Here is a 113,837-nt window from a genome sequence, read left to right as displayed (position 1 = left end):
TGGCCGGTCCGCTGGGCCTGACCGACACCACCAGCACCGTGGCGATCATGCTGGGTCTGGCCGTCGGCATCGACTACGCCCTGTTCATCGTCTCCCGCTACCGCGAGGAGCGCGCCAAGGGGCGGACTCCCCAGGAGGCCGTCGCCCTCGCCACCGGCACCGCGGGCTCCGCCGTGGTCTTCGCCGGGCTCACCGTCGTCATCGCGCTCGCCGGTCTCTCCGTCGTCGGCATCCCGATGCTGACCGAGATGGGCCTGGGCGCGGCGGGCGCGGTCGCCGTCGGCGTCCTCATCGCGCTGACCCTGGTCCCGGCCTTCCTCGGCTTCTGGCCCAACGCCATACTGACCCGCAAGGCCCGCCGAGCGGGCGGTACGCCGCGGGAGACGCGCAAGGTCAACGGCGGCACCCGCTGGGCGAGCTTCGTGCTGCGCCGCCCGCTGCCCGTGCTGCTCGCCGCCGTCGCGGGCCTCGGCGCCCTGGCGCTGCCGATGACCGACCTCCAGCTCGGCATGCCCGGCGACGAGGCCAAGTCCACGGAGACCACCCAGCGACGGGCCTACGACGCGCTCGCCGAAGGCTTCGGGCCCGGCTTCAACGGACCGCTGACCGTGGTCGTGGACGCCAAGGACGCCGACGACCCGAAGGCCGCGGCCGAGACCGTCTCCGAGTGGATCGGCGGCACCGAGGGCGTGGTGTCGGTGTCCCCGGCCCAGTTCAACGAATCCGGCGACACGGCCGTCTTCTCCGTCGTCCCCACCACCGCGCCGACCGACCAGGAGACCAAGGACCTGGTCAACACCATCCGCGGCGACCGACCCGGCATCGAGTCCGAGGCCGGGGCGACCTTCGAGGTCACCGGCACCACCGCGATGAACATCGACATCTCCGAGAAGGTGCAGTCCGCGCTGGTGCCGTACCTGCTCGTGGTGGTCGGGCTCGCCGTGATCCTGCTGCTGGTGGTCTTCCGCTCGATCCTGGTCCCGCTGAAGGCGGCCGCCGGCTTCCTGCTCTCGGTGCTCGCCTCGCTCGGCGCGGTGGTCGTGGTCTTCCAGCAGGGCCACGGCGCCGACCTGCTGGGCGTGGAGACCACCGGCCCCATCATGAGCCTGATGCCGATCTTCCTGATGGGCATCGTCTTCGGCCTCGCCATGGACTACGAGGTCTTCCTGGTCTCGCGGATGCGCGAGGCGTACGTCCACGGCGAGCGGCCCGCCCAGGCCGTGACCTCCGGGTTCCAGCACAGCGCCCGGGTCGTCGTGGCCGCCGCGCTGATCATGATCGCGGTGTTCTCCGGGTTCATCGGGGACAGCGACGCCATGATCAAGATGATCGGCTTCGGCCTCGCCTCAGCCGTCCTGCTCGACGCCTTCGTGGTCCGGATGGCGATCGTCCCGGCCGTCCTCGCCCTGCTCGGCGAGCGGGCCTGGTGGCTGCCGAAGTGGCTGGACCGGATCCTGCCCCGGGTCGACGTGGAGGGCGAGGCCCTGACCCGACCGACCGAGCCCGAGGCGAAACCGGCCGAGAAGGACCTCGCCCGCACCTGACCGGGTGCGCGGGAGCCGCCCGGGGTCGTCCCAGCGACCCGGGCGGCTTCGCGTCGTCCACCATGGATGCCAGCCCCCTCACCGAGAGAGCCGACCATGAGCAGCAGCCTGGAGCGCTACACCGAGCGCGTGGAGCAGTACGCGTCGCGCTTCCCGCGCCTCCCCCACTTCCTGGACGTGATGATGGTGCTGGCCCTCATCGGCTGCGCCTTCTTCGGCACCCAGCTCAGCCTCCCCGGCGTCAACCGCCCGGACACGGGGAAGTTGCTGGAGGTCATGCTCGGCCTGTCCTGCTTCGTCCTGCTGAAGTACCGCACCCACACCCGCACGGTGGTGGTCGTGGTCGCCGGGGTCACCATCGCCGCGATCGTGCGCGGTTACCTGCTCACCCCGATGCTGCTGGCCCCGCTGCTCGCCGCGATGTACTGGCTGGCCGTCCTGTGCGACCGCCGGACCCTCCGCCTGTACGCGTTCGTCGTCACGGTGGCCCTGCTGACCGTGAACCTGTTCTCCGACGGCATGCGCAACCTCTCCCCGGTCCTGACCGTGATCGGCCCGGTGTTCTGGATGGCCCTGCCGCTCGTCGGCGGCAGCCTGGCCCGGCTGCGCGGCGACTACCTGGAAGCGGTCAAGGCCCGCGCCGAGCACGCCGAACGCACCCGGGAGGAGGAGGCCCGGCTGCGGGTCACCGAGGAACGCATGCGCATCGCCCGCGAGCTGCACGACGTCGTAGCCCACCACCTGGCCCTCGCCAACGCCCAGGCCGGCACCGCCGCCCACCTCTCGCACAGCAACCCCGAGCAGAGCCGGAAGCTCCTCGACGACCTCACCGGCACCACCTCCGCGGCGCTGCGCGAACTCAAGGCCACTCTGGGCCTGCTGCGCCAGGACGACCGGCCCGAGGGCGAGGGCCTGGAACCGGCGCCGGGGCTCGCCCGCCTGCCCGAGCTGATCGACTCCTACCGCTCGGCGGGCCTGGAAGTCGTCGTCCACCAAGAGGGCGTGCGCCGCCCGCTGACGCCGGGCGTGGACCTGACCGCGTACCGGATCGTGCAGGAAGCCCTCACCAACGTCGCCAAGCACGCCCCCGAACGCGCAGCCCACGTCGGCTTCACCTACGCCGACTCCCGGCTGCTCATCACCGTCAGCAACGACGGCCCGGCCACCGCCGCCGTGGGCAACGGGACGTCCGGCGGCTTCGGGCTGCGGGGCATGCGGGAGCGCGCCCAGTCCATCGGCGGCGACCTGTGCGCGGGCCCCCGCCCCGAGGGCGGCTTCGAGGTCACCACCGCGCTGCCGCTGCAGCCGTCCGCCGCCATAGAAGGAGAGTCTCCATGACCGTGAAAGTGCTGCTCGCGGACGACCAGGCCCTGCTGCGGGCCACGTTCCGCATCCTGATCGGCTCCTGCCCGGACATGGAAGTCGTCGGGGAGGCGTCCGACGGTGCGGAGGCACTGGAGCTGGCCCGCACCCACCGCCCGGACGTGGTGCTCATGGACATCCGTATGCCCGGGACGGACGGCCTGTCCGGCACCGCGGCGATCTGCGCCGATCCGGAGCTGGCGACCACCCGGGTGCTGATCCTGACCACCTTCGAGACCGAGGACTACGTCGCCCAGGCGCTGCGGGCCGGGGCCAGCGGCTTCCTCGGCAAGGACGTCACCGCGGACGCCCTGCTGGCCGGCATCCGCACGGTGGCCTCCGGGGAGGCGCTGCTTTCCCCCGGCGCCACCCGCACCCTGATCACCCGCTTCCTCACCTCCCCGGCCCCCGGCACCCACCTGGTGCCCCAGGAACGGCTCGCCGACCTCACCGGACGCGAACGGGAAGTGATGGCGCTGGCGGCCGAGGGCAAGTCCAACGCGGAGATCGCCGAGCTGCTGGTGGTCAGCCCGCTGACGGTACGGACGCACGTCCACCGCGCGATGACGAAGCTCAACGCCCGCGACCGGGCACAGCTCGTCGTCATCGCGTACCAGACGGGCCTGGTGCAGGCGGGAGGGGCGAACGGGGTCCCCGCCTAGGCGTGGGAGTTCCAATACACCTGATGGGATTCCTGGCTGACGGCTCGTCGGCGGCCGGACCTGTCCGAAGTCTTCCCGCAGACAACGCCCTGTCATCTGTGGGACAGCCGATCGCGCGGACGACGCGATCGGCGGCGCCCTCGAAGAGCTGCGGGGCGAGGCGGCGGTCAACACCTTGAACGCACGCCGGGCGCCGGGGAAGGCCGAGGGCGCCCGGCCGCGCACCCGGCGCCGCGGTGCGGTGCGCGAGCCAGGCCCTGTCTCTTTGGAGCTCTGACGCCTTGGAAGAGGGCTGATCACTCTGTCGTGATGGCGAAGAGGATCGAGTCGGAACTGGTGGTTGACCTGCGGGGTAGGCCGATCGAGACGCTCGATGATTTCCGGGACGCCGTGGCTGGGCCTTGCGGACTGCCGGAGTGGTTCGGCCGGAACACGGAAGCCTGGCGGGACACCATCCAGACGCGGGGCATCTCCGAGGTCATCGACAGCTACGACGCCCTGGTCGTGCACGTGGACACAGGATCCGTGCCCAGGTGCCGTCGACGGCCCGCCTGATGGGGCGTTTGTGGGCTGTCCGGAAGGAGCCGAGCTCCTCCGGCAGGTCCCGCCAGGGCAACAGGTGCGGTACTTCCACGCAATGGCCTCAAGGGTGCGGCGGTGGTCGGCCCACCGCCGACCGCGGACTGACCAAACACATAGGGGCACCCCCTCGGCCGGGCCACCGACCACCGCGACGGTCTGCACGCGGTCGCGGTCGGCATCGCCGCCGACCGGTCCCTCGCCACCGGTCTGCCGATGACCGTCGACGAACTGGGCCTCGAACAGCTCGGGTGAGGCCTTCCGGGAAGAAGACGTCCCCAATCGACGAGCCCTCCCCCACCAGGTCGAGCGACGTCACCGGACCGTACGGCTAGGGCAGGTCACCGATCCTGGTGAGTTCCAGGCCGTTGAGGTGGGCCGTCTGGCCGGAGACCACGATGCCGAGCCGCCCGTCGTTCACCACGACGTCGGCGAAGGTGTGCTCGACCACGGAACGGCTGCCGGCCAGTCCGCCGCGGTCCTGGCCCTCGATGGACAGGTTCGTCCGCGCCGATCCGAGCAGGTCGCCGACATGAGCGGTGACCGCGTACACGCCGTCGGGAACGTCCGCGGAGAACTCGTACTGCCCGCCGAACAGTGCCACGAAGTCCCGTTGCAGGGCGTCCATGGTGCCGCCGCGGTCGCGGCTGATCATGCCGGTGGTGTCGGTGAAGCCGTAGCCGCGTTCGGCGGTGTGGAGCGTCTGCGGGGTGACCTCGGTGAACCCCTCGTACACCGGGCTGCCGGCCGGGCCGAAGTCGTATCGCTGGTCGGGCACCCGGGTGGTGATCCGCAGCTTGCGCGAGGGTGCCGACTCGCCCGCGCCGTTGACGGCGGTCACCCGCAGCTCGTACGTGGTTCCCTCCTTCAGACCGGATATGTCGGCCAGGGGGACGGTGGAGGTCGTCGCCAGGGTGAACTCGGCGCCCTCGACGTCCTTCTCCCTCTTGTGGATCCGGTAGATGTCGGCATCCCGGACCGCCTTCCAGGTCAGCCGTGCTCCCTCGTTGGTCACGGTCCGCGCCGCCAGGGCGGTCGGTCTCCTCGGGGCCCTTGTGGGCGGCGCGGTGTCGACGACGTGCCGCGCCAGTGGCGTGTCCAGCCCGGAGACGTCCTGGGCGACCAGCCGGGCCGTCTGGATCGCGCCGTACTCCTGGAAGTGGGTGTCGTCCGCCGTGCCGTTGGGGCGGTTCGGGTAGACACCGGCCGGGACGTGCAGAAAGACGGACTTCGCCTCCTCCGGGCCGATCGTGTCGAGGTAGGAGCGGCTGGAGGCCGAGAGGTCGACCAGCGGTACGTTCTCCTCGGCGGCTACCTCCGTCGCCGCCTCGACGTACTCGGGGAAGGAGATGTCGAACCGGCCCGTCGTGCTGTTGTAGGAGCGTCGCGAGACGGGTGTGACGACGACCGGGACGGCGCCTCGTTCCCGCGCGCCGGCGATGTAGTCGGTGCGGAGGAACTCCTTGTAGTCCTCGGGCGAGGTGTAGCGCTCGGGGATGTTGACGGAGGCGTCGTTGTGACCGAACTGGACGAAGAGGTAGTCGCCCGGCTCGATCTTGTCCAGGATCGCGTCGAGCCGCCCCTGCTCGACGAAGGTGCGTGAGCTGCGTCCGCCGATGGCGTGGTTCTCCACCGTCACGTCGTCGGACAGGTAGCGGTCGATCATCTGGCCCCAGCCCGCCTGGGGAACCCAATAGGGGTCGTAGCTCTGCACCGTGGAGTCACCGGCGAGGTAGACCGTGATCCCGTCGTCCGCCATGGCCGAGGCGGGTGGCGCCAGAAGCCCGGCCGCCGCACATGCCGCGGCGGTCAGCGCGGCGAGTGGCACCCTGCGTCGGAGCCGTCCGCGTGAGCCGGCCGGCGCGTGCATTGTCCGCTTCATCAGTGACTCCTTCGTGCTGACGATGGGGTGTGCCCGAAGTGGCTTCCGGCCGGCGTGGAGGCGCCGCCTTCCTCGCCCGTCCGGCGGCCGGGAGTCCGGCCGCCGGACAGCCGCTCAGCCGTGTGTCATGACACGTGACGCACGCTGGTCAGCGGGTGTAGCGGATGGCCGGCCGGGCCGGCCGCTTCATGTCCTGTCCGATGAAGTAGCCGGTCCACGGCGGCTGGTTGTAGGCCACGTTCTGCCAGGCCACCCCGAGGCGGTACTGCGGATCGTGCATCAGGGTGCGCAGCCGCAGGTCCGTCTCGGCGGTCGTGGTGTAGAGCCGGAGTGCCGACTCGTCCTGGGCGCGGTAGATCACCTCTTCGCGCCAGTCGCCGTAGAGGTCGGCCTGGAGCACGGGGTTGCCCTTGGTCCAGTTGTCCGTGTACACGCCCTCGGGCTGGAAGACGGTGTTCTGGGTGCCGGTCTCCGCGTCCCACTTGGCGACGTACGGCCGGCCCGCCGGGTCGGTCGACTCGTTGAAGTCGTGGTCGAGGATCTCCCGCAAAGGGTCGCCGTCCCACCAGATCATGTGGTTGGCCGACGGGATGGACGTGCCGAGCAGCGTGCCGTCGGCCGCCCTCAGTTCACCCTCGCGCGAGTTCCAGGCGCCGGTCGCGGTGACCGCCCAGGCCTCCGCGCCCGGGTGTGCGGGGTCGATGTCGCCGGCCGCCGCGCGTCCGATGTCCCTGGTCGCGGGCATGTCGTAGAGGATCTCGCCGGTGGCCGCGTCCCGGAACGTCGCTCCGCGGTTGCCGGAGGCCGACATCGACTCGTGGGCGGCGAAGACCTCCTGGCCGGGTCGGCTCGGGTCGAAGTCGGAGACGTGCAGGGAGTCGCCGTGGCCCAGTTCGGTGTTGTACAGCGGCGATCCGTCGTCGTCCACGGTGAGCGATCCGTAGACGATCTCGTCCTTCGCGTCGCCGTCCACGTCCGCTACCGCCAGGTTGTGGTTGCCCTGGCCCTTGTATTCGGCGCCCAGGTCGTCGGAGTCGAACGCCCAGCGCTGCTCGAGCTTCTCGCCGTCGAAGTCGAAGGCGGTCAGGGTGGAGCGGGTGTAGTAGCCGCGGGCGAAGACGACCGAGGGGCGCTCGCCGTCCAGGTAGGCGACACCGGCCAGGAAGCGGTCGGCGCGGTTGCCGTAGCAGTCGCCCCAGGCGCAGGTGTCGCCCCGCCCCGGGACGTAGTCCACGGTGTCGACCGCCGCGCCGGTCCTGCCGTCGAAGACCGTCAGGTACTCCGGTCCGGTCAGCACGTAGCCGCTGCTGTTGCGGTGGTCGGCCGCCGGGTCGCCGATCACGGTGCCGGTGCCGTCCACCGTGCCGTCGGCCGTCTTCACGGTGACCTCGGACCGGCCGTCACCGTCGAGGTCGTAGACCATCAGCTGGGTGTAGTGCGCCCCTGCGCGGATGTTGCGGCCGAGGTCGATGCGCCACAGCTGCTCGCCGTCCAGGGTGTAGGCGTCGAGGTAGACGTTGCCGGTGTAGCCGCTGCGGGAGTTGTCCTTGGAATTGCTCGGGTCCCACTTCTGGACGATCTCGTACCGGCCGTCACCGTCGAGGTCGCCGACGCTCGCGTCGTTGAGGTGGTAGGTGTACGACTCCCCGGCCGGTGTGACACCGCCGGCAGGCCGGTTGACCGGGATCTCCCGGTACTGCTGGGACCAGACGCCGAACCTGTCGGTGCGCTCGGTGACCCGCTTGCCGCGCAGGACCTCGACCCGGTAGACCGAGTCGGCGGTGCCGCGCGGGTCGGTGAGGCTGGTCGCGCCGCGGACCGGAGTGCGGGTGATGCGACGGCCGTCCCGGTAGACGTGGAAGGCGACGCCCTCCGGGTCCAGGCCGAGCATCCGCCAGCCGACGAAGACACCGTCCTCGGTCCGCACGGCGACCGGCGCCCGGTCGAGGTTCTCCATCTGGCGCACCGGACGGTCGGGCTGGTGATCGCCGGAGGCGGAGGCGGGAGCGGTGAACGCGGTGGCGGCCAGGGACAGGACGGCGACGCAGACGGCGATCAGCCGGAAGCGGGACCGGCCGGTCGCGGTGACCGCGGCGCGTCTGGTGTGTCGAGTGCCGGGAACGGTGGATTCCCTGCCCATACGGGTGCTCCTTTGCTCGCAGGACGAGAGACCCTGCAAGGTTGAATCGATTCATCAATCGGCCGTCCGAGTCTGGCAACGGCTGATCGGCAGGGTCAACACTCGGACGGGGAGCGGTAGTTGCGAAACATTGCGCAGGAGTCTTTCGCTTGGATCATGGATTGCTGCCGCGTGGGCGGCTACGGATCCTGAATGGTCAGCCGTCGCTGTCCGGGGTGGAGGAACTCGTGGAGATGTGGATGCTCATCGGTGAGCTGATGCGCGCCAGGACGCGCGAGTACCTCGCCTCCTCGCCCTTGAGCCGGGACGAAATGCCCGGGCTCAGGTCCCTGGCGGCCTCCGCACGGGTCAGGGAAACGGCCCTCTTCCTTGACGCGACGGACCAGGGCGACAGCGGCCATGATCTGGCCGGGCTGGCAGTAGCCGCACTGGGCCACGTCCCGGTCGATCCACGCCTCCTGCCTGGGGTACAGGTCCGCTCCCACCGTGGCGGGCAGCCCTTCGACGGTGGTGACCTCGTCGGAGGGCCGCAGGTCTTTCACGGGGATGGAACAGGGGCTGGCCGCCCTGCCGTTGAGGTGGCTCGTACAGGCTTTGCAGACGTTGATGCCACAGCCGTACTTCGGTCCGGTCACTCCGAGGATGTCCCGGAGGACCTGAACGACCCACTGGAACAGCTCGACGCGCAGGTGATGCGGCCGGTCCGGGCCGCCATCGGGCTCGACGAGTGCGTCAGGGCCTTCAGCGGCGCGGCGCCGGCCCCGACCGCGGTGCTGGAGTTCCTGGCGAGTGTGGGCCTGCCGGTGCACGAGGTGCGGGGTCTGAGCGAGACCACCGGGGCGGGGACCGTCAGCACCCCCTGGCCGGCCACGCCGTCCCCGTCGGGGACCGTCGGCGCTACGTCACCGCGTTGCTGGTACTGGACGACGAGACGGCCCCGCTGTGGGCGCGGGCCAACGGCGTCACCGACGCGTCCGACCTCGACGCGCCGGCCCGCCATCCGGTGGTTCTCGAAGCTCTCGACCGGGCCGTCGCCGAGGCGAACGGGGTGCTCTCGCGCGCGGAGCAGGTGAAGAGGCACCGTGTCCTGGCGGGCCCCTGGACCGCGGGGACCGGCGAGCTGACGCCGAAGCTGAGCCTGCGCCGTCGCGCCATCGACGAACTGCACGCCGCCACGATCGAGTCGACGTACACATAGGTCGTACCGCGACCACGAAGGGACACCAGCACATGGGCGTTCAGCGCCAGGCCCCGCGCCGCAGGATGGAGCCGGACGCCCGGCGGGCCTAGATCCTCGGTGTCGCACGCAGGCTGTTCGGGGCGAAGAGCTACGGCACGGTGTCGATCGCGGACATCGCGGCCGAGGCCGGTGTGGCCCGTGCCCTGGTCAGTCACCACTTCGGCGGAAAGCGGCAGCTCTACCTGGAAGTGGTCCGGCAGATGATGGTCGTCCCGGCGTCCGTCTCCCAGCGGCTTCCCCCCCACCACCGCCGAGGAGCGTGTGTCGACCTGTGTCGACCGCTGGCTCGAAGTCGTGGAACGCAACCGGGAGATGTGGCTCTCCGCGATCGGCCTGGAGGCCCTGGGAAACGACCCGGAGATCGACCGGATCATGCTGGAGGCCGACGAGATCGCGACCGACCGCGTCCCCGAGGCCGCCATGATGGCCGACGTGAGCGAGGGCCGGGAGAAGCTCCGGGCCATGATCCGCGCGCACAGCAGCATGCTGAAGGCCGCCTCCCGCGAGTGGTTGGTGCGCGGCACCCTCAGCCGCAGCGACCTGCACGTGATGCTCACCCGCACCGTACTGCACCTGGTCGACACGGTCTTCCCCGCGCTGCGGGACGAGTGACAGCACCGATCGGCCCACGTCAAGGAGAGCTCCACGCCCCGAGTCCTGTCCGACGAACACCGCTGCCCGGTCAAGGCGGTGGCCGACTCCTGCCGCCGTGAGTGCGGCACGGGGGAACGGCGCGACAAGCTCACCGCCGACGGTCAGGAACAGCACGACCGAACGCTCCACGAGAGGACGACGGCACCGGGCCGGCCCCCGCTCTTCCCGCCCCGTCCGAGTCACCGCCTCGACACCCTGTCGAACCACCGGATGCACGAAGGGAGACGACCGGGCGGCGTGCCCGGTAAGGAAGTTGACAGCTGGAATGCAGCACGTCAAAGTCCCGGCGTGAGCGAGACCAACGATCTGACGCCGGCCGAGATGCGTGTATGGCGCGCCTTTCCACGAGGCGAGTCCGTGGACTTCCGCGGCGCCGAGAACGAGGACCCGGCCCTCGGCAGCGCCTGGGGCACCGAGCGGACCGTACGGGCGAGTGTGCTTCGGACGCTGCTGCTCAAGGTTCCGCAGGAGGAAGGGGAGATCGCCGCTCTCAGGATCACGGGGGCGCGGATCACCGGCGTACTGGACCTGAAGTACGCCACGATCGACGCCGCCGTCCGGTTGAGCCACTGCCACTTCGACGGCGTTCCCGAGCTGTACGGCGCCCGGCTGCGCCAGCTCAATCTGAGCAAGTCCGTTCTGCCGGGCCTGACCTCGGCGGCCTTGCGGGTCGAGGGGGTACTGCATCTGACGGACTGCCACATTTCGGGGCCGACGCGGCTCGGCGGAGCGCAGATCTCCGGACCACTGTTCATGGAACGGGCGCGGTTCACGGCACCGGACGACTCCGAGCCGGTGCTGCAGCTCAACCAGGCCGTGATCGGAGGTGACTTGTGGGCGCCGGAGATGCGCGCGCACGGACAGGTACGGCTCACGGGCGCCTCCGTCGCCGGACGGATCAACGTTCAGGACGCCGAGTTCGACAAGCCCGGCGGCACCGCGCTGGACGCGCAGAACCTCAACGTGGGAGCCCATGTACGGGCGAGGTGCGTACGCGCGCGGGGCCGGATCGAGCTCCGGGGCTCGCGTATACCGGGCCGTCTCGACCTGCTCCACGCCCGCCTGTCGCACCCGGGAGACACCGCCCTGCGGGCGAGCAGTTGTGTCATCGGTGAGCTCTGGCTGCGCGGTGGTGATCGCATCGAGGGAGCCCTGAATCTGCGGCGCTCTCAAATAGAGATCCTGACCCTTGAACCGGAGATGCTGCCGGACCAGGTGCATCTCAGCAACCTCACGTACACCGTGCTCGCCCCGCACGAGTCCGCCGAGCGCCGCCTTCCGATGCTGGAGCGGGACGACGACCGGTATGAGCCGTACGGCTACGAGCAGTTGACGGCGGCCTACCGCCACGTCGGTGACGACGACGCGGCCAGGCTCGTCCAACTCGCCAAGCAACGCCGCCGACGCACCACGCTCACCTGGTACGGACGGCTGTGGGGGTACGTCCAGGACGTCACCGTCGGCTACGGCTTCCGCCCGTTGCGCGCGGCCGTCTGGCTGCTGTCCCTCATGACCATCGGATCGATCGCGTACGGCCTGGACCACCCGCGCCCCGTCAAGACGGACGAGGCTCCTGACTTCAACCCTGTCTTCTACACCCTCGACCTGCTCCTGCCGGTCATCAACTTCGGCCAGGAGCCGGCGTTCGCCCCTGAAGGCTGGTATCAGTGGCTGTCGTACACCCTGATCATCACCGGCTGGATCCTGGCGACGACGATCGTCGCGGGCGTGTCCCGTACGGTCAGCCGCCAATGACCCTCGACAGCCACAGAACAAGTGCTCCGCACCGGAGGGCTTGCCCCGGGGAGCGTGTGCCGGCGGACGCCGGGGCATGATCAAGAGAATCGAGTCCTCCGTTGCCGTGTGACGGCGAGCCGTACCCGGACCTGGAACAGGACGGTTCCGGAAGAAGCACGCCAGGCCAGTGCCGTCACGCGTCCAAGGCCGCTGCGACGAACGCGACACCGGTGTGGACACCGGTCCTGCGTGTCCGTCCAGCGGCGTGGACGGACACCGCCCGGCGGTCCGGGAAGCCGGGTTCAGCCGCCGCGCCGTACCCGGGCCGCCTTGCGGGCCTCCGCGAGCTTGCGGGCCTCGCTGCTCTTGCGGGACGCCCTGCCACCGGAGCCGCTCTTCGCGTCCTTGGCGCTGCCCAGGCCACGGAACGGGACGTTGTGGTTCTTGGGGCGCGCTGCGGCCGCCCCGCCGTCGAGGGACTCTCCGGAGGGGGCCCTGGCGCCGGTGATCCGGCTCAGCTCCGCCTCGCCGGACCGCACTTTGGTGACCTTGGGAGCGACGCCGGCGTCCGCCATGACCTGGCTCGTCTCACGGCGCTGTCCCGACAGGACGAGCGTCACGACGGTGCCGGAGCGGCCGGCCCGCGCCGTGCGGCCCGCGCGGTGCAGATAGTCCTTCGGGTCGGTGGCCGGGTCGACGTTGACCACGAGGTCGAGGTCGTCGACGTGCAGGCCCCGTGCGGCGACGTTCGTCGCCACCAGCGAGGTGACCTGCCCGTTTTTGAACCGGTCCAGGGTCCGGGTGCGCTGCGGCTGGGACTTCCCGCTGTGCAGGGCGGCGGCGGCCACGCCGCTGGCCCGCAGATGCCGCGTGAGCTGGTCGACGCCGTGCTTGGTGTCCAGGAACAGCAGGACGCGTCCGTCCCGGGCGGCGATCTCCGTGGTCACGGCGTACCGGTCCGGGCCGTGCACGACGAGGACGTGGTGTTCGATCGCGGAGACCGCGCCGGACGAGGGGTCCACGGAGTGGACGGCGGGGTCGCGCAGATAGCGCCGCACCAGCTGGTCGACGTCACGGTCGAGGGTGGCGGAGAACAGCATCCGCTGCCCGTCGGAACGCACCTGGTCCAGGATCTCGGTGACCTGCGGCAGGAACCCCATGTCACACATCTGGTCGGCCTCGTCCAGGACCACGATGCGCACACGCCCCAGCCGGCAGCCCCCGCGCTCGACGAGGTCGTGCAGCCGGCCGGGCGTGGCGACGACGATCTCGGCGCCGTCCCTCAGCGCGGCGGTCTGCCGTCCGACGGACACCCCGCCCACCACGGTCGCGAGCCTCAGTCGCAGCGCCTCGGCGTACGGAGTGAGCGCCTCACCGACCTGCTGCGCCAGCTCCCTGGTGGGCACCAGAACGAGCGCCAGCGGCTCTTTCGGCCGCGCGCGCCGCCCGGCCGTCCGGGCGAGCATCCCCAGGCCGAAGGCGAGCGTCTTGCCGGATCCCGTACGGCCCCGGCCCAGGACGTCCCGTCCCGCGAGCGCGTTCGGCAGCGCGGCGGCCTGGATGGGAAAGGGCACGGTCACACCGTGCTCGTCGAGCACCCGCAGCACCTCGGCCGGCAGCCCAAGCCGCGCGAAGGACGTCACCGTGGGCGGTGTCGAAGTGGCACCTGCCGCCTCGGACACACAGTCCTGCCGCCGGGCATCGGTACGTGCTGATTCGCTCACAGAAAGCCTTCCTCCGAGGGACCGTACCGAGGAAGGCCCGGCAGGGACGCGGTCACCGGCCAGGGACACCGACACAGCGACACCGCAAACAGCCAACGCTAGCACGGAGCACTCCGCGGGCCTCCCGTGGCAGCGCCGCTCAGCCGAGGAACAGCGATCGGACCCGTCTGCGCGGATCGTCCCGGCGCGGCCCCGCCCGCCAAGATCCGGACCTGTCGTGCTCGCCGAAGAAACCGGGCTTCTTCGGGACGCGTGAAATAAGGTGCCTGACCTGGGCTTTCGCCTGTCGGGCGCCTTTCGCCCAGCCTGCTCCCGAAGGCCGTCGAGGAGCTCGGCGTAGTGGCGGAAGAGAACCTCGATGCTCCGGCCGGCGCGGCAGTGGACGTCGAGCGGGCTCGGCCCGGCCGCGGCTGACAGGCGCTTCGTCAGCGCCGGCGGTCGGCCGCCGATGTGACCAGTTCGGCGAGCTGGGTGGAGTTCGGCAGGTCGGTGAGTTCGGCGCGTGCCTGTTCGGCGTGGGAGGACGCCATCCGGGCCGCCTCGGTGAGTGCGCCGGTGCGTGTCAGCACGGCGAGGATGTCCCGGTGTGCGGTGACGGGGTCGGTGCCGCCGCGGAACACGGTGGCCAGGCGGTCGCGGTCGGCCTCGTCGGCGGCTTCGCAGGCCAGCAGGACGGGCAGGGTGGGTTGGAGGTTGGCGACGTCGCTGGTGGCCGTCTTGCCGGTGACCTGGTCCTCGGCGGTGTAGGGGAGCAGGTCGTCACGGATCTGGAAGGCCATGCCGAGCTGTTCTCCGTACCGGCGCAGGGCCTGGTGCCGCCGCGGGGCCGCCCCGGCCAGGATCGCCCCGGCCTGGCAGGCGGCGCCGGTCAGCGCGGCGGTCTTGGCCCGCATGACGTCCAGGACGGTCGGCACTCCGCAGGTCAGGTCGCCGCGGATCTCGGTCTCGCGCATGATGCCCTGGCACATGTGTCGCAGGGCCTCGACGACGACCCGTGCCGCATGCAGCACACGCTCGGCGGGGCCACCGCTGAGCAGGGCCGCGATGCCGGCCATCGACAGTCCGTCGCCCGCGGCCAGGGCTTCGGCGAGGCCGTACTGTTCGGCGGTGGAGGCCCGCCCGCGGCGTACCGGGTCCTGGTCGATGATGTCGTCGTGGACGAGGCTGGCGACGTGCAGGCACTCGATGCCGGCCGCGAAAGCCAGCACCTGGTCGGCGGTGCCGCCGACGGCCTTGGCCGACTCCATGCACAGCACGGGGCGCAGGAGCTTGCCCGGAGGGAACAACGCGTCCAGGCAGGCCAGCTCCAACAGGCTGTCACCGCTGCCCACCCAGCGAAGCAGCTCGGCCTCCAGGAGCGGGACGTACGTGTCGCCGGCGGGAGTCACAGCAAGAGACATGTCCCGTTTCCTTTCACAGGTCAGCAGGGGATCACGGCCCGCATGAGGGGCCGCCACACGTTGAGCAGCGTGCCCAGGGGCGGCTGTGCCGGTCGGTGGAGGACGTCCTGGCCCGCTGCCAGCACCGCGGCGACGATCAGGGTCATGTGCTCACGGTGGGCGTGCCAGAGGGCGCTCGCGGGGCCGTGGTCCTCTTCCCCTGCCTCGCGCAGTCGCCCGGTGATCCGCTCGGCCTCGAACGCGATGAGGTCGGCCATGGCCGGTGTCCAACGTTTCGCCTTGATGTCCTCGGCGCGCACCTGAAACCGGTCGAGATCCTCCAACGGCAGGTAGAGACGCCCGTCGTCGAGGTCTTCCGACAGGTCGCGCAGCACATCCGTCAGCTGTGCGGACACGGAGAACTCGCGTACCAGCAGCTCATCCGCGGGTTCGGCCGCGGCGCCCATCACCCGGTAGACCATGGCCATCGAGCCACCGGTCATCTGCGCGCACCACCGGTGCAGTTCGCCGAAGGTGGCGAAGTCACGGAAGTCGAGGTCCCTCCGCATCGCGCTGAACATGTCCTCGACCACCGACAGCGGCATGCCGAAGGTCCGGTAGGTGTGGACCGTGGCGTGCAGTACGGGATCGTGGGAGCCGTCGGCGTCGAAGGCTGTCCAGGTGGCCTCGGCAAAGTCGGTAAAGCGGCGTCGACGGTCTTCGGCCGGGCCGCTGTCCACGCAGAGATCGGCACGGTACCCGTGTGCCAGCAGTGCCGCCGTATGAGGCCGGACCGCCGCGGGAGCGCTGCGCAGACCGTGCCAGCGGGCGGTCCCTCCGTCGGCGCCGGCCAGCTCTCGTACGCACACCGTGTAGCAGTGCCGGAGGACGGGATCAGTGATGCCCGCGGCATCCAGCCATCGCCTTACCAGCATCTGTGAGCCCTTTCTGCTCGACCGGTTCCCGTCGGCGCCAGGACCTCGCTCTGCGGCGAGGGCGCGATGCGTCCCTCGTCGGGCGCCTTTGTGAGCCGTCGTCCCACCGGGGCGCCGCTCAGCGAGGTGTCGACGTGGCTCTGGCCGGGCGCGCGGGTTGTCGGTGCCTGGACGGCCAGGGCGGACGGAGGGGCGGCCGTGTGGTCAGGGCGTCTTTGGTGCGGCGGTGGAAGGCGAGCAGGCCCAGGAGTGCGGCGCCGGTGAACCACAGGACCTGGACGGCCAGACCGCCGGGGAGCGGTCTGTGGGTGAAGCCCGCGGCGGTGGCGGCCTGCATGGTGCCGTAGGTGGGCAGGAGTTGCACGGCCACGCTTTCGGTACCGCCGCTGGCCAGGGGGCTTTGCAGTCCGACATCGACAAGGCTGGTCATGACCAGGGCGAACATGCCCTCCACCTCCCGGCGCAGCAAGGAGCCGAAGACGACGCCGAGCGCCCCGTAGGTCATCGCTCCGCAGAACAGGCCCGCGGCGAGCTGCAAGGGCTGGTGCGGGCTCCAGGCGGCGCGGATCACCACGGTGGCATAGGCGGCGATGATGACGGAGGCCAGGGTGAGGGAGGTGGTCTTGGCCAGGACGAGATGGATGCGGGGGTAGCCGGCCATGGCCAGGCGGCGGTCGAAGCGTCCGCCGTTGAACGTGACGGCGAACATCATGAACCCGGTGATCAGGGTGACGGCGTTGATGGCGCCGGTGATCTGCGTGATCTGGTTGCCCGCCGGTGCCAGGAGCCGGCCGGTCGCCCGCAGTCTGAAGGTCACGGGTCTGTCGGGGATGACGGCGTGGGCCAGGCTGATCCAGGTGGGGATGAACAGGGCGACCAGGACCATGGCGAGCCTGTTGCGGGCGTGCTCGACCAGGTCGAAGCGGGCCGCGGTGACGAACAGACGCAGGTGCCGCCTCACGCCGGCACCGCCGTCACGGGGTGCAGGACGCCGTCCCGCAGCCGCCACAACTCGTCCAGGCGTTCGGCGTCGTAGGCCAGGTGCGAGACGACGAGGACGGAGCGGCCCGCATCACGCAGCCGTGCCGCCAGGTCCCAGAAGCGCTGGTAGGTGTCCCAGTCGAAACCCTGGTAGGGCTCGTCCAGCAGCAGCACCTGCGGGTCGTGCATCAGCGCCAGGGTCAGGTTCAGCTTCTGACGGGTCCCGCCGCTGAGCAGGCCGGCGCGCTCATCGGCGTACTCCGACAAGGAAAGCACCTCCATGACCTCTCCGGCGTGCCGCAGATCCGGCAGCCCCCGCGCGACGCGGAAGAACTCCAGATGCTGTCGCACGGTCAGGGCGTCGTTGACGACCACGTCCTGCGGGCAGTAGCCGAAACGGCCTCCATGGCGGACCGTGCCGCGCTGTGGGCGCAGATCACCGGCCAGGATTTTCAGCAGCGTGGACTTGCCCGCACCGTTCTCCCCGACGATGCCGGCCAGCACACCAGGCCGCAGGACGAGGTCCAGGCCTCGCAGAACCTCACGCCGGCTGTACGCGTGACGCACGTTCCTGACCTCCACCGCACCCCCAGGCTCGTAGACCGTGCCGCACACGCCCTGCTGACCACTCGCCGTCTTGGCAAGGCTAGGCATCGCACGGGGTCAAAAGCGCAGCTGAAGCCGCCGGTTAGCCCGCATGAGTGAAGGCCGCGTCGTAAACGCGGCCGAGAGCTGAGCCGGGCCCCGCAGCGCCGCCCGCCCACCGTCACGCGCGGCGCGCCCCGGCCGGTCCCCCGGACCGTGAGTCCCGGTTCGCCGCAGCGGCCGGTGAACGCTTCTTCCCGGGAGACGCGCTGCCACTGGCAGGCGAGGCACCGTGTGGAGGTGGCCGGCCGGTCCGTCACGGCGATGCCCTGACACGGGCCGGTGGCTTCGACACGGTGGTGGACCGGTCCGTCGGTCATCGTCCGTGGTCGGCGGGGCGCCGGGGCGGGCCTGTGAGATCCTCTCCACCATGTTCGAGAGCGAGCGCGGCCGGCAGGCGGCAGCAGGCGTCGAGACCCATGTCCGCGGCTTCTTCGCCTGCCATGCGATCGCGGTCGACGATGACAACCTCGGACCTGAACGGCGCCAAGCGGTACCAGGCTTGAGGATCCTCACCGTCGGTCCGGGGCCGCGTGCCGACAGCTGGGCCTACATCACCGCCGGCTGCTGGTCCGCCACCGAGAGAAGCGGTCACGGTCTCGAGTTCGTCCTCACCGCGCCCGTCCGCGACGAGCGTTTCGCCGATCTCCTGGCCATGACCGCCTCCTACCACACCCGTCACCGCCTCGATCTCGGGCACAGCCTGCCCATCGGGGAACCATGGCTGCCCGGGTCCCGCTGTGACCACCTGCTGATCAGCCTCCCCTACCTCCACGGCCCCGCCCTGGAGCACTGCCCGCTGCCGAACGGTCATGCCCGCGTCCTCTGGGTCCTCCCGATCACCGCGGCCGAGGCCGCGCACCGCCGACAGCACGGCCACGAATCCCTGGAACGGCTCTTCGACGAGCACGCGATCGTCCCGACCGATCCCGGACGGCCATCGGTCGTCTGAACGGTGAGTGAACTGCCGCCGGGACCGAACGGGCCGGGCTCAGTGGCTCGGAGTCCGGGGTGTTCGAGCCAGTGCGGTCGGGGTTCGTCGGGTTCGCCGTTGAAGTGGGGTGGCCATGTCGTGGCCGGGGTGAAGCCGTCGATCACGGCCAGGCCGCCGGCGGTGAGCAGGCGAGCGGGGTCTGCGGTTCCGTCACCCTTGGCCTGGCCTCCGCCGTCGAGTACCAGCAGGTCGTACGGACCGTACTGTTCGATGTGCCGCCAGTCGCCGTGGGGGACCTCGACCTGGTGGTGTTCCCGGAAGACCTCCGCAGCGATGCGGGCCCGTTCCGCGTCCCGCTCGATGCTGATCAGCCGGGTGCCCGGAGCCGCGCCGGAGGCCGGCCAGGCCGACGCCGCAGCCTGCGGCCGGTCCGGTCGCTAGTGGGGGAAGGTGCGGGGCGGGCGGGTCACCGTGGATTCGCGGAACTCGGCGATCCGTGAGTGGACTTGGCGCATCAGGTAGGTGTCCTCGATGCGGTCCAGGTAGAGGCACCGGGCGGCCAGGCCCGGCAGGTCGAAGGCGAAGTACAGGGACATCAGCGGGTTCACGAACAACTCGCTGCCTCGCGTGCGGTCGGTGAACCGGACGTCGCCGAACGAGCCGCGCACGGCTGCCGCGATCGAGCCGTTCACGATGCTGGGGTGCTCGGGGGTGTGGTCCTGGGCGTGCGCCACCGCGTCCAGGTACAGGGCGCCTTCACGGGTGGCGCGTGATATCGAGAACGCGCCGAGGTACGCGCCGTCGCGCTCCAGGGCGGCGATGTTCTCCAGGACCTGTACGTGGTTCACGCCGTGGTGGGCGTCCACGCCGAACCCGACGGACACCACGACCCGGTTCGGTATGCCGTCCAGCGCGGCGAGCGCCGCCACGCCGGCCAGGTCCTCCTCCGGTGTGCCGAGACCGGCCTCGTCACCGCGCAACAGGATGTCGGTGCCGCCGTCGACCAGTACCACGGCGTCGATGCCGTGCAGTTCGGTCAGTGCCTGGTAAGCGGCGCGCAACGGACGTACGCCGGTCTGCGGGAAGGCATACACGGTGGGCGGGTAGCCATGCCGGCGCAGCCACTGGGCGAGGGTCCGCTCCGGGAAGTAGCTCTGGTGCGGGGCGGAGTCAGGAGTGATGACGGCGAGGTCGTCAGCAGCCCAGTCGTCGGGAGGCAGACCGGCGAGTGCGCTGAAGGAGAGGTTCGCGAGGTACACCTCCTTGCCTTGGTGCAGGAGGGAGAGGGCCACCGGCAGGCCGGCGTAGATGTCGAAGCCGCCGCCCGCGCCCGCGACGAGGATCCGTTCGGAATCGGCGAGCCGGGCGAAGAGCGGGTTGGTGTGGAGGGACGTCACAACGATCATTGTCGCTCGACGCCCCCTCCGGCATGGGGCGTTGCCTCGGATTCCGTGCCGCACGCGGACCGGGCGTGCCACCATGCCGTTCCATGACGCCACGCGACCCGAAGGCCGGGACGGGGGAACTCCTCTACGAACTCTGTGTCGACCTCGGCTTCTGCCTCCCGCCCCACGAGCAGCAGCGTCTGCGGGAGGCACCGCCCGCCGACGCGGACAGCTTCGCCGACGCCGTGTTCGCCGCCGAGGGGTTGGACCCCGGCCTTCACACGCAACTGTGGCACCAGGTGCGGGAGCGGATCGACCGGCGCATGCGCGGATGAGGAAACCGAGCAGTGAGGGGCGGTTCCCGGAGCGCCATTGCCGTACGGCGTGGGCGATGGCGCAGATGTCGACCAGCGGGTGAGGACGAGCGCGGGCTGGTGGAAGGTGGCCGCCCTCGCAAGCCCGGCCGACGCCCAACCGGCGGAGAAGGCCGGCAGGTTCGGCGCCGCGGCCACGATCAGCAGGCCGACGACGCCGAGCACCGAGCCGACGGTCATGACGGTCCGCGGGCCGCTGCGGTCGAGGACGCGGCCGACGCGGATCCGGCGAGGGCGGAGACCACGAGAGCGAGGGAGAACGCCGCGGTGGTCGCCCCGGCCGGCCGGTGGCGGCGGTGATCCGAGGGTTGAGGACGGGGAACGCGTGGTGGACGATGCCCCAGCTCACGATCTGCGTGGCGCGGAGGGCGGGCACCCCCATGCGCGGGGCCGCGACCGGTCCCCTGTTCCGGTCGCGGCCCCGCGTGCGGGGTGCCCAGGCTGGTCACGAGCCGCAGCAACCGCCCGCAGGGGTTCGAGCCTGCTCGGCAGCCGCCCCGGCCGGGGTGAGGGCGCCGAGCTGGACGAGCTGCGGCGCGGGCGCGCAGCAGCCACCGCCGTCGGCCTCAGCGGCGTCGGGGGCGTCGAACAGGCCGGCGCCGCCGCAGACTCCGGTCTCGGGAAGGGTGAGTTCGACGCGGTCGGCGGACTCGAGGTCGCCGGCGATCGCGGCGGCGACGGAGCGGACCTGTTCGTAGCCGGTCATCGCGAGGAACGTGGGGGCGCGGCCGTAGGACTTCATCCCGACCAGGTAGACGCCCTGCTCGGGGTGGGAGAGCTCGCGGTGGCCGTGCGGGTAGACGGTGCCGCAGGAGTGCTGGTTGGGGTCGATCAGCGGCGCGAGCGCGACGGGCGCCTGAAGGCGCTCGTCGAGTCCGAGGCGCAGTTCGTCGAGGAAGGACAGGTCGGGGCGGAAGCCGGTCAGGACGATCACTTCGTCGACCGGTTCCAGGCGACGGCCGTCCTCGCCGACCAGGACCAGGCGGCCGTCGGTATCGCGATCGATCGCCTCGGTGCGGAAGCCGGTGACCGCATCGGCGTGGCCCTCGTCGACGGCGGCCTTGGCCGCCAGGCCCAGGGCGCCGCGCGCCGGGAGCCGGTCGGCGTCTCCGCCGCCGAAAGTCGAACCCGAGATGCCCCGGCGCAGGATCCACACTCCCCTCGTGCCCGCGCCGTCGTCGGACTCGGCCAGGTCGGCGAGGTGAGCCAGCGCGGTGAAGGCGGAGGCGCCGGAGCCGATCACGGCGGTGCGCCTGCCCGCGTACCGGGCGCGGACGGCCGGGTCCTTCAGGTCCGGGACGCGGTAGGTGATCCGGTCCGCGGCCGCCTTCTCACCGAGCGCGGGCAGTCCGCTGCCGCCGGCCGGGCCGGGCGTGGCCCAGGTGCCTGAGGCGTCGATGACGGCGCGGGCGAAGACGCGCTCCTCATGGCCGTCGGCGTAAGCGACGTGCACGACGAACGGCTGCTGCTCGCGGTCGGCGTCCACGATCCGGTCCCGGCCCGCCCGGGAGACACCGGTGACGGTGGCACCGGTGCGGACCCGCTCGCCGAGGACGTCGGCGAGCGGCTGCAGGTACAGCTCGGCCCAGTCGCCGCCGGAGGGGTAGGTCACCGGGTCGGGACGCGTCCAGCCGGTGGGGGCGAGGAGCTTTTCGGCGGCCGGGTCGACAACCTCGCCCCAGGTGGAGAACAGACGCACATGGCTCCACTCGCGCACCGCGGTGCCGGCAGTGGGGCCGGCCTCCAGGACCAGGGGCTCGATGCCCTGGTCGACCAGGTGAGCGGCGGCGGCCAGGCCGGCGGGGCCTGCCCCGATCACGACGACGGGCAGCTCGGTGGTAGCGGACGCGTTCACGGCGACTCCTTGCGTGTTTCGACATCCGTCGATGACTTGCGCGGCCCAGCATGGCACCTGTATCGATGAGCGTCAACATAGACATTCATCGAATCCAGGGGGTTCGCCGATGGAGCACGTCGACGTCGCCGTGACGGCGGTGGCCAGTCCGGCCTCGCCACCGCCCACGCCCTGCCGCGCCGTGGGCTGTGGCCCGTGGTGCTGGAGGCGTCCGACCTCGACCGCGACCGCCACCCGCACCGCGGCGAGGTCGTCGCCCACCTCACCGCCCACACCGACCGTCCGAAGGCCGGCATCCGCACCCGCCGGCGCGTCACCTCCGCACGCCGGGCCGGATCCGGATTCGAGGTGGCCCTCGACGGCGGCGGCCGCCTTGCGGCACGGGCGGTCGTGGCGGCCCAGGGGACGTTCGGGCGCCCGTACCGGCCGGCGCTGCCGGGCCCGGAGCGGTTCACCGGGCAGGTGCCGCACGCCGCCGACCACCGCCGCCCGGCCCCCTCCACCGGCGGCCGAGTGGTCGCGGCCGGGACGCGGAACGGATCGTCCGGTGCCTGGCCGCCCGCCTCGCGCGCCGGTGACGGGCCTCGCCGCACTGGTTCGACGTATGTCAACATAGACGCATGTCGAATGCGAAGGTGCTGCCGCTGCTCGAGCCCGCCGACGGCCAGGGCGTGGCGCCGTGCTGCCCACCGCTGACCGAACGCCCGATGAACGCCGAGGAGGCCGAGACCGCGGCGCGGATGTTCAAGGCCCTCGGCGACCCGGTGCGGCTGCGGCTGTTCTCCGCCGTGGCCTCGCACGAAGGCGGCGAGGCGTGCGTGTGCGACATCTCCGACGTCGGCGTCTCCCAGCCCACCGTCTCCCACCACCTGAAGAAACTGAAGGAGGCCGGGCTGCTCACTTCCGAGCGGCGCGGCACCTGGGTGTACTACCGCGTCGAGCCGTCGGTGCTCGCCGCGATGGGCAAGCTGCTGACCCTGCCGACCGCGGCCTGACCGGAACAGGACGGAGGGGGAAGCGGTGAGCGGGGCGCTGAGCGCGACGGTGGTGCCGCTGGGAGCGGAGCACGCCGAGCAGGTGCTGGCGATCTACCAGGCGGGCATCGACGAGGGCAACGCCACCTTCGAGACCGGCCCGCCCTCCTGGGAGGCGTTCGAGGCCGCGAAGCCGCCCGAGCACCGCTTCGCCGCCCTCGACACGGACGGCACGGTGCTGGGCTGGGTCGCCGCGAGCAGGGTCTCGGACCGGTGCGCGTACGCGGGGGTGGTCGAGCACTCCGTCTACGTCCACCCCGACGCCCGCGGCCGCGGCATCGCCTCCGCCCTGCTCAAGGCGCTGATCGACTCCACCGAGCGGGCCGGGATCTGGACCATCCAGTCCGGGATCTTCCCCGAGAACACCGCCAGCCTCGCCGTCCACCGGCGGGCCGGCTTCCGTGTCATCGGCACCCGCGAGCGGATCGGGCGCCTTCACGGCGTCTGGCGCGACGTCGTCCTCGTCGAGCGCCGCAGTCCCGCCGTCGTCTGACGGCCGTCAGCACTCCTCGGTCACGGCGACCGCGTCGAACCCGGCGTGGCACAGCGTCCGCTGGACGGCGCGCCGCCGGAGCCGGGAGCGGTCAGGGCCGGGCCGGCTCGTGCCCGGGCAGCCGTGCCCGCAGTGTGGCGGCGAAGTCCTCGGCGCGGGCGAGCTGGACGCGTAGCCTCTCCACCTGCTCCGCCGCGCTCCGCTCGTACTCGCGCACGCGCTGAAGGAGCGCCTCGCGCTCATCCGGGCCGAGTTCACCGCCGGCGTCGAGGCGGTCGGTGGCGTCCAGCAGGTCGCGCATCTGATCCAGCGTGAAGCCGAGCGGCTTCATCCGCCGGATGACCATGAGGCGGGCGACGTCGTTGTCGGTGTAGAGGCGGAAGCCTCCCTGGGAACGGGCGGAGGGGACGACGAGACCGGCTTCCTCGTAGTGCCGGATGGTGCGCAGGGACAGCTCAGTGCGCGCGGCGACCTCGCCGATCTGCATGTGCTTGCCGTCCACGTCCCTGCTCCTGGCCTTTCCGTCATGGCGGACCGCGTCCCGTGCGACCCCACCGACCTCTACTCTAACGTTAGGGTAGAGTTGATGAAGGTGAGGGCGGCCCGGCTGCCCCCGCCACTGCCGTTCCGGGGCCGATGCCGCCCCCGGCGAAGATCCGATTCTTGCAGGAGAGAAGCGTGCGCGAGCCCATGACGCCCGGCGCCGCCGCCTGCCCGCCGTGACGCTTCGCCCTCGGGCGTGAGCCCTGGCGCCCTCACGCCCGCCCACTCCGTCCCTTCTGGTCCTCCGGCTCCGAGTATGACGGGGCCGTCCCGCGGGGTGCCGGCCCGGCCCCTCCGCGTCCTCCCGCACATCCCCGGCCTGCCGTGGGGGTGCCCGAGCACGACAGGTTCCCGAACTCTTGTCTTCCGCCACCGCCCTGTCCCCGGCCGCGCGTCTGCGCGGCCTGAAGCCCGACTGGTTGAACGACCCGAAGGTCTGGCGCGCCGAGGTCCTCGCGGGCCTGGTGGTCGCGCTCGCGTTGATCCCCGAGGCGATCTCGTTCTCGATCATCGCCGGTGTCGATCCGGCGGTGGGCCTGTTCGCCTCCTTCACGATGGCCGTGACGATCGCGGTCGTCGGCGGCCGACGGGCGATGATCTCCGCCGCGACCGGCGCCGTCGCCCTGGTCATCGCGCCGCTGAACCGCGAGCACGGCTTCGGTCACCTGGTCGCCGCGGTGATCCTCGCCGGTGTCTTCCAGGTCGTCCTGGGCGCGCTGGGGGTGGCGAGGCTGATGCGGTTCATCCCCCGGTCGGTGATGGTCGGCTTCGTCAACGCGCTCGCCATCCTGATCTTCATGGCCCAGGTCCCGGAGATGACCGACGTGCCGTGGGCGGTCTACCCGCTGATCATCGGCGGGCTGGCGCTGATGGTGTTCTTCCCCAAGGTCACCACCGTGATCCCGGCGCCGCTGGTCTCCATCGTCGTCCTGACCGTCATCACCGTCGCGGCCGGGATCGCCGTGCCGGCCGTCGGGGACAAGGGCGCCCTTCCGTCCTCGCTGCCCGTTCCCGGCCTCCCCGACGTGCCGTTCACGATGGACACCCTGACGACGATCGCCCCGTACGCGTTCGCGATGGCGCTCGTCGGTCTGATGGAGTCGCTGATGACCGCGAAGCTGGTCGACGACATCACCGACACCCACTCCGACAAGACCCGCGAGTCCGTCGGCCAGGGCGTCGCCAACATCGTCACCGGCTTCTTCGGCGGCATGGGCGGCTGCGCCATGATCGGCCAGACGATGATCAACGTGAAGGTCTCCGGCGCCCGCACCCGCCTGTCGACGTTCCTGGCCGGCGCGTTTCTGATGGTGCTGTGCATCGTCTTCGGCCCGGTCGTCTCCGACATTCCCATGGCCGCCCTGGTCGCCGTCATGGTCATGGTGTCGTTCGCGACGTTCGACTGGCACTCCATCGCCCCCAAGACCCTCAAGCGGATGCCCGCGGGCGAGATCACCGTCATGGTGGTCACCGTCGCCTGCGTCGTGGCCACCCACAACCTCGCCATCGGTGTCGTCGCCGGCTCCATCACCGCCATGGTGATCTTCGCCAAGCGCGTCGCGCACCTCGCCGAGGTCACCGCCGTGGTCGACCCCGACGGCACCACCGTGGTCTACCGGGTCACCGGCGAGCTGTTCTTCGCCTCCGTAGGCGACCTGGTCGGCCGGTTCGACTACGCGGGCGACCCGGAGAAGGTCGTCATCGACCTGAGCTCGGCGCACATCTGGGACGCCTCCTCCGTCGCGGCCCTGGACGCGATCGAGACCAAGTACGCCCAGCGCGGCAAGACCGTCGAGATCATGGGCCTCAACGACCCCAGCGCCCGGCTCCACGGCAAGCTCAGCGGCGAACTCGCCGCCGACCACTGACGCACCGAGAACCGTGCCGGGTCGGTGCCCACCCTGGGGTGGGCACCGACCCGACGGTCGTTTCGAGCAGTCTTCAGCCGCGCAGAAGGTGTGCGATCTCCCCGGCGGCGTCCCGGGCCGGGCGGCCGACGCCGATCAGGGTGGCCGACGCCGGGCCGGTCCAGTCGCCGTGACCGAGCAGGTGCAGTCGTGGCTCTCCGAGAGCACGCGTGCCGTCGGTGGGGATGTGACCGCGCGGACCGCGCAGGTTCAGCGGTGACAGGTGGGACAGGGCCGGGCGGAAGCCGGTGCACCAGATGACCGCGTCCGCGGCGGTGTGGCTGTCGTCGGCCCACAGGGCACCGTCGGCGGTGAGCCGGGAGAACATCGGCTTCGCGTGCAGGAGGCCGGCGTCCCGGGCGGCCCGGACGGGTGGCACAGCGACGATGTCGCCGAGCGAGGCCACCCCGCCGGTGTCGCCGCGGCCCGCCTCGAGGGCGCGGCGGCGGGCGGTGGCGACGTCGAACAGGGCGCGGCCGTCGATGTCGTCCGGCAGGAACCGCGGCGGGCGCCGGGTCGCCCAGGTCACCTCGACGCCGCCGTGCAGGGCGAGGTCGGCCGCGATCTGGGCACCGGAGTTCCCGCCGCCGACCACGATGACGCGCTGCCCGGTGAAGTCGGCCGGGCAGCGGTAGTCCACGGTGTGCAGCCGACGGCCGGTGAAGACCGACCGGCCGGGTACGGCGGGGAGGAAGGGCCGCGTCCAGGTGCCGGTTGCGCCGATGACCGCGCGGGCCCGCCAGGTGCCGGTGTCCGCCTCGACCAGGAGCCGGTCCGCGTCGCGGCGTACGGCGTCCACGCGGGTGCCGTGCCGGACGGGCAGGTCGTAGCGCTTTTCGTAGTCGGTGAGGTAGTCCACCACGTGCCCGGCGTCCGGGTGGGCCTCGCCCACCTGGGCGGGCATGAGCCGTCCGGGCAGCGAGGAGTGCTCGGCCGGGGAGAACAGGTGCAGCGAGTCCCACATGTGCTGCCAGGACCCGCCCGGCGCCGTGCCGGCGTCCAGGATCACGTGGTCCAGGCGCCGGCGGCGCAGGTGGTAGCCGGCGGCGAGTCCTGCCTGGCCGCCGCCGACCACCACCACATCGGTGTGCTGCGTCATGAACCCGGCTGCCCGGCCGTGAACCCGCGTCGCCAAGCGAGGGAGACGTACACCAGCGCCACGAGCACCGGGACCTCGATGAGCGGGCCGACCACGCCCGAGAGAGCCTGGCCGGAGGTGACACCGAAGGTCGCGATGGCGACCGCGATGGCCAGCTCGAAGTTGTTGCCCGCCGCGGTGAAGGCGAGGGTCGCGGTGCGGTCGTAGGCCAGGCCCAGGCCCTTGCCGAGCAGGAAGGTGCCGAAGAACATGACCGCGAAGTACACCAGCAGCGGCAGGGCGATCCGGGCGACGTCCAGCGGCTGCGAGGTGATGGTCTTCCCCTGCAGGGCGAAGAGGACCACGATCGTGAACAGCAGCCCGTACAGCGCCCACGGACCGATCCTCGGAAGGAACTTCGCCTCGTAGTCGGCACGGCCCAGCTTCTGCTCGCCGATGCGGCGGGTCAGGAAGCCGGCCAGCAGCGGGACGCCGAGGAAGACGACGACGTTCAGCGCGATGTGTCCCACGGACACGTCCAGGCCCCGGCCGTCGCCGAGGTTCGTCCACCGGGGCAGCAGGTCGAGGTAGAACCAGCCCAACAGCCCGAACGCGACCACCTGGAACACCGAGTTCAGCGCGACGAGGACGGCCGCGGCCTCGCGGTCGCCGCAGGCGAGGTCGTTCCAGATGACGACCATGGCGATGCAGCGGGCCAGGCCGACGATGATCAGGCCGGTGCGGTACTCGGGCAGGTCCGGCAGGAAGATCCACGCCAGGGCGAACATCACCGCCGGACCGACGATCCAGTTGACGACCAGCGAGGAGATCATCAGCTTCTTGTCGCCGGTCACGCGGTCGAGCCGGTCGTAGCGGACCTTGGCCAGGACCGGGTACATCATGACCAGCAGGCCGAGCGCGATCGGCAGGGAGATCCCGCCGATCTCGATCTTCGCGAGCGTGTCGTTCATCCCCGGGATCAGGCGGCCCAGGCCCAGGCCGGCGGCCATGGCGAGCAGGATCCACACCGCGAGGTAGCGGTCGAGAGTGGAGAGCTTCCCGACGATCGAGTCGTCCCCGGCCGCGTCGGCGCTCCGGGCGCGGGCGGTGGTGGGCTCGGTGGAGGTCACGGGCAGGCCCTCTTGTTCCCGGCGGTGGTGCGGGCCGAGGCGGCCAGTTCGGCGAACTGCTCGGACAGACCGGCCAGGACCTCGGGCTTGAGCTTGTAGTAGGTGAAGCGGCCGCAGGGCTCGGTCTCCACGATCCCGGCCTCGCGCAGCACCTTCATGTGGTTGGACAGGTTGGTCTGCTTGGCTCCGGTCTCCTCGACCAGGTGCGTCGTGCAGAGCGTCTCGCGCGCCAGCAGGGTCACGATCTTCAGGCGGAGCGGATCGCCCAGCGCACGGATCACATCAGGATCGACTGAAGTCAGCATGCGCTGATACTGTCACATCACCATTCGTTGATACCAGCAGGTGCTGATGTCATGGGTGGCGGTTCGCCACCGTGAGACGAGAGAGCCCGTCATGCCCGAGAGCCCTGGCAAGAAGCCGTCCGTTCTGTTCGTCTGCGTCCACAACGCCGGCCGCTCCCAGATGGCCGCCGCCTGGCTGACCCACCTGGCCGGAGACCGCGTCGAGGTCCGCTCCGCCGGCTCCGACCCGGGCGACCAGGTCAACCCGGCCGCCGTCGAGGCCATGGCCGAGGTCGGCATCGACATCTCCCGGGAGACGCCGAAGATCCTGACCGTCGACGCGGTCCGCGAGTCGGACGTCTGCATCACCATGGGCTGCGGCGACACCTGCCCCGTCTTCCCCGGCAAGCGCTACCTCGACTGGAAGCTCGACGACCCGGCCGGCCAGGGCGTCGAGGCCGTGCGCCCGATCCGCGACGGGATCAAGACCCTGGTCGAGAGCCTGATCGCCGAGATCGCCCCGGCGAAGCCGGCGGCGACGGCGTGAGCGACGTGACGTCGTCGTCATCGGCCCCGGCTCCGCCGGATACGCCGCCGCCCTCCGCACAACCCGCGCCCCACCGGGCCCTGCGCATGACCATCGGCCCCCGTCCGTTCCGGGCCGCGCGGTGAACAATCCGTGCGGCACGTGCAAGGCCGGCCAGGGCTCATGGCGGTCAGGGCAGGGTCTCCCCTGCTGAGCCGACAGCGCCCGCAGCCGGAGAGCCCCGCCTTCTCCGCGGCCCCGGAGACGGTTCTCGTTGTTGCGCTTCCACCTGGCGAGCGCCTTCTCCCGCTCGTCGCCGAGGGTCGGGCTCGGCTGTACGTGGCCCCGTGCCGCCCCGAAGCCCTCGAGTTGCTGAAGCGTCGAACTCGAGGGCCGGGCGCAGACCGTCGGCGTCGACCACCCTGTCGACCCGCCCAACCCGCCCGACCCGCCCGACCCGCCCGGAGTGAACGACATCGCGGTCGACGTCGACGGCGTCCCCGGCACCGGGGACTCACCGCCGCCCCCGCGCGGTGGGCAGGTCCTTCGTCACCCTGGAGGGCGGCTACGCCATGGATCTGCCGATCGGCACCGCGACAGCAGCCGAGATCGAAGCACGGCTCCCGGCCCACGCCCGTACGACGACCGGGAACCCCGCCTTCGGCCGGCCCCGACCGCCCACCACACCCGCTGACGGCGTGTCTCCTCCCGCGCCCACACGGCGGCGATGCTCCCGCAGGCGTTCGCCCTCATCCGTCAGGACGTTCGCGAGGGCGCGTCGGTGACGACTCCGGGCGGGAAGGCGGAGCAACGGCTCACCGGTCGCCCCGGCTTCCATGTGCCCGCACGAGGACATCGGCGGGTCGGGAGGTGAGACCCTCCTGACCGTCCCGGCCGACCGGGCCTCCCTCGGTTCAACCCTGCTGCCGGCTCTGCTGGAGCGCCTTGTCCGTCATGTCGGCCACCTGTCCGGCCGGCGGGGCCTCGGCATCGACCTCGGTGCCGAAGTCCGAGAACTCCATCACGGTGCTCATCTTGAGCTGTTGCGGCGCCGCGCCGCTGTCCGGCTTCGCGGAGGCGGAAGCCGGGGCCCTGACGGTCATGTCCATCTGCTGGCGACGCAGCCGCCCCTCGTCGTCGAGCCAGACCTGCATCGGCAGCGTCGGGCCGAGCTGCTCGCGCATTTGATCACCGCCCGGCAGCTCGGTCACGTCCACCGAGACCCGGTAGTGGGTGGTGTCGACGCCGTCGACCTTCTCGGTGCCGACCTCCGTGACGTCCTCGCCGGTGATCGCTTCGGCATAGGCCGCGGTCCGGGCCGGGTCGCCGATCCACTGGTTGTTCACGCCCTGCCGGTCGGCGGCCTTCCGCAGGTCGATCTTGATCCAGGGCTTGCCGCCCGGAGCGTTCCGGCCCTGGGCCTTCTGGTACAGGACCTCGTCGACCACGCGTTGCTCGATGCTCTCGCCCTGCGCGGTGATGGTCATGACGCTGTCGCCCTCGGCCAGATCGAGGACGCCCTCGCCGTCCGACGTGATCGTCCTGCCCTCCGCGGTGAGCTTCATCCCGACCGTCATCCGAGCCGACTCGGCTTCGGCCGTCTTCTCGTAGGCCGTTCGCACCGCTGTCGTGCCCTGGTCCTGGCCCCCGCCGCTCCTGCCGGCGCTCGACGACGCGCCGTCCTTCGCACCCGTCGACCCGCCGTCGTCCCCGCACCCCGTCAGAACACCCCCCATGACCGCGGCGACCGTGATCGCGGCGACCTTCGTCCCCCTGCGACTCATGTGGATCCCCATCTCCTCGTCGACTACCGCCCGTTCACCGAACGACGGCGAACCGTGTGCCCCTCGGAAAAGCGTGAAAACGCCCTTTCCCGGCAAGGGCCGGCGACGCGGGGCTTGATGCGAACGAGTCACGCCAATCGCACACGAGTCAGTTAGGAGAAGCGATCCGGGGACACACGTACGGCGAACCGACTGCAAGGAGAGTCTGTGATGGGCATCATCGCGTGGATAGTCATCGGCCTGCTCGCCGGAGCCATCGCCAAGGCGCTCATGCCGGGCAAGGACCCGGGCGGAATCATCGTCACCATGCTCATCGGTATCGCCGGAGGGCTCCTCGGAGGGTTCCTCGGCAAGGTGATCTTCGGGGTCGACTCGATCGACGGTTTCTTCGAGCTGTCCACCTGGATCGCGGCCATCGTCGGATCCGTCATTCTGCTGGCGCTGTACCGGCTGTTCACCGGCCGCGGGCACGGGCGCGGCCATCGCCGCGGGCACGCCCACGCATAACGGCCCGGCGGCCGACGCGGCCCGCGCAGGGCGAGCCGATACGACGTATGGGGTGCCCCCGTCCGAAGACGGGGGCACCCCATACGTCATGGCACGGTCCGGCGGGTTCAGGCGCGCTGAACCCGATTCCTGTCCGGGCGGTCGGCCAGGCCGGCGGCGGTGAAGGCGGCCCCCAGTTCGTCGCGGCCCTCGGTGAAGTGGGCCCAGCCGCCGTGGTGGACGGGGACGACGCGGCGGGCGCCGAGGATCCGCGGCTCGTGGTGGACGAGACGAAGGAGGGGTCCGTCCCGTTCTCCGTGGTGGAGTCGGCCGGCGGCACGCCGATCGGCACCGCGACGCTGTGGGGCATCGACCATCACAACCGGTCCGCGCACATCGGGTCGGGGCTGCTGCCGTCCTCCCGCGGCAAGGACTACGGCACCGACGTGGTCGCGATGCCGCGCTCCTCGGCCTGGGTGATGGGCGAGTTCCTGGACGAGGTGCTGCTCGGACTCCTCGCCCAGGACTGGAGGCGGGACTCGAAGGGTTGGGCCGCCGCCCGACGGTCAAGGGCCCGGGCCGGGACTGCGGCGGCCAGGACCAGGGCCGGAGGCAGGAGGAGTACGACCGCGTGGTGGGCTTGACGCCGCCTGCGAGCTCCCCGGAGACCGGGCCGACAACCGGTGCCGCGGCGCGGGTGCACCGCCGCGGGCTCGTGCGGTGGTGCTCGTCGGCGCGCACCGGTGAGCAGCATGCGCGGATCCGTGACCGGGCCACGGCCGCTCGAGGGCGGCGGGCCCGGAAGTACGGTGACGACGTCCACCGCGAGCAGGGCCTCTTCAGCTACGACGGCCTGTGCGAGGTGACAGTGCTCGCCGCCCGGGGGAAGGTACGACCGCACATCAGCGCATATCCCCTCGACCGATGCCAGGATGTCCTGGACGACCTGGGCGCCGGACGGGCGCTCCTCGTCCCCTGACCGGTCACCACGACATCCCCAGGAGAGTCATGATCTTCATCACCGCCAGGTTCCGCGTCCTGCCCGAGCACGCCGACGCGTGGCCCGAGATCACCCGTGAGTTCACCGAGGCGACCCGCGACGAGCCGGGATGTCTGTGGTTCGACTGGTCCCGCAGTGTCGACGACCCGACCGAGTACGTACTGGTCGAGGCCTTCCGGGACGACGAGGCCGGGGCCGCGCACGTGCGGTCCGAGCACTTCACCGCCGCACGCGCGACGCTGCCGCCCCACCTCGTGGAGACGCCGCGCATCGTCAACGTGACGGTTCCGCAGGACGACTGGTCCCTCCTCGGGGAGATGGCCGTCCCGGACGAGAGCTGATCGCCCTCTCGCACCGGCGGGGTGCCGCCCGTGGCTCCGCGTGTGCGCCTGCCGGGAACGGTTCGGTGTCAAGCGCTTGACCGCTCCGACCGAGGGGGCCGCACACGGCCGATGCCCTGGGCACGGCTGTCGGCCGGCGTGGGCGCGTGACCAGCGTGGAGCGGGACGGTCTCACCGACCGCCACGTCGGTGTGCAGCATGTGGTGGTCCGAGTGCGGGGTGGTTTCCACGCGGTGTCCGAGCGGGGTGATGCCTCGCAGGAAGACGTAGTCGAACTTGCTGTGCCAGTCGGTGGTCGTCTCGCAGGTGCCGGCCCGCGAGGGGAGACACTGGGGATCCGTGTCCTCGGCCAGTGCCCAGATCCGGGAGAGTTCGGGAGCGCCCGGCACGGCGTTGAAGTCTCCGAGAACGATCGCGCGGTCGTGCCGGGCGATGACCTCGGCGAGCACGCCGGCCTGGTCCGCCCTCACCTCTTCCTGACGTCGTTCGGCGAGGTGCGTGTTGAAGACCCGTACGGACCGGCCGCCCACCGTGGTGGTGACCGCCATGTACCCGCGGTCCTCGGATCCTCCGTCGGGGTATTCCGCATTGACGTGGTCCGTCATCGGTGCCGCCGAGAGGATCGCCTGGCCGAAGGCTCCCGGGCTCCACGGCGCTCCCCCGCAGCGGCCCCAGTTCCGTAGGACCGACCCGTACTCGACGTGGTACACCAGCCCGTAAAGGCGCCTCAGATAGTCCCGGATCCTCTCGACGTCACGCACGCACGCTTCCTGCAGGCCGATGACCTGGGGCGCGTATGTGGCGATCTCCGCCGCCCGGTCGACGTTGCTCGTCTCGCAGGGGTTGCAGATGTTCCACGTCATGACCCGGTTCGGCACGACGTCGCTGACGGCATCGTCGGGCAGTGGCCTGGCGAAGGGCGTTCCGCTCGGCGCACTGGGCCCGAGGAGCACCATGCAGGCCACGATCACGGCGCCCGCGAGCAACCGCGCGCTCCTTCCGAGCACTACCGCCTCCTCAAGGCGCACACACCAGGCATCCGACGCTTCCCCGCACGAGCTTATAAAACCGCCTCGCCCGCCGGACTCTCAGCCGGTGTGAAGGATCCGAAGGCGGTCGGGTTCCGCCGGGTCCCGGTCGACGACCTGGACGGGTGGCCAGGCCCATTGCCACACGCTGATGCCCGGCGGGCGGGAGAACCGGATGCGCCCGCGGGTGCCTTCGACCTCGACGCTCGACCAGGGCTCGGCCGTGCCCGCCCGGTCCCCGCCGTGGGAACGCAGCACATCGGTGAGGACGACGACCGTGTCGTAGCCCTCGAAGGCGACGAAGGAGGGCGCTTCGCCCAGCCGCTCGCGGAGGGCCGCACCGACTCGTGCGCCGAGTGGGCCGAGACGCCGGGGCAGGTAGCGCAGGAACGGGACGGCGGCGCCGTCCCCGCCCGGCAAGGTCGCCCATGGGGCGAACTCCGGCTGCCCGGCCGGAGCACCGATCGTGATCCCGGCGAGGCGCTGGTCGCGGCGGACGGACCTGACGATCGACACCGCCGGTTCGGGGTGGCCGACCAGGAGGAGGAGCGCTGTCGCGCGTTGGCCGGCGAGTGCGTCGCACACGGCCGTGGGGGCGAGCGTGCTCATGTCGAGCTCGACGAGGGTCCCGCCGCGTGGCGCGAGGTGGTCCCGCAGGATGCGGGCCCCGGATGCCCAGTAGGCGCTCGGCGCGGCCGCCACGGCGATGCGGCTGTGCCCCGCGCCGAGGAGGAAGTCCGCGTAGATCCGCCAGCCGTGGGACTGCGCCGGGGCGAGGCGCGCGACCCATCGCGTCGGCTGTTCGGTGAGCGCGTCGAGAACCGCCGACGAGCACAGGAACGGCAGTCCGAGGGCGTCGGCCCGGGCCGCGGCGGCACGGGCGACGACGCTGTGGTACTCCCCCGCCAAGGCGGCCACGCCCAGGCTGGCCAATTCGTCCACGGCCGCCGCGGCTCTCCGTGGATCGGCCGCGGTGTCCCGGACCACCAGCTCGAGTGGTCTTCCGGCGATCCCGCCGGCGTCGTTGACCTCGCGCACGGCCAGTTCGAGTCCGGCGAGCAAGTGCCGGCCCGCCTCGACCCAGCCGGGCGGGGTCAGTGGAACGAGAGCGCCGATCCGGACGGACGGTCCGTCGGTCCGTCCGGCCCCGGACGACGGCGCTGAGGGCGCTGAGGGCGCACTCATGCGTCGGCGTCTCCCGTGTGACGATGCGGACCGCACAGTGGCAGGGCCCGGTGGTACGCGTTCGTCTCTTCCCGCCGTGGCGGGCGCGCCTGGGTCGTCATGCCGGACATTGCATCCACCGCCACCGTCGGCGGGCAACCGATTATGCGTGAACTTCCCCCGCGTCCAGGAATAGCCGCGGGTCCGCGTCGCGTTGCCGCGAACATGACGACGAATGCGCCACGGCCCGAGGTACTGCGGTACACCGCCTTCTCCAGCAGTCCCGACGGCGGGAACCCCGCCGGTGTCGTTCTGGACGCCACCGCTCTGGACGACGGGGACATGCTGGCCATCGCCGCCGACCTCGGCTACTCGGAGTCCGCGTTCCTCACCCCGCCCCCGAAGGACCTCGACGGCCCCGAGGGACGGACGTACGGCATCCGTTACTTCAGCCCCAAGGCCGAGGTGCCGTTCTGCGGACACGCCACCGTCGCGACCGCCATCGCGCTCGCCGAGCGGACGGGCCCCGGGAAGCTGGTGTTCGCGACGCGGGCCGGCACCGTGCCGGTGGAGGTGGCCGAGGAGGACGGGACGGTCAGGGCCACGCTCACCAGCGTGGAGCCGCACGTCGAGGAGATCGCCGACGCCGACCTCGCGGAGGCGCTCGCCGCGCTGGGCTGGCCGGCCGCCGATCTCGACCCGGCCTTCCCGCCCCGTATCGCGTTCGCCGGCGCCCGCCATCTCGTTCTCGCGGCGGCCACCCGCGCCCGCCTCGCGGATCTCTCGTACGACTTCGCGCGCCTCGAAGCCCTCATGCACCGCTTGGACCTGACCACCGTCCAGTTGGTGTGGCGGGAGTCGGCCACCGTCTTCCACGTCCGTGACCCGTTCCCCGTCGGCGGCGTCGTCGAGGACCCGGCGACCGGCGCCGCGGCAGCCGCGTTCGGGGCGTACGCCCGTGAGTTCGGCCTCGTCCCCGAGGACGCCGTTCTCACCCTGCACCAGGGCGAGGACCTGGGCCGCCCGGGCCGGCTCACGGTGACGCTGCGCGCGGGTGACCCGCGTGTCCGGGTCGGCGGCGCGGGGGCCCGCATCGGCTGAGAGGCCGTTCCGCGGGCAGCTCTCGGCCCACCCGGGCGGCACCGTCGTCGAGTCCCACGCGCTCGGCGCCGCGCAGGGCCCGGGCAGGCCGCGGCCGAGGGCCGCGGCGGACAGGACTGCGCGGGCCCGGTGACACCTGTGCCGGGCCCGCGCGGGACCGGGTCAGCGTCGGCGGGACCAGCCGGTCCCGACTCCCGCCACGTGCAGGGCCAGGGCGGTCAGCCCCAGCAGCATGACGTTCACCGAAGAGAACACGTCGTTGGTGCCGATCTCCGCCGCGTTGATCAGAAACGCGATGAAGAAAAGCACCGCCGCGACCATACCGAGCATGAACGAGCTCCTCTCATGGGGATGAAGCCCGTATGCCCGGCCGTCGCGCCGACAGACGCGTCGGGGGACCCGGACTTGGCGGCCGGCGTGCGGCCTCGTGCCGCGACGGCATCGCCTTGGCCGGCGTTCGTCCGCGGATCCGCCCGCACCGGACCTGCCGTCGATTCCGTCAGGACTGCTCGGGCCGCGCGTTCGCCGTGTCTCCCGGCCGGTCCGGCGAACGGCGCGTCCCGGCTTCCCAGAGGCACCAGGTCGACCACAGCAGCAGGACGAGGAAGACGGCGAGCAGGCCCAGCAGCACCACGACCTGCCGTGCCGACCCGTGTTCCTGGACCAGGGTCAGCAACAGGCAGAGAGTCCAGGCGACCACACCGCCCGCGTACACGGCCCTGAGCTGTCGCAACTGACCCATCGCTTCCATCGTCGCCCTCCCGAGCCGCACCGTCACGCGTCACCCAGCCGGTACCCCCGTCACGCGGCTTCACCGCACGCGATCACGGCCGGTCTCGCGATCGGCCTCAGCGGTGCCGCCCGGGTCAGGTGGGTCCGGCCCGGCTGCTCCACCACTCCCCCGACGTCCTGCTGATCCCCGGCACGGCCGGCCCCGGACACCTGGAGGCGAACGTGGCGACGGGAGCGGTCACGCTCGACGAGACGACGCTCTCCGCCCTGGACGCCGTGCCTTCCCGCTCGGGGGACATCGTCCTCGGCCGAGGACTTCCGGCACTCGCCCGGGACTGTCAGTGGTGGGTGACAGCATCGGAGCATGACGGAGAACTCACCCTTCGATTGGCGGCCGTTCCTGCTCGAGTGGAGCGGGGAGTGGGCGGATTCCCTGCCGGACAGCGCGCGGGACGAGGAGAACGAGGCCGCCCGGCAGGCACGGTGGCTGGGGTTCCCGCCCGCGTCCGAGGAACGGATCACGGCCATGGAGAAGCGCCTCGGCCGGCGGATGCCGCCCTCGTACCGGGAGTTCCTGAAGGTCAGCGACGGGTGGCGGCACGCGGGTGGGTTCGTGTCGCTGCTGGCGGGGACCGCGGACGCGCGCTGGCACGACGACGAGTCGGGACTCGCGGTCATGTTCGAGGAGTACCTGGACGAGGACGCCGGGCCCGAGGAGCGGCGGGAGGCGGACCTCTGGCGGCGCGGGCTGCAGCTCGACGTCGAGTCCGACGTCACCTACGTCCTGATGGATCCCGAGGACGTGGACGAGGACGGCGAGTGGGCCGTGTACACGTGGGCGAGCTGGCGGGCCGAGTCGCCCGAGCGGCACGCGAGCTTCCTCGCGTTCATGCGGGACATGCACCGTGAGTTCCACAGCCTGCGGGCGCAGCCGCGCGACGGGGAGCCGGAGTTCGTCAACGACACGACGCGGAAGCTGGACGCCGCGGTGGAGGAGGCCCGGCTGGAGGCGCTGCGCGGCGGCTGGGAGCGGGCCGGGAAGGCGCTGGACGAGGCCAAGGGGTACAACAGGCCGCGGGCCGCCGGGCTGGGCGACCAGATACGCCGCCTGCTCGGGCAGACGTACATGGTGTACTTCGACGGGCTGGTGACGGACCCTCGGTACGCGTCCGAACTGCTGCCGCTCCTGGTCGCCGAGTACGCGGCGCACTCGTACCGGGACGACTCCACTCTGAAGTTCCACCTGCGGGGCGCCGACGAGGACCTGATGTCACTGGCTTACGCGACGCTGGAGCGGATGCGCGGCGGCACGTACCGGTACACGGCGGCCGGGCCGTTCGGGGAGGCGGTGGAGCGGGCCCGGGAGCTGACGCGGTGGGGGGACACCGACGGGGGGTGGCGGACCCTGATGGACGCCCTGCCCTCGTGGGAGCCGCTGGGGCCGGACCTCCTGGCGCCGCTGGGGTGGGTGGCCGACCCCCTGCTCGGGCCGCTGCTGACCCCGGAGCGGGGCCGTGAGCTGCTGTCCACCCCGCGGGGCGGGCGGACGGGCGAGGCACCGGGGCCGGCGGCCGGGCTCGACCCGGACGGCCTGGCCTGGCTCGCGGAGCCCGACCGCGGCAACAACCGCACGTCCTACCGGTTCGTCCTGGTGGAAGGGGTGGAGCCGGAGGAGTTGCCGGCCCGTCTGGCGGACGGGGACGGCACGGTGCTGAACGAACCCATGACCCTCCGGGACGCGCGCAGCAGGCTGCTGCACAACCGGAGGGAGTTCTCGTCCTACGACGACAGGGCGCTCATGGCGGTCGGCCGGGCCGGCACCGGCTGGAGCTTCGCCTTCGACGGCGACCCCGCCTCGTTCGACCGGCGGCGGTTCGTCTCCCCCGCCCCGGCCGCCGGCGCGGGCACCCGCGCGGTGGTGGTGTGGAGCGGCCTCAGAGCATGGCACGGGGAGCCGTTCTTCCATCTCTCGGTGGCGCGGGACGGCGTCGAGCAGTACGCGTTCACCTACGCGGACGGAGAGGTCCGGCGCAGCGGGGACATACCGCGGGCGCTGGACCCGAGCCGGTTCTTCGGTGCTCCGGAGGACGCCGCCGAGGCGGAACGGCCGCTGCTGGAAGCGGTGGCCGGGGAGTTCGGTGCGCATCTGCCGCGCCACGCGATCGTGAACGGGCGGCTGCACACGTTCACCACCCGCTCCTGGACACGGCCGCCGGGGGACGGCGAGACGTACGTGGTGATCCGCATGAAGTGAGGAGCCACGCGCCCGGGCCTCCTGAACCGCCTCGTCACCGCTGCGCGGAGGCGGCCGGCGGCATCCACGTCACCTGGTCCCCGGCCTCGGACCGATCGCACCGCACGCCCGGTCCGACGGGTCAGGAACGCGGTGTGTCCCGGCAGCCCACGGCGCGGCGCCGACAGGCCGGGCGGGTGCGTGGTGGCGAGTGGTTCCGGCTCACTTTCCGTGCGGGTCGGTGCCGTTGAGTGTCTCGACGACCTGGTCGTAGTCGCCGCGGGCCTCGCCGTAGCGCAGGAACTTCACGCGCTCGACCTGGATCTCCTTCGCGTCGGGCCGGGTCTCGATCAGACCGATCACCTCCGCGACGAACTCGTCGAGCGGCATGGCGTGTTCGTTCTCCTCCTGTCCGGGCAGCAGCGCGGTGCGGACGGACGGCGGTTCGAGTTCCACGACCTTCACCGAGGTGCCGGCGAACTGCAGCCGGATGGACTCGCTGAGCATGTGGATCGCCGCCTTCGAGGCGTTGTAGCTCGGCGTGGCCTTGAGCGGCGTGAAGGCCAGGCCCGAGGAGACGGTCATGATCGTGGCGTCCGGCCGCGCCTGCAGGTGCTCGACGAACGCGGCGATCAGACGGATCGGACCGAGCACGTTCGTCGTCACCGTGGACTCCGCGGAGGCGAGGAACGACGCGGGATCGCGCCAGTCCTCGACGCGCATCACGCCGGCCATGGTGACGAGGACGTTGAGGTCCGGGTGACGGTCCAGCACCCGCTTCGCGGCGGAGGTGACGCTGTCGGCGTCCGCGGTGTCGATCTGCACGGTGTCGATGCCGGGGTGCTCGGCCGCGATCCGTTCCAGCAGCTCGGTGCGTCGGCCGCCGACGATGACGGTGTTCCCCCTGGCCTTCAGTTCGAGGGCGAGAGCGAGACCGATGCCGCTGGTGGAGCCGGGGATGAAGATGGTGTTTCCGGAGATGTTCATGCCCCGATCGTCGCCGGTCCGCCGCCGCGGGGGCAGAGACCGGTTGTCGGGGGACCGGCGATCCCTGGCTCGGGCACCGGTGCCGGACGATAATCGTCTCCATGGACCGTGCAGCTCTGGCCGACTTCCTGCGCCGCCGCCGCGAGGCACTGCAGCCGGAGGACCTCGGCCTTCCCTCAGGCGCACGCCGGCGGACCCGGGGTCTGCGGCGTGAGGAGGTCGCGTCGCTGGCCGTGATGTCGACCGACTACTACACCCGGCTGGAGCAGCGGCGCGGGCCGCAGCCCAGCGAGCACATGCTGGCCTCGCTCGCCCGGGCGCTGCGGCTGACGGGCGACGAGCGCACCTACCTGTACCGGATAGCCGGGCACAACGCACCGGTGTCGCTGTCGGCCTCGCCGCATGTCGCTCCCGCGCTGCTGCGGGTGCTGGACCGGCTCGACGACACCCCGGCGCTCGTTCTGACCGACCTCGGCGAGACGCTGGTGCAGAACAGGATGGCCGCCGCCCTGCTCGGGGACGCGTCGAAGCACACGGGTCTCGCCCGCAGCGCGATCTACCGCTGGTTCACCGATCCCGCGGAACGGTCGATCTATCCCGAGGCCGACCACGCCCGGCAGAGCCGCGCCCAGGTCGCGAACCTGCGGGCCGCCCACGGGCTGCGCGGCCCGCGCTCGCGGGCCGGTGAACTCGTGCGCGCCCTCCAGAAGGCGAACGAGGAGTTCGCCGAACTGTGGGCCCGCCATGAGGTGGCGCAGCGCTTCGAGGACCACAAGACGCTCATCCACCCCGAACTCGGCGCGATCGAGCTGGACTGCCAGGCGCTGTTCACCGAGGACCAGTCCCAGACACTGCTCGTGCTCACGGCTCCGCCGCGCACCGAGGGCCACGAGAAGCTGCAACTGCTCGCCGTGCTCGGCCTGGACCGCTTCACCGAAGCGGAGCGCTAGGGCCGGCGCCGGGGAACAGTGGCGCGCCACAGCCCGGGATGTGGACGCCCGCGCCGACGACCAGGTCGATCCGCGCCCGTGAGCGGCGCCCGGTGAGCGCGGTCACCGGCATCGGCAGGCCGGCCTGCGGTGCGTTGCCGCCGAGGACGCGCAGGTCCGGGAACGGTTCGCCTTCCGCGCGTCGGAATCGGTGCTCGCCGGTGCGATGAGTTCCGGCCCCGCCGCGGGTCTCCACTGGTGAGCGTCGTAGAGCGTCGTCGTACGGCGCCGCCCGGCACCAGGCACCACGGAGGACACCATGACGACCACACCGGAAGACCCGGCCACCGCGCCGTCCGGACGCCCGCCCGTGGTCGACCTGGCCACCTGGCAGGCCGCACGGGACGAGCTGCTGGTCCGCGAGAAGGCCCACACCCACGAGGGCGACGCCGTCGCCGCGGCCCGCCGCCGGCTGCCGATGGTGGAGTTCGACGGCACGGTCGAGGTCGTCGGCCCCGACGGCCCGGTCCCGTTCCTGGAGCTGTTCCAGGGACGCGACGAACTCGTGGTCTACAAGCACATGTGGTACGACGGCGCGCCGCACCAGGGGCAGTGCGAGGGCTGCACCACCACGGCCTGGCACCTGAAGGACGCCGTCTACCTCAACGCCCGCGGCGTCTCGTTCGCCGTCCTGACCACGGGCCCCTGGGACGAGGTGGCCTCCTACGTCGCGTTCATGGGCTACACCCAGCCCTGGTACTCGGTGCGCGGCGTCGACGCGCCGGTCGGCGGCGACATGGGGTACCTCACCTCCTTCCTCCGCGACGGCGACCGCGCGTTCCTCACCTACTCCACGACGGGCCGCGGCAACGAACGGGTCAACGGCTCCCTCGGCCTGCTCGACATGACGCCCTACGGCCGCGGCGAGGCGTGGGAGGACAACCCCGAGGGCCGGCCCGAGGGGGGCAGCCCGTGCTGGTCCTGGCGCTCGGACGCGGACGGGAACGCGACCTGGGGCCCGACCAGCCGCCCCGTACCGCAGTGGACCCGCCCCGGCGCGACCCCCGTGGAGACCCTCGGCCGCCACGGTCACCACCACTGACACGTACCAGGAGGACCACACGCATGAGCAGGGTGATCTGTGATCTCACGATCTCGGCCGACGGTTACTCGGCGGGGCTCGGCCAGACCGAGGAACGGCCGTTCGGTGACGACGGCGGCGACGGGTCGGGGGCCCGGCTGCACGCCTGGATGTTCGACACGCCCGATGAGAACAGGACCGAGATCGACCGGATGAGCGCGGCCGGCGCGTTCATCATGGGGCGCAACATGTTCGGCCCGGTGCGCGGCGCGTGGGACCGGAAGTGGAACGGCTGGTGGGGCGAGGATCCGCCGTTCCACGCGCCGGTGTTCGTGCTCACCCACCACGCGCGCGAGCCGCAGCCGATGGACGGCGGCACCACGTTCCACTTCGTCACCGACGGAATCGCGTCGGCACTGGCGCAGGCGCGCGCGGCGGCCGGTGACGGCGATGTCGCGGTCCAGGGCGGCGCGACCACCGTGAACCAGTACCTCGCCGCCGGCCTGATCGACGAGCTGCGGCTGCACATCGTGCCGCTCACCCTCGGCGCCGGCACTCGGCTGTTCGAAGGTGTCCCGCCGGTGGAACTGGAGCAGGTGACGTCGCGGTCGGCGAGTCTGGTCACGCACCTGACGTACCGCGTGCTGCCGTGAGCCGAGGGCCGGCCGTCGGTGAACCGGTTCACCGACGGCCGGCGGGGTGGTTTCAGTTCACGTAGACCTCGGCGCGGTCGACGCTCACGAAGGACGCTCCGGACTGGGAGTTGTGCTGTCCCGTCACCCGGACCCGGAGGGTGTGGCTGCCGTACGCGAGACGTGGGCTGGTGTACTGCACCGCCTCGCCGACGCGGATCGGGCCGTGGAAGTCCACCCGCTGTTCGGGGCCGCCGTCGACGCTGACGGCCGCGTAGCCGTTGCCGGTGTCCTGGACGGAGAGCAGGACGATACGGGTGCCGGTGAAGGAGAAGGTCGCCGTGGCGCCGGCCCGGTCGCTCCAGTGGTCGTCGCTCCAGAAGCACTGCGTGGCGCAGCCCGTGCCGGAGTTCCAGGCGCCGCTGTAGGTGACGCCGCCGGGGCCGCTGGACCGTCCGTCGTCGTTGATCCAGTAGTTGCCGGATCCGGGGTCCCCGGACGGCAGGTCCTGGGTGGCTCCCATCGCCAGCGGGCGGCCGAAGTCGGGGCTTCCGTCGGCTCGCCAGGTGAACTTCTGCGCCCGGGTCGTGCGGTTGCCGTACGTGTTCCGGGACGTGGTCTTGGCGTGGTGGACGATCCAGTCCTCACTGCCGTCGGGGGAGCGGAAGAAGGCGTGGTGGCCCGGCCCGAACACGCCCCGGTCGTCGGCCCGGGAGAACACCGCGCCCTGGTGCTGCCGCCAGTTCCCCGGTACGAGCGGGTCGGCGTTCAGCGGCATCGACATCATCCAGACCTGGTAGTCCGGCTTGCCCGTGTCGCACGCGGAGTAGGTCATCCACACCCGGCCGTTGCGGTACAGGAACTCCGGGCCCTCCCGCACCTCGGGGCATCCCCCGGCCGCGTCGATGGCGACGGCGTTGCCCGAAACGGTGTACGGGTCGGACATCGGGGCGATGTTGAGCCCGTTGTGCTGGTACTGGTTGATGCCGCTGTACGCGAGGTAGAGCCGGCCGCCGAGCTGGAGGATGCCCGCGTCGATGGCGAAGTCGTCGGCGTGGTTGGGCGGAGCGAGCTTCGCCTTGAAGTGGTACGGGCCGGCCGGGTCGTCGCGCTCCGACTCCAGGACGTACAGGCGGTGGTGTTCGTCGACGCCGTCGTCGGCCGTGTAGTAGAGGTACCAGCGGTCACCGAAGCGGTAGAACTCCGGGGCCCAGATGTTGCGGTTGCGGGACGGGTCGGAGTCCGTCCACACGGTGATCGGGTCGGCCGTCAGCAGGGTGCCCAGGGACGGTGAGCGCCACATCCTGATGCTGTTGCCCTGGGTGGTGGTGAGGTAGTAGTTCCCGTTCCAGTGCGTCATGAACGGGTCGGGGCCGGTGTTGAGCGGGTTGCGGAACGTCCCGGCTGCCGCGGCGGCGGCGCCTGGTCCGGGAGCCTTGGGTGAAGCCGCGGCGGCCGGGGCGGCGGCCGTCGGCAGCAGGCCCAGGACGAGCCCGAGGAGGGCGGCGACGAGCAGGGCGACGTGTCCGCGGGGACGTGGGAGATGCCTGGAAGGCACAGGGGGGTCCTTTCCGGGAGTGGATCTCGGCCGGAAGGCCATGGCAGGGGATGGCGGGGATGGGCCGCGCAGCGCTTTACATCGATGTAATGATGCGGCGCCATGCTAGGGACGGCCGTCCTGCCCGTCAATGGCCGCCGCATCGGATGGAGTTGGCGTCGGGCTCGGGCTGCGGGCATGACGGCCGGGGCGACCGCCGCTGCCGGGACGGCCCTCCCGGTGACGTCCTCGCATGTGCCGCATGTGCCGCATGGCGCGGGGTGCCAGGCGGTGAGGCCCTGGAAGTGGTGCTGTGCGCCGCTCCGCGCTCTCGCGAGGAGGATGGTCATGGCCAAGCGTCTGGTCGTCTGCTGTGACGGCACATGGAATTTCGCGGACCAGCCGAGCAAGACCAACGTCGCCAAGGTCGCCCTGTCCGTGCGCCCCGGGTCCGCCGCCGGGAAGGAACAGCGCGTCTACTACCACAGCGGTGTCGGCACCCACCGGCGGGAGCGGCTGCGTGGCGGCGCGTTCGGTGCGGGACTGTCCCGGAACGTCGTGGACGCCTACCGGTTCCTCGTCGAGACGTACGAGCCCGACGACGAGTTGTTCCTCTTCGGCTTCAGCCGGGGCGCGTTCACCGCCCGCAGCCTGGCGGGGCTGGTGCACAACAGCGGCATCCTGCGCCGGGACCACGCCGACCGGATCCCGGAGGCCTGGGCTCTGTACCGTGACCGCGTCGAGCAGCCGAACGGCGCGGCCGCCACGCTGTTCCGCCGCTCGTACGCGCGCGAGACGGAGATCAGGTTCGTCGGGGTGTGGGACACCGTCGGCGCCCTGGGCATCCCGGTCCCGGACGCCCCGTGGCTGCGGCCGGCGGCGGACCGGTTCAACCGCCGCTGGGCGTTCCACGACACCGAGCTGGGCGACCGGGTCGTGGCGGCCTTCCACGCGCTGGCCGTCGACGAACAGCGCTCGGCGTTCCGGCCGGCCCTGTGGCACCGGCGTCCCGGCTCCGCCGCGCGGGGCCAGGAGCTGAAGCAGGTGTGGTTCGCCGGGGTGCACAGCGACGTCGGCGGCGGCTACGAGGAGACGGGACTGTCCGACATCGCCCTGCTGTGGATGGTCGACCATGCCCGCAGGCACGGGCTGGAGTTCGACGCCGATGCGCTCAGCACGGAGGGGCCCCGGGTGATGAAGCCCGAGGAATGCGTCGACTTCCGTGTACGGCCGGACGGTTCGGGCACTCTCCACGCCTCACGGAGGGGCGTGTACCGGCTGGCCGGGCCGCTGCACCGGCCGCTCGGGAAGGCGGTGGACGACCACGGCGAGCCCGACGGCAACGAGTTCCTGGCGGTGCCCGCCAAGGAGCGCTACGACCGGGACACCGGCTACCGGCCGTCGGAACTGGAGGATTACCTGGGCAGGCAGGAGCGGGTCCGGCTGGAACCCGTCCTGCTGCCGGACCTCGCCTCGAATCTGCCGCCCCTGCCCCCCGCCACGTCCGGTCCGGGAACGGCGGCCGACGCGCGGGACGGACTCCACCGCGCCACGTGACACCGGTCGGCCGCGGCGATATCCCTTTGCGCGGCGCTTCCCGGCCTGGTTGGCTCACGCCCATGACCTGGCTTCCGCATGATTTCGTCCATCCCCTCCACGTCGGCATACCCGACGGCGGAGGCCACCGGCTGCGCCCGATCAGCGGTGCGGACGCGCCGCTGGACTACCCGACGGTGATGGGTTCGCGGGAGCGGCTGTGGTCGATCTTCGGCCCCGCGTGGGGCTGGCCGGCGACCACGATGTCGTACGAGGCGAACCTCGCCGACCTGGAGCGGCACGCCGCGGAGATCGAGGCGCACGAGTCGTTCAACTACACGATCGAGAACGCGGACCGCACCGCCCTGCGCGGCTGCGTCTACATCGACCCGCCCGAGAAGCAGGGGGCGGACGCCGAGATTTCCTGGTGGGTGGTGGACGACGAGGTGGGCGGCGCGCTGGAGCGGGCACTGGAGGCGTTCGTGCCGCGCTGGATCGCCGAGGACTGGCCCTTCGAACGGCCGCGCTTCATCGGCCGGGACCTGACCTGGGAGGAGTGGCTCCGGCTGCCGGATCATCCGTGAGCGGGTCCGTTCCGGCCGGTTCGGGCGTGCATCGCCGGTCCCGGTGGGCAGACATGTCCCGACCGGTGATCGAGCGAAGGGGACAAGGTGACGCGGAACTCGGCTGACGCGGTGGAATCGATGGAGCAGCTCGCCACGGTCTGGCGGGGCATGGTGCTCGACCGGGACCCGGGCGCGGACGTACGGGACCTGCCGGGCATCGCGGTGCGCTGGGCGGAGTGCCGGTTCGGTTTCTGGAACTGCGTCACGCTCACCGACGCCGGGGCGGACGCGGGCCTCATGGAGAAGCGGCTGGGTCAGGCGGCGGACATCATGCGGTCGAAGAGGCACGCGGGCTTTCTGTGGGTCTTCGAGGACCTCCTCGACGCCGGGGCGCGCCCGCGCCTGGCGGAAGCGGCCGAGCGGGCCGGTCTGGTGCACGCCTTCTCGGGCACCGGTATGGCCGGCGACCTGCTGCCGGTCCCCGAACCGGCGCACCCGGACCTGACGTTCACGCGGGTCGGCACGGACGAGCACCTGCGGGCCTACGCCGACCTCAACTCGCGCGCCTACGGCATGCCGCTGGAGGCCGGCCGCGACGGCCTCGTGGGCTCAAAGCTGTGGAGGACGGGGGTGCACGCCTACCTGGGCATGCGGGACGGCGTTCCGGTGACGTGCGCCGGGGCCGTGGAAGCGGACGGCCGCCTCTTCGTCGTACTCGTGGCCACGGATCCGCGATGGGAGCGCAGGGGGTACGGGGAGGCGGTGACCCGCAAGGCCCTGTACGAAGGCGCCCGGGCCACCGGGCTGACCCGCGCCACGCTGCACGCGACCGCCGCCGGGGCCCCCATGTATCCGCGGATCGGCTTCGAGCCGAACAGCCCGCTGCACTTCTTCACCCTGGGAAGCTGACGGACCGGATGCCACCACCGCGCCGTGCGCGCTCCGCACGGTGATGCGCGAACGCGGCCTCCCGCACCCGGCCCACGGTGAGCGGCGTGCCGGTGCGGACACGGGGGGCAGACCACTCGTCGTGCGAGGGCCGCCCCCCGGCGACATCAGCATGTTCACCTACCGTCCGGCCCGGTCGTCGCCGCGTCGGACACTTGCCGTCCGGGCGGTCGGCGCGGCCGCCGGCAGTACGCAGGCCGCCGCGCTGTACGCCCGTTCCGCCGTTCCGCGCGGGCCGAAGGCACCGAGCGGGATCAGGGCAGGGTCCACTTCTGGTTGGGTCCGGTGTGGCAGGTCCACAGGTGGACCGGCGTACCGTCGTTCCACGTACCGCCCGAGGCGTCCAGACACTTGCCCGACTGCGGATTGCGCACCGTGCCGTCGGACTGGGCCGCCCACTTCTGCGCACCCGTCCCGTTGCACGTCCACAACTGGATCCGCGTCCCGTCAGCACTCCCGCCACCGGACACGTCCAGACACTTGCCCAACGCCCTCAACGAACCGTCACCGGCCACCGACCACCGCTGCGCCGCCGACGCGTTGCACGTCCAGATCTGCACCTCCGTACCGTCCGCCGTACCCGCGTTGTCCACGTCCAGACACTTGCCATTGACCCCCTTCACCTCACCCGTGCGCGGGTCGGTCGGGGATCCGGTCTGTTTGATGCGGATGTTGCGGAAGGCCGCGTCGTCGCCGTCGCCGTGGTTCTGGAGACCGATGTGGCCCTGCTGCAGGCTGCGGGCCGGGTCGGTGTTGGTGAAGTCGTTGATCTTCCGGCCGTTGAGGAAGACCTCGAGCCGCTCTCCGGTGACGCGGATCTCGTACGTGTTCCACTCGCCCGGCGGATTCAGCGCGGCGTCGCGTGCGGCGACGTCGGCCGACCGGAATCCGTACACGGCGCCCGTGGTGCGGTCGGCCGCGTCGGTGGCGTCGATCTGGATCTCGTAGCCGTTGTCCACCGCCGACCACGGGTCGTCGGACGCCGGGAAGCCCACGAAGACACCGGAGTTGTCGTCACCGTTCAGCTTCCAGTCGAGCTTCAGCGAGTAGTCTCCGGTGAACTCCTCGGCGTCGTACCAGAGCAGGCCCAGTCCGCCGTGCGAGGTGAGGGTGCCGTCGGCCAGGGTGAAGCCGCCGGGGCCCGCCTGCTTCCAGCCGGCCGTGCCGGTGCCGTCGAACAGGGGTGTGTAGCCGGTCTCCGGGCGGCAGTCGGCCTGGGTGGTGCCGGCGGCCCAGCGGATGCCTCCGAGCAGGTGCCGGCGGAAGGCGGGGTCGGCGTAGGACTCCTCCGTGTGGCCGCCGCCGGTGTAGAAGGCGCGGCCGCCGGCGTACTCCTTGCACCAGGCGATCGGGTGGTCGCCCGCCATGGAGCCGCCGGAGTAGCTGGACTCGTCCAGCGATGCCAGGACGTGGGCGGTGGTGCGGGGGTTGGTGCGGTAGTTGTACCACTCGTCGGTGCGCTGCCAGGTGCCGGCGAGGTGCGCGGTGGCGTCGTGCGCCCGGTCCTCGACCCTGACGGTCGCGGGCTGGATGGCGGGGTGGGACTGGAAGAGGGCGCCGGCCAGTCCTTCGTAGAAGGGCCAGTCGTACTCGGTGTCGGCGGCGGCGTGGATGCCGACGTAGCCGCCGCCCGCGCCCAGGTACTGCTCGAAGGCGGTCTGCTGGGCGGGGCCCAGAACGTCGCCCGTGGTCGAGAGGAAGACCACGGTCCGGTACTGGGCGAGGTTGGCGGTGGTGAAGGCCCCGGGGTCCTCGGTGGCGGTGACGGTGAAGTTGTTCGCCGCTCCGAGGTCGCGCAGGGCCGTGACGCCCTCGTCGATCGAGGAGTGGCGGAAGCCCGCCGTCCGGGAGAAGACGAGGATCTCGTACGCCGGGTCGGCCGCCGCGGTGGCCGTGCGGTCCGCGGTGTCGAGGGCCGCAGGTGCGGTGCCGGGCAGGGCCGCGGCCTGGGGTGCCAGGCAGAGCACGGCGCCGGCACACAGGCCGATCGCTGTTCCGAACAGGGTGCGCATCGTGGGTCGCCTCCTTTCTACGGCAGGGTCCACTTCTGGTTGGGTCCGGTGTGGCAGGTCCACAGGTGGACCGGCGTACCGTCGTTCCACGTACCGCCCGAGGCGTCCAGACACTTGCCCGACTGCGGATTGCGCACCGTGCCGTCGGACTGGGCCGCCCACTTCTGCGCACCCGTCCCGTTGCACGTCCACAACTGGATCCGCGTCCCGTCAGCACTCCCGCCACCGGACACGTCCAGACACTTGCCCAACGCCCTCAACGAACCGTCACCGGCCACCGACCACCGCTGCGCCGCCGACGCGTTGCACGTCCAGATCTGCACCTCCGTACCGTCCGCCGTACCCGCGTTGTCCACGTCCAGACACTTGCCATTGACCCCCTTCACCTCACCCGTGCGGGTGCCGCCGGTGGAGGTGGTGAAGGAGAACTCGTCCACGTCGAACAGGGCGCCGCTGCCGCCCTTGAAGACGAGGTACAGGGTGGTGGGGCCGGCCGGCTGACCGGTCAGGGACGCCGTGACGTCCTGGAAGGTCTCCCAGCCGCCGGTGACCGGCACGGTGGCCGTGCCGAGCAGCACGCCGGTCGGGGAGCCCGCGCGGACCTCGAGGGTGCCGCCGCTGCCCGCCGAGGAGACGCGGGCGGTGAAACCGGTGGTGTTGTCGAGGCTGTAGGGCGTGAAGGAGATCCAGTCGCCGTCGTGGATGTCGCCGACCGTCTTGCCGCCGTGCGCGGGTGTGTGGTTGACGACCTGGACGCCGGCGGAGTCGCCGTAGTGCTCGGCCTGCCGGTGGCTGGGCTGGGTGATGTGCTGGTCGTGGGCGGTGAGCGCGGGCTGGCCGTTCGCGCCGTTGTCGGTGTACTCGGCGTCGATGACGCCGAAGATGTCGGCGTTGGGGTCGTGTTCGCCGTCGGCCAGGGTCCGCAGGGTGCCGGTGCAGCCGGTGGCCGAGGTCTGCGGGTGGCCGTGGCTGTCGTGACCGATGATGAAGGTGACCTTCACCTTGGCGCAGTCGATCGTGCCGTCCTCCGGGTCGGTGACCGTGACCTTGAAGGGGATGGCGGCGCCGAAGTCGTAGATCCGTCCGTCGGCGGGTGTGTCGAGCCGTACGGTCGGGGCGGTGTTGCCGACGGTGATCTGGACGGACGCCGTGGCGGACTCGCCGGTGGGGTCGGTGACCTTCAGCGTCGCGGTGTACCGGCCGTTGGCGGTGTAGGTGTGGGACGGGTCGGCCGCGGTGGAGGTGGCTCCGTCGCCGAAGGTCCAGGCGTGGGTGAGCGCTCCCCCGTCCGGGTCGGAGCTGCCGGTCGAGGAGAAGCCGACGGTGAGGGGGGCCGTGCCGGAGGTGGTGTCCGCCTCGGCCTGGGCCACCGGGGCGCGCCCGCCGGTCACGTGCTCGATGCGGTACAGGGCGGAGTTGGCGTCGCCGTTGAAGTAGCCGGTGCCGTAGTCGAGGACGTAGAGGGCGCCGTCCGGTCCGAAGGCCATGTCCATCACCTGGGTGCCGCTCCAGGGGAAGGCGTTGACGGCCTGCACGGTTCCGTCGCCGCCGGCCTCGATCCGCTTGATCCAGCGGCGGCCGAACTCACCGGCGAAGAAGTCGCCGTCGTACTCGGCGGGGAACTTCACCTCGGAGGTGGAGTTCGCGTCGTAGCGGTAGACGGGGCCGCCCATGGGCGACTCGGATCCGTTGCCGAACTCGGGGACGGAACCGCCGTCGTAGGGGATCCAGGCGGGCTGTGCGGGCGGCAGGTCGGTCAGGCCGGTGTTGTGCGGCGAAGTGTTCTTCGGCGCCGCGCAGTCGAAGGCCGTGCCCGAGGCGCCGGTGGCGAAGTCGTGGTCGACATAGGCGTCGTTGTCGCCGGTGCAGTAGGGCCAGCCGAAGTTGCCCGCCCTGGTGATCCGGTTGAACTCGACCTGTCCGCCGGGGCCCCGGGAGGCGTCGGCGGTGCCCGCGTCCGGGCCGTAGTCACCGACGTAGACGGTGCCCGTGGCCTTGTCGACGCTCATCCGGAAGGGGTTGCGGAAGCCCATCGCGTAGATCTCGGGACGGGTCCTGGCGGTGCCGGGCGCGAAGAGGTTGCCCGCCGGGATGCCGTAGGTGCCGTCGGGGTTCACCTTGATCCGCAGGATCTTGCCGCGCAGGTCGTTGGTGTTGCCCGAGGAACGCTGCGCGTCGTAGGCGGGGTTGCGGGAGGCCCGCTCGTCGATGGGGGTGTAGCCGTCCGAGGCGAAGGGGTTGGTGTCGTCGCCCGTCGACAGGTACAGGTTGCCCGCCGCGTCGAAGTCGATGTCGCCGCCGACGTGGCAGCACAGGCCGCGGGAGGCGGGCACGTCGAGGATCTTCTTCTCGCTCCCCACGTCGAGGGTGCCGTCGGTCCGCAGGACGAACCGGGACAGCCGGTTGACGCCGTCGAACGGGGTGAAGTCGGATGCCGTTCCGTCGGCGGGGGCGTCGCCTGCCGGAGTGTTCGACTCGGGGGCGTAGTACAGGTAGACGAAGCGGTTGGTGGAGAAACCGGGGTCGGCCGCGACGCCCTGCAGGCCCTCCTCGTCGTGGCTGTAGACGTCCAGTCTGCCCGCCACGGTGGTGGTGCCGGCCGCGTCGGTCCGTCGCAGGGTGCCGTCGCGCGAGGTGTGCAGCACCGAGCGGTCCGGCAGGACGGCCAGGGTCATGGGCTCACCCGTTTCGGCCACGCCCTTGGCGAGGGTGACCTGCTGGAAGTCCTCGGCCGCCGCGGCTTCGCCGCCGGGTCCGGCCGGGGCGGCGGCGGCCGGGCCCACGGGCAGCGCCAGGCCCATGGCACACGCCACGGCCGTCAGCAGCATGCGGACACGTCTGTGTCCGAGCGGTTTCGTGCGCACGGAAGTCTCCAGGAATATGGGGGGGGTGGCGGCAGGCCACGGTGGCCTGCCGTGAAGGAGTACGGGCGCGCGCCGTCGCGCCGTCGAACACCGGACCGTCACCCCGGACGGGGTTATGACCGGTCCATTTCAAGGAAGTTAGCGGGCTTCACGTGAACGCGTAACCCCTTTCGCGCACAGTCCCGCATCTTCTTCCTCGCATGAGACAAAGTGCCGGTGCGGGCGATGCCGGCGGCGCCGCGGACGCTGAACCGGTGGGGAAGTGGCTCTTGGAACACGGGAGTTCGGTGCGTCCGGAGGCCCAGTCACCGCCGGGCGGGACGTGCCGCTCGTCCTTGCCCCGCCTCGCGCCCGCCGTTCGGGTCCCACAGCGGCCCGGCGGTCGCGTCGGAGGGCCGGCGTCCTTCCCGGCGTGGTGGTCGGCGCCCTCGTCCGCCCTGCCGTTCCAAGTGCCGTCGGCACCGCGCCGGTTGCCGGATCGCGGCTTGAACCGGTCACCGTCCCGGTCGCCATCGCGACATACAGGTCGTCATGCGGGCGTCATGAGCGGAACGGGGACGCCGCGGTCCGGGCGAAGGCATAGGCTCGGTGCGCGCGGCCGGCCGAGGGCGCGTCGGGCCCGGGCCCGGGGGTCGGACGAACGGAGCCGTTCCGCTGTGACGCACGCGCACGAGGAAGAGGTCCTGGCCCGGATCGCCAAGGGGCTCGTCTACACCGAGTCGGAAGCGGCCTTCCAGGCTCCCCGGCGCCGCACCGAGCAGATCTTCGAGTACAACCACACCCCGCCGGGTGAGACGGAGAAGCGCCGGTCGCTGCTCGTCGCGATCCTCGGGTCGGTCGGTGAACGCACGGTGCTGCTGCCGCCGTTCCATGCCGGGTTCGGCAGCAACGTCCACATCGGCGACGACTTCTTCGGGAACGTGAACCTCACCTTCGTCGACGATGTCGACATCCGCATAGGCGACGGTGTGATGATCGCTCCGAGCGTGACCCTCACCACGACGGGACACCCGGTGCACCCCTCACGGCGTACTGACTTCGGGCGGTTCTCGGAGCCGATCGTGATCGAGGACAAGGTGTGGATCGGCAGCAACGCCGTTGTCCTGCCCGGCGTCCGCATCGGATACGGGTCGGTCATCGGCGCCGGCAGTGTCGTCAGCCGCAGCATCCCCCCGATGACCGTCGCGCTCGGCACCCCTTGCCGCGTGGTCCGCGCCATCACCGACGAGGACCTGGCCACACGCACCGCCGAAGGGTAGGCGGCGTCGTCCTGCCGTGAGCCGGTGCCTCGAGCTTCACAGCCGCTCCGGTCGGAGGCGGTCGGCGGCGGGCCCCCTCGGGTCGGCCTCCAGCACGTCGGGGCCCGGCACGGGCCGCTCGGTGAGGAAACGGACGTCGCGGTCCACGGCGAGCACGCTCGTCACCCCGGCCTCGTCCAGCAGCCGGCGGGTCGTCGGACTGTTCCATGGCCGGACCTCGTTCACGCGGTGGACGGTGCCGATCGGCCCTCCGGAGATCCCTCACGGGCTCAGTCCTCGGGAACGCGCAGGGCCAGGAGGGCCACGTCGTCGTCGTTGTCGGCGGGGCGGACACGGTGGAGCAGCTGGTCGGTGAACGGGGTGAGGGGGCGGTGGGCGAGGGCGGCGGCGTGCCGGCGCAGCCGGTTCAGCCCCGTGTCGAGGCTCTGGCCGGGCGCTTCGACGAGGCCGTCCGTGTACAGCACCAGGGTGGACCCCGGCGGGAGCAGCGCTGTGGCGTCGGGGCGCCGCAGGCCCGTCTGGGTGCCCAGGAGGATGCCGTGGCCGTCGGTGAGGTAGCTCGCCAGGCCGTCCCTGCCGATCAGCAGCGGCGGAGGGTGGCCCGCGTTGGTCCAGGACAGCCGCCAGTGACCGTCGTGGGCCGTTTCGATCCGGCCGAAGATCATGGTGGCCATGGTGACGTCGGTGATGTGCTGGATCGCCTCGTCGAGCCGTTCGACGATGCGGCTGGGGGGTTCGTGCTGGGACCAGGCGTAGGCGCGGAGCATGTTGCGGACCTGTGCCATGCCGGCCGCCGCCTCCAGGTCGTGGCCGACGACGTCGCCGATGGCCAGGGCGGTGGACGCGTCGGCCAGGGGGAAGGCGTCGTACCAGTCGCCGCCGACGTGTGACGCGTCGGGTGCGGGCAGGTAGCGGACGGTCATCTCCAGGCCCTGGACGCCCGGCATCTGGGGCAGCAGGTGGTTCTGCATGGTCTCGGCCACCTTGCGCTGACGCTGGTAGAGGCGGGCGTTGTCCAGGGCGAGGCCGGCCCGGCGGGCGATGTCCTCGATCAGCGGAAGGTCCACGGGGGCGAAGGGGGCCGGAGTCTCGGTACGGCCCAGGGTCAGCGCGCCCAGGACGGCGCGCGGGCCGCGGATGGGCGCGATGACCGCGGAGTGCATCCCCGTGGCGTGGAACAGACGGCCCTGCTCGACCGCGATGCCGGAATCCGGCGTCCCCTGGTAGGTCTGCGGACCGGCCAGGGTGGAGGCGACGCCGCGCAGGGCTCTGGACAGGGGCATCCGGGATTCCTCGGGGATCGGCGGCATCGGTCCCTGCAGGTCCTCGTGCCGCACCAGCGTGTCGCCCTCGGCGTGGATCACGACGGTACGCCACACCTCGTCACGTTCGGTGATCAGGTCGACGATCGCCCAGTCCGCCAGCCGGGGCACGACCAGGGCCATCAGCCGCCGCAGCGCCTCGTCGACGTCGAGGGTGGAGGTGAGCTGCGCGGTGGTCTCGGCCAGCAGCGCCAGCCGCTGCAGTTCCGACAGCGACCGGGCCGTCGGCTCCGGTCGCGGGCCGGTGACCCGTGGGTGCTCGGGGGTGTGGAAGACGACGAGTGTGGCGGCTCGGCGGTCGCCGATGCCGTACGGGGTGATCAGCCAGGAGATCGGCAGCACCGAACCGTCGGCGCGTGCGAAGTGGTCCTCGTCGCCCTGGGCCGGGCGTCCGGCGTGGAACGCCTGTCGCATCGCGCATTGGGTCCTCGGCAGCTGCTGCCCCTCCGGGCCCCGGTGCAGCAGGTCGTGCGCGTCATGACCGAGGAGCTCCGCGGCGGGCCGGCCCAGCAGTTCCTCGGCGCGGGTGTTGACGGCGATGATGCAGCCCTGCTCGTCGACGAGGTAGGCGCCGGTGCCGATGGCTTCCAGCGCGGCGGAAGCGGTCGGCACGGACAGCCCGTGGACCTCCCCGCGCTCCGTCCCTGTCATCGTGACCTCCTTGCCGGCCGGGCCGACGCCCCGCCCGCCGCCCGTGTGCCCAGCCGCATGTTCCTTCTCCCGCTTTCCCGCCTTCCCCGTATGCCCATACGTGTGAAGATCCCACGTCGTCCGACGTCTTCGATGAGGTCCGCCCCGATGGAGCCGGGCAGGGGCACCGCGCTTGACACGCTCGACGTACCTGGCGTCCGGGAAGCCCGCACGGAAAAATGACGGGCGTCCGCTGCGCCCCGGGGGGTAGCGTCCCGACGACATGGTTCGGGGGGACCACTCCCGGAAGGACGGAGACGGAGCATGACGGGCGAGGACGTGGCCGGGCTGTTCGCCGACGAGACCCGGGTGCGGGTCTTCGCCGCCGTGGCGCTGGGCGCGACGAGCGCCACCGAGGTCGTCGAGCGGACCGGGCTGCCGGCCAAGAAGGCCCTCCTCGCGCTGCGGCGGCTCGAGGAACGGGAGGCCGTCGCGGCGAACGCCGACGGCTTCGCGGTGTCCTACGACTCGTTCCGCCGCCTGGCGCGCGAGGCGGCCGGGCCGCGGCCCGCGCAGGACCACGGCACCGGGGACGAGCGGCTCGAGACGGTGCTCCGCACGTTCGTACGGGACGGACGGCTGGTGAAGCTGCCGGCGCAGTGGAACCGGAAGAAGCTCGTACTGCGCCACATCGCGGAACGCACCTTCGAGCCGGGCCGGGAGTACGCGGAGAAGGAGATCGACGAAAGGCTCCGCGCCTGGTGCGAAGGGGGCCGGATCGACCATGTGACCCTGCGCCGGTACCTCGTCGACCTGCACCATCTGCACCGGAGCGACGGCGTCTACCGCCGTCCGGCCGAGGGGGCGGACACACAGCCGGTCACGGAGCGGACGGTGACGGCCGGCAGCGGGGAGGACGGGTAGATCCCGAAGGAAGCCGGAGAGGCCTCCGTGTCACTCGCACGGGCGGAGCGACCGGGCGGGAAGCACGGTGTCCGGACGACGCGACAGGCGCCCCGCCAGGTCACATAGGACAGTAAGACCATGAACCGTCACCGACGCCCGCCCCGGCGTGCCCCGTGGATCGCAGGGGGCGCCGCCGTGCTCGTCCTCGGCGGCATCGGCGTATGGGTGTTGGTGGCGCAGGACGGCGGCACGCCCAGCCCCACGCCTTCGGCCTCGAAGGACCTGTCCCTTCCGACGCTGAACCCATTGCCGTCCTGGACGTTCACGACAGAGCCGTCGAGCACGGCGCGGGGGACGCCGACGTCCACGCTGTCCCCCGGGCCGACGGCGTCCCGGCCCCGTCAGCCGACCCCGCCGGCCCCGCCGAGCCGTCGGCCGACGACCCGGCCGACGCCGCCGGCACCGCGGACGACGACCGAGCCGGTGCCGCCGGGTCAGAGGCCCACGACCCGGCCGGCGCCGCCCAGCGGCCGGCCGGTGCCCGACCGGACCGCGACCGGCGCGTCGGCCCTGCGCACTCCGCAGGTGGGGCCGACCGCACCACCGCCGCCGACGCGGACCACAACGCCCCGCCCCGCACCGGGCTCCCCGACACCCGCGCCCTCACCACGGTCCGCGACACCCGCGCCCCCGCAGCGGCCCGCGACACCCGGACCTCCGCCGAAGCACGCCACACCCAAGCCTCCGGCGAAGCCCGTCACGCCCGAGCCCTCGTCGAAGCACGCCACGCCCGGACCTCCGCCGAAGCACGCCACGCCCAGCTCTACGCTGAAACCCGCCACGCCCAAGCCTCCGGCGAAGTCCGCGACACCCGGACCCCCGCCGAAGCACGCCACGCCCAGATCCACGCTGAAACCCGCCACGCCCGAGCCTCCGGCGAAGTCCGCAACGCCGAAGCACCCGGCATCACCCGCCCGCCCGGTGCCGACACGGACACCGACGACGCGGCCGGCGCCCTCGAAGCACGTAGCGACGCCGTCCGTCATGTCATCCGGGCCGGTGCCCACGGCCGGTGGCGGCAAACGGGTGACCACCACGTGGTACACCTCCCCGGACGCGACGGCCGCCGCCCACCGCATGGCGGACGCCGACGCGGTCGGTGACCCCGCCTGCTCGATGGCGGCCGTGGGCCAGCCGGACCCCGGCCTGGTTCCGCGGAACAGCCGCATCGGCATCGGGCACCACGGCACGTACTGGTGCCTGGTCTGGTGAGGCGGCAGCCGTCATCCCGCCGCCGCTCCGAGCACGTACGGGGACAGGATGTCGGCCACCGTCCGGTTGCGCGGTGCGGGAACGTCGAGCCGGGCCGCGAGGTCGGCCACTCCCCCGCTGAGCCAGGGCAGTTCGAGACGGTTGCCGTTCTCCAGGTCGTTGTGCATGGAGGACGTCATGTCCGCGGGCAGCGTGTCGCAGAAGGCCAGCTGGCGCTCGGCGAACGTGTCGTCCAACGCGACACCCGACGCCCGCGCGAGCGCCACGGTCTCCTCCATGATCTCCCGCAGCAGTGCCCGGGAGCGCTCGTGGGAACGGACGACACCGATGGGCCGGCGGATGGTGGCCGTGGTGGCCGACAGCCCGACGAGGAAGACGAACTTCTCCCAGATCACCCTGTCGATCTCCGCACTGGTCTCCGCGTCGATGCCCGCCTCACGACAGGCGGTCAGGAACCGCTGTACGACGGGCACCTGACTCGGCCGGCGGGCGCCGAAGACCATTCTCTGCAGGGCGCTGTTGTGCCTGACGACGCCGGGTTCCTCGATGAAGGCCGAGATGAAGCACGTTCCGCCCAGAACGGAGTCCGCGGGCAGGTGACGGCGGAGGATGTCGTCCTTGTGCACCCCGTTCTGCAGCGAGAGCACGGGGGCGTCCCCCGCCTTCGAGGAAGCCAGTTGTACGGCGATGTCCTCGGTGTCCCAGAGTTTCACGGCGACGACCACCAGGTCCGTGGGGCCGAGTCGGGCAACGCTGTCGACGGCCGAGCCGGGCTGGGTGCGCACGTCCCCCAGCGGGCTGCGGACCAGCAGCCCCGAGCGGCGTACGGCCTCCAGATGACGGCCCCGGGCCACGAACGTGACCTCGTGGCCCGCCGCGGCCAGCCGCGCTCCGAAACAGCCACCGACTCCACCGGCTCCGACAACCGCGATACGCATGTGTGACCGCCTCCTTGACCAACTGTTCCGAGGAGTATGACGAACCACCTCGCCCCGGCCCCGGGCCGGGCACCGCGTAGGCTGCCCTCGGCACGGAAACGGCTGGGTGGGGGAGCACATGACGGCTGGAACGGCCCCGAGGTGGGCATCGACTCTCGATTCGGTGGTGGTGTACGCGCAGGGCGCGCTCTGCCGCCGCCTAACCCGGGGCACGGTGCCGGCGGGCGGACGCGTGCGGGTGGCGGGACTGCCCCGCTCGCTGGACCCGGGTTCGTTGCGGGCCCGCGTCGTCGGAGCGTCCGGGGTACGTGTCACCGAGGCCCGGGTGGAGGTGGAGGCCGAACTCCTCGATGCGGAACCGTCCGACGGGTTGCGGCGTGAGGAGAAGCGGCTGCGCGACGAGTGGGCGGCGGCGCGGGACCGCCGGGACCGGCAGCTGGGTCTGATCGAGGAGGTCGGGGCGCTCCGTCCCGTGCCGCCGGCCCACAGGCGGGACGACCCGCATCGCCGCACCCCGGTCGACGCGTGGCTGGAGCTCTCCGAGTTCGTCGACGAGCGCCTGACCGGGCTGCACGGCGGGCTCCGTGAGCTGGAGGAGGAGCTGCGCCGGGTCGAGCACGAGCTCACGGTCGCCGTGGACAGGCTCTCCCGTGCCTCCACCGACGCGCCCTCGGCACCGGTGGCCGGCTCGATGTGCGCGGTTTTGACGCTGGACAACACGGACGGCACGGGCGACGCGGAGGTGGAACTGGAGGTGGAGTACGGGGTGCCCGGCGCCGTCTGGGTGCCCGCCTACCGGCTCACCCATCGGGAGGGCGAGAGCGACGGATCCCTGGTGCTGCGGGCCTCGGTCGCCCAGCGCACGGGTGAGGACTGGACCGGTGTGCGCATCGCCCTGGCCACCGCCGATCTGCGCCGTCGCACCGACCTGCCCCGGCTCCGCTCGGTCCGCGTCGGACGCAGTCAGTCCGCCCCCGCGCCTTCGGGCTGGCGTGAGCACCCGGCGGGGCTGACCGATCTCTTCACCGGTTACGACACGGCGGGCCCCCGCCCCGACACGAGGTCGGCGCCCGATGCCGTGGCCGGTGCCGCGTCCGGTCCCGTCCCCCCACCGCCGCCCGCCCCGCTCCCGGAGGGCGCCTCCCGGCCCGCCTTCGGCGGCGCCGTGGCGCAGGTCCCGGCCCGGCCGGGCGGGAGGCCACGTACCGGCGCGCGATCCGCCGCGCCCGGCGCCGCCCCGGCTGCTCCCGCGGCCTTCGGGGCGGCTCCGCCACCGCCCGCCGCGTCCGCGGCCCCCGCCACGTCCGCGCCGCCGGTGCCCGTGGCCGGTCCGCCTCGGCCGGACGGCGCCGAACTCGACTACTCCGCGCTCGTCCTGTGCGGCCCGGACGAGCCGGGCGGCCGCCGAGGCAGGCTGTTCCCCGGCTCCGGCCTCGACCCGGTGACCGCCGAGTACCGCCGCCGCGCCGAGACGGTGGGCGCGCTGCCCCTTCCCGGGTACGCCGTGCGGCCCCGCGAGTCGGCGGGTTCCTTCGACCACCGGTTCGATGCCGCGGCCCCCGCCGACATCCCCTCGGACGGCACCTGGCACACCGTCACCGTCGGCGAGATCCCGGTCGGCCTGCGCACCGAGTACATCTGCGTTCCGTCCGTGGAGCAGACCGTGTACACGACGCTGGTGCTCTCCAACGCCACCGACCAGGCCCTGCTGGCCGGTCCGGTGGAGGTCACCGTGAACGAGGAGTTCCTGCTGACCGCCGCGCTGCCCACGCTCGCCCCGGGCGGTGTGTCCCGGGTGGGACTCGGACCGGCCGAGGCCATCGGGGTCACCCGCCGGGTGAATCTGCACGAGTCGACCGCGGGGCTGCGCAACAACGTCACGGTGCTCGACCACCGCGTCCACGTGGAGCTGGCCAACCGGCTTCCGGTGCCCGTCTCCGTGGAGGTGCGCGAGCGCGTGCCCGTCACCTCCGACGCGGACGTCCGGATCGAGGAACGAGCCGACTGGACGGAGCCCGAGGGCGGCACCGGCCCGGAGCGCCACGCGCCGGGCACACGCCTGTGGCGGATCGAACTACCCGCCGGCGGCACCACCGCTCTCGACGGCGGTTACGAAATCCGGATCCCGGCCGGCAAGGCCCTTACCGGCGGCAACCGCAGGAGCTGACCCAGCATGTCTACGTCATCGGAGCTCATCCCCCTCCCCGTCACCGCCGTCACCTGTACGGAGGACCGCGCTCACGTCGAGCGTGCGACCGTGCTCGATCTGAAGGCCGGCACGCAGCGACTGCGTCTCGGACCGGTCAGCGCGCTGGCCGTGGACCGTACCCTCCACGCCGAGCTGACCGCCGGCCACCCGGCGACCGTGCTCGACGCGCGGATCGTCCGCAGCTGGACGCCGCGCGGGCCGGGGCCCGCCGACGATGACTCCGCGCTGCGCCGGCGTGTGACGGCCCTGGAAGAGAAGCGGACGGACCTGGAGCAGCGGCGTGACCGGCTGCGCGCCCGCCTCGACCTGCTCGGCCGTCTCGCCACCGATCTGCTGCGGGAGATCGGCGAGGGCGCCGGTCACGGGGAGACGGAAAGGGACCGCTGGGCCCGGGAACTGGACCGGGTGGACGGCGAACGCGACTCCCACGGCGAGCGGCTGCGCTCCGTGGAGGCCGAGTTGTCCGCCGTCACCGCCGAACTGTCCGAGACCCGGCGGGCCTTGGACCTCTCCGAGACGGAGCCGGCCGAGCTGGTCGGTCACATCGAGCTGACCGTGCGCGCCCCGGCCGCCGGGCGGGCCGGGCTGCGGCTGAGCCATCTCACGCCGTGCGCGGTGTGGCGGCCCGCCTACCGGGCCGTGCTCGACGGGGATTCCCTCACGCTGGACACGGACGCGATCGTCTGGCAGCGCACCGGCGAGGACTGGTCGGGCGTACGGCTGACCCTGTCGACGGCCCGTTCCGCGGGGGCCGCGGAACCGCCCCGGCTCGGCGAGGACCGGCTGACGCTCCAGGAGCGTTCCGCCGCGGAGCGCCGCACCGTCCACGTCGACCTGCGCGAGGAGGAGGTCGCGGACCTCGGTCCCGCCCCCGTGCTCGGGCTGCCGGGCGTGGACGACGGCGGGGAGGTGCGCGTGCTCCACTCCCCCGCACCGGTCTCCGTGCCGGCCGACGGCCGCGCCCACCGGGTGCCGCTCTCCTCGTTCACCTCGCCCGCGAGGAGTGAGTACGCCAGTTCGCCCGAGCTGTCGCCCCTGGTCACCCAGGTGGTGCGGTGCGACAACCGGTCCGGCCACGCCCTGCTCGCCGGGCCTGTCGACCTGGTCCGCGGCAGTGGGTTCAGCGGACGCGGCACCCTGGACTTCACCGCCCCCGGTGCCCCCGTCGAGCTCGCCTTCGGCAGCCGGGACGACCACCGGGTGCTGCGGCACACCGAGGAGACCCGCGAGACCGCCGGGATCACCCAGCGGACCGTCCTCACCCGGACCGTCCGCCTGCACCTCTCCAGGTTCTCCGCCCCCGGCGAGCACGACGACAGGACGGTCGTCGTCCGGGAGCGCGTCCCGGTCTCCGAGGTCTCGGCGGTGGAGGTACGCCTGCGTCGGGACGACTGCTCCCCCGCGCCCGACGCGGTCGACGCGGACGGCATCGTCCGCTGGGACGTCCCGCTGGCCCCGGGCGGCCGACGCACCGTCACCCTTGTCTACGAGGTCTCGGCGAGCAGCAAGGTCACCGGCCTGTGACCCCTGAGGAGGCACCCGCTGTCACGTCCGTGTGTCCGACGACGTCCGTCCGGTGAGCCCGGCGGTCCCGCCGGGCGTGCCCGCGCCGTCAGAACTTCGGTGTCGGTGCCTGTGCCCGCACCAGCTCCGCCGCCTCCTGTTCGGTCTGCACCGAGGGCGGTGAACCCTCGAGCGGCTGCTGGGCCGTCTCCTTCATGCAGGCCACCGCGATGACACCGACCAGGGCCGCGGCCATCGAGTAGTACGCCGGCATCATGTCCGAGCCGGTCGCGCCGATGAGGGCCGTGATGACCAGCGGTGTCGTGCCGCCGAACAGCGAGGCCGACAGGTTGTAGCCGACCGACAGGGAGCCGTAGCGCACCGGCGTCGGGAACATGGCCGGCAGCGCCGCCGACATGGTGCCGAGCAGGCAGACCAGTGACAGGCCGAGCATCAGCATGCCGGCCGAGACGGCGAGCAGGCTGCCCTGCTGCACCAGCAGGAACGCCGGGGCGGACAGGACGAAGAAGCCGAGCATGCCGGTCATCAGCAACGGCTTGCGGCCGAACCGGTCGTTCAGCCGGCCCACCTGGTTGATGATCAGCATCAGCACCACCATGGTGGCCACCAGGATCAGCAGACCGTGGCTCTCGCTGTAGTGCAGCTCGTCCGACAGGTACGTCGGCATGTACGACAGCAGCATGTAGTCGGTGACGTTGTACGCGCCGACCAGCGCGATGCACAGCACCAGCGTCGGCCAGTACTGCCGGAAGATCTTGGCGAGGTCGCCGTGGGCAGTGGTCTCCACCGCGTTCGCGGCCTCGGTGATGTGGACGTTGCCCTGCTCCAGCTTCAGATACGCCGGTGTGTCGTCCAGCTTCAGCCGCAGGTAGATGCCGACGATGCCCAGCGGCCCGGCGACCAGGAACGGGATGCGCCAGCCCCAGGCGTCCATCGTGTCGGTGCCGAGCCAGGCGGTGAGGGCCGTGACCAGGCCCGCCGCGCCGGTGTACCCGGCCAGCGTGCCCAGTTCGAGGAAGCTGCCGAAGTAGCCGCGCCGTTTGTCCGGGGCGTACTCCGCGATGAAGGTGGAGGCACCGCCGTACTCGCCGCCGGTGGAGAAGCCTTGGAGCAGCCGGAAGAGGATCAGCAGCAGCGGTGACCAGAAGCCGACGGCCGCGTAGGTCGGCAGCATGCCGATGGCGGCGGTGCCGATCGCCATCAGGATCATCGTCAGCGCGAGGACCTTCTTGCGGCCGACCTTGTCGCCCATCGGCCCGAAGACCATGCCGCCGAGCGGGCGCACCAGGAAGGCGACGGCGAAGGTGGCGAAGGACGACAGCAGCTGCGCGGTGTCGCTCCCGGAGGGGAAGAAGACGCGGCCGATGGTGCCGGCCAGATACGCGTAGATGCCGAAGTCGAACCACTCCATGGCGTTGCCGAGCGAGGCGGCCTTCACCGCTCGCTTGACCGCTCGCTCGTCCGTCACCGTGATGTCCGACCGGCGCAGTGGCGGGTTCCGCCGTCGGCGGACGGCACGGAAGAGGGCGGGGTGACGCCTGACCGCCTCGGAAGGGGGCGTGGGCTCGCTGTCGATGGGGGACGTGGCCGGGTTCCTTTCCAGGTCATGCCGTTGCAAACGGAACGTACCAGCGTCGTCGGGATGACGCCGGGAAGCGCGCTCGGAATCGCTTCTTCCCGGTGATCCCCCGAATACGCGGGTGCGAAGGCGGGCCGGTTCTCACCCGTGTGCCTCCGCTGCGCTGGTCGCCCGGGCGGACCGGTGGTGCGGTGGGAGGACAAGGGCGGAAAGCGCCCGGGGCAGGCCGGCACCGGGGCGCTCGTCCCATCCTCAGGAGGCACTCGTGACCACCCCTCGCCCGATCGTCTGCTCGTCCCGTGTCCTGGCCGCCGTACTGGCCACCGGGACCCTGCTCACCACGGCGGCCTGTTCCAGCGCGGACAACAGCGCGTCGGCCGGGTCGGAGACCGCCGGCGCGGCCGTCGAGCGGGCCCTCGCGGCGCAGACCGAGTCCCCCACGTCCACGCCGACGTCCACGCCTACGTCCCCGACCTCGTCGCCGACGTCGTCGCCCGCCTCGGAGCTCACCGAGACCGGCGCGCGGAACGCGCTGATCACCGAGGCGGACCTCGAGGGCGACTGGACGCAGGCCGAGAACCCGCAGGAGTGGCGGGACTCCCTGCTCGTCGGGCAGGTCGACGTGGCCGCGTTCCTCGAGGGGAGGAGCGACGCCTCGGACTGCCAGCAGCTGGTCGACTCGCTGTACGACGAGACCCTGTTGGGCCGCCCGTCCGGGGCGTCGGCGCTCAACGGGTTCCAGGAGGGTGACTCCCGGCTGCTCTACCAGGTCGCCGCGTACCAGAAGTCCGACCTCGACGAGTCGATGAAGTGGCTGCGGTCGCTTCCCGACACCTGCGACCAGTTCACCGTGAGCGGCGGTGACAGCGGTGACCGCACCGTCCAGGTCGTCGAGCTGCCCCTGCCCGAGGAGGGCGACGCACGGCAGGGACTGACCGTGACGATGAAGGGCGACAGCGGGGGTGATCCCGTGACCCTCACCCTGGACGTGGCCGTCGTCCAGATCGGCGCGAACGCGATCACGGTCACCAACGGCGGGCTCGCCGGCGCCGACCACGACACCACCTCGACCGCCGTCGAGCAGGGCACACCGCGGCTTCAGGCAGTCCTCGCCGGCCGCACACCGACGCCCACTCCCAGCGGAGTCGAGTGACCGCGGGACCGGAGGCGGGACCGGGCGCGTGGAGATGACCGTGGGGGCGGCCTGTTCACTCGTCCGGTCCCTCTGACGGTGCTGGGCCACTTGGCCGCATGCAGTGTCGTGACAGCAGTCGTTCCCCTCGAAGAGAGAGCTGTCATGAGGTTCATACGGCACGTCTCCGCCCGGCGGTCGCTCCCCCTGGCCGTCCTCGTCCCCGCCGCGGCCCTGATGGCCGCCGGCCCGTCCCCGGCGTCCGAGAGCGGCGGGAGTGCCGGCTCCGGCGCGGGCACCAGGCCGACCGTCGTGCTGGTGCACGGCGCCTGGGCGGACGACTCGGGCTGGGACGAGGTCATCCGGAGCCTGCGGGCGGAGGGGTATCCGGTGGTCGCCACCGCGAACCCGCTACGCGGCCTCACCGGCGACTCCGCCTACCTGGCCGCCCGGCTGAAGACGATCGAGGGCCCGGTCGTCCTCGTCGGCCACTCCTACGGCGGAGCCGTCATCACCAACGCGGCGGCCGGCAACCCGAACGTCAAGTCCCTCGTCTACATCGCGGCGTTCGCGCCGGACAAGGGCGAGACGGCCCTGGAGCTGGCCGCCAAGTACCCCGGCAGCCGTCTGACGGACGACCCCGACGCCCCTCTCCCCACCGCCCTGGCCGCGATTCCGCTCGGCGGTGGCCCGGCCGACGTCGACACGTACATCAAGCCGGACAAGTTCAGTGACGTCTTCCTGAGCGACCGGCTGGAGGCGGGCCGGTCCGCCGCGCTGGCCGCCAGGCAGCGCCCCGCACACGTGGCGACCAGCGCCGAGGCGACCCGGGCGGTCGCCTGGAAGACGATCCCGTCCTGGTATCTCGTCGCCACCGACGACCGCACCATCGGCACGGACAACCTGCGCTTCATGGCCGAACGGGCCGGCTCGACCACCGTCGAGGTCGACGCCCCGCACGCGGTGTTGGAGACCGACCCGGACGACGTGACCGACCTGGTCCTGCGGGCGGCGCACGGCTCTCGTCCCGCCCTCGCCGCGACCGGCGCGAGCGACGGGGTCGCGGCCCTCGGCGGCGTGGCGGTCCTGGCCGTCGCCGGTGGCACGGCCCTCGTGGTCCGGTCCCGCCGCGCCTGACCCGGGGCCGGTGTTCCGGCTGCGGCCCTTCGCTACTTGGGGGTAGGAACACGACTCCTCTTGCTATACAGTTCGTCAGCAAGGCGGGATGGTTACCCGCGGTAATACTGATCGGACTCGATGCGAGGAGCCCTCGGCATGGGGAACAGGACCTCCGACGACGGCGCGGCCCGGCGGCTGCTGGACTCGTCCGCGCAGCTCTCCTACGACCCGCTCACCGAGGTCGACTGGGACACGCCGCTCGACACGGACTTCCACGGCGCCAGCCCGGAGTGGAGCACGCTCTACGGAACGGCGTACTGGGACGAGCTGACCGACGCGCAGCGCAAGGAACTGACGCGCCAGGAGGCGGCGTCCGTCGCCAGCACCGGCATCTGGTTCGAGATGATCCTGCAGCAGATGGTGCTGCGGGACATCTACGCCAAGGACCCGACGGACGACACCGTCCAGTGGGCGCTCACCGAGATAGCCGACGAGTGCCGGCACTCGATCATGTTCGCCCGCGGGGCGAAGAAGCTCCGGGCGCCGGCCTACCGGCCGCACCGGGTCGCGCTGGAACTCGGCCGGCTCTTCAAGACCGTCGCCTTCGGTGAGGCCGCGTACGCGGCGATCCTGGTCGCCGAGGAGGTCCTCGACGTCATGCAGCGCGACTGGATGCGCGACGAGCGGGTCGTGCCCTTCGTCCGCACCATCAACAACATCCATGTCGTCGAGGAATCCCGGCACATGAAGTTCGCCCGCGACGAGACACGCAGGCACCTCGCGCGTGCCGGACGGCTGCGCCGCCGGATCCACGCCCTGCTGATCGCCGTCGCGGCCTACGTCATCGTCACCAGCATGGTGAACCGGAAGGTCTACGCGAACGCCGGCCTGGACGAGGCACGCGCCCTGCGTGAGGCGAAGGCCAACGAGCACCACAAGTCGATGATGCGGGCGAGCTGTTCGGGCCTGATGGAGTTCCTGGCCTCGGTGGGACTGCTCACCCGGCCCGCGCTCCACTTCTACAAGCGCGCCCACCTCGTCTGACGACCCTCATCCTGCACCTGCCCCGGCCTTCAGCGGAGTGGACGACCATGGCCTTCGCGATCACCCAGACCTGCTGCAACGACGCCACCTGTGTGTCCGTCTGCCCGGTCAACTGCATTCACCCCACGCCCGAGGAACGGGCCTTCGGCAGCACCGAGATGCTGCACATCGACCCGAAGAGCTGCATCGACTGCGGTGCCTGCGCCGACGCCTGCCCGGTGGACGCCGTCCTCCCGCTCGACCGGCTGACCGGCGGGCAGCGGGAGTACGCGCGGATCAACGCGGCCTACTTCGAGCGGGACCTCCCCGAGGAGACGGAGCCGCCGGCGCGTTCGGGGCCGAACTTCCACGCCTGGGGCGAGCCGTCCTTCGACCGGGTGCTGCCCTCGGACTTCGGGCCGCTGCGGGTCGCGATCGTCGGCACCGGCCCGGCCGGCATGTACGCCGCCAAGGACCTGCTGCTGCACACCCGGGCCGAGGTGACGCTCGTCGACCGGCTTCCGGCCGCCGGCGGGCTCGTCCGGTACGGCGTGGCACCGGACCACCCGGCCACCAAGAAGGTGGGCGAGTCCTTCGCCCGCTTCCTCACCCATCCGCGCGCGCGGACCTACCTGGGCCTCGACGTGGGCACCCACGTCACCGCGGAGGAACTCGCCGCCCACCACGACGCGGTGATCTACGCGGTGGGTGCCGCCACGGACCGGCGGCTGGGCGTTCCGGGCGAGGACCGGCCGGGCAGCGTCTCCGCGACCACCTTCGTCGCCTGGTACAACGCGCATCCGGAGGTCGCCGCGGACGCCGTCGGCCTGTCGTCCGAGCGGGTCGTCGTGGTCGGCAACGGCAACGTCGCCCTCGACGTCGCGCGGATCCTGGTCTCCGACCCGAAGACGCTGGCCGGTACCGGGATCGCCGACCACGCACTGGCGGAACTGCGCCGCAGCAAGGTGCGCGAGGTGGTGCTGCTCGGACGCCGCGGTCCGGAGCACGCGGCGTACACCAGACCGGAGTTGCTCGCCCTGAAGCACCTTCCCGGGGTGGATCTGCTCATCGACGACCACGATCCGCGCATCGGTGCGGCGATCGACGCCGCCGGCCCAAAGGACAAGGCGGCGGTGCTGCGGGGGGTGACCCGGGAGGCCGTCGACTGGTCCCTGTCGCCGGGTACGGCGGGACGGCGGCGTATCGTGTTCCGCTTCCTCTCCTCCCCCGTGGCGGTGTGCGGGGGCGAGGACACGCGTGCCGTGCGGGTCACCGGCGGCACCGCAGGGCTGGAGATCCCGGCCGGCCTGGCGCTGAGGGCGGTCGGCTACCGCGGGGTGGCCCCGGCGGGGCTGCCGTTCGACGAGGCCACCGGGACCGTGCCGCACGAGCGCGGCCGGGTGACCGGCAGGCCCGGGACGTACGTCGTCGGCTGGATCAAGCGCGGTCCTTCGGGGGGCATCGGCGCCAACCGCGCCTGCGCGGCCGAGACCGTCGGCTCGCTGCTGGCCGACGCGGTGGCGGGCGCACTGCCCGCACCGGCCGGCGGGCCGAATGCGTTCCGCCGCCTCGTACGCCGTCGGCGCCGCTGACTCCCGCACGGCGCGGTCACTCCACGCAGCCCTCGTCCCGAACGTGGGCGTCAGCACGGTCGTCGGCGGCGTCGTTGAAGCTCACCTCCTGGCCGGGGCGGGACAGATCGTCATGTCCCCGCCCACGGACGGCCCTTGGGCGGCGTCCTCGAGCACCTGCGCACGGTCCTCGACGCCCGCACCCGAGATGCCGTGGCCGGCCCGGGAGGAGTCTCGGCCTCTCCGGCAGAGCCGTACAGCCGGCCAGGGCGGTCGACGGACGGCGGCGAGCGGCCTCCTGGTCGAACTCGTCGGACTTGTCCCGACTCCCGGTCCGGAAAGTGGCCGCCGCCGTGAAGCGCGCGTCGCGGACACGGTCCGCCGCGCGGGAAGTGCGGGGCGTCGCTCGATGGCGTTCATCCCGTCGCTGTCAGGTCCGGGGCGTTGTGGGCACGGCGGTAGGCCAGCGGGGACAGGCCGAGGTGGGTGGAGAAGTGCTTGCGCAGGGCGACGGCGTCGCCGAAGCCGCTCGCCGTGGCCACGCGCGCGACGGTCAGATCGGTGGACTCCAGCAGCCGGCGCGCATGGTTCAGCCGGCACTGCAGCAGCCACTGGAGGGGGCTGGTGCCCACCTCGTTGCGGAACCGCCGGGTGAAGGTGCGTACGCTCATGTGCGCGTGCCGGGCCAGGTCCTCCAACGTGAGGGGTTCGGCCAGCCGGTTCAGGGCCCACTGCCGGGTGGCCGAGGTGGAACGGTCGGCGTCCTCCGGCACCGGGTGCTCGATGAACTGCGCCTGCCCGCCCTCGCGCCACGGCGCGACCACGCACCGGCGCGCCGCCGCGCCGGCCACCGCCGCTCCGTGGTCCCGGCGGATGAGGTGCAGGCACACGTCGATGCCGGCGGCGCCGCCCGCCGAGGTCAGGATGCGTCCGTTGTCGACGAACAGGACGTCCGGGTCGACCTCGACCCGGGGGAAGCGCCGCGCGAACGCGTCGCAGAGCACCCAGTGGGTGGTGGCCCGCAGGCCGTCCAGCAGTCCGGCCGCCGCGAGCAGGAACGCCGAGGTGCACAGGCTGACGACACGGGCGTGCGGACCGATCCGGGCGAACGCCCCGGCGACCTCCGCGGGCAGCTCACCGGTGGCGAGCAGATGTCTCCCGGGTTCCTGGGTGGCGATCACCACGGTGTCCACGCGCTCCAGGAGGGACTCGTCGTCGTCGACGACGATCCGGAAGCCCTCGTGGGTACGGACGGGCCGGCCGCCGAGCGAGCAGGTCGTCACGGAGTACAGCGGTGCGCCGAACGGATCGCACGCCGCGTCGAACACGCGCGCGGCGATCCCGAGGTCCATGGCGAGGACGCCTTCGAGGGCGAGAACGGCAATGCGATGCACCATGGCCGGAATGGTATGACAGGTGGCCCTCCGGCCACTCACTCCGTCCGGGGGTACGGGACGAGGCTGGTGGTCACCGGGCCCGGCCCGGTCTTCGCACACGCGGAACGGACAGGAAACGAGGAGAGCATGAGCGAGCGCACCATGCGTGCCGTCACCATCGGCGAGTTCGGCGGGCCGGAGGTGCTGACCGTCGGGCGGGTCGCGCGCCCCGAACCGCTGCCGACCGAGGTGCTGGTGCGGGTGCACGCCGCCGGGATCAACCCGGTGGACTGGAAGACCCGCGCGGGACAGGGCATGGCGGGACTGCAGACGCTGCCGCTGGTCCTCGGCTGGGACGTCTCCGGAGTCGTCGAGGAGGTCGGTTTCGGCGTCACCACGCTCGCGCCCGGTGACGAGGTGTACGCGATGCCCTGGTTCCCGCGCCCGGCCGGTGGTTACGCCGAGTACGTGACGGCGCCGTCGCGCCAGTTCGCGCGCAAGCCCACCTCGATCGGGCACCCCGAGGCCGCCGCCCTGCCCCTCGCGGCGCTCACCGCGTGGCACGCGCTGGTCGACACCGCGGGTGTCCGGGCCGGTCAGCGGGTACTGGTGCACGCCGCGGCCGGCGGTGTCGGGCACCTGGCGGTGCAGATGGCCAGGCATCTGGGCGCCGAAGTGGTCGCGACCGCCCGTGAGTCCCGGCACGCCTGGCTCAAGGAGCTGGGCGCCGACGAGACGATCGACTACACGCGGCAGCGGTTCGAGGACGTGGCCGGCGGGATCGATGTCGTCATCGACCTGATCGGTGGCCTCGACGCCACCGATGTGCGGTCGGTGGCGGTGACCCGGCCCGGCGGCCTGGTCGTCTCCGTCCCGGGCGGCGTCTCCCCGGTGCTCGCCGCCGCGGCCGGGCCGGCCGGGGTGCGCACCAGCCCGCTTCTGGTCGAGCCGGACGGCGCGGCCCTGACCACCATCGCCGGTCTGGTCGACGCGGGAGCGATCCGGGTCGAGGTCGAGCACGTGTTCGCGCTGGAGCAGGCCGCCGAGGCACACCGCCGGGGCGAGACCAACCGCACCCGCGGCAAGCTCGTACTGGACGTCACGCGGTGACCCGCCCGCGGTCGACGGGCCGTCGGCGCGGTGTCGGCCGCTCTCGCGCGGCACCGGCGTAGTAGACATCCCTGAGAGGGGCACTGGAACGGGGCCCGTCGTCCGGCGACGAGCGCGCCGAGAGAGTGGGGAGTGCCGCGTGCTGCTGAAGACGTTCCGCTGGGCCTTCGCCGTCACGGGCCTCGGCCTGGCCGCCGGGGTGCTCTACGACGGCTGGACGGCTCTGGGGCTGGTCGCCGTCCTCGCCGTTCTGGAGGTGTCGCTGTCCTTCGACAACGCGGTGATCAACGCCGGCATCCTCGAGAAGCTCAACGCCTTCTGGCAGAAGATCTTCCTCACCGTCGGCATCCTGATCGCCGTCTTCGGCATGCGGCTGCTCTTCCCCGTCGTCATCGTCGCCGTCAGCGCGCGGCTCGCGCCGGCCGAGGCCGTCCACCTCGCGCTCACCGACAAGGACCGCTACCAGGAACTCGTCACCGACGCGCACCCGTCGATCGCCGCGTTCGGCGGGATGTTCCTGTTGATGATCTTCCTCGACTTCGTCCTGGAGGACCGCGAGGTCAAGTGGCTCGGCCCGGTCGAACGGCCGTTGGCCAGGCTCGGCCGGATCGACATGCTGTCGGTCTGCGTCGCCCTCGGGGTCCTCCTCGTCACCGCCATGACGTTCGCCGCCCACGCCCACCAGCACGGCGGCGAGCACGCCGACAAGGCCCAGACGGTTCTCTTCTCGGGCGTCGCGGGACTGATCACCTATCTGGTCGTGGGCGGGCTCTCCGGCTTCTTCGAGAGCAGGCTGGCCGCCGAGGAGGCCGGGGAGGACACCGGGCGACGGACCGAGGAGGCCGGGGCGGGGCGGCCGGCGGTCGCCCTGGCGGGCAGAGCCGCCTTCTTCACCTTCCTCTACCTGGAGGTCCTGGACGCGTCCTTCTCCTTCGACGGCGTCATCGGCGCGTTCGCCATCACCAACGACATCGTGCTGATGGCGCTCGGCCTCGGCATCGGCGCCATGTACGTCCGGTCCCTGACCGTGTACCTGGTCCGCCAGGGCACCCTCGACGACTACATCTACCTCGAACACGGCGCCCACTACGCGATCGGTGCGCTCGCCCTCGTCCTGCTCGTCAGCATCCAGTACGAGATCAACGACATCGTCACCGGCCTCATCGGCGTCACGCTCATCAGCGCGTCGTTCCACTCCTCCGTCCGCCACAACCGCGCCGCTCGCCGGTGAACTCCTCACCACGTCAGCGTCAGTGAACCGCCGGCCGGCAGTGTGTGCCAGCGGTCGGCGTACTCGTCGAACCGGGACACGATCCGGTCGACCACCGGGGGAATCCCGCCCGCCGTCACATACGCCGGCAGCTGCCCCGCATGCCCGCGCCGCACCTCCCACACGGGTACGGCGATGCCCGCCAGGTGCTCCGACAGGGCCATGTCCGCCCGCGCCCGGGGGGACGACTTCACCGGCCTGGACTTGCGGCGCCGCGCGGCCTTGGCGCGTTCCGCGGGGTCGGCGGGCCAGAACAGGCCGTTGTCACCGGCGGCCAGCCGCCCGTAGACCCCGAGTCCGATGCCCGCCTCCGCCTCGACCAGGAAGTGCACCAGGTCGTGCGGCAGGTACGGGTGCCCGCCGGGCCCGTTGCGCGGGGCGAGCGCCGCCCCGGTCTCACGGTGCACCGCGATGTCGTAGCTCGTGCCGGGACCCTTGGTGAAAACGACGCGCATGGCCGCACGGTAGAGGACGGCCACCGCGGGACGCACCTCGTTTCCGTGCCGGACCGTGCGGCACGGCGAGGAGCGCCGGCTCGTCGGCCGCGGAGGTCACGCCCCGTCGGCGGCCGGCGCGGCGCGCAGGCCGTCCCGGTACTTCCTGGCCACGACCACCAGTCCGTCGAGCGTCTCACGGGTGCGCACGAGGTCGGCGATGTGCTCGGAGAGCCGGTCGCGCTCCTGGGCCATCCGCTCCAGCGCGGCGTCGGAGTTCTCCTCGCTGGGCGCGTCGGTACAGGGCAGCAGCTCGAGGATGGTGCGGCTGGACAGGCCCGCGGCGAACAACCGCTGGATGAACGCGACCCGCTCCACCGCGTCCTCCGTGTAGTGCCGCTGCCCGCTGGTGCTGCGGGTGCTGGCGAGCAGCCCCTGCTCCTCGTAGTAGCGCAGGGACCGGACGCTGACCCCTGACCGTGACGCGAGCTCCCCGATTCGCATGCCGCCCTCCCCGCCGAGCCCTTCGGCACCGGACTTGCCTCTCACATCAATGTGAGGTTTTAGCGTAACCGCCGAGCCCGAAACACGGGTTGCACGCATCGCAACGGAGTCTGCCGTGACACATCTTCTCGACAGTTATCAGCTCGGTGACCTGAGGCTGCCCAACCGGGTGGTGATGGCCCCGATGTCACGGGTCCGGGCCACCCCGGAGGGGCTGGCGACACCGTCGATGGCGACGTACTACGCACAGCGGGCGACGGCCGGACTGATCGTCTCCGAAGGGGTGCAGCCGAGCCTGGTCGGACAGTCGAACCCGGGCACGCCGGGACTGCACACCGACGAGCAGGTCGCCGCGTGGCGCCCGGTGACCGCCGCCGTGCACGCCAACGGCGGCCGGATCTTCGCCCAGCTCATGCACGGCGGGCGGGTGTCGCACCCCGACACCACCGGTATGCGGCCCGTCGGGCCGTCGGCCGTCCCGGCCGTCGGTGACGTGTTCACCCCGGCCGGGCCCAAGCCCGCGCCGATGCCGCGCGCCCTGGACACCGCCGAGGTGCCCGAGCACGCCCTGTCGTACGCCGAGGCCGCCCGCCGTGCCGTCGACGCCGGTTTCGACGGCGTGGAGCTGCACGGCGCCAACGGCTACCTGATCTCGCAGTTCCTCTCCTCGAACGCCAATGTGCGCACGGACCGTTACGGAGGCACTGTGGCCAACCGGATCCGGTTCGCCGTCGAGGCGGTGTCCGCGACCGTCGAGGCCGTCGGCGCGGCGAGGACCGGTATCCGGCTCTCCCCGGGCGGGACGTTCTGGGGTGTGGAGGAGACCGACGTCCCCGAGCTCTACGCCGCGCTGCTGGCCGAGTTGGCCCGGCTGGAGGTGGCCTACGTCCACATCGAGGCCACCGTCGGCGAAGAGGTGCTGGTCGGTCTGCGCCGGGCCTGGCCGGGGACCCTCGTGATGAACCCCGTGGTCCCGATGGGTCCGAAGCAGACCGGGCGGGACGAGGCCGACCACTGGCTCGGGCTGGGCGCCGACCTCATCAGCTTCGGCCGCGCCTTCATCGCCAACCCCGACCTGGTCGAGCGGCTGCGCGCCAACCTCCCGGTGGCGCCCGTCGACGAGGCCACCTACTACCAGGGGGGCGACGCGGGTTACCTGACGTACCCGGCCTACGCCCACACGGTCTGACGTCCGGACGGCCGGGTCCGCATCGGACCGCCCGGGAACGGGCAGATTCGAACCATGTCCATCGACGCGACGGATCCGCCCGGAGTGCAGGTGTGTTCCCTGAAGCGGGACACTCCGCAGCCGGTCCCGGCCAACAGCCCCTACACGGTCGTACGGTTCCCGTTCGGGTCCGCGGAGTCCACCGACCGGTTCTCCATGCACCAGGTGAACCAGCCGGACGGGTACGTGGTCACGGACTGGGACTCGGACGACCGGTCCGGGCTGATATGGCCCAGCACGACCGGCTGGGGCGTCCTGTACGCGATGATCCAGTGGGAGGCCGGGAACTACGACGAACTGCGGGACCAGTTCGTCCGGGACCCCCTCGGCCTCACCCCGGCGCCCGGCGACACCACGGGGACGGAGCACCGGCCGCCCAGTCCCGGCATGCAGTGCTGGACGAAGCAGTGGGGCATCTTCGTCGACCCGGCCGTCCCGCTCGCCTTACGGGTCACCCATGACGACGGTGTGGCGCGGAGCGTCGTCCTGGCGGAGTTCAAGCTCGTCGTCCACCGGTCCGCCTGACGGCTCGTCCGGTGGTCCACGGTCCTGAGCGGTTCAGGGACTGCGGGCGGTGCGGGTGGATCTCGTCGATGTCCAGGACGAGCGCCGGCCGGGGCGCCGGACCGACGACGGTGCCCGGCAGGTGCGGTTCCCGCGGCAGGAGGAGCAGGATGGACGGTCATCACGGCCGCGAAGGAGAACCGGAGGACGGCCGAGGCCAGGCACACGCTCCGAAGCAGGGCATCGTCGGCGACGCAACGCAGGCCCTCGTGAATCCGCCGCCAGACCCGAGGGAGGTGTTCCGCGCGCCCGGGGACCGATTCGGTCCGGCGGATCCGCCGGACCGACGGGAAGGACGGCGCGAAGAACGCCCGGTCGGTCGGCACCGGCGTTCGGCGTCAGGACGGCGAAGGGCGGCGGGACCACCGGACTCGCGTGTTCACCGGGTCGGGAGACGGTCCGGCCCGTCCAAAGTCCGCGGAAGCCGGTGTCCCGCCGCAGGCTCGACGGAACGGAGCGACCGGAATCGGATACGGCGCAGGAAGCGGCGGCACGGGGACCCTCGGGTTGCCGGCAACGATGACGGGCCGGACGGCCGACGGCGTCAACGCGCGCTCGGGAGACCGGCCGTGTCTCAGCTCCTCGTGGGTGCCTCGCTCGCCGGAGCCCCAGCCGTCGGCGACCGGCGCGAAAGGCGGCCTCACGCTCTTCTCGCACGCACGCGGCCCCGGGACCCGGGGCGGGGTCAGGGGGCCGGGTGCTCGGTCCGCCGTCGCGAGTACGCCGCCCAGCGCCCGTCGCGCCGGGTCACCGTGATGTCGCGGCCGTAGCAGGCCGTCACCCGTGCGTCGGTCAGCACCTCGGCGACGGGCCCCCGGGCGAGGATCCGGCCCTCCCGCAGCAGCAGGGCGTGGCCGACCGCCGGGGAGAGCTCCTCCAAGTGGTGGGTGACCGTCACGGTGGCCAGTCGCGGGCGTCCCTCGGCCAGTCGGTGGACGGCCTCGACGAGGTCTTCCCGGGACGGCAGGTCCAGCGCGTTGAACGGCTCGTCCAGGAGCAGCAGCGCCGGGTCGGCCATCAGCGCCCTGGCGATCAGGAGGCGGGCCCGCTGGCCGCCCGAGCACACTTCGTACGGCCGGTCGGTCAGCTCTTCGACGTCCAGTTCGGCCAGGAGCCTGTGGGCCCGCCGCCGGACCTCGTCGTCGTACATCCGCCACAGCGGCTGGACGGTACCGGTGTGCCCGGTCAGCACCACGGCGTGGGCGGTGAGTTCGCCGGGCACCCGCTGGGCAGCGGTGACATGCCCGACACGGGCGCGCAGATCGCGGACGTCCACCCGGCCCAGCCTGCTGCCGAGCACCTCGACACTGCCGGTCGTGGGGTGCATCAGGGCACCGAGCAGGCGCAGCAGGGTGGTCTTCCCGGCGCCGTTGGCCCCCAGGAGCGCCCAGTGCTCTCCGGGCCGGACGGTCCAGTCGATCCCGTCGAGGATCAGGCGGTCGGTCGTGTGGCGGCGCACGCGCACGTCCCGCAGGAGGACCACGGCCGCCCCCGGCCCGCCCTCCGTGTCCTCCACCGTCGCCCCGGCCATCCGGCAACTCCTCTCGCCCTCGGACGTCGTCACCCCCGACGACGGTAGATGCATGGGGCATGTTGTCGCCGGGCCGTCCGGATCGTGGATGCCGGGCCGGCCCGGCACCGAGGGCCGACCGGCGCGCATGGCACCGGCAGGTCAGCGCGGCGCGGCGCGCACCGGGCCGCTCGCGCCGCGTCGGCGCCGTGTCAGGTCGCGGGCCGCCTCCGGCCACGTCGGGTACGCGAATCCGAAGCCCGCCTCGAGCAGGCGGCCGGGGACGACCCGCCGGCTCTTGAGCAGGAGCTCCGTGTCCGAGCGCAGTACGAACGCGCCCACTTCGGCCATCCCCCGCGTCGCGGGCAGACCCAGCGGCACGTGCCACGCGGTGCGCAGGGCACGCATGAAGGCGCGCTGCGGCAGGGGACCGGGGGCGGCCAGGTTCACCGGGCCGGCGAGATCGTCCCGCTCGGCCAGGAACTCGACCGCGCGGACGAAGTCGTGGTCGTGGATCCACGACACGTACTGGGCGCCGCCCGCGACCGGTCCGCCGAGCCCGAGGCGGGCCATCCACGACAGGACGTCGAAGACGCCGCCCCGGTCGGGGCTCATCACCATGGCGGTGCGCAGGGCCACCTTGCGGGTGTGCGGGGTGGCCGCCCGTTCCTGTTCCCGCTCCCAGGCCCTGGCGATGTCGACGCTGTAGGACCAGTAGCCCGGCACGGTGGGCTCCGCTCCGCCGATCACGCCGGTGTCCTCGTCGTTGGGCGCGTCGAAACGGTGCGCGTAGACGGTGGCGGTGCTCATCTGGAGCCAGACCCGCGGAGGGTGCGCCGCGGCGCCGATCGCCTCGCCCACGACCCGGGTGGAGAGCACCCGCGAGTCCATCATGGCCCGGAGGTTGGCGGGGGTGTAGCGGCAGTTCACACTGCGGCCGGCCAGGTTGACCACGACATCACTGCCGTCGATCACCTCGGTCCACGGCCCCGGGGTCGCACCGTCCCAGTGGACCTCACCGGGCCCCGTCGGCCGTCTGGTCAGCACCACGACCTCGTGCCCGGCCGTGGTCAACGCGCGCTTCAGGACGGTGCCCACCTGTCCGGTCCCGCCGGGAATCACGATCTTCATCCAGCCCTCCCGCTCCGTGTGAGGGCAACCCTACCGTTGAGTTGAACACGTTCAAAAAACTCGGTTCCGGTGAGCTCCCGCTGCGGGGGAGCTCCGCCCCGTCCGAGGACCGTGCCGGCTCACGGGGTCCGGCCCGATGGGGAGACCTCGTTCACGGCGGCTCCCCAGGCGGCCGCGCACAGGGCTCGTTCGACCGCGTCGGTGTAGACGGCGGCGGCGAGCCAGGCCCGGGCGAAGCGGCCGGTGTCGGCCGGGAGCAGGCGGCCGAAGGTGTCGCGGGAGCGGTCCGCGGCGGCGGTGTGGAGGTCGTCGAGGAGGTCGCCCGCCGTGGCGAGGCCGAGACGGCGCAGCCGGGTGCCGTCGCCCGACCGGTTCCCGGCGAGGGCGAGGACACGGCGGCCTCCCGGCACCGCCTGGTGGACGCGGCGGCGCAGCAGGTGCAGCGGGGCCTCGTCCCCGGTGGACACGGTCCGCGCGGGTGGCGCGACCGCGCCGGTGGGCAGGTCCGCGTGCTGGAGGCGGTCCAGACCGAGGTCCACCCGGGCGCCGGGATCGGCGGGGTGCTCGACGGCGAGCAGCAGGGCGCGGGGACACGGCCCCGGTGCCAGGCGCGCGACGATCCGCAGCCGGCTGCCCCCGGCGGCGGCGAGCAGGCGGAGGTTGTCGCGGTGAGGGAGTGCGGGATCGTCGTGGGCGGCGGCCAGCCGCAGGGACAGGCCGGCGCAGTCGGCCAGCAGACAGTCGCCCGTCGTCTCCCGCACCGTGCCCTCGAGGGTCACCTCCAGGAACAGCAGGTCCTGCCCGCCGTCCAGCGCCCGGGCCACCTGTTCGGCGGCGGGTACGGCCCACAGCCGGTCCAGCGGCTCGGCGCGCCAGTCGGCGCCGGACGCGCGGACCGCCCGCACCCCCGCCCCCGCGCCGAGCCGGCCCGTCGGGGAGACGGTGGCCCCGGACACGGCGAGTCCCGCGCGCGACAGTTCCCGGTGGGTCAGGGTGGTGTCACCGATCCGTACGGCCCGGTCGGCGGCGCCGGTCGCCCGGGAGGGCCCGCCCGGTGCCACGTCCGAGACCGTGTACAGGCGTCCGTCGGCGTCGGCGGTCCAGGTGACCGCGCCCGCGTACCCGGTCGCGGTGAGGACGGGCTCGGAGAAGAGCCCGTACAGCCGCAGGGAGCCGTCCGGGCGGTACGGCTGCCGGACCGTGCCGCGCAGGTCGGCCAGGTCCGGGCCGGTGGCGTGCGGGAGGCGGTGGGTGACGCCCAGGACTCCGGCCAGCGTGCCGGCGAGGTCGGTGAGGCGGTGTCCGGGGTCGGCGGAGCGGGCCGCGCGCACCCCGGTCACCACGGAGACCGCCGCGGCCGAGGCCCGTGGGAGGCCGGCCAGGCGGGCGGTGTGCGCGGCGTGCAGGAGTTCGGCCTGGAGCACGGCGCCGGCGCCGTCGGTGCCGGCCTCCAGGACGGCTGCGGCCGCGTCGAACACCGCCCGTGCGGCGGCGTGTTGTTCGGGGGTGGCGGTGTCGGGCCCCGTCGGTGCCGTCTCCGTCCCTTCCCGCGTCTCCGTGGCCTCGGCGGGGGCCGGGGCCTCCTCGGCGACCGGTGCGGCCGAGGCCGCCGCCGCGCGGTGCAGGCAGTCGGGGGCCAGCAGGCATCCGCAGTGGATGGCGTCCGCGCCGGTCACCGTCCCGCCGGGCGCCCGCAGGACGACGTCGGTCTCGTCGTCGACGGCGATCCGCACGGTGTCGCCCTCCCGGACGACCGGGCGCGCCAGGAGCTTGGTCACGCCCGCGTCCAGCCGCTTGCGGAGCCGGGGCGAGAGCGCCGCGACGAGTTCGGCGGTGACGGACGGGACGACCGGAGGCAGGTCCGGGCTCATGCGATCTTCTCCCCTACCCAGCGGGCGAGTTCGAGCGGACTGAGGGCGGCGACGGGCATGCCGGCCGCGACCAGCTGACCGGCGACTCCCGTGGAGTAGCGGGGCCGGCCCGTGTCGTCGAGGCTCGCGCAGCCCAGGACGTGGCAGCCGGCTCCGACCAGTGCGCGGACCTCGGCGAGCAGACCGCCCAGCGGGTAGCCCTCCTCGAAGTCGCTGACGACCACGACGAGGGTGCGCGACGGTACGGTGACGAGCTCGCGCGCGTGCCGCAGTCCCGCGGCGATGTGGGTGCCGCCGCCCACGCTGACCTCCAGCAGCAGCGACAGCGGGTCGTCCACGTGTCCGGTGAGGTCGACGACCTCCGTGGAGAACGCCAGGAAGTGGGTGGAGAGGGTCGGCACCCCCGCCAGCACGGAGGCGGTCAGCGCGGCCCACACCGTGGACGCCTCCATGGACCCCGAGACGTCCGTGACCAGGATGAGCCGCCAGTCGGCGGCCCGGCGTGCCCGGGTACGGAACACCGGGTGCTCGGGGATCACCCGCACCGTGCCGTCCGGGGCGCGGCGCGCGGTCGCCAGGTTGGCCCGCAGGGTGCGGGGCAGGTCCAGTCCGCCGCCGGGCCGTCTGCTGGGGCGGGGCAGGGCGGTGCCGTGCAGGGCGGGGCGCAGACGGGTGGCGAGCTGCCGGGTCAGCGCGTCGACCAGCCGCCGTACGAGCGGGCGCAGAGCGGCCAGCCGGGCCTCGGGCAGTCCGCCCGCGTGCCGCAGGACGGTGCGCAGGAGGTCCACCGAGGGCCGCACGCTGTCCGCGTCCAGCTCGGCGAGGACGTCCCTGCGGCCCGACGCGGCGGCGGTCGCCAGCACTTCCTCCCGGATGCCGGGCCCGAACAGCGCGGCCAGTTCCTCGGACCACTCCCGCACTCCGGGGTACGGCGCCTGACGCCCCCCGCCGGCTCCCGGGCCCGTGAGGTCTCCCCGGCTGCCTTCGCCGCGTCCGCTGCCGTACAGCTCGTCCAGCGCGGTGGCGAGCGGTGACGCGGACGGCGGCAGCCGGTCGGCGCGGCGGCCGAGGAGGAGGCGCCAGCGGTCGGCGGGGGCGAGGGCATGTTCCTCGGCGGTCTCCGGGGCACCGCGCTCCGGGCGCTGTGGCGCGCCCTCCGCCGGGCCGCCGCCCGGTGGGGGCAGCAGGCCGAGCGACCGCAGGGCCTCGCGGGCCGCGAAGTCCGCTTCGGTCCAGGTGGCGAGGGCGGCCGGGTCGACGTCGTCCGTGTCGGCGACGTGCGTGGTGCCGAGGCGTTCCTCGACGGCCGTGAGGAGGCGGTCGCGGGCCGCGGGACTCAGGGTGTCGAAGCCGCCGCGCAGTGCGGGGAGCCGGTCGAGGAACGCCCGGTCGGGCAGCTCGGTCACCCGGGTGAGCAAGGGCTCCAGCGCGTTGGGCGCCGCCTCCAGCAGGGGGCCGGCGGCGGTCAGCAGTCCGCCGAGCCGGGCGGTGAGGGCGGCGCGGGAGTCGGGGTCGGTGGCCCCGTCGACCCAGGAGGCCACGCGGTCGCCGAAGGCTCGGGCGTCCTCGTGTCCGAGCAGGACGCGTACGGCCCCGGCGGCGCCGCGCATCAGCGGGGAGCCGGCGGCGGACAGGCGCTCCAGGGCGTCGGTGAGCCGGATGCCGCCCAGCGGGTCGGCGCGGTGGGAGAGTTCGAGCAGGGCGTGGGCGTCGGCGGGGTCCTCGGACCCGGTCAGTCCGTCGACCTGCCGCACCGCCGCCGCCGTGAGCAGTTCCGCGGCTTCGGCGGCCCGGGGCTCGCGGTCCGGCCCGGCGGGGAGACCGGGGACATGACCGGCCCGCAGCCGGTCGAGCAGGGCCAGTCCGGCGAGGAGTTCCGGCAGGGTGCCGGCCTGGGGCAGGACGTCGGCGACGTCGGCGAGCCGTTCGTCCGCGAGCCCGGCCAGGCCGCACTCCGCCGCCCGTTCGAGCCCTTGGAGGGCCTGTGCGGCGGTCGGTCCGCCCTCGTCGCGTTCCTGGCGGCGCCGTTCGCGCAGGACTCCTTCGGCGGCCTGCGCGGGGGTGACCCCGCGTACTCCGGCCGCGGTCAGCACGGCCGCCGTGGCGGGGGTCCAGCGCACCTCCCAGCGGGAGGTGAGGGCCTCGGCGCCGCCCGCGCCGACGACCTCCCTGGCCTCCCCGTAGGGCACGCCGCACACCGTCAGCCGGCGCAGCAGCAGTTCACGGCGCCGGTCGAGGTCGGACCGCAGCGGGTCGAGACGCAGGTCCCGCGCGGGGCCGGGGCCGCCCGCCTCCGGGCCGGGCAGGCCGAGCCGGGCCAGCTCGGCCTCGACCGCGGGGACGAGTCCGCTGCGCGGCGCCCCCGGGGCGGGACGCCCGGTGCGCGTGCCGACGAGCACGCGCTCCATCGCCCGTGCCACGGCCCGGCCGCGCCCGTACGGCTCGCCCTGCGCGAGCACCGTCTGGACCGCTTCGACCAGTTCGCCGCGGCCCGCCGCCGGCAGGCCCCGCAGCCGGGCGAGGTCCGAGGCGAGCCGGCTGATCTCCCGGGCGTCGGCCGGTCCCGAGGGGTGGCCGAGGCTCCTCAGTTCGGCGCAGACGCGTACGGCCGCCCGGGTCAGCGCCTCCTCCAGCGCGGCCGGGTCGCCCGCCGCGCGCAGGACCATGTCCTGCCACTCCGGGTCCCGGATGCCCGCCGGGTAGCCGGACCGCTCGTCGAGGAGGGCGTAGGTGTACGGGATCAGCGAGGTGTTCCACCCGGGCCGTCGCCCGTCCGCGGCCGTCGCGTCCTCCTCCCCCGCGTCCTGCCGTACGAGCGCCGGGGCGTGGAAGGCACCGACCACCACGGCGGCCCGTTCGCCGCCTGCGGTGGCCTCGGCCAGCCGGGCCCGCATCCAGCGTTCGCGCCGCAGGTCCAGCTCCGGTACGCCGCCCGAGGCGACCGCGTCCTCGCGCAGGGCCCACCCGGTGAGCAGGGCGGCCCGGCGCAGGGCCTCGGGCGGGGAGCCCGGGGCGGTCGCCTCGACGAGCCGGTCCCAGAGGTCGTCCCCGGGGCGGCCCGTCAGCCGGGTGCGCAGCGCGGTGGCGAGACCGGGTCCGCCGGCCCCCGTCCCCGTGGCCCGGCGTCCGTCGGTCCAGGCCCGGTCGGCGAGCGGCAGGTCGCAGGCGACCACCGGTACGCCGTGCCGGACGGCCCAGCGCACGGCGGCCAGTTCGGGCGAGAAGTCGGCGAACGGGTAGAACGCCGGTCCGCCGTCGCCGCCCTCGCCGGGGGCGGCGGCGAGCGCCACCGGGGCCCGGGTCTCCTCGTGCCCCAGCCAGGGCAGCCACTGCTGCGTCTCCGCGGGCAGCTCGACGAGCAGCACCTCCGGCTCCGCCTCGTCCAGCAGCGCGGGCACGGCGGCGGCCAGGGAGGGCGCGTGGTGCCGTACGCCGACGAGGTAGGGCGCCAACGGGCCGGTGAGGGCGGCGAGCGCCTCGTCGGGCGGGACGGGCGGGCCGTCCGGGGCGGCGGCCCCGTGGGAGAGGGACACGGCCGTCAGCCCTCCAGGACCGTACGCAGGTCCCACAGGGTGCGCCAGGTGGCGGAGCCCTGCTCGGCACGGCGCCGGACGGGACCGTCCCAGTAGCCGCGCAGCCGGGCGGCGTCGGCGGGGTCGTCCTTGCGGACCACGCCGAGCAGATGGCCGGGCAGCAGTCCGAGGACGTCGCGGTCGCCCGGGAAGTAGGCCGCCGCGAGGGCGAGCGCGCCGGCGACGGACACGGCCTCGGCGGTGCTCATCACCGTCGACGGCCGTTCCACCTCCCAGCCCTCCGCCGACCGGCCCTCACGCAGGTCACGGAACGCGGTGACCAGGGCCTCCAGCACGGCGTCGTCGACCTGGAACGGCGCCCCGGCGCGCTCCACGGACGCCCGCGCCTGGCCGCGCACCAGGGCGGTCTCCGCGTCGAGGTCGCCGATGGGGCCGACGGTCTCGAAGTTGAAGCGGCGCTTGAGGGCCGCGGACATCTCGGAGACGCCCTTGTCGCGGAGGTTGGCGGTGGCGATGAGGTTGAAGCCGGGTGCCGCGTGCGCCAGCGCGTCCTCGGTGCCGGCCAGTTCGGGTACGGCGATGCGCCGCTCGGAGAGCAACGACACCAGCGAGTCCTGCACTTCGGGCAGGCAGCGGGTGACCTCCTCGACGCGGGCGATGGCGCCCCGGGACATGGCGGTCAGGACGGGGGACGGCACGAGCGCCTGGCGGGTGGGGCCCTGCGCCAGCAGCAGCGCGTAGTTCCAGCCGTACTTGAGCTGGTCCTCGGTGGTGCCGGCGGTGCCCTGCACGACCAGGCCGCTGGTGCCGCACACGGCGGCGGAGAGCAGCTCCGACAGCATCGACTTGGCGGTGCCGGGCTCGCCGACGAGCAGCAGACCGCGCTCTCCGGCGAGGGTCACCACGCACCGCTCGACCAGTGCCCGGTCGCCGACGAACTTGTCCTCGATCACCAGGCGGTGCGGGACGCCGTCGGGTGCCCCGGCGTCGTCGGGGAGCTTCAGGGCCCGGCCCCCGCTGCCCATGACGAACGTGACGACCGCGCGCGGGCTGAGCCGCCAGGCGGGCGGGCGCGGCCCGTCGTCGTAGGCGGCGAGGAAGGCGAGTTCGGTGGCGTACCGGTCCTCGGGCGGAACGATCTGGCGGGCCGGGGAGGGGGACAGGGTGGTGGTCATCGGCGCGGGTTCTTCCGGGTGCGGGTGGACGGTGGTCATCGGCGGCGGCCCTTGCGGGTGGCGCGGGTGGTGAGTTCCTCGTAGGCGGGTGCGTCGCCGGCGCGGACGCGGTCCCAGGCGCGCGTGAACAGCTCGGGCACCGGCAGCAGCGGTACCGCGTGGGAGCTGTCGTGGACCGGGTAGAGGCCCTGCTTCCAGATCTCCACCGGCAGGGCGGGGGACTTCAGGTCGAGCCAGCCGCACGGCAGGAAGAGGGTGCGTCCGGCGCGGGCCCGCTTCGCCTCGACGACCAGGCCGGTGGCGGCCAGTTCGGCGCGGGCCTTCTTCGTGCGGGCGGGCTTCCAGCCGGTCCAGCGGGCGCGGTTGCGGTCCGTCGGGTCGGGCAGGGCCAGCAGTTGCAGGTAGAGCGCCGCCGCGTCCTCGCTCAGCCCGTGGGCCCCGGCGACCTCGGTGACCAGGCCGGGCACGCTCAGGGTGGGGTCCTGGGCGTATCCGGTGGGTCCTTCGGGGTCCGTTCCGGCCGCGAGGGCGCGGGCGAGTTCGTCGCCCAGGACGGTCCGCAGCGCCCGCATGCCGTCGCGCCGTCCGGGTCCGACGATTCCCTCGATCAGTCCGAACAGGGGGTCGTCCACCGAGCTGAGGGCGCTCGTACGGACCAGGACGGCCTCCTGGTCCCCGTACCAGGGGCGCAGCACCAGCGCCTCGCCGACGGGTGTCAGTCCGTGCGCGTCGGCGCCGCCGGTGGCGGGCAGCCCGTACGCCTTGCGCAGTTCGACGGCGGTCGACGTGCCCTTCTCGGTCCACTCCAGGTCGAGGTCGAGCAGCAGTGCGGGGTCCGCGACGCGGCGGCGCAGCGCGGTGAGCCCTCCGGGCAGGGCGGTGCGCAGGGGGTGTCCGTACGGCAGGGAGTAGGCGAGCCCGGCCAGGGCGGCCACGGCGCGCGTCAGGTGGTACCGGCCGGGCACGGCCCGGGGGTCCTCCGCCACGAGGTTGCCGTCCTTGTCGGGGCGCTGCACGGTGGTGCGGCTGATCCAGGGGGTGCGGTGCGGGTTGAGCACTTCCTCGACGGAGCCGGTGGACAGCCCTGCCAGGGAGAGCTCTCCGGCGAGGTCCTCGGGCAGGCGCACGACCCCGTCGAGGCGCTCGGCCCACACGCGGCCCGCCGCGTCCGTGTCCGGTCCGGCGGTCCACAGGTCGGCGGGGTTCCCGGGGAGGAGCGCGCCGATGAGCGCCAAGCGGTCGCCGGGTTCCAGCGAGCCCAGCAGCGCGTCGCCGAGCTGCTTCTGGCGCGGCTTCAGACCGGTCGCGGCGATCACCTCGTCGGTGAGCTGCGGCGGCCGCCCGGCGAGCAGCAGGGCCGCCTGCACCGGGCCCAGCCCGTCCCGCGTGGCGGCGGCCAGGGCGGCGGGCGCTTCCGGCTGCCAGGGCGCGGCGCCCTTGTCCCGGACGAGCGCGGTCACCGCGGCCAGCGCGTCGGCCGGGAACACCGGCGGGTGCGCGGTCTCCCGCTCCAGGGCGAAGTGCGCGACGGCGCCGAAGGCACCGGCCGGATCGTGGTCCAGGGCGAGCCAGTTGACCCGTCCGGTGCGGTGGTCGACGTTCTGGCAGCCGAGGACGACGACGGTACGGCCTTCCCGGCGCAGTACCTGGCCGACGCGCTCCTGCTTGTCGTGCGGCTCGCTCAGCACCACCTCGCGCAGCGCGCCCCCGGGCGCGGCGAGCGGGCCCTCCGTGATCGCCTCGAACAGCAGGAGCAGTGCCCGGCGGTGTGTCTCCGTCAGGGTGGGTGAGGCGGCGCGGTAGGCGAGCGGGCGCAGCGCGTCGAGCACGCTGGGCCACACCGCGCCGATGCCGGGGACGGTGAACTCGTCGCTGCGCCATCCGTCGGCGGTCCCGGCGGGCCGGGACGACGCGGCCAGGGGCTTGCCGTCGGCGGGCTTGCCGGACAGGACGTGGTTCACGGCGCGGATCTGCCGCAGGGTGCTCCAGCTCTGTCCGCCGCCCCACCAGCCGCGCAGGTCGGCGAGGCCGGAGGTCGCCTCGCGCAGCGTCTGTTCGTCGCCGTCCTCGGGGCTGTAGTCGGCGAACATGCCCTCGGTGCGCCTGCGTGCGGTCTTGGGCCGCTCGGCCGGAGGCGTGACGAAGGTGGCGACGGACGCCGCCAGGCGCAGCACCGCGTGCACGAGTGCGGCGACGCCGGTGAGCAGGTGCGGCTCGGTGAGGGCGGGCAGGGCGCGGGACACCGCGTCCCGCACGACCTCGTCGGCGGTGGGGACATCGGGCTTGGCGGTGGCGGCCCCCGCGGGGCCGGGCTGACCGGCGGTCCGCGGGGAGTCGGCCGGTGTCCCCGCCGCCGCGATCCTCGCCTGCCGCTCGGCCAGCGCCTCGGCGCCGGCGCGCAGCAGTTCCCGGGCCTGTTCGTCGCTCAGCGCCCGCAGGAGCGCCGAGGCGTTCTCGTCGCGCGGCCGCAGCGCGTGCCAGAAGTCGACCGGCGGTACGAGCCGCGTGCCGGCGGCGAACTCGCCGCCTCGCCCCAGCGGTGCCAGACGGCCCAGTTCCCGCACACCGGTGGTGTCGTCCGTCGTGTACAGGGCGATCTGACGGTGGTGGGCGACGACCAGGGGCTCGACGCCGCCGGGCAGCCGCAGGGCGCCGACCGGGACGCCCGGTGGCCGGCCGTGCGCCGCCGACAGGGTGACGGTCCGGCCGTCCGGGGTGCCGACGGTGGTGCGGGCCTCGTCGCCCTCGCCCTCGGTGCGCACCCAGCGGCCGAGGACCGTGCCGTCCGTGCCGAACGGGCTGTGCTCCAGGCCGGGTTGCAGGGGCAGTACCGCGCAGTGCTGCTGGAGCAGGGTGGCGTCGTCGCGGATGCCGGACCGCAGGAACGCGGGCAGCGAGGCACGGCCGTGCTCGCCGGTGGCCGGGTCGTACTCGAGCCACACCTGCCGCGTCCCCTGCCGTCCCTGGCGCCAGTACGAGGTGCCGTCCCCGAGGATGCGGCGCGCGGGCGGCAGGACCGTGTCGCCGGCGTGCAGGGCACGCCCGCCGGTGACGCGTCCGCCGTCCGGCAGCGGGATCGAGGTCTCGCCGGCGTCGCCGCTGCTGTACCAGTGCGGGAGCTTCTCGCCGCCCAGCGGGAACACCTCGGCCGGGCGGGCCGACCAGTAGCCGTACTGCTTGTCGTCCTGCCGCCACAGCACCAGCAGTTCGCCGTCGGTGTAGCGGAACGACGGCCGCTGCCAGCGGTCCAGTTCGACGGGCAGCCGCAGGTCGTGCTCCAGCAGGATGTCCTGCGGTCCCACGACGATCGCCTTGTGCCTGCGGGAGAGGATCAGGGCCGGCCACGCCTCGTGGACGGCGAGGTTGTCCTCCTTGTCGCGGCGGGTCTCGGCGTCGAGCCGTCGCAGCGCCTCCTCGAGGGCGGGCCAGCCCAGTTCGTCCGGGATGCCGGCGCGCAGGGTGTTGCCGAGCAGTGGCGCGATGTCGAACGCGGCGGCCCGGGCGACGGCCTCCGGGCTGATCCGTGCGGCGATCGTACGGAACGGGCGCAGCCGCTCGAGCGCCCCGCGGGCGTCCGCCAGACCGGCCGCGCCGTCCAGCTCGCCGGCGGCGTCGTCGAGCCACTCGCGGAGCACGTCGGCGAGCACGGGGTGACCGGCGATCCCCTCCAGCGTCCCCCCACCGGTGTGCCGACGGTGTTGGTTGCCGACGGCGTCGTAGAGCATGCGGCGGCCGTGCCGGTCCGCCGCGACGGCCGTCAGGTCGCGCCGTCCGGGCCGGGTGTCCTTCAGCCACCGGTCGAGGTCGAGGTGGACGTCCGTGCCGGCTCCGGGCGGGGCCAGCGGCACGTCCCGCGCCACGCACAGGTCCAGCAGGTCGAGGTCGGCGCCGGCGTGCCAGCGGCCGGTGAAGAGGTCGACGGGGCGGCCCTGGTCGCGCAGGCGCGCGGTCATGCGCTCCACCAGCACGAGGGTGGCGGGCGAGCGGTCGCTGACGGTGCCGCCGTGCTTGCGGTGCAGGGCCCAGCGGGTGAGCCAGTCCGCCGGGTCGGTCGCGTCCGCCGCCCCGTCCTCGCCCGTGAGCAGCCGGTCGGCGCCGGTCTCGGCGAGCAGCGCCAGCCAGAACTCGTCGTCCGCGGTGGAGCGGCCGAGACCGGCCGGCATGATCTCCAGCAGCCGGCCGCGTACGGCGGGCCGCTGTTCGGCGAGGACGACGAGCGTGGCCCGGTAGGTGTTCCAGAAGGAGGCGGGGGCGCGGACCGCCGCGGGCGACGCGAGCAGGTCCGCGACCAGGGCGCACTCCTCGGTGACCCGGTCCAGGCCGGCGGCCTTGATCAGGGCGCGGGCGTCCTGGGGCAGCGACGCGTACGGCGGCATGCCGGCCGCGCAGCGTTCCACGGTGAGCTGCCGGAACTGCGCCCAGGCGTCGGCCGGGGTGAGCCGGGCGGCGAGGGCCTTCACGTGCTCCTTGAGGGCCTTGACCGTCAGCGCCCCGGCGAAGGCGAACTCCAGGAACACGGCGCGCTGCCGCTCCTCGTCCACGGTCAGCGCGTGCACCCGCTCCGCCTCGCGGGCCTTGCCGAAGAACGCCGCCGCGTAGGTGGTGTTCTCGTGCTGGAGGAAGACGCGGGCGGCCTGCTCGTAGAAGGTGGGCAGGAAGTGCGGCACGGCACGGCCGAGCCGCTCGCCGAGCGCCTCGAAGCCGTCCTTGGCGTTGCCGGGGCGGGACTTGGCCTGCCGGGCGAGCCGTTCGACGTCCTTGACCAGCGCCAGCGCGTGGTGTCCGTTCGCCGGGTCGTTGACCAGCGCCCACGCGGGGAAGCCGAGGGTCTCCCGGCGCACCTGTCCGACCTCGCGGGTCTCCGGCTCGCGGGCCAGCCCGAGGAAGTCCAGGGCGAGGTCCTCCGCCTCGCCCAGCGTGCCCGGCACCAGCCGTACGACCTTCCGCCCGTCCAGCGCGGTGTGCGTGTACGTGCGGGCGGTGAGGACGTCGGCGTCCTCCCGGTCGGTGGTGCCCGGGGGCAGTACGGCGCCGGCGTCGAGCAGCGCGGCGGAGGTGGCCTCGTCGTAGGTGAATCCGTCGTACGTCGTCATGCCGCACGCTCCTCGTCCTCGATGTCGCGTCCGGCGTACAGCGCGGCCGCCATGCGCATGCCCTCCGACCAGGCCACCGGCCCGACCCGGCCGAGCTTCAGCACCCGGCCGGCCGGGTCGGTGAAGACCAGGGGGCCGGTCTCCGTCTCGTCGTAGCCGTCGTAGTCGCCGACCCACACCCGGGCCTCGACGGCGTGGCCGTCCTCCACCACGGAGCACACGGCGTGGCCGCCGCGCACGCGGTAGCCGAGCTGGGTCGCGCGGCCGTGCAGGAACCGCAGTTCCTTGAAGACGCCGCCCGCGTGGTCCTCGACGGAGGCGGCCTCGGCGTCGAGTGCCGCGGGCCGGTGCCACACCTCGCGGAAGAGCTGCTGGGCGCGCTGTTCGACGCCGAGCTCGACGGCGAACTCCCGCAGTTCCTCCAGGTCGTCGAGGAGCACGGGGTGCGGCAGGCGGACCAGGCCGGGGGTGAGGCGAACGGTGTCGCCGTCGAGGTCGACCAGGCCGAGGCCGCGCTCGGGGTCGGCGTCCCGCAGGAATCCGGCCACCGCGCCGTCCGCGCCCGTGACCACCAGGTCGCGGAGGGCGGCCTGCCAGGCGGGGTCCGGCCACACCCGCGCCAGCACCTCGAACGGCACCGGCAGCGAGCGCACCATCCACCGCTCCACATCGGCCAGGCACTGCCGTTCGTGCCGCTCCAGCCACTCGGTGAGCTGGCGCAGCCCCACCACCGCCGGATCGTCGGTGATCTTGGGCGGTACGGACTTCAGCCGCCGTCCGGCCGCGTTGCGGCACACCACCTTGCCGTCGTCGAGGGCGACCTCGTAGCCGCCTGCCGACACCCACCCCATGCGTGCCTCCCGCACCCGCGATGATCAAGTGACGGGAACTGTAGAGCAGGGCTCTGACAACGGGTCCCCGGGTCCTCGTCCCCGGGCGGGCGCCGCCGTGGCGCGGGACGGTGGAGCGGGGCCATCAGGGTGGTCGCAGGCCGTGTCGGGCGGCCGTCCCGGGGGCGGCTGGCCATCCTGGGTCGGTAGCGCGGCCCCTTCCGAGCGACAAGGAGCACGGCATGCCCACGGACCCGGTCGGACGATTCCTCGCGGCCCTGGACCCTCACCACCGGGAGGCCGTCAGCGGCAGACCGCGCGAGGAACAGGAACGGCTGGCGGCGGCCTGGGAACAGGAGCTGGAGGCCGACACCGAGCTCGACTCCCTCGACGAGTTGTCCCCGCCGGCGGCGGAGGCCGAGGCGGCCCGCCGCGTCCTGGACCGCGAGCACTGAGGCGTTCCGCGGTCAGTGGTGGGCGTGGGCGACGGCGTGGCCCTTGCCGCGGACGTCACCGAGCAGTACGCGCGTTCCGGAGCGGGTGGCCCGGACCGCGTACAGGTCCCCGCCCTGCCGCGCCTCGCCGTGGGCGGCCTCGTGACGGGCCGCCGGTTCGAGATCGCCGACGCGCCGCGGCGGGGACGGGAGCAGTGGCCGCTGAACCCTCTCGACCACCGCGCGGGCCGCGTCCGGCCGGTCCGTCTGCCGCGCGGGACGCGGAAAGGTCCCGGCCCCGGGGGCACGGGGGAGGTCGAGGACCTCGCGTACAGCCCGGACGGCTCGCTGCCGGCCGTCGCCGGGGCGGACGGCGTCCGTGTCCGGGACCCTCGCCCGCACACCGACCGGGGCCGGCTCACCGTTCACACGGACACCGTGCCGTGCGTCGCCTTCAGCCGCGACGGCACCGCCATCGCCACCGGCGGCCGGGACGGTACCGCGCGGCCGTGGGGCATCCCCCGCCGGGCGCCGAGGGCGACGCCGCGCGGGCACACCGGGCGGGTCCAGGGCGCCGTGTCCGACGGCGACGACACTTTGCACGCGGTCAGCCGTGGCGGCACCCGGCGCACCTGGGACCTGGAGCCGCACCGGGTGGCGGTACACGCGTGCGAGCGGATTCCGCCGCCGTCCCGGGCGTGCCGGGACGGCTGCTGACGCCGTCCGACGGGCCCCGCCGGGAAGCCGGGCTCAGTTGCCCACGCCGAGGTCGGCCATGAACGCGGCCGGATAGCGGTCGCCGCGGGCCGCGCCCATCGGTACCGCCTTCTCGATCTCGGCGAGGTCGTCCGCGGTGAGGCGGAGGTCCAGCGCGGGCAGCGCCTCGGTCAGCCGCTCTCGGGTGCGGGGGCCGACCAGCGGCACGATGTCCTCGCCCTGTGCGGCGACCCAGGCGATGGCCAGCTGGGCGACGGTGCACCCCTTCGCGTCGGCCACCCGGCGCAGCGCCTCCACGAGGGCGAGGTTGTGTTCCACGTTGCCGCCGGAGAACCGGGGGCTGAGCGCCCGGTGGTCACCGGTGCCGGTGCCGCGACCGGCGGTCCAGTGCCCGGAGATGAGGCCGCGGCCGAGGACGCCGTACGCGGTCAGGCCGATGCCGAGCTCCCGCAGCACGGGCAGGACGTCCGCCTCGACCGCGCGGGAGATCAGCGAGTACTCGATCTGCAGGTCGGTGACGGGGTGCACGGCGTGCGCCCGGCGGACCGTCGCCGCGTCGACCTCCGAGAGGCCGAGATGTCGTACGTACCCGGCGTCGATCAGCTCCTTGATCGCGCCCACGGTCTCCTCGATCGGTACCGCCGGGTCCAGCCGCGCGGGACGGTAGACGTCGATGTGGTCGGTGCCCAGCCGGGTCAGCGAGTAGGCGACGAAGCTCTTCACCGCCTCGGGACGGCCGTCGTACCCGCCCATGACCGGGGTCGGCCCGCTCAGCATGCCGAACTTGACGCTCAGCCGGTAGCTGTCCCGGTCGCGGCCCCGCAGGGCCTCGGCGAGCAGCAGTTCGTTGTGGCCCATGCCGTAGAAGTCACCCGTGTCGATCAGCGTGACGCCGGCCTCCAGCGCGGCGTGCACGGTGGCGATGCTCTCCGTGCGGTCGGCCGCGCCGTAGGCACCCGACATGCTCATCGCGCCGAGGCCCAGCGCGGAGACGGCCGGACCGTCGCTGCCCAGAGTGCGTGTCTGCATCGTGTTCTCCTTCGTGGTCGCTCCGTCACCCACCCTGCGCCGGTGCCGGGGCCACCGGGAGCGGAGCGTTCATCATGGGAGAGCCGCTCCCTGGATCGGCGGGTGCGCCGCGAGGGACCATGAGGCCATGCAACGTGAGGAACTCGCCGACTTCCTGCGCCGCCGCCGCGAGGCGATCCGCCCGGCCGACGTCGGCATCACCGACGGCCCCCGCCGCCGCACCGCCGGTCTGCGCCGGGAGGAGGTCGCGATGCTGGCGGGCATGTCGGTGGACTACGTCGTACGCATGGAGCAGGGCCGCAGCAGTCAGCCCTCCACGCAGTTGCTCGTCGCGCTGGCGCGTGCGCTGCGCCTCTCCGACGACGAGCGCGACCACCTGTTCCATCTGGCCGGTCACCGGCCCCCGCCCGCCGACGGGGTCGCCCGGCTGGCCCGGGCGGGTCTGGTGCGCATGCTCGACCTGCTCGGCGACACGCCGGCCCTGGTCATGTCCGACCTGGGGGAGGTCCTCGCGCAGAACCGGGCGTCGCTCCTGCTGATGAGCGACCTCACCGGCTTCTCCGGCGACCGCCGCTACATCGTTTACCGCTGGTTCACCGAACCGGCCGCCCGCGCCGTCGGCCCGGCCGAGGATGAGGAGTACTACGCCCGCCGGCTCGTGGCCGATCTGCGCGCGGTCGCCGGGCGCCGGGCCGGTGATCCCACGGTCACCGGCCTCGTCGAACGGCTGCGGGCCGCGAGCGCGCGCTTCCGCCGGCTCTGGGCGGAGCACGAGGTGGCGGTCCGGCGCGCCGACCGCAAGACGTTCCTGCACCCGCGGGTGGGCCGCCTGCTGATGGACTGCGAAACCCTGGTCACCCCCGATCAGCGACAGCAGTTGCTGGTGCTCACACCGGCGGACACCGAGGCCCGCGAGCGGCTGGAGCTGCTGCGGGTGCTCGGCAGCGAGGAGTTCCCCACGGGCACACCCCGCTGAAACGGCCGGCACACCGACTCGGCCCGGGCGCGGAACAATACGGTTGAGGGCGGCCGCGGTCGACGGAGAGGATCTGCGCATGTTCTCGCGCAGAAACCGCCGCCCCACCTCCCCGGACCTGGCCAAGGCCTGGGAGTGCCTCGACGCGGACGACGTTCCCGGCGCGCTGCGCCGACTGCGGCAGGCCGGCACGGCCCCCCTCGACCAGGTCGCCCTCGTCGTCGGGCGGGCCGCCCGGACGGCCGGGTTCGACGACCTCCAGGAGGCGGCCTCGGCGCTGGCCGCGCGCCCCGGCAAGGCCCGGGCGCTGTACGACTACGGGTACGCGTGCGTGGAACGCGGCGTGTCCTACCTGGCGGTCCCCGCCCTGCGCGAGGCGTTGCGGCTGGCTCCGGACTCCCCCGCGGTGCTGCGGGAACTGGTGTCGGCGTACGAGGACGAGGGCCGGCACCGCGACGCCGCCGACGCGCTGCTGGCGCACGAGGACGGCCTCACCGACTGGCCCGACCGCTATCTGCTGGTCTTCAACGCCGTCCTGGCCGGTGACCTGGACCTGGCCCGGCGTCAGCACGCGCTGCTGTCCGCCCCCGGCGACGCCGTGTGGCTGGAGGCACAAGGCCGGCAGAACCGTGTCCTGGAGCGCGCCGCGAGCGCCGGCGGGGCCGGTCCGCTGGACCGCGCGGACCTGCGCGGCTGGCAGTACGTGATGGGCGGCACCGTGCTCGGCACGATGTCCCCGTACGGGTACGACGCCGGGATGGCCGGCCGGTACGCCTGGCTCCAGGACACCCACGGCCAGTGTCTGCTCGGTCTGCTGCGGCTGCGGTCGGTGCTCGCCGCCGCGGACGTACGACCGCGCTCGGTGTCGCTGCTGCCGGACCGCGGGAGCAGGATCCTGGGACTGGCCGCCGCCGAGGTGCTGGACCTTCCGGCGGAGCCCTACGAGGCCGGCCGGCGGGACACCGTCGTCGTCGCCCACGACCTCGGCGCGACCGCCGACGAGCGGGAGGGCCCGCGGATACTGGAGCAGCTCCTGCACCGGACGCCGGGACAGGTGCTGCACGAACACGCCTGCTGCTGGACCGACCCGCCGGCCGTCACGGCCGACAGCGTCGCGCTGCTCCACCAGTCGGCGGTGGCCCCGTGGGCCGCCGGCCTGCGGCAGAGCGCCGACGGGGGCGTGGAGCCCGGCGAGCCGGACGAGCGGCCGGAGGCGGAGATCGCCGCGGAGATCGTGGGCGCCGACCCGACGCCGGACGAGGGCGACGGGTCGGCGCCCGCGGATCCGGTCGAACGGCTCACGGACTTCGTCTCGGCCGTACGCGGCACATGGCTGCGGGGCGACCGGTACCGCCTTCGGTCCTCCGGGCCGGTGGCCAGTTCACGGTTCCTCTGACCGGGTCCGCATCGACTCGGCCATGGCCTTGGCCGTGTCCCGGACGGCCGGGCCGGTGACGTGACCGGCCGGTTCGGTCGAGACGAGTCCGGGCTCGCGGACGACGAAGCACACGGTTCGAACACACGAACAGGGCGCCGTCCGCGGCGACGTCACGGGAACGGACGTCGTGCTGCCGCCCACCGGCCCGCACCTCACCGGCCCCCGTCAGTCCGGCCGACCCGCGGGCGACTCGTCGCCGTCCCCGGCATGGCGGAGGCAGGAGGTGACGACCACGAAGGGCCAGAGGGACTGAACGACCGTCACCACGCGTTCCGCGACGCCCGCCGCGCCGTGGCGGTGCATCTCGACGAGGAACCACACCGCGCCGACCACCATCGAGGCGGTCGCCACGGCCGAGGCCGCCGGCCGCAGCGCCCAGGGAGCGGCGCGGCCGCCGTCGGCGGCCAGCAGCGGCCACAGGGCCAGGAGCGCGAATCCGACCGCGGCCACCGAACCGTGGCGCAGCGACCCCCCGCTGCTCGGTGCCGGCAGCAGCGCCACCACCAGCGCCGCCACTCCCCCGCCGGCCAGCGCCACGCGTCCGGCCGTGGCCGCCGCCCGCAGCCCCCAGGCGGTGAGCAGATGGCAGGCGCCCAGGGCGAGAAGCGCCGCGGTCATCACCCAGGAGCCCGCGGCTCCATAGGCCGCCAGGACGCTGATCGTCTGGGTGACGGGGTCGTAGGCGGGTCCCTCCAGTGACGCCGCGATCACCCAGCCCGCGACGAGCAGGACGGGCGCGCACCCCGACGAGAAGAGGGCCCATCTGGGAACAGGCGACATCGAACCACCATAGAACGCACTTGACCACCCTTCGACGGACATAGCAGGAGATGAGGCGCGCCGGGCCGGAGCGTAAGGTGAGTGCCGTCGGTCCGGATCACGCGGAGGGATCACCCATGGGCACGGTCACCACCCCCGACGGCACGACCATCTTCTACAAGGACTGGGGTCCGCGCGACGGACAGCCGATCGTCTTCCACCACGGCTGGCCGCTCAGCGCCGACGACTGGGACAACCAGATGCTGTTCTTCCTCTCCCAGGGCTATCGCGTGATCGCCCACGACCGGCGTGGTCACGGGCGCTCCGGTCAGAGCGCGAGCGGCCACGAGATGGACACCTACGCCGCGGACGTGGCGGTGCTGACCGGCGTCCTCGATCTGCGGGGGGCCGTACACGTCGGGCACTCGACCGGCGGCGGAGAGGCCGCGCGGTACGTCGCGCGGGCCGAGCCCGGCCGGGTCGCGAAGGCGGTGCTGGTCGGCGCGGTTCCGCCGGTCATGGTCAAGTCCGAGAGCAATCCCGGCGGTCTGCCGATCGAGGTCTTCGACGGGTTCCGCGCGGCCCTGGCCGCCAACCGCGCGCAGTTCTTCATCGACGTGCCGTCGGGTCCGTTCTACGGATTCAACCGGCCCGGCGCGGAGGTCTCCCAGGGTCTGATCGACAACTGGTGGCGGCAGGGCATGACGGGGGCGGCCAACGCCCACTACGAGTGCATCAAGGCGTTCTCGGAGACCGACTTCACCGAGGACCTCAAGAAGATCGACGTCCCGGTCCTCGTCGCGCACGGCACCGACGACCAGATCGTTCCCTACGAGGACTCCGCGCCGTTGACGGTCAAGCTGCTGAAGCACGGCACCCTGAAGACCTACGAGGGGTACCCCCACGGCATGCTGTCGACCCATCCGGACGTCCTCAACCGCGACATCCTGGAATTCATCAGGTCCTAGCGCGGCCCCGTCCGGAGTGTGCCGGCGCTCACGCCCCCGCCGGCACCGGGTGGCGCAGGAGGTAGCCGGCCGCGGCCACGACGAGGGCTCCCATGCAGGCGATGAACACCAGCCCCGCGCCCTCCAGGCCCATCGGTCCGGTCAGCAGTCCCACGCCGACGACCGGCACCGAGATGCCCAGGTACGCCACCACGAACAGCGTCGAGATCACCGCCGCGCGCCGGTCCGGCGGGGACGCCTCGCTCACCGCGGACAGCGCGCCGCGGAACGCGAGCCCCTGGCCGAACCCTCCGGTGACCGCGCTCAGCACCACCAGCGCCAGCAGGTCCCAGTACAGCGCGCCCGCGAGCAGCGCCAGCCCGGCGAGGAGTCCGGCGCACCCCAGCGGCAGTGACCGGACCCTGCCGGCCCGGCCGGCGGCCAGCTGCCCGCCGGTCGAGGCGAAGAAGGCCAGCGCCACGACCAGTCCGCTCACGGCGTGGTCGGTCACGTCCAGGTAGCGCGCGAGGAAGGCCGGGCTGACGGAGGTGAACACGCCGAACAGCGCGAATCCCACGAACGAGGCGGTCGCCGCCGGGCCGAACACCGGCCGCACCCGCGGCGGCACGCCGGGCCGCCGCGGTCGTACGGTGTTCAGCGGGCGGCGCTCCGCCACGGTCTCCGGGAGCCGCAGCAGGACGGCGGCCGAGCAGGCCACCAGGGCGAGGTGCACGGCGAACGGCAGGTACAGCGGCCAGGGCGCGTACTCGGCGAGGACTCCGGCGAGCAGCGGGCCGCAGCCGAGGCCGCCCATGTTGGCTGCGGTGGCGACGAACGTGGCCCGGGAGGCTCCGCCGGGCGGCGCCGCCTCCATGACGTACGCCGTGGCGGCCCCGGTGAACAGTCCGGCGGAGAGCCCGGACAGCAGCCGTCCGGCGTACAGCAGGCCCAGCGCGGTGGCGCACAGGAAGCAGACGGCGCTCGCGGCCGCGCAGCCCAGGCCCCACAGCAGCACCGGGCGCCGGCCCACGGCGTCCGAGGCGTTGCCGGCCAGCAGCAGTACTCCGATGACCGCGAAGGCGTACACGGCGTAGACGACGGTGACCGTCAGCTCGGAGAAGCCGAACTTCTGCTGGTAGAGGGGGTAGAGCGGGGTCGGCAGCGTGGTGCCGGTCATGCACACCGCGAACACCGCACCGCCGAGCAGACACACCCGCCATCCGCGGTGATCACCGGTCATGCCCCGACGCTAACGCCTCACCCGGCCGCGGCCCCCTGCGGCACGCCACCGGCCGGGTGTCACCGGACCGGTGTCACTGACCGCCCAGGCCGGTCGTCGCCACGGACTTCACGATGTGCCGCTGGAAGAAGACGAACACCAGCACGAGGGGCAGTGCGGCCAGTACCGAGGAGGCCATCGTCTGGGCGTAGTTGACGCCGTAGGCGTCCTTCACCGCGGTGATGCCGACCGGCAGGGTCATCAGTGCCGGGTCGGACGTCGACACGAACGGCCACATGAAGTTGTTCCACGCGCCGATGAACACGAAGATCGACACCGCGGCGAGCATCGGGCGGGACAGCGGCAGCACCACCGACCAGAAGATCCGGGCGTGGCCGGCGCCGTCGATGCGGGCGGCTTCCTCCAGCTCGCGCGGGAGGGAGTCGAAGTGCTTCTTCAGGATGAAGACCATCACCGGCGCGACCGTCTGCGGCAGGATCACCGCCGCGTAGGTGTCCACCAGGTCCAGGGTGAGCATCTGCTGGAACCACGGCACGATCAGGAGCTGCGGCGGCACCAGGATCGACGCCATGGTGACGGTGAACAGCCACCGCCTGCCGCGGAACAGCGTGCGGGAGAAGGCGTAGCCGGCCATCGCGGACACGCCCACGGTGATGACGGTGACGGCCGCGGCGATGAAGAAGCTGTTCAGCATCCACAGGGGCAGGTCGCCGCGCTCGATCACGGTGCGGAAGCCGTCCAGGGTGAAGCCGCCCTGCGGCCAGATCCAGTGCAGTGGATCGCTGGCGTCCTGCTCGGACTTGAACGCCGTGAGCACCGCCCAGGCCATCGGCAGCAGCCAGATCAGCGCCATCACCGCGAGGGCCGCCAGGGCCAGGACGCGGGACAGCCGGCTCGGGCCGAGGGTGAGGTTGGGGCCGCGCCGCGGGGCCGGCCGGTCGCGCTGGGCCCGGCGTGCGGCGGGGAGCGGGGAGACCGAGCGGCGCGCGGGCCGTGTCGGGACGTCGATGGAGGTCATGTCACTTCTCCCTGCGGCGAAGGGCGACGAACTGCACGGCGGAGGCGAGGACGATGAGGGCGAAGAAGACGTAGGCGATGGCGGAGGCGTAGCCGAGGCGGTAGCCGGTGAAGCCCATGTCGTAGAGGTACTCGACGACGGGGCGGGTGGAGCCGTTGGGTCCGCCCTTGGTGAGCAGGTACACCTGGTCGAAGACCTTCAGCGAGGCGAGGACCTGCAGCACCGTGACCACGCCGGTGATGCGCCGCAGTTGCGGGAGCGTCACGTGCCACAGCCGCCGCCAGGCGCCGGCGCCGTCCAGGGCCGCCGCCTCGTACAGGTGGTCGGGCACGGCTTGCAGCGCGGCCAGGAACAGCAGGAAGTTGAAGCCGACGGTCCACCACAGGGTGGCGATCACGATGGCGTACAGGGCGACGGACTCGTCGCTCAGCCAGGCGTAGCCGTCCAGCCCGACCGCCCGCAGCAGGTGGTTGTAGAGGCCGAGGTCCGGCTGGTAGAGCCAGCCCCACAGCAGGCCGATCACACCGACCGGCAGCAGGTACGGGGCGAAGAACGCGAGCCGCCACACCCACTGTCCGGGCAGTCCGGTGTACACCAGCAGGGCCATGCCGAGGGCGACGACCACCAGGGGCACGGTGGAGACGACGGTGAACCACACGGTGTGCCACATGGTGCGCCACATCTCGGCGTCGCCGAGGGCCTCCGCGTAGTTGTCCAGTCCGATGAAGGACGGGTCCCGGGCGGCGAGCGAGGTGTCGGTGAGGCTCATCCAGACGCCCTGGACCAGCGGCCAGAGCATGAAGAGGACGAACAGGACGAGGAACGGCAGGGCGAAGAGGAGTCCCGGGGAGAAGGCGCGGCGCGGTGTCGCGCCGGGTCCTCGGGCGGGCCGGGCGGCCTTCGGACGGCCGCGGGAAGCGAGTTCGGTGGACATCTGCTGCCTCCTTCGCGGCGGCTCAGGCCGGGCTGGGCTTGGAGAGGGCGGTGTTGATCCGCTCGACCATGGCGCGGGCGGCCCGGTCGGGCGCCAGGCCGTCGAGCATGGACTGCTGGAGCACCTGCGACATGGAGTTCTGGAAGTCGGATCCGGCTCCGGCGAACCAGACGGCGGGGTCGAGCACCACGTGGTCGGCCGCCGCCGCGTACCGTGCCTGCGGCTCCAGCCGTGCGTAGGCCTCGGTACGGGTCACCGGCTGGTACGCCGGGATGTGACCGGCCTTGGCCCAGGTCTGGCCGGCCTTGAGGATGGCGGCCACCGCCTGGTGGGTGCGCCTGCGGTGTGCCTCGTCGGGGTCGGGGCGGCGCGGCAGTACGAAGGAGTGGGAGTCGGCGTAGACGGCGGGGGTGCCGAACACCGTGGGGAAGGGCGCCGCCCCGATCTCCGGGTCGGCGGCCCGGAAGGTGCCGAGTTCCCACTCGCCGGAGAGGATCATGGCGCTCTGGCCGTTGGTGAAGTTGGCGAGGGCCGCCGGGTAGTCGAGGCGGTGCGGGTTGGCGCGGCCGTCGACCAGTTTCCGCATGAAGGCGATGACCTCGGTCATCGCGTCGACGTTCGCCGTGACGGTGCCGCCGACGGGCAGGTCGAAGTCGTTCCCGGTCTGCCGGTAGAGCCCGTAGAACAGCCGCCAGCCCTGCGCCGTGTCGTTGACGTAGCCGAAGGCGATTCCCTGCCCGCCGGACGCCTTGGCCAGTTCCCGGCCGGCTTCGAGGAACCGCTCGGGGCCGGCGAAGGCGTCCTGGTCGAGGCTTCCGTCGCCGGTCAGCAGTCCGGCCTCGCGGACGGGGTCCGGGTGGTAGAAGACGATGAACGGGTGGGTGTCCAGCGGTATGGCGAACGTCCGGCCCCGGTACTGGGTGCGGCTCCACACGGCGTCGGCGAAGTCCTCCTCGCGGACGCCGAATTCGGCCAGCAGGCCGGTGTCCCAGGGGTCGAGCAGTCCGAGCGGCGCGTATCCCGCCAGGCGTGACATGTGGGAGACGGCGACGTCCGGGCCGCGCCCGCCGGCCGAGGCCATGGCGAGCTTGGTGTAGTAGGGCGTGCCCCATTCCAGCACGGTCCGCTCGACGCGGGTGCCGGGCATGTCGGACCCCGCCGTGCCGATCAGTTCGTCGAGCAGGGCGCCGTCGGCGCCGCTGAACAGGTCCCACATGCGTACGGTGCGCGGGTCCGACGAGGCCGCGGCGGAACCGCAGCCGGCGAGGACCCCGCCGCCGAGGAGTACGGCGGCGGAGGCCAGCGAGGCGCGGAGCAGACCGCGTCGGGACGGCGCGGCGCGGTTTCCTCGCGGCCCGGCGGAGGCGGCCCGTGGGCCAGGCAGGTCGACCATGGCACTACCTTTCTCTACATCGATGTACATCGCCGCCGGACGCTGCGGACGACATGCCGTGGGGAGGGCCCCGGTTCCGGTCGTCCGCCGGGCCGGGTGCGGCGGACGTCAGCCGGTGGATTCGCAGGCGGCCGTGCGCTGCTGGACGCGCCGCAGTACGGCGGTGTCGAACTTCTCGGCGCGGTCGAAGCCGTAGACGCCGTTGCGCTCCTGGAAGACGTCGGTGAGCTGCGTGTAGCAGTAGCCGAACATGTCCGGGTCGTCGAGCAGGACGTCCACGAGGCCGGTGAAGCGGGCCAGGAACTCCTCGGTGCTGCGCGGCCGTTCGCCGTACCCCCACGAGGTTCCCCGCTCGTCGCCGGCGGCGGTCGCGGCGACGGCCGCGTCCCACCAGATGCCGCCGAACTCGCTGCAGAAGTAGGGCTGCCCGCGGTAGGGGACGGACCAGTCGCGGCCGTCGGGGCCGGTGTTGACGTACGGGCGGTCCTCGGCGAGTCCGGCCATGGCCTCGGCGAAGGCCCGCGGGTCCTGCTCGTAGCAGTGCGAGTCGTAGACGTCGGTCTCCGCCACGCGGTGGGCGTAGCCGGAGGCGTCGATCACCGGGCGGCTGGGGTCGGCCTGCTTGGTGGCCAGGAACATCGCCCGCGTCACGTCGTCGAGCTGGGTGATCCGGTCGTGCAGGTTCTGGTACGTCTCGTTCAGCGGGCACCAGCCGATGATCGACGGGTGGGAGTGGTCGCGTTCCAGGGCTTCCAGCCACTGGGCGACGTAAGCGGCGTCGGGGCGCTGGTTGTCGTCGCGTACGCCGGTCTCGCAGCCCCAGTCGCCGAACTCGCCCCACACCAGGTAGCCGAGCCGGTCGGCGTGGTGGAGGTAGCGCTCCTCGAACACCTTCTGGTGCAGCCGGGCCCCGTTGAAACCGGCCCGCAGGCCCAGTTCGATGTCGCGCACGAGGTCGGCGTCGGTGGGGGCGGTCATCAGGCCGTCCGGGTAGTAGCCCTGGTCGAGCACCAGCCGCTGGAACACCGGCTCGCCGTTGATCAGCACCCGCTTGCCGTGGACGGCGACCGAGCGCAGTCCGGCGTACGACGTCGCCTCGTCGACGATTCCGCCGGCCGCGTCGACGAGCTGGAGGCGCAGGTCGTACAGGTGCGGGTCGGCCGGCGACCAGGTGCGCAGCCGGTCCTCGGGCACGGTCAGCACCAGCCGGGGGCACAGGTCGAGGTCGGCGCGGGCGGAGGCGGACACGACCTCGCCGCGCTCGTCCGCGAGGACCGCCCGCACCCGGTGGCCCGGCAGGTTGCCGGTGACCGGGAGGTCGATGTGGAAGGAGCCCGAGCCCAGGTCGGGGGTGATCCGCGGGCGCTTGAGGCGGGCCGTGGCCGGCACCGGTTCGAGCCACACCGTCTGCCAGATCCCGGTGGTCCGGGTGTAGTGGCAGTGGGTGTTGGCGTACCAGGTGGCCTGCTTGCCGCGGGCCTGCGGGCCGTGCCGGGTGTCGCGGGCGCGGACCACGATCACGGCCTCCTCGCCGGGCGCGGCCACCCCGCGCAGTTCCGCGGTGAAGGGGGTGAAGCCGCCGCGGTGGCGGGCCACCTCGGTGCCGTTGACCCAGACGGTGGCGTCGTGGTCCACCGCTCCGAAGTGCAGCAGTACGTCGTTGCCGGACCACTCGGCCGGGATCGTGACCGTACGCCGGTACCAGACGGCCTCCATGAAGTCCGTGTCGCCGATTCCCGACAGTTCGGACTCGGGGCAGAAGGGCACGAGGATCTCGCCCGCGAGGTCGCGGTCGCGCAGTCCGCGCTCCAGTCCGCTGTCCCCGCGGTCCGTCTCGAACTGCCAGCGGCCGTTGAGGTTCAGCCAGGCCTCGCGGACGAACTGGGGCCGGGGGTGCTCCGGACGCGGGACGTCCAGGGGCAGGGGCGTGCTCATGCTGCTCCTCATCAGTGCAGGTGCGCTGTGTACGGGGTCATGCGACCATACGATTACATCGATGTAAATGGCGGCGGCGGAAAGTTTTCGACGGAACGGTTCACGCCGCCCGCGGCCCGGTCCGGCGGAGCTGCCGTTACGATCCCGACAGGCAGCGGGAGGGACGAGAAGGGAAGCATGGGCAGGCCCAGGATCAAGGACGTCGCGGAGTACGCCGGCGTCTCGGCGAAGACCGTGTCGAACGTCCTCAACGACTACGAGCACGTCTCCGAGCGGACCCGGACGGCGGTGCGGGAGGCCATCGACGCGCTCGGCTACCGGGTCAACATCGCCGGACGGCAGCTCCGCCGGGGCCGTACGGGCATGATCGCGCTGGCCGTGCCGGACCTGGACGTCGCCTATTTCGCCGAGCTGGCCCGGCACGTCATGGCGGAGACCGAACGCCGGGGCAGCACCACGCTGCTGGTCGAGACCGGCGGACGGCACGAGAAGGAACTGGCCGCGGTGCGCGGGTTCGACGCCCAGTTCACCGACGGCGTCATCCTCTCGCCGCTCGCCCTGCGCCCCCGCGACCTGGCCGATCGTGACACCCGGCTGCCGCTGGTGCTGCTGGGCGAGTGCAATCTGCCCGGCAGCGCCGACCATGTCGCGATCGACAACGTGACGGCGGCGCGCGAGGCGACCGAGCACCTGCTGTCGCGGGGCCGCCGGCGCATCGCGGTGATCGGCGGTGATCTGCACGGGTCGCGGAACACCGGCCGGCTGCGCACGGTCGGCCACCAGGAGGCCCTGGCCGCGGCCGGGGTGGCACTGCCGGACGAACTGGTCCTTCCCGTGCCCGCGTTCCGCTGGGCCGACGGGGCCGCCGCCGCCCGCACCCTCATGCGGCTGCCGGAGCGGCCGGACGCGTTGCTCTGCCTCAACGACCACCTGGCGCTGGGCGCGGTGCGGGCCCTGCACGAGGACGGCTGGTCGGTGCCGAAGGACCTCGACGTGGTCGGGTTCGACGACATCGAGGCCACCCGGTTCAGCATCCCCACCGTCACCACCGTCGCCCCGGACAAGCGGGGCATCGCGCGACGGGCGGTGGAGCTGTTGCTGGACCGTATCGACGCGGACGGGCCGGGCGGGCCGGCGGTCGACGAGACGGCGGGGCATCGGCTGATCGTGCGGGAGAGTTCGGGAGGTTGAGGGCGTCGGTCCGGGCCTGGCCGGTTCGGTCCGGGCGACGGCCCGTCCGCCCGTGGGCACGGGGCTCGCGTCCGGGAGTGGTCCGACGGATGCGCCGACGGCGTCCGGTGGACGGCGCGGGTCCTCCGGGACGACACTTCCCGTGACGGCCCCGGCACCGGCGCCCGGGAGCCCTCCGGTGCGGTCCGTGGGGCCGTTCTCGACACGCCCCCGTTCACGCCTTGTCAGTGTCACGGCGCGACATGTATAACGTTGTAAAACTTGAGCCCAGCGGCTCGGCGCACGGCTCATGGTGACGGCGCGTATCCGCACCGACCAACCGGGTCGGGCCGCTCACGAAGGGATTGCCGTGCGGGTCAGCCTCAAGGACGTCGCCGCGCACGCGGGGGTCTCCATCAAGACCGTCTCCAACGTGGTGAACAACTACCAGCACGTCACCCCGGCCATGCGCGAGCGTGTCCAGCGGTCCATCGACGCGCTCGGTTACCGGCCCAACCTCGCCGCCAGGCATCTGCGGAAGGGGCGTACGGGCATCATCGCGCTCGCCCTGCCCGAACTCGGGAACCCCTACTTCGCCGAACTGGCCGCCTCCGTCATCGACGCCGCGTCCGAGCACGACTACATCGTGCTGCTCGACCACACCGGGGGCATGCGGGAGCAGGAGCTGCTGGTGAGCCAGGGCTTCCGGGCCCGGGTCATCGACGGACTCATCCTCAGCCCCATCGAGCTGGAGACCGAGGACCTGCGCGACCGCGCCCAGGACGTGCCGCTGGTGCTGCTCGGCGAGCGGGACTACGACCTGCCGTACGACCACATCGCCATCGACAACGTGGCCGCGGCCCGCGCCGCCGTCCGGCACCTGATCGGTCTGGGGCGCCGGGAGGTGGCGTTCATCGGGGCCCGGCGCGGACGCAGCGAGCCCGCGCAACTGCGGGTGCGCGGCTGGCGCGAGGAACTGACCGCCGCGGGACTGCCGGCCGACGAGGGGCTCGTCGCCGCCACCGACGGCTGGGGACACGCCGACGGGGCGCTGGCCATGAACCACATCCTCGACAGCGGCCGGCGGCCCGACGCGGTGTTCGCCTACAACGACCCGATGGCGATCGGGGCGATGCGGGTGCTGCACGAGCGGGGGCTGCGGGTGCCGGAGGACATCGCCGTCGTCGGCTTCGACGACGTGATCGAGGGACGCTTCGGGGCGGTGACGCTCACGTCCGTGTCGCCGGACAAGGCCGCCATCGGGCGGCTGGCGGTGGAGTCGGTACTGGCCCGCCTCAACGACCGGGCGCCGGAGCCGCGCCGGATCTGGGCGGATTACCGACTCGCCGAGCGGGAGAGCACGTTGGGACGGCCCGCGGCCGGGAAGGTCACGGACGTCTGACGTACCGGGCGCGCCACTGGCGGTGCCCGCGGCTTCGGGACGAACCCTGTGCCGGGGGCACGACGGCGCGTGTGCCTGCGCGTCGACGGCGCTCGCGACACGCCTGCGGCAGTGCCGTCGGGGCGTCCGACACGCCGGAGCCCTTGAGCGGGGGCGCGCCCTGACACACCGAAACTCTTGAACGGGGGCGCGCCCTGACACGCCGAATTCCCTGAGCGAGGACGCTCCTTGACACGCCGACCGCCGGGCGGAAACACCGCGGCGGCGCTCGCGGAGGCGGGACCGGCCCGCGCTTGAACGCGCCTACGGCGCCGTCGCACGCCGGGGGCAGGTCGAGTGAACGCGTCGGCACGCGACACGCCTGCGGAGCCGGCGCGCCTTGCGTGCCTCTGAGCGGCCGACACACCGGAGTGCGCCCAGGCCGGGGCAAGTTGGGTGCCCTCGGTGGGTGTGGGGGGCTGCGCGGCCCGGCCTGGCGTGTGCGGGGTGCCGTCGCGCCCGCCCGTGCCGCTGGGGGTACTTCCCAGACCCTTAGAGGTCCTGGAGGGGGCACGGCTGCCCGCGGTCGGCGGCGGGGACGGAGGTACCGCGGGAGTCCGTTGCCGTCCGTGCGAGTGTGCAAGTCGGCGGCCGGTACCGCTGGTTCGACGGGCCGGGTCCACCACTGGGCTGCCGGGCCCGGAGGCCGGTCTCCCCCAGCACACGCGCCGCACGCCGACGGTGCCTCGTGGGCGTGGGGGCGGAGCCCGGACTCCCCATGCGTCGACGGCACTTCACGGCGCACGGGGCAAGCGCTTGCCGGGGTGGGTGGTGGTCCGGACGGCGCGGGAGCGGGCCGTCACCCGGCCCGCTCCGTTCGCTTCGCACCTTGTGCACAAGGGGTTTACAGCATCCTTCCAACGATGTAAAACCTCCTTGCGGCGCACCGGACGCCGCTTTGCACAGGGGGAGCAGCACCATGTCTGCGCGTCCTTCGGCTCCCCAGTTCCCTTTTCAGCGTCACCCGGATCGGGGTCACCATGCAGCGCACCACTCACCGTTCTCACCTTCTCGCCCGTCCCGTGGTCGTGGCCTTGGCCGCCGCCGTGGCCCTGACCGTCACCTCCTGCGCCAAGTCGGAGGACGACGCGTCGGACAGCAAGAAGTCCCCGGCGGCCGCCGCCGACGCCGAGCAGAAGGTCGTCACGCCGAAGCCGGGCAGCGAGACCTGCACCATCGACGCCTACGGCGGCGAGAAGATCGACCTGAAGGACGCCACGGTCGGCTTCTCCCAGTCGGAGAAGGAGGCCAACCCGTTCCGCATCGCGGAGACGCAGTCCATCAAGGACGAGGCGGCCAAGAGAGGCGTCGAACTGCTCACCGCCAACGCCCAGTCGCAGTTCTCCAAGCAGATCAGCGACGTCCAGACCCTGCTCGCCAAGGGCGTCGACCTGCTGGTGATCGCCCCGCTCAACTCCGACGGCTGGGACCCGGTGCTGCAGGCCGCCGCCGCGAAGAAGGTCCCGATCGTCACCATCGACCGCAAGATCAACGCCACCCCCTGCAAGGACTACGTCTCCTTCATCGCCTCGGACTTCGTCGAGCAGGGACGCCGCGCCGCCGACCAGATGATCGAGGCCACCGGCGGCAAGGGCGAGGTCGCCATCCTGCTGGGCTCGGCCGGGAACAACGTCACCACCGAGCGCACCAAGGGCTTCAAGGAGCGGGTCGCCGAGAAGGCCCCCGACCTGAAGGTCGTCTTCGAGCAGACCGGTGACTTCACCCGTGAGAAGGGCCAGCAGGTCACCGAGCAGCTCATCCAGTCCAACCCCGGCATCAAGGGCATCTACGCGGAGAACGACGAGATGGGCCTGGGCGCGGTCGCCGCGCTGAAGGGCGCCGGCAAGAAGGCCGGCGACGTCGAGATCATCACGGTCGACGGTACGCGCAACGCCGTCCAGGGCGTCGTCGACGGCTGGATCAGCGGCGTCATCGAGTCCAACCCGAGGTTCGGCCCGCTGGCGTTCCAGACGCTGGACGACTTCACCCAGGGCAAGGAAGTCCCCCAGGACATCGTGATCCAGGACAGCGCCTACGACGCCGGCAACGCCGAGCAGGACCTCGGCAAGGCCTACTGATCCGCTCCGGGGCCCGGTCTCCGGGCCCCTGTCCGTCCGTCACCCCATTTCTTCCTGGAGGCACAGGTGGCTCCCCCCGCCGAAGTCCTCGCCGTCCGCGGACTGAGCAAGTCCTTCCCCGGCGTCCGGGCCCTGGACGACGTGGACCTGACCCTGCACCCCGGTGAGGTCCACGCCCTGATCGGCGAGAACGGCGCCGGCAAGTCGACCCTCATCAAACTCCTCACCGGGGTCTACCGGCCCGACGCCGGTGACATCGTTTTCCAGGGCCGTGACGTCTCCTTCGCCACCCCGCTGGAGGCGCAGAAGGCCGGGATCTCGACCATCTACCAAGAGGTCAACCTCATCCCGCTGCTGAGCGTGGCCCGCAACCTCTTCCTGGGCCGCGAACCGCGCACCCGTCTCGGCCTGCTGGACTTCGCCCGCATGAACCGGGAGGCCGAGGAGGCGCTGAGCGCCCACGGCGTCCGGGTGGACGTCCGCCGGCCGTTGCGCACCCTCGGTGTCGGCGCGCAGCAGATGGTCGCCCTGGCGCGTGCCGTGGCGAGCGAGGCCCGGATCGTCATCATGGACGAGCCGACCTCGTCCCTGGAACCGCGGGAGGTCGAGACGCTGTTCTCGGTCATCCGCCGGCTGCGCGACGAGGGCATCGCCGTCGTCTACGTCAGCCACCGTCTCGACGAGCTGTACGCCGTGTGCGACACGGTGACCGTGCTGCGCGACGGCCGTCGCGTGCACCACGGGCGCCTCGCCGACCTCGACCGGCTCTCCCTGGTGTCGACCATGCTGGGCCGGGAGCTGGGCGAGGTCCGCCAGGAGGGCCTGACGAAGTTCACCGGCGACCACCACGCCGCCGACAGCTGGCCCGTGCTGGAGGCCCGCGAACTGACGGTGCCGCACAAGCTGCGCGAGGTGTCGGTGAGCATCCGTCCCGGCGAGGTCGTCGGTCTCGGCGGGCTGCTCGGCTCCGGACGCACCGAGACCGCGAAGGCCATCTCCGGTGCCCTCGGCACGAGTTCGGGCAGTGTGACGGTGGCCGGGGTCCCGTTGCGCGGCGGCTCCACCCCGGCCGCCATCCGGGCGGGCATCAGTCTGCTGCCGGAGGACCGCAAGAGCGAGGGCATCGTGCCCGGTCTGTCGGTGCGCGAGAACATCTCGCTGGCGGTCCTGCCCCGGCTCTCCCGCTTCGGCCTGGTCTCCGAGGCGCGCGTCGACAGCATCGTGGACACCTTCATCGAGCGGCTGCGCATCAAGGCGTCCTCGCCGCAGCAGAAGGTCGGTGAACTCTCCGGCGGCAACCAGCAGAAGGTGCTGCTCGCCCGCTGGCTGGCGATGAACCCCAAGGTCCTGCTCCTGGACGAGCCCACCCGGGGCATCGACGTCGGGGCCAAGGCCGAGGTGCAGAAACTCGTGGACGAACTGGCCGCGGACGGCCTGGGCGTCCTGCTCATCTCCTCCGACCTGGAGGAACTGATCGAAGGGTCCGACCGCGTGGTCGTACTGAAGGACGGTGCGGTCGTCGGCGAGCTGACCGGCGACGAGGTCACCGAGGACAAGCTGATGCGGACCATCGCCGGGCACGCCCCGGACCGGGACGCGGTCGAGGAGGCGGCCACCGATGGCTGAAGCCGCCCTCAAGACCGTCCCGCTGGACAAGGCCCGTGTCCTGCAGTGGCTGCAGACGTACGGCGTCTACGCCGGCGTGGCGCTGCTGCTGGTCGTCAACATCGTCGTCACGCCGCACTTCCTGTCCGCGGAGAACTTCCGCACCCAGGCCGTGCAGGTCGCCCCCGTCATCATCGTGGCGCTCGGCATGGCCCTGGTCATCGGCACCGAGGGCGTCGACCTCTCGGTCGGTGCCGTGATGGCGCTGGCGGCCTCCGTGACGGCCCTCTACCTCGGCTACGGACTCGTGCCGGCGCTGCTCGTGGTGGCGGTGTTCGCCGCGGCCGTCGGACTGGCCAACGGGGCGCTGGTCGCGTTCGTCGGGGTGCAGCCGATCGTGGCGACGCTGGCGCTCATGGTCGGCGGCCGGGGCCTCGCCCTGGTGCTGCTGCCGCAACTGGAGGACCTGCGCAACCCGGCACTGGCCTCCCTGGGCTCGGGCGACGTGCTGGGCATCCCGTATCTGATCCTGATCGCCGCCGTGCTGGCGCTGCTGGTGGCCTTCGTCGTCCGCCGCACCACCTTCGGACGGCAGCTCCTCGCCATCGGCGACAGCCGTCCCGCGGCGCAGCTCGCCGGGCTGCCGGTGCGCCGCGTGCTGATCCTGGTGTACGTCGTCTGCGCGCTGCTCGCCGCCGTGGCGGGCGTCCTCGCCACCGCGCGGCTCCAGGCCAGCGATCCGACGTCGCTGGGCAACCTGATGGAGCTGTCCGCCATCACCGCCGTCGTGGTCGGCGGGACACCGCTGACCGGCGGCCGGGTGAACATCGCCGGCACCGTGGCGGGAGCCGTCCTCATCCAGTTGCTCACCGCCACCCTCATCAAGCACGATCTGCCGCCCTCCTGGACCCAGATCGCGCAGGCCATAGTGATCGTCGCCGCGGTCTACGCGGCACGGGGACGGGGGAAGCGATGACCGCCACGAAGACGGACGCCCCGGTGAGCGCGACGAACGACGGGACACCGCCGGCGGCCGGTGAGCCCGTGGGGTCCGCGCGCTCCGAGCGGGTGAGCGCGCTGGTCCAGCAGCACGGCGCGCTGGCGGTGCTGCTGGTCGTCTCCCTGGTGGCGTCGTTCAGCTTCGACTCCTTCGCCACCGGGGACAACATCGGCAACATGGCGACGAGTTCGGCGTTCCTGGCGATCGTCGCGCTCGGCATGACCTTCGTGATCATCACCGGGGGCATCGACCTGTCGGTCGGCTCGCTGTTCGCGCTGGGCGGGGTCCTGGCGGCCTGGGGGTCCCAGTACGGCACGCTGGTGGCACTGCTGCTGCCGCTGGTGGTGTGCGGGGCGATCGGTGTCGTCAACGGGCTGCTGGTGGCCCGCTCCCGGCTGGCGCCGTTCATCGTCACCCTGGCCGCCATGCTCGGCGCGCGCGGTCTGATGCTGGCGCTCACCGACGAGGGCGCCGACACGTACCTGATCGGCAAGGGTTCGTTCCTGGCGGAACTCGGACAGGGCACGACCTTCGGTCTGGGCAATCCCGTGTGGATCACGCTGGCGCTGTTCGTGGCCGGGGCCGTCGTGCTGCGCCGTACGCGCTTCGGACAGCATGTGTACGCGATCGGCGGCAACGAGGACGCGGCGGCGCTGATGGGCGCCCCGGTGGCCCGCACCAAGATCCTCGTCTACACCCTGTCCGGGGTGCTGGCGGGACTGGCCGGCGCGCTCAACGCGGCCTGGCTCGCCTCCGGGGTGACCATTCTCGGCAACGGCATGGAGCTGGACGCCATCGCCGCCGTCGTCATCGGCGGCACCCTGCTCACCGGCGGGCTCGGCTACGTCAGCGGCTCGCTGGTCGGTGTGCTGCTGCTCAGGGTGATCCAGAACGTCATCAACCAGGTCGGCTCCCTGGACTCCTCCTACCAGCAGGTCGTCAGCGGCGCCTTCCTGGCCGTCGTCGTCGTCGCCCAGACCTGGCTGGGCCGCCGACGGCAACTGATGTGAGGCTCCGGACGCGGCGGCGGGCCACCGACGACTCCCGCCGCGTCCGGTACCGGCGGCCGGTCACGCTCCATCGCGCGACCGGCCGCTTCCGCACGCGCACGTCTCCCACCCCCACTTCCCGAGGAGTGACGATGCGTCGAACATCCGCACCACCGTTTCCCGTTCCCCGCTCCGGACGGCGGGCGCACTGGGTCACCACCCTGCTGGCGGTGCTGACCCTGCTCGCCGGAACGGCCCTCGGCGTCTCCGGCACCGCGGCGGCGGCGCCCCGGGCGTGGACCCCGAAGCCCGCGCCGATGACCACCCCGTGGACCGGTCAGGTTCCGGTCGACGACCCGCTGCCCGAGTACCCGCGTCCGCAGCTCACCCGGCCCGACTGGGCGAATCTCAACGGCATCTGGGACTTCGCCGTCACCTCGGCGGACGCCGGCCGGCCCGCCTCGTTCGGCGAGCGGATCCGGGTGCCCTTCGTGGCCGAGTCCGCGCTCTCGGGCATCCAGCGCAGGATCACCCAGAACGACAAGCTCTGGTACAAGCGCGCCTTCACGGTTCCGTCGGGCTGGAACGGCCGCCGCGTCCAGCTCAACTTCGGTGCCAGTGACTGGCGTACGACCGTGTGGGTCAACGACCGGCAGGCCGGTGCCCCCCACAGCGGCGGCTACGACTCGTTCTCCTACGACATCACCGACCTGCTGAACGGCGGCACGAACACCGTCGTCGTCTCCGTGTGGGACCCCACACAGACCGGCGGTCAGGCGGTCGGCAAGCAGCGGATCAACGATGTGACGCCCCATCCGGGTGGTGGCATCTTCTACACCGCCGCCTCCGGCATCTGGCAGACCGTGTGGCTCGAACCCACAGCGTCCGCGCACATCACCCGCCTCGACATGGTGCCCGACCTCAGTGACAACCGTCTCAAGGTCACCGTGCGGGGCGCCGGGACCGACGGCCACCGGGCCCGTGTCACCGTCTCCACCGGCGGCACCACGGTCGGCACCGCCACCGGCCCGGTCGGCGGTGAGTTCACCGTTCCGGTCCCGGACCCGCACCGGTGGAGCCCGGACGATCCCTTCCTGTACGACGTGAGGGCGGAGTTGCTGTCCGGCGGCACGGCGGTCGACTCCGTCGGCAGCTACACCGGCATGCGCTCCATCGGTCTCGCGCGGGTCGACGGGCTGCTGCGCCCGGTGCTGAACGGGGAGTTCGTCTTCCAGACGGGCACCCTGGACCAGGGCTACTGGCCGGACGGCATCTACACCGCCCCGACCGACGCCGCCCTCCGGTACGACCTGCAGAAGCACAAGGACCTCGGCTTCAACATGGTGCGCAAGCACATCAAGGTCGAGCCTCAGCGCTGGTTCTACTGGGCCGACCGGCTCGGTCTGCTGGTGTGGCAGGACATGCCCTCCATGGACCTGCGCACCCCCGACGCCGCCGCGCGCACCCAGTGGGAGGCCGAGTACGACCGTGTCATCGACCAGCACCGCAGCTCCCCGTCGCTGGTGATGTGGGTCAACCAGAACGAGGGCTGGGGCCAGTACGACCAGGCGCGCATCGCCGACGAGGTCGAGGCGTACGACCCGTCCCGGCTGGTGAACAACATGAGCGGGGTCAACTGCTGCGGGGCCGTGGACGGCGGCAACGGTGATGTGGTCGACCACCATGTCTACGTGGGTCCCGGCACCACGGTGCCCAGCGCCACCCGCGCCGCCGTCCTCGGCGAGTTCGGCGGACTCGGTTTCGAGGTGGCCGGCCACGAGTGGTACCCCGGCGGCGGCTTCAGCTACGAGGACCAGCCCGACCTCGCGCATCTGAACAACCGGTTCGTCGGCCTGCTGGACGGCATCCGCGAGGTCCGTATGCCGCGAGGGCTGTCCGCATCGGTCTACACCGAGATCACCGACGTCGAGAACGAGGCCAACGGCCTGCTCACCTACGACCGTCAGGTGGTCAAGGTCGACGAGGCCAGGGTCAGGGCCGCCAACCGGGCCCTGATCGACGCGTCCCGCTCACCGGCCGCGCCCGTGACCCTGCCCACCGGTCAGTACGAGTCCCTGCGGGTGACGACCACCGGCCACACCGACCGCTATGTGCGGCACCAGGACGGCGCCGTGTTCACCGCGGTCGTGACCGGCGGCAGCGACGCGCTGCTGAAGAACGACGCCACGTGGAGGATCGTGCCCGGTCTGGCCGACGGCACGTGTTACTCCTTCGAGTCGCGGAACTACCCGGGCGAGTATCTGCGCCACCGCGAGTACCGCGTGTACAAGGAGGGCGGCAGCGGTGACCTGTTCCGTGCCGACGCCACCTTCTGCCCGGTCCGGGGCGTGAACGGCGGGGTGAGGCTGTCCGCCCACAACTTCCCCGAGCAGTATCTGCGCCACTACGGCGCCGAGTTGTGGCTGGCCACCCCGGGCGGAACCCACACCTGGGACAACCCCGCCCTCTTCACCGAGGACACCACCTGGACGGTGGAGGCCCCCTGGGCCCCCTGACGCCATGAAGGGCGGGGTGGGGGGGGGGGGGGGGGGGGGGGGGGGGGGGGGGGGGGACGGGGGGGGGGGGGGGGGGGGGGGGGGGGGGGGGGGGGGGGGGGGGGGGGGGGGGGCGGTCCCCCCCCCCCCCCCCCCCT

Annotated in this window: 93 protein-coding genes and 5 pseudogenes (1 of these 98 running past the window's edge); 51 read left to right on the top strand and 47 right to left on the bottom strand. The window is 72.6% G+C overall.

Going from position 1 to position 113,837, the window contains the following annotated elements:
* The 4 genes from ACZ62B_RS29130 to ACZ62B_RS29115 form a co-directional block, all read left to right on the top strand.
* Positions 1-1,544: the 3' portion of an MMPL family transporter gene (locus tag ACZ62B_RS29130; protein WP_468887083.1), read on the top strand. It extends 661 nt beyond the left edge of the window; only the last 1,544 of its 2,205 coding nucleotides appear in the window; its start codon lies off the left edge, out of view; its stop codon occupies positions 1,542-1,544.
* A gap of 96 nt (positions 1,545-1,640) precedes the next feature.
* Positions 1,641-2,882: a sensor histidine kinase gene (locus ACZ62B_RS29125; RefSeq protein ID WP_468722749.1), complete on the top strand. Its 1,242-nt coding sequence runs from the start codon at positions 1,641-1,643 to the stop codon at positions 2,880-2,882.
* Positions 2,879-3,568 carry a response regulator transcription factor gene (locus ACZ62B_RS29120; protein ID WP_468722751.1) on the top strand — a complete coding sequence of 230 codons (690 nt, stop codon included), beginning with the start codon at positions 2,879-2,881 and terminating at the stop codon, positions 3,566-3,568. The genes ACZ62B_RS29125 and ACZ62B_RS29120 overlap by 4 nt, the downstream gene beginning before the upstream one ends.
* 309 nt (positions 3,569-3,877) lie before the next feature.
* Positions 3,878-4,123 carry a barstar family protein gene (locus ACZ62B_RS29115; RefSeq protein ID WP_469692672.1) on the top strand — a complete coding sequence of 82 codons (246 nt, stop codon included), beginning with the start codon at positions 3,878-3,880 and terminating at the stop codon, positions 4,121-4,123.
* On the opposite strand, the pseudogene ACZ62B_RS29110 reads toward ACZ62B_RS29115, so the two are convergent.
* From ACZ62B_RS29110 to ACZ62B_RS29095, 4 genes and pseudogenes are all read right to left on the bottom strand, one after another.
* Positions 4,089-4,252: pseudogene (locus ACZ62B_RS29110) on the bottom strand (transposase); the annotation flags it as partial. The gene ACZ62B_RS29115 and the pseudogene ACZ62B_RS29110 sit on opposite strands and share 35 nt — an antisense overlap.
* Before the next feature lie 226 nt (positions 4,253-4,478).
* The gene (locus ACZ62B_RS29105) at positions 4,479-6,029 is read right to left on the bottom strand and encodes a GDSL-type esterase/lipase family protein (RefSeq protein ID WP_344566698.1); all 1,551 of its coding nucleotides are present in this window, start codon (positions 6,027-6,029) and stop codon (positions 4,479-4,481) included.
* 148 nt (positions 6,030-6,177) lie between these two features.
* Entirely contained in the window at positions 6,178-8,169 is a 1,992-nt protein-coding gene (locus tag ACZ62B_RS29100) for a rhamnogalacturonan lyase (RefSeq protein ID WP_469692670.1), read from the bottom strand.
* A gap of 179 nt (positions 8,170-8,348) precedes the next feature.
* Positions 8,349-8,858 carry a (2Fe-2S)-binding protein gene (locus ACZ62B_RS29095; RefSeq protein ID WP_469692740.1) on the bottom strand — a complete coding sequence of 170 codons (510 nt, stop codon included), beginning with the start codon at positions 8,856-8,858 and terminating at the stop codon, positions 8,349-8,351.
* 221 nt (positions 8,859-9,079) lie between these two features.
* Here ACZ62B_RS29095 and ACZ62B_RS29090 point away from each other — a divergent pair, with 221 nt between their 5' ends.
* The 3 genes from ACZ62B_RS29090 to ACZ62B_RS29080 all read left to right on the top strand — a co-directional run bounded on the left by ACZ62B_RS29090 (position 9,080) and on the right by ACZ62B_RS29080 (position 11,818).
* Complete coding sequence (locus tag ACZ62B_RS29090; protein ID WP_469692668.1) at positions 9,080-9,367, top strand: hypothetical protein; 288 nt, start codon at positions 9,080-9,082, stop codon at positions 9,365-9,367.
* A 303-nt stretch (positions 9,368-9,670) separates the two neighbouring features.
* Complete coding sequence (locus ACZ62B_RS29085; RefSeq protein WP_468887073.1) at positions 9,671-10,021, top strand: hypothetical protein; 351 nt, start codon at positions 9,671-9,673, stop codon at positions 10,019-10,021.
* Between the two features lie 363 nt (positions 10,022-10,384).
* Complete coding sequence (locus ACZ62B_RS29080) at positions 10,385-11,818, top strand: membrane-associated oxidoreductase (protein WP_469692738.1); 1,434 nt, start codon at positions 10,385-10,387, stop codon at positions 11,816-11,818.
* 284 nt (positions 11,819-12,102) lie between these two features.
* Here the strand turns inward: ACZ62B_RS29080 and ACZ62B_RS29075 are convergent, their stop codons facing one another.
* The 5 genes from ACZ62B_RS29075 to ACZ62B_RS29055 all read right to left on the bottom strand — a co-directional run bounded on the left by ACZ62B_RS29075 (position 12,103) and on the right by ACZ62B_RS29055 (position 17,401).
* Positions 12,103-13,524, bottom strand: a complete 1,422-nt coding sequence (locus tag ACZ62B_RS29075; RefSeq protein WP_468722762.1) for a DEAD/DEAH box helicase — start codon at positions 13,522-13,524, stop codon at positions 12,103-12,105.
* Between the two features lie 425 nt (positions 13,525-13,949).
* Positions 13,950-14,924, bottom strand: a complete 975-nt coding sequence (locus tag ACZ62B_RS29070) for a polyprenyl synthetase family protein (protein ID WP_344566706.1) — start codon at positions 14,922-14,924, stop codon at positions 13,950-13,952.
* Between the two features lie 20 nt (positions 14,925-14,944).
* Positions 14,945-15,838, bottom strand: coding sequence for a phytoene/squalene synthase family protein (locus ACZ62B_RS29065; protein ID WP_469692666.1), 894 nt, complete (start codon positions 15,836-15,838; stop codon positions 14,945-14,947).
* A gap of 118 nt (positions 15,839-15,956) precedes the next feature.
* On the bottom strand, positions 15,957-16,799 hold the full coding sequence (locus tag ACZ62B_RS29060; protein WP_469692664.1) for an ABC transporter permease: 843 nt from the start codon (positions 16,797-16,799) through the stop codon (positions 15,957-15,959).
* Positions 16,796-17,401: an ABC transporter ATP-binding protein gene (locus ACZ62B_RS29055; RefSeq protein WP_469692737.1), complete on the bottom strand. Its 606-nt coding sequence runs from the start codon at positions 17,399-17,401 to the stop codon at positions 16,796-16,798. Before ACZ62B_RS29055 ends, ACZ62B_RS29060 begins: the two co-directional genes overlap by 4 nt.
* A gap of 433 nt (positions 17,402-17,834) precedes the next feature.
* On the opposite strand from ACZ62B_RS29055, the gene ACZ62B_RS29050 reads away from it, so the two are divergent.
* On the top strand, positions 17,835-18,416 hold the full coding sequence (locus tag ACZ62B_RS29050) for a suppressor of fused domain protein (RefSeq protein ID WP_469692662.1): 582 nt from the start codon (positions 17,835-17,837) through the stop codon (positions 18,414-18,416).
* Positions 18,417-18,835: 419 nt separating this feature from the next.
* Here ACZ62B_RS29050 and ACZ62B_RS29045 read toward each other — a convergent pair whose 3' ends face one another.
* Positions 18,836-19,795 (bottom strand): DUF1152 domain-containing protein, encoded by a 960-nt coding sequence (locus ACZ62B_RS29045; protein ID WP_468722770.1) that lies wholly within the window; start codon positions 19,793-19,795, stop codon positions 18,836-18,838.
* Positions 19,796-19,887: 92 nt separating this feature from the next.
* Here ACZ62B_RS29045 and ACZ62B_RS29040 point away from each other — a divergent pair, with 92 nt between their 5' ends.
* Positions 19,888-20,118: a hypothetical protein gene (locus ACZ62B_RS29040; protein ID WP_469692660.1), complete on the top strand. Its 231-nt coding sequence runs from the start codon at positions 19,888-19,890 to the stop codon at positions 20,116-20,118.
* A gap of 484 nt (positions 20,119-20,602) precedes the next feature.
* On the opposite strand, the gene ACZ62B_RS29035 is transcribed toward ACZ62B_RS29040, so the two are convergent.
* A complete protein-coding gene (locus tag ACZ62B_RS29035; protein ID WP_469692658.1) occupies positions 20,603-22,012 on the bottom strand; it encodes an NAD(P)-binding domain-containing protein in 1,410 nt (469 codons plus the stop codon).
* 195 nt (positions 22,013-22,207) lie between these two features.
* Here ACZ62B_RS29035 and ACZ62B_RS29030 point away from each other — a divergent pair, with 195 nt between their 5' ends.
* Genes ACZ62B_RS29030 through ACZ62B_RS29020 form a run of 3 tightly spaced genes read left to right on the top strand, consistent with a single transcriptional unit; the run spans position 22,208 to position 23,539 of the window.
* A complete protein-coding gene (locus tag ACZ62B_RS29030; RefSeq protein WP_469692657.1) occupies positions 22,208-22,708 on the top strand; it encodes an NAD(P)-binding domain-containing protein in 501 nt (166 codons plus the stop codon).
* Positions 22,633-23,007 (top strand): ArsR/SmtB family transcription factor, encoded by a 375-nt coding sequence (locus tag ACZ62B_RS29025; protein ID WP_469692655.1) that lies wholly within the window; start codon positions 22,633-22,635, stop codon positions 23,005-23,007. The genes ACZ62B_RS29030 and ACZ62B_RS29025 overlap by 76 nt, the downstream gene beginning before the upstream one ends.
* Positions 23,008-23,032: 25 nt before the next feature.
* The gene (locus tag ACZ62B_RS29020) at positions 23,033-23,539 is read left to right on the top strand and encodes a GNAT family N-acetyltransferase (RefSeq protein WP_344566722.1); all 507 of its coding nucleotides are present in this window, start codon (positions 23,033-23,035) and stop codon (positions 23,537-23,539) included.
* 91 nt (positions 23,540-23,630) lie between these two features.
* Here ACZ62B_RS29020 and ACZ62B_RS29015 read toward each other — a convergent pair whose 3' ends face one another.
* Positions 23,631-24,041, bottom strand: coding sequence for a MerR family transcriptional regulator (locus tag ACZ62B_RS29015; protein ID WP_344566724.1), 411 nt, complete (start codon positions 24,039-24,041; stop codon positions 23,631-23,633).
* A 418-nt stretch (positions 24,042-24,459) separates the two neighbouring features.
* Between ACZ62B_RS29015 and ACZ62B_RS29010 the strand changes: the two genes are divergently transcribed.
* Entirely contained in the window at positions 24,460-25,950 is a 1,491-nt protein-coding gene (locus tag ACZ62B_RS29010) for a SulP family inorganic anion transporter (protein ID WP_468880653.1), read from the top strand.
* Positions 25,951-26,023: 73 nt separating this feature from the next.
* Here the strand turns inward: ACZ62B_RS29010 and ACZ62B_RS29005 are convergent, their stop codons facing one another.
* From ACZ62B_RS29005 to ACZ62B_RS28995, 3 genes are read right to left on the bottom strand one after another with little or no spacing between them, the layout of a single operon-like run.
* Entirely contained in the window at positions 26,024-27,088 is a 1,065-nt protein-coding gene (locus ACZ62B_RS29005; RefSeq protein ID WP_468880537.1) for an ArsO family NAD(P)H-dependent flavin-containing monooxygenase, read from the bottom strand.
* Positions 27,085-28,197 carry an ACR3 family arsenite efflux transporter gene (gene arsB / locus ACZ62B_RS29000; RefSeq protein WP_468880540.1) on the bottom strand — a complete coding sequence of 371 codons (1,113 nt, stop codon included), beginning with the start codon at positions 28,195-28,197 and terminating at the stop codon, positions 27,085-27,087. The genes ACZ62B_RS29005 and arsB overlap by 4 nt, the downstream gene beginning before the upstream one ends.
* Positions 28,194-28,502, bottom strand: coding sequence for an ArsR/SmtB family transcription factor (locus tag ACZ62B_RS28995; RefSeq protein WP_344566730.1), 309 nt, complete (start codon positions 28,500-28,502; stop codon positions 28,194-28,196). Before ACZ62B_RS28995 ends, arsB begins: the two co-directional genes overlap by 4 nt.
* 91 nt (positions 28,503-28,593) lie before the next feature.
* Here ACZ62B_RS28995 and ACZ62B_RS28990 point away from each other — a divergent pair, with 91 nt between their 5' ends.
* Entirely contained in the window at positions 28,594-29,028 is a 435-nt protein-coding gene (locus ACZ62B_RS28990) for an arsenate reductase ArsC (RefSeq protein WP_344566732.1), read from the top strand.
* A gap of 893 nt (positions 29,029-29,921) precedes the next feature.
* On the opposite strand, the gene ACZ62B_RS28985 is transcribed toward ACZ62B_RS28990, so the two are convergent.
* Positions 29,922-30,791 carry an SCO4651 family lipoprotein gene (locus tag ACZ62B_RS28985; protein WP_468722784.1) on the bottom strand — a complete coding sequence of 290 codons (870 nt, stop codon included), beginning with the start codon at positions 30,789-30,791 and terminating at the stop codon, positions 29,922-29,924.
* 210 nt (positions 30,792-31,001) lie between these two features.
* Here ACZ62B_RS28985 and ACZ62B_RS28980 point away from each other — a divergent pair, with 210 nt between their 5' ends.
* Positions 31,002-31,298 carry a GlsB/YeaQ/YmgE family stress response membrane protein gene (locus ACZ62B_RS28980; protein WP_073933954.1) on the top strand — a complete coding sequence of 99 codons (297 nt, stop codon included), beginning with the start codon at positions 31,002-31,004 and terminating at the stop codon, positions 31,296-31,298.
* A gap of 107 nt (positions 31,299-31,405) precedes the next feature.
* On the opposite strand, the pseudogene ACZ62B_RS28975 reads toward ACZ62B_RS28980, so the two are convergent.
* Positions 31,406-31,549, bottom strand: a pseudogene (locus ACZ62B_RS28975) (MBL fold metallo-hydrolase); the annotation flags it as partial.
* Between ACZ62B_RS28975 and ACZ62B_RS28970 the strand changes: the two are divergent.
* A pseudogene (locus tag ACZ62B_RS28970) lies at positions 31,535-31,822 on the top strand (GNAT family N-acetyltransferase); the annotation flags it as partial. The pseudogenes ACZ62B_RS28975 and ACZ62B_RS28970 overlap by 15 nt on opposite strands.
* Positions 31,823-32,285: 463 nt before the next feature.
* A complete protein-coding gene (locus ACZ62B_RS28965; protein WP_344566740.1) occupies positions 32,286-32,618 on the top strand; it encodes a putative quinol monooxygenase in 333 nt (110 codons plus the stop codon).
* A gap of 68 nt (positions 32,619-32,686) precedes the next feature.
* Here the strand turns inward: ACZ62B_RS28965 and ACZ62B_RS28960 are convergent, their stop codons facing one another.
* Both ACZ62B_RS28960 and ACZ62B_RS28955 read right to left on the bottom strand, forming a co-directional pair.
* Entirely contained in the window at positions 32,687-33,625 is a 939-nt protein-coding gene (locus ACZ62B_RS28960) for an endonuclease/exonuclease/phosphatase family protein (RefSeq protein ID WP_344566742.1), read from the bottom strand.
* 81 nt (positions 33,626-33,706) lie between these two features.
* The gene (locus ACZ62B_RS28955) at positions 33,707-34,831 is read right to left on the bottom strand and encodes an ABC transporter substrate-binding protein (protein ID WP_468887057.1); all 1,125 of its coding nucleotides are present in this window, start codon (positions 34,829-34,831) and stop codon (positions 33,707-33,709) included.
* Positions 34,832-35,035: 204 nt separating this feature from the next.
* Here ACZ62B_RS28955 and ACZ62B_RS28950 point away from each other — a divergent pair, with 204 nt between their 5' ends.
* Positions 35,036-35,911: a PhzF family phenazine biosynthesis protein gene (locus ACZ62B_RS28950; RefSeq protein ID WP_344566746.1), complete on the top strand. Its 876-nt coding sequence runs from the start codon at positions 35,036-35,038 to the stop codon at positions 35,909-35,911.
* A gap of 162 nt (positions 35,912-36,073) precedes the next feature.
* Here the strand turns inward: ACZ62B_RS28950 and ACZ62B_RS28945 are convergent, their stop codons facing one another.
* Together ACZ62B_RS28945 and ACZ62B_RS28940 are read right to left on the bottom strand one after the other, a co-directional pair.
* Entirely contained in the window at positions 36,074-36,241 is a 168-nt protein-coding gene (locus ACZ62B_RS28945; protein WP_179167568.1) for a hypothetical protein, read from the bottom strand.
* A gap of 169 nt (positions 36,242-36,410) precedes the next feature.
* On the bottom strand, positions 36,411-36,653 hold the full coding sequence (locus ACZ62B_RS28940) for a hypothetical protein (RefSeq protein WP_344566748.1): 243 nt from the start codon (positions 36,651-36,653) through the stop codon (positions 36,411-36,413).
* Positions 36,654-36,772: 119 nt separating this feature from the next.
* Between ACZ62B_RS28940 and ACZ62B_RS28935 the strand changes: the two are divergent.
* Positions 36,773-36,949 (top strand): annotated as a pseudogene (locus tag ACZ62B_RS28935) (aldo/keto reductase); the annotation flags it as partial.
* Between the two features lie 58 nt (positions 36,950-37,007).
* Positions 37,008-38,897 carry an SMI1/KNR4 family protein gene (locus ACZ62B_RS28930; RefSeq protein WP_469692650.1) on the top strand — a complete coding sequence of 630 codons (1,890 nt, stop codon included), beginning with the start codon at positions 37,008-37,010 and terminating at the stop codon, positions 38,895-38,897.
* A 201-nt stretch (positions 38,898-39,098) separates the two neighbouring features.
* On the opposite strand, the gene ACZ62B_RS28925 is transcribed toward ACZ62B_RS28930, so the two are convergent.
* A complete protein-coding gene (locus tag ACZ62B_RS28925; RefSeq protein ID WP_468887052.1) occupies positions 39,099-39,863 on the bottom strand; it encodes an SDR family oxidoreductase in 765 nt (254 codons plus the stop codon).
* 101 nt (positions 39,864-39,964) lie between these two features.
* On the opposite strand from ACZ62B_RS28925, the gene ACZ62B_RS28920 reads away from it, so the two are divergent.
* The 3 genes from ACZ62B_RS28920 to ACZ62B_RS28910 all read left to right on the top strand — a co-directional run bounded on the left by ACZ62B_RS28920 (position 39,965) and on the right by ACZ62B_RS28910 (position 42,526).
* On the top strand, positions 39,965-40,813 hold the full coding sequence (locus ACZ62B_RS28920; RefSeq protein WP_468722793.1) for a helix-turn-helix transcriptional regulator: 849 nt from the start codon (positions 39,965-39,967) through the stop codon (positions 40,811-40,813).
* A 298-nt stretch (positions 40,814-41,111) separates the two neighbouring features.
* Positions 41,112-41,894: a DUF899 family protein gene (locus ACZ62B_RS28915; RefSeq protein WP_469692648.1), complete on the top strand. Its 783-nt coding sequence runs from the start codon at positions 41,112-41,114 to the stop codon at positions 41,892-41,894.
* A 23-nt stretch (positions 41,895-41,917) separates the two neighbouring features.
* Complete coding sequence (locus tag ACZ62B_RS28910; RefSeq protein WP_469692646.1) at positions 41,918-42,526, top strand: dihydrofolate reductase family protein; 609 nt, start codon at positions 41,918-41,920, stop codon at positions 42,524-42,526.
* A 52-nt stretch (positions 42,527-42,578) separates the two neighbouring features.
* Here ACZ62B_RS28910 and ACZ62B_RS28905 read toward each other — a convergent pair whose 3' ends face one another.
* The gene (locus ACZ62B_RS28905) at positions 42,579-44,105 is read right to left on the bottom strand and encodes a family 43 glycosylhydrolase (protein WP_468887050.1); all 1,527 of its coding nucleotides are present in this window, start codon (positions 44,103-44,105) and stop codon (positions 42,579-42,581) included.
* A gap of 285 nt (positions 44,106-44,390) precedes the next feature.
* Here ACZ62B_RS28905 and ACZ62B_RS28900 point away from each other — a divergent pair, with 285 nt between their 5' ends.
* From ACZ62B_RS28900 to ACZ62B_RS28890, 3 genes are all read left to right on the top strand, one after another.
* Positions 44,391-45,599, top strand: coding sequence for a DUF2235 domain-containing protein (locus tag ACZ62B_RS28900; RefSeq protein ID WP_344566761.1), 1,209 nt, complete (start codon positions 44,391-44,393; stop codon positions 45,597-45,599).
* Positions 45,600-45,661: 62 nt separating this feature from the next.
* Complete coding sequence (locus tag ACZ62B_RS28895; protein WP_073933982.1) at positions 45,662-46,162, top strand: GNAT family N-acetyltransferase; 501 nt, start codon at positions 45,662-45,664, stop codon at positions 46,160-46,162.
* 120 nt (positions 46,163-46,282) lie between these two features.
* Positions 46,283-47,053, top strand: coding sequence for a GNAT family N-acetyltransferase (locus ACZ62B_RS28890; RefSeq protein ID WP_469692736.1), 771 nt, complete (start codon positions 46,283-46,285; stop codon positions 47,051-47,053).
* 293 nt (positions 47,054-47,346) lie between these two features.
* Here ACZ62B_RS28890 and ACZ62B_RS28885 read toward each other — a convergent pair whose 3' ends face one another.
* Both ACZ62B_RS28885 and ACZ62B_RS28880 read right to left on the bottom strand, forming a co-directional pair.
* Positions 47,347-49,104: a lectin gene (locus ACZ62B_RS28885; RefSeq protein ID WP_382052249.1), complete on the bottom strand. Its 1,758-nt coding sequence runs from the start codon at positions 49,102-49,104 to the stop codon at positions 47,347-47,349.
* Between the two features lie 17 nt (positions 49,105-49,121).
* Entirely contained in the window at positions 49,122-51,932 is a 2,811-nt protein-coding gene (locus tag ACZ62B_RS28880; protein WP_468722870.1) for a lectin, read from the bottom strand.
* A 692-nt stretch (positions 51,933-52,624) separates the two neighbouring features.
* Between ACZ62B_RS28880 and ACZ62B_RS28875 the strand changes: the two genes are divergently transcribed.
* Positions 52,625-53,227, top strand: a complete 603-nt coding sequence (locus ACZ62B_RS28875) for a sugar O-acetyltransferase (RefSeq protein WP_468722799.1) — start codon at positions 52,625-52,627, stop codon at positions 53,225-53,227.
* 69 nt (positions 53,228-53,296) lie between these two features.
* Here ACZ62B_RS28875 and ACZ62B_RS28870 read toward each other — a convergent pair.
* A pseudogene (locus tag ACZ62B_RS28870) lies at positions 53,297-53,470 on the bottom strand (SAM-dependent methyltransferase); the annotation flags it as partial.
* Between the two features lie 26 nt (positions 53,471-53,496).
* Positions 53,497-55,200, bottom strand: a complete 1,704-nt coding sequence (locus tag ACZ62B_RS28865) for a PP2C family protein-serine/threonine phosphatase (RefSeq protein WP_469692644.1) — start codon at positions 55,198-55,200, stop codon at positions 53,497-53,499.
* A 303-nt stretch (positions 55,201-55,503) separates the two neighbouring features.
* Here ACZ62B_RS28865 and ACZ62B_RS28860 point away from each other — a divergent pair, with 303 nt between their 5' ends.
* Entirely contained in the window at positions 55,504-56,103 is a 600-nt protein-coding gene (locus ACZ62B_RS28860; RefSeq protein ID WP_469692642.1) for a DUF2087 domain-containing protein, read from the top strand.
* Positions 56,104-56,579: 476 nt separating this feature from the next.
* Here the strand turns inward: ACZ62B_RS28860 and ACZ62B_RS28855 are convergent, their stop codons facing one another.
* Positions 56,580-56,927: a hypothetical protein gene (locus ACZ62B_RS28855; RefSeq protein ID WP_469692640.1), complete on the bottom strand. Its 348-nt coding sequence runs from the start codon at positions 56,925-56,927 to the stop codon at positions 56,580-56,582.
* A gap of 244 nt (positions 56,928-57,171) precedes the next feature.
* On the opposite strand from ACZ62B_RS28855, the gene ACZ62B_RS28850 reads away from it, so the two are divergent.
* A complete protein-coding gene (locus ACZ62B_RS28850; RefSeq protein WP_344562368.1) occupies positions 57,172-57,357 on the top strand; it encodes a hypothetical protein in 186 nt (61 codons plus the stop codon).
* Positions 57,358-57,368: 11 nt separating this feature from the next.
* On the opposite strand, the gene ACZ62B_RS28845 is transcribed toward ACZ62B_RS28850, so the two are convergent.
* A complete protein-coding gene (locus ACZ62B_RS28845; protein WP_344562370.1) occupies positions 57,369-58,295 on the bottom strand; it encodes a ketopantoate reductase family protein in 927 nt (308 codons plus the stop codon).
* Positions 58,296-58,413: 118 nt separating this feature from the next.
* On the opposite strand from ACZ62B_RS28845, the gene ACZ62B_RS28840 reads away from it, so the two are divergent.
* Together ACZ62B_RS28840 and ACZ62B_RS28835 are read left to right on the top strand one after the other, a co-directional pair.
* Entirely contained in the window at positions 58,414-60,462 is a 2,049-nt protein-coding gene (locus ACZ62B_RS28840; protein WP_469692638.1) for a DUF4139 domain-containing protein, read from the top strand.
* A gap of 6 nt (positions 60,463-60,468) precedes the next feature.
* The gene (locus tag ACZ62B_RS28835; protein ID WP_469692636.1) at positions 60,469-62,028 is read left to right on the top strand and encodes a DUF4139 domain-containing protein; all 1,560 of its coding nucleotides are present in this window, start codon (positions 60,469-60,471) and stop codon (positions 62,026-62,028) included.
* Positions 62,029-62,116: 88 nt separating this feature from the next.
* On the opposite strand, the gene ACZ62B_RS28830 is transcribed toward ACZ62B_RS28835, so the two are convergent.
* On the bottom strand, positions 62,117-63,631 hold the full coding sequence (locus tag ACZ62B_RS28830) for an MFS transporter (RefSeq protein ID WP_344562786.1): 1,515 nt from the start codon (positions 63,629-63,631) through the stop codon (positions 62,117-62,119).
* A gap of 241 nt (positions 63,632-63,872) precedes the next feature.
* Between ACZ62B_RS28830 and ACZ62B_RS28825 the strand changes: the two genes are divergently transcribed.
* The 4 genes from ACZ62B_RS28825 (at position 63,873) to ACZ62B_RS28810 (ending at position 68,473) form a co-directional block, all read left to right on the top strand.
* Positions 63,873-64,760 (top strand): hypothetical protein, encoded by an 888-nt coding sequence (locus ACZ62B_RS28825; protein WP_468880568.1) that lies wholly within the window; start codon positions 63,873-63,875, stop codon positions 64,758-64,760.
* A 144-nt stretch (positions 64,761-64,904) separates the two neighbouring features.
* The gene (locus tag ACZ62B_RS28820) at positions 64,905-65,876 is read left to right on the top strand and encodes a lipase family alpha/beta hydrolase (RefSeq protein ID WP_468722815.1); all 972 of its coding nucleotides are present in this window, start codon (positions 64,905-64,907) and stop codon (positions 65,874-65,876) included.
* Positions 65,877-66,014: 138 nt separating this feature from the next.
* Positions 66,015-66,902 carry an AurF N-oxygenase family protein gene (locus ACZ62B_RS28815; RefSeq protein ID WP_344562378.1) on the top strand — a complete coding sequence of 296 codons (888 nt, stop codon included), beginning with the start codon at positions 66,015-66,017 and terminating at the stop codon, positions 66,900-66,902.
* Between the two features lie 47 nt (positions 66,903-66,949).
* On the top strand, positions 66,950-68,473 hold the full coding sequence (locus ACZ62B_RS28810) for an FAD-dependent oxidoreductase (RefSeq protein WP_344562379.1): 1,524 nt from the start codon (positions 66,950-66,952) through the stop codon (positions 68,471-68,473).
* Positions 68,474-68,868: 395 nt separating this feature from the next.
* Here the strand turns inward: ACZ62B_RS28810 and ACZ62B_RS28805 are convergent, their stop codons facing one another.
* Positions 68,869-69,849 carry a GlxA family transcriptional regulator gene (locus ACZ62B_RS28805; protein ID WP_344562380.1) on the bottom strand — a complete coding sequence of 327 codons (981 nt, stop codon included), beginning with the start codon at positions 69,847-69,849 and terminating at the stop codon, positions 68,869-68,871.
* A 126-nt stretch (positions 69,850-69,975) separates the two neighbouring features.
* On the opposite strand from ACZ62B_RS28805, the gene ACZ62B_RS28800 reads away from it, so the two are divergent.
* Together ACZ62B_RS28800 and ACZ62B_RS28795 are read left to right on the top strand one after the other, a co-directional pair.
* Positions 69,976-70,938: an NADP-dependent oxidoreductase gene (locus ACZ62B_RS28800; protein ID WP_468887039.1), complete on the top strand. Its 963-nt coding sequence runs from the start codon at positions 69,976-69,978 to the stop codon at positions 70,936-70,938.
* 139 nt (positions 70,939-71,077) lie between these two features.
* Entirely contained in the window at positions 71,078-72,169 is a 1,092-nt protein-coding gene (locus tag ACZ62B_RS28795) for a DUF475 domain-containing protein (RefSeq protein ID WP_468880576.1), read from the top strand.
* A 5-nt stretch (positions 72,170-72,174) separates the two neighbouring features.
* Here ACZ62B_RS28795 and ACZ62B_RS28790 read toward each other — a convergent pair whose 3' ends face one another.
* Both ACZ62B_RS28790 and ACZ62B_RS28785 read right to left on the bottom strand, forming a co-directional pair.
* Positions 72,175-72,663, bottom strand: a complete 489-nt coding sequence (locus ACZ62B_RS28790; RefSeq protein ID WP_468880578.1) for a hypothetical protein — start codon at positions 72,661-72,663, stop codon at positions 72,175-72,177.
* A gap of 96 nt (positions 72,664-72,759) precedes the next feature.
* Positions 72,760-73,146: a MerR family transcriptional regulator gene (locus ACZ62B_RS28785; protein ID WP_344562386.1), complete on the bottom strand. Its 387-nt coding sequence runs from the start codon at positions 73,144-73,146 to the stop codon at positions 72,760-72,762.
* 115 nt (positions 73,147-73,261) lie between these two features.
* Here ACZ62B_RS28785 and ACZ62B_RS28780 point away from each other — a divergent pair, with 115 nt between their 5' ends.
* Together ACZ62B_RS28780 and ACZ62B_RS28775 are read left to right on the top strand one after the other, a co-directional pair.
* On the top strand, positions 73,262-74,335 hold the full coding sequence (locus tag ACZ62B_RS28780) for an alkene reductase (RefSeq protein WP_468722823.1): 1,074 nt from the start codon (positions 73,262-73,264) through the stop codon (positions 74,333-74,335).
* Between the two features lie 54 nt (positions 74,336-74,389).
* Positions 74,390-74,899 (top strand): hypothetical protein, encoded by a 510-nt coding sequence (locus ACZ62B_RS28775; RefSeq protein ID WP_469692632.1) that lies wholly within the window; start codon positions 74,390-74,392, stop codon positions 74,897-74,899.
* A 724-nt stretch (positions 74,900-75,623) separates the two neighbouring features.
* On the opposite strand, the gene ACZ62B_RS28770 is transcribed toward ACZ62B_RS28775, so the two are convergent.
* The 7 genes from ACZ62B_RS28770 to ACZ62B_RS28740 form a co-directional block, all read right to left on the bottom strand.
* The gene (locus ACZ62B_RS28770) at positions 75,624-76,469 is read right to left on the bottom strand and encodes an ABC transporter ATP-binding protein (RefSeq protein WP_344562392.1); all 846 of its coding nucleotides are present in this window, start codon (positions 76,467-76,469) and stop codon (positions 75,624-75,626) included.
* A 141-nt stretch (positions 76,470-76,610) separates the two neighbouring features.
* Positions 76,611-77,579 carry a TIGR01777 family oxidoreductase gene (locus ACZ62B_RS28765; protein WP_469692630.1) on the bottom strand — a complete coding sequence of 323 codons (969 nt, stop codon included), beginning with the start codon at positions 77,577-77,579 and terminating at the stop codon, positions 76,611-76,613.
* Positions 77,580-77,698: 119 nt separating this feature from the next.
* Positions 77,699-79,450, bottom strand: coding sequence for a hypothetical protein (locus tag ACZ62B_RS28760; protein ID WP_469692628.1), 1,752 nt, complete (start codon positions 79,448-79,450; stop codon positions 77,699-77,701).
* On the bottom strand, positions 79,447-82,983 hold the full coding sequence (locus ACZ62B_RS28755; RefSeq protein ID WP_468722831.1) for a vWA domain-containing protein: 3,537 nt from the start codon (positions 82,981-82,983) through the stop codon (positions 79,447-79,449). Before ACZ62B_RS28755 ends, ACZ62B_RS28760 begins: the two co-directional genes overlap by 4 nt.
* A gap of 5 nt (positions 82,984-82,988) precedes the next feature.
* A complete protein-coding gene (locus tag ACZ62B_RS28750) occupies positions 82,989-84,158 on the bottom strand; it encodes an ATP-binding protein (protein WP_344562788.1) in 1,170 nt (389 codons plus the stop codon).
* 35 nt (positions 84,159-84,193) lie between these two features.
* Positions 84,194-89,251, bottom strand: coding sequence for a hypothetical protein (locus ACZ62B_RS28745; protein WP_469692625.1), 5,058 nt, complete (start codon positions 89,249-89,251; stop codon positions 84,194-84,196).
* Positions 89,248-90,102, bottom strand: a complete 855-nt coding sequence (locus tag ACZ62B_RS28740) for a DUF4132 domain-containing protein (protein ID WP_469692624.1) — start codon at positions 90,100-90,102, stop codon at positions 89,248-89,250. Before ACZ62B_RS28740 ends, ACZ62B_RS28745 begins: the two co-directional genes overlap by 4 nt.
* A 221-nt stretch (positions 90,103-90,323) precedes the next feature.
* On the opposite strand from ACZ62B_RS28740, the gene ACZ62B_RS28735 reads away from it, so the two are divergent.
* Together ACZ62B_RS28735 and ACZ62B_RS28730 are read left to right on the top strand one after the other, a co-directional pair.
* Complete coding sequence (locus tag ACZ62B_RS28735; protein ID WP_073934015.1) at positions 90,324-90,536, top strand: hypothetical protein; 213 nt, start codon at positions 90,324-90,326, stop codon at positions 90,534-90,536.
* A 24-nt stretch (positions 90,537-90,560) separates the two neighbouring features.
* The gene (locus ACZ62B_RS28730) at positions 90,561-91,232 is read left to right on the top strand and encodes a WD40 repeat domain-containing protein (RefSeq protein ID WP_468722837.1); all 672 of its coding nucleotides are present in this window, start codon (positions 90,561-90,563) and stop codon (positions 91,230-91,232) included.
* A 33-nt stretch (positions 91,233-91,265) separates the two neighbouring features.
* Here the strand turns inward: ACZ62B_RS28730 and ACZ62B_RS28725 are convergent, their stop codons facing one another.
* A complete protein-coding gene (locus ACZ62B_RS28725; protein WP_344562405.1) occupies positions 91,266-92,261 on the bottom strand; it encodes an aldo/keto reductase in 996 nt (331 codons plus the stop codon).
* A 127-nt stretch (positions 92,262-92,388) separates the two neighbouring features.
* On the opposite strand from ACZ62B_RS28725, the gene ACZ62B_RS28720 reads away from it, so the two are divergent.
* Both ACZ62B_RS28720 and ACZ62B_RS28715 read left to right on the top strand, forming a co-directional pair.
* Positions 92,389-93,237, top strand: a complete 849-nt coding sequence (locus ACZ62B_RS28720; protein WP_469692621.1) for a helix-turn-helix transcriptional regulator — start codon at positions 92,389-92,391, stop codon at positions 93,235-93,237.
* A gap of 79 nt (positions 93,238-93,316) precedes the next feature.
* Positions 93,317-94,633, top strand: a complete 1,317-nt coding sequence (locus ACZ62B_RS28715; protein ID WP_469692619.1) for a hypothetical protein — start codon at positions 93,317-93,319, stop codon at positions 94,631-94,633.
* Positions 94,634-94,840: 207 nt separating this feature from the next.
* Here the strand turns inward: ACZ62B_RS28715 and ACZ62B_RS28710 are convergent, their stop codons facing one another.
* On the bottom strand, positions 94,841-95,455 hold the full coding sequence (locus ACZ62B_RS28710; RefSeq protein ID WP_344562411.1) for a DUF998 domain-containing protein: 615 nt from the start codon (positions 95,453-95,455) through the stop codon (positions 94,841-94,843).
* A gap of 116 nt (positions 95,456-95,571) precedes the next feature.
* On the opposite strand from ACZ62B_RS28710, the gene ACZ62B_RS28705 reads away from it, so the two are divergent.
* On the top strand, positions 95,572-96,402 hold the full coding sequence (locus ACZ62B_RS28705) for an alpha/beta fold hydrolase (RefSeq protein ID WP_468887017.1): 831 nt from the start codon (positions 95,572-95,574) through the stop codon (positions 96,400-96,402).
* A 28-nt stretch (positions 96,403-96,430) separates the two neighbouring features.
* On the opposite strand, the gene ACZ62B_RS28700 is transcribed toward ACZ62B_RS28705, so the two are convergent.
* The 5 genes from ACZ62B_RS28700 to ACZ62B_RS28680 form a co-directional block, all read right to left on the bottom strand.
* Positions 96,431-97,621: an MFS transporter gene (locus ACZ62B_RS28700; protein ID WP_344562415.1), complete on the bottom strand. Its 1,191-nt coding sequence runs from the start codon at positions 97,619-97,621 to the stop codon at positions 96,431-96,433.
* A gap of 73 nt (positions 97,622-97,694) precedes the next feature.
* Positions 97,695-98,639, bottom strand: a complete 945-nt coding sequence (locus tag ACZ62B_RS28695) for a carbohydrate ABC transporter permease (RefSeq protein WP_344562417.1) — start codon at positions 98,637-98,639, stop codon at positions 97,695-97,697.
* 1 nt (position 98,640) lies between these two features.
* Complete coding sequence (locus ACZ62B_RS28690) at positions 98,641-99,573, bottom strand: carbohydrate ABC transporter permease (protein ID WP_344562419.1); 933 nt, start codon at positions 99,571-99,573, stop codon at positions 98,641-98,643.
* Between the two features lie 22 nt (positions 99,574-99,595).
* Positions 99,596-100,966, bottom strand: coding sequence for an extracellular solute-binding protein (locus ACZ62B_RS28685; protein ID WP_468887014.1), 1,371 nt, complete (start codon positions 100,964-100,966; stop codon positions 99,596-99,598).
* A 108-nt stretch (positions 100,967-101,074) separates the two neighbouring features.
* Positions 101,075-102,901 (bottom strand): glycoside hydrolase family 2 protein, encoded by a 1,827-nt coding sequence (locus ACZ62B_RS28680; protein ID WP_344562423.1) that lies wholly within the window; start codon positions 102,899-102,901, stop codon positions 101,075-101,077.
* A gap of 177 nt (positions 102,902-103,078) precedes the next feature.
* Here ACZ62B_RS28680 and ACZ62B_RS28675 point away from each other — a divergent pair, with 177 nt between their 5' ends.
* The 7 genes from ACZ62B_RS28675 to ACZ62B_RS28645 all read left to right on the top strand — a co-directional run bounded on the left by ACZ62B_RS28675 (position 103,079) and on the right by ACZ62B_RS28645 (position 113,700).
* Positions 103,079-104,092: a LacI family DNA-binding transcriptional regulator gene (locus ACZ62B_RS28675; protein WP_344562425.1), complete on the top strand. Its 1,014-nt coding sequence runs from the start codon at positions 103,079-103,081 to the stop codon at positions 104,090-104,092.
* A gap of 349 nt (positions 104,093-104,441) precedes the next feature.
* Positions 104,442-105,473, top strand: coding sequence for a LacI family DNA-binding transcriptional regulator (locus ACZ62B_RS28670; protein ID WP_344562427.1), 1,032 nt, complete (start codon positions 104,442-104,444; stop codon positions 105,471-105,473).
* Between the two features lie 1,019 nt (positions 105,474-106,492).
* Positions 106,493-107,590, top strand: a complete 1,098-nt coding sequence (locus ACZ62B_RS28665) for an ABC transporter substrate-binding protein (RefSeq protein ID WP_344562429.1) — start codon at positions 106,493-106,495, stop codon at positions 107,588-107,590.
* A gap of 66 nt (positions 107,591-107,656) precedes the next feature.
* Positions 107,657-109,216: a sugar ABC transporter ATP-binding protein gene (locus ACZ62B_RS28660; RefSeq protein WP_469692614.1), complete on the top strand. Its 1,560-nt coding sequence runs from the start codon at positions 107,657-107,659 to the stop codon at positions 109,214-109,216.
* Positions 109,209-110,171 (top strand): ABC transporter permease, encoded by a 963-nt coding sequence (locus tag ACZ62B_RS28655; protein WP_344562433.1) that lies wholly within the window; start codon positions 109,209-109,211, stop codon positions 110,169-110,171. The genes ACZ62B_RS28660 and ACZ62B_RS28655 overlap by 8 nt, the downstream gene beginning before the upstream one ends.
* Positions 110,168-111,205, top strand: coding sequence for an ABC transporter permease (locus ACZ62B_RS28650; RefSeq protein WP_344562437.1), 1,038 nt, complete (start codon positions 110,168-110,170; stop codon positions 111,203-111,205). The genes ACZ62B_RS28655 and ACZ62B_RS28650 overlap by 4 nt, the downstream gene beginning before the upstream one ends.
* Before the next feature lie 131 nt (positions 111,206-111,336).
* Positions 111,337-113,700, top strand: coding sequence for an AbfB domain-containing protein (locus tag ACZ62B_RS28645; RefSeq protein ID WP_469692611.1), 2,364 nt, complete (start codon positions 111,337-111,339; stop codon positions 113,698-113,700).
* Positions 113,701-113,837 lie beyond the last annotated feature (137 nt).

The organism is Streptomyces sp. NPDC053426 (genome assembly GCF_055585405.1).
This window is presented reverse-complemented; position numbering and strand designations above follow the sequence as displayed.

Coding starts and splice junctions, on each gene's coding strand:
- ACZ62B_RS28965 (WP_344566740.1), top strand. CDS start 32,286: ATGATCTTCATCACCGCCAGGTTCCGCGTCCTGCCCGAGCACGCCGAC.
- ACZ62B_RS29050 (WP_469692662.1), top strand. CDS start 17,835: ATGTTCGAGAGCGAGCGCGGCCGGCAGGCGGCAGCAGGCGTCGAGACC.
- ACZ62B_RS28650 (WP_344562437.1), top strand. CDS start 110,168: ATGACCGCCACGAAGACGGACGCCCCGGTGAGCGCGACGAACGACGGG.
- ACZ62B_RS28925 (WP_468887052.1), bottom strand. CDS start 39,863: ATGAACATCTCCGGAAACACCATCTTCATCCCCGGCTCCACCAGCGGC.
- ACZ62B_RS28815 (WP_344562378.1), top strand. CDS start 66,015: ATGGGGAACAGGACCTCCGACGACGGCGCGGCCCGGCGGCTGCTGGAC.
- ACZ62B_RS28665 (WP_344562429.1), top strand. CDS start 106,493: ATGCAGCGCACCACTCACCGTTCTCACCTTCTCGCCCGTCCCGTGGTC.
- ACZ62B_RS28995 (WP_344566730.1), bottom strand. CDS start 28,502: ATGCTGACTTCAGTCGATCCTGATGTGATCCGTGCGCTGGGCGATCCG.
- ACZ62B_RS28865 (WP_469692644.1), bottom strand. CDS start 55,200: ATGACAGGGACGGAGCGCGGGGAGGTCCACGGGCTGTCCGTGCCGACC.
- ACZ62B_RS29125 (WP_468722749.1), top strand. CDS start 1,641: ATGAGCAGCAGCCTGGAGCGCTACACCGAGCGCGTGGAGCAGTACGCG.
- ACZ62B_RS28745 (WP_469692625.1), bottom strand. CDS start 89,251: ATGACGACGTACGACGGATTCACCTACGACGAGGCCACCTCCGCCGCG.
- ACZ62B_RS28715 (WP_469692619.1), top strand. CDS start 93,317: ATGTTCTCGCGCAGAAACCGCCGCCCCACCTCCCCGGACCTGGCCAAG.
- ACZ62B_RS28690 (WP_344562419.1), bottom strand. CDS start 99,573: ATGTCCACCGAACTCGCTTCCCGCGGCCGTCCGAAGGCCGCCCGGCCC.
- ACZ62B_RS29115 (WP_469692672.1), top strand. CDS start 3,878: ATGGCGAAGAGGATCGAGTCGGAACTGGTGGTTGACCTGCGGGGTAGG.
- ACZ62B_RS28980 (WP_073933954.1), top strand. CDS start 31,002: ATGGGCATCATCGCGTGGATAGTCATCGGCCTGCTCGCCGGAGCCATC.
- ACZ62B_RS28735 (WP_073934015.1), top strand. CDS start 90,324: ATGCCCACGGACCCGGTCGGACGATTCCTCGCGGCCCTGGACCCTCAC.
- ACZ62B_RS28685 (WP_468887014.1), bottom strand. CDS start 100,966: ATGGTCGACCTGCCTGGCCCACGGGCCGCCTCCGCCGGGCCGCGAGGA.
- ACZ62B_RS28950 (WP_344566746.1), top strand. CDS start 35,036: ATGACGACGAATGCGCCACGGCCCGAGGTACTGCGGTACACCGCCTTC.
- ACZ62B_RS28680 (WP_344562423.1), bottom strand. CDS start 102,901: ATGAGCACGCCCCTGCCCCTGGACGTCCCGCGTCCGGAGCACCCCCGG.
- ACZ62B_RS28775 (WP_469692632.1), top strand. CDS start 74,390: ATGTCCATCGACGCGACGGATCCGCCCGGAGTGCAGGTGTGTTCCCTG.
- ACZ62B_RS28835 (WP_469692636.1), top strand. CDS start 60,469: ATGTCTACGTCATCGGAGCTCATCCCCCTCCCCGTCACCGCCGTCACC.
- ACZ62B_RS28720 (WP_469692621.1), top strand. CDS start 92,389: ATGCAACGTGAGGAACTCGCCGACTTCCTGCGCCGCCGCCGCGAGGCG.
- ACZ62B_RS28655 (WP_344562433.1), top strand. CDS start 109,209: ATGGCTGAAGCCGCCCTCAAGACCGTCCCGCTGGACAAGGCCCGTGTC.
- ACZ62B_RS28695 (WP_344562417.1), bottom strand. CDS start 98,639: ATGACCTCCATCGACGTCCCGACACGGCCCGCGCGCCGCTCGGTCTCC.
- ACZ62B_RS29040 (WP_469692660.1), top strand. CDS start 19,888: ATGACGCCACGCGACCCGAAGGCCGGGACGGGGGAACTCCTCTACGAA.
- ACZ62B_RS29005 (WP_468880537.1), bottom strand. CDS start 27,088: ATGACGCAGCACACCGATGTGGTGGTGGTCGGCGGCGGCCAGGCAGGA.
- ACZ62B_RS28905 (WP_468887050.1), bottom strand. CDS start 44,105: ATGGCCTTCCGGCCGAGATCCACTCCCGGAAAGGACCCCCCTGTGCCT.
- ACZ62B_RS29065 (WP_469692666.1), bottom strand. CDS start 15,838: ATGCTGGTAAGGCGATGGCTGGATGCCGCGGGCATCACTGATCCCGTC.
- ACZ62B_RS28800 (WP_468887039.1), top strand. CDS start 69,976: ATGAGCGAGCGCACCATGCGTGCCGTCACCATCGGCGAGTTCGGCGGG.
- ACZ62B_RS28985 (WP_468722784.1), bottom strand. CDS start 30,791: ATGAGTCGCAGGGGGACGAAGGTCGCCGCGATCACGGTCGCCGCGGTC.
- ACZ62B_RS28700 (WP_344562415.1), bottom strand. CDS start 97,621: ATGACCGGTGATCACCGCGGATGGCGGGTGTGTCTGCTCGGCGGTGCG.
- ACZ62B_RS28810 (WP_344562379.1), top strand. CDS start 66,950: ATGGCCTTCGCGATCACCCAGACCTGCTGCAACGACGCCACCTGTGTG.
- ACZ62B_RS28840 (WP_469692638.1), top strand. CDS start 58,414: ATGACGGCTGGAACGGCCCCGAGGTGGGCATCGACTCTCGATTCGGTG.
- ACZ62B_RS28930 (WP_469692650.1), top strand. CDS start 37,008: ATGACGGAGAACTCACCCTTCGATTGGCGGCCGTTCCTGCTCGAGTGG.
- ACZ62B_RS28675 (WP_344562425.1), top strand. CDS start 103,079: ATGGGCAGGCCCAGGATCAAGGACGTCGCGGAGTACGCCGGCGTCTCG.
- ACZ62B_RS28645 (WP_469692611.1), top strand. CDS start 111,337: ATGCGTCGAACATCCGCACCACCGTTTCCCGTTCCCCGCTCCGGACGG.
- ACZ62B_RS28740 (WP_469692624.1), bottom strand. CDS start 90,102: ATGGGGTGGGTGTCGGCAGGCGGCTACGAGGTCGCCCTCGACGACGGC.
- ACZ62B_RS29105 (WP_344566698.1), bottom strand. CDS start 6,029: ATGAAGCGGACAATGCACGCGCCGGCCGGCTCACGCGGACGGCTCCGA.
- ACZ62B_RS28805 (WP_344562380.1), bottom strand. CDS start 69,849: ATGGTGCATCGCATTGCCGTTCTCGCCCTCGAAGGCGTCCTCGCCATG.
- ACZ62B_RS28770 (WP_344562392.1), bottom strand. CDS start 76,469: ATGGCCGGGGCGACGGTGGAGGACACGGAGGGCGGGCCGGGGGCGGCC.
- ACZ62B_RS28895 (WP_073933982.1), top strand. CDS start 45,662: ATGACCTGGCTTCCGCATGATTTCGTCCATCCCCTCCACGTCGGCATA.
- ACZ62B_RS28880 (WP_468722870.1), bottom strand. CDS start 51,932: ATGCTGCTGACGGCCGTGGCGTGTGCCATGGGCCTGGCGCTGCCCGTG.
- ACZ62B_RS28890 (WP_469692736.1), top strand. CDS start 46,283: ATGGAGCAGCTCGCCACGGTCTGGCGGGGCATGGTGCTCGACCGGGAC.
- ACZ62B_RS28860 (WP_469692642.1), top strand. CDS start 55,504: ATGACGGGCGAGGACGTGGCCGGGCTGTTCGCCGACGAGACCCGGGTG.
- ACZ62B_RS28760 (WP_469692628.1), bottom strand. CDS start 79,450: ATGAGCCCGGACCTGCCTCCGGTCGTCCCGTCCGTCACCGCCGAACTC.
- ACZ62B_RS28790 (WP_468880578.1), bottom strand. CDS start 72,663: ATGCGCGTCGTTTTCACCAAGGGTCCCGGCACGAGCTACGACATCGCG.
- ACZ62B_RS28990 (WP_344566732.1), top strand. CDS start 28,594: ATGCCCGAGAGCCCTGGCAAGAAGCCGTCCGTTCTGTTCGTCTGCGTC.
- ACZ62B_RS28955 (WP_468887057.1), bottom strand. CDS start 34,831: ATGAGTGCGCCCTCAGCGCCCTCAGCGCCGTCGTCCGGGGCCGGACGG.
- ACZ62B_RS28945 (WP_179167568.1), bottom strand. CDS start 36,241: ATGCTCGGTATGGTCGCGGCGGTGCTTTTCTTCATCGCGTTTCTGATC.
- ACZ62B_RS28705 (WP_468887017.1), top strand. CDS start 95,572: ATGGGCACGGTCACCACCCCCGACGGCACGACCATCTTCTACAAGGAC.
- ACZ62B_RS29120 (WP_468722751.1), top strand. CDS start 2,879: ATGACCGTGAAAGTGCTGCTCGCGGACGACCAGGCCCTGCTGCGGGCC.
- ACZ62B_RS28940 (WP_344566748.1), bottom strand. CDS start 36,653: ATGGGTCAGTTGCGACAGCTCAGGGCCGTGTACGCGGGCGGTGTGGTC.
- ACZ62B_RS28785 (WP_344562386.1), bottom strand. CDS start 73,146: ATGCGAATCGGGGAGCTCGCGTCACGGTCAGGGGTCAGCGTCCGGTCC.
- ACZ62B_RS28885 (WP_382052249.1), bottom strand. CDS start 49,104: ATGCGCACCCTGTTCGGAACAGCGATCGGCCTGTGTGCCGGCGCCGTG.
- ACZ62B_RS28750 (WP_344562788.1), bottom strand. CDS start 84,158: ATGACCACCACCCTGTCCCCCTCCCCGGCCCGCCAGATCGTTCCGCCC.
- ACZ62B_RS28845 (WP_344562370.1), bottom strand. CDS start 58,295: ATGCGTATCGCGGTTGTCGGAGCCGGTGGAGTCGGTGGCTGTTTCGGA.
- ACZ62B_RS28820 (WP_468722815.1), top strand. CDS start 64,905: ATGAGGTTCATACGGCACGTCTCCGCCCGGCGGTCGCTCCCCCTGGCC.
- ACZ62B_RS28725 (WP_344562405.1), bottom strand. CDS start 92,261: ATGCAGACACGCACTCTGGGCAGCGACGGTCCGGCCGTCTCCGCGCTG.
- ACZ62B_RS29025 (WP_469692655.1), top strand. CDS start 22,633: ATGTCGAATGCGAAGGTGCTGCCGCTGCTCGAGCCCGCCGACGGCCAG.
- ACZ62B_RS28765 (WP_469692630.1), bottom strand. CDS start 77,579: ATGAAGATCGTGATTCCCGGCGGGACCGGACAGGTGGGCACCGTCCTG.
- ACZ62B_RS29080 (WP_469692738.1), top strand. CDS start 10,385: ATGCGTGTATGGCGCGCCTTTCCACGAGGCGAGTCCGTGGACTTCCGC.
- ACZ62B_RS28900 (WP_344566761.1), top strand. CDS start 44,391: ATGGCCAAGCGTCTGGTCGTCTGCTGTGACGGCACATGGAATTTCGCG.
- ACZ62B_RS28915 (WP_469692648.1), top strand. CDS start 41,112: ATGACGACCACACCGGAAGACCCGGCCACCGCGCCGTCCGGACGCCCG.
- ACZ62B_RS28920 (WP_468722793.1), top strand. CDS start 39,965: ATGGACCGTGCAGCTCTGGCCGACTTCCTGCGCCGCCGCCGCGAGGCA.
- ACZ62B_RS28710 (WP_344562411.1), bottom strand. CDS start 95,455: ATGTCGCCTGTTCCCAGATGGGCCCTCTTCTCGTCGGGGTGCGCGCCC.
- ACZ62B_RS28910 (WP_469692646.1), top strand. CDS start 41,918: ATGAGCAGGGTGATCTGTGATCTCACGATCTCGGCCGACGGTTACTCG.
- ACZ62B_RS29070 (WP_344566706.1), bottom strand. CDS start 14,924: ATGTCTCTTGCTGTGACTCCCGCCGGCGACACGTACGTCCCGCTCCTG.
- ACZ62B_RS29100 (WP_469692670.1), bottom strand. CDS start 8,169: ATGGGCAGGGAATCCACCGTTCCCGGCACTCGACACACCAGACGCGCC.